Genomic DNA, 90,310 nt, shown 5'->3' with positions numbered 1-90,310 from the left:
ACAAAGCTCCAAAAAATAAAATCAAGAACACACCGACAACTTTCTGAATACGAAACTCGTATTTGTCTCGGAAAAGAAAAAACTGAATTAGGAAACGGTCCGAAGGACCATCCGACGAGATTACACTATTTTTCTTCTGTCAGTCGCATACAAATGAAAATTCGGAAATCGAAAAGGAAACATTAGGAAAAACACAGTGGATTAGTGATAGATAAATCATTATGTCTCTTAGTATGATTACTAGTACTTCGTTATATTTAATCGTTGTTATGCGAAGTGAATACTAAAGGATGTAAAGAAAATTTTATTTTTGTTCCAGTAAAGAGAGTTCGTGTATGAGTAAAGATAATGCGATATTCTCTTGTCCATGCACTCTTTCATGCAATTTTTCTTTAAAGCGGAAGACAGCTTCCATCTTTGGAAGGTTGGAATCGAAATCCGATCTGGAAAATTCCTGCAGCAGTAGTAATCCAATCAGATCTAAGAAGTCCTTGAAGGAAAAATCCTCTTTCCAATCGGGATGTTCTTCTTTGTATTCCAGTATCCATTCTTCTAACCTAAGATAATCCAAAGGTTGTCTTAGGTTTCCGTTGATCCTTTGGGAAATTTGTTCCAACACCTCAGGCGGACAATCGAAGGAAACCATACTTCCTCCTTTTGCAGGGAAGTATGGTGTCGAATTTTTACTATGTAGTTCTTTTATAACTTGTTGAGGGAGATAACCGAAAGGAATACAAACCGCCCTACTCACGATTGTCTCCTTCAATTGTTCCAAGTCGTTTACTATAAAAATAAAACGAGTGAAGAAGGGCGCTTCTTCTAAAGATTTTAAAAGAGCCGTCTCCGCTTCGTTCCCGATCAAAGAAGCGTCGGGAATGATAATAAATCTAATCTTAGAAAGATGAGGTCTATAATATAGTCTTGTGCGGATCAACCAACGGATTGTGAACTCTTCCGGGTTGTCTTCTTTACCGATAGAGATCTGTTTATTCTTCTCTAATGGAAACCAAACTATATCCGGATGGGAATGGTGCATGAACGCTCTGCAAGAAACGCAATGTCCGCAAGAGTTTCCTTCTAAACAAAGAATATGTCTGATAAATCTTTCGACTGCGGATTCTTTTCCGGTTCCTTCCGGTCCATGAAAGATGAGTAGGGGAGGAAGAAGGTCAGGTTGGGATGAGTATTTTTTTAAGAATACTAATGCCCTTTCTTGGCCTTGGATTTCCTCGATACCGAATGCGGAAGACATGTTCCTTTTATTAAAGATTAATAAACAGGAGTCAACCAGTGTTTGTAGTTTTGGTTTTTCCCGACTACTAGATCGAAGAATGTGGACTGTAATTTTTTAGTGATCGGTCCCATTTCTCCGTTACCGATTTTTCTCTTATCCACTTCACTCACCCAAGCGATCTGCACTCCGGTCCCGGAGAAGAAGATCTCATCCGCGATATAAAGTTCACTTCGAGTGATATCTCTTTCGATAATTTCGTATCCGGCGTCTTTTGCAAGTTGCAGAACGGATCGCCTTGTAATACCTTCTAGTAAAGAAGAAGAGATAGATGGAGTGATGATTTTTCCGTCTCTAACTAAGAAGATATTTTCTGCGGAACCTTCGCTTACAAAACCTCTTCCGTCTAAGAAGATTGCTTCGTCATATCCGTTTTGAACTGCTTCCGATTTTGCAAGCGCTGAGTTTACATATCCACCGGAAACTTTGGAGAGAGTAGGGATGACTGTATCGTCGAACCTTCTCCAACTAGAAACCATAGTAGTCAGTCCGCGTTTGGTATCTAAGTAGTCGTCTAATTCTAAAACATAAATTGCGAGTTCTGTCGGAACATCATGGAATCTAGGAGAAAGTTGCAGAGCGGAAGTATATATGAACGGTCTAAGATATACGTTCCTTCTGTATCCCGATTGTTTTAGCAGATCTAAAGTTATATCACGGAGTTCTTCCGGAGTTTTTGTGAATTGTAACTGCATGATCTTAGTAGAATTCACAAGCCGTTTATAATGATCTAAGATCCTGAAAACGTATAAGTTATCGGAACTAGGATCATAATAACCTCGAATACCTCCGAAGACCGTGGTTCCATATTGTAACGCGTGAGTTTTGATGTTTATATTTGCTTCGGACTCCGGGACTATTTTTCCTTCGAAGTAAGAGAGTTTCTTGATGGATTCGGGCATGTACAGGGAACCTGAAAGTGATACTATTGATTACATGATTCTAAGCATAGGCTCTACTGTCGACTAATGATCGATCCTAAAAGAGCTTATGCAGGAGTGCTAGGTCTGAATGAATTCTTCTTTTTTTCCCAATCGTTTTGATTGTGTGGTGGTCGGTGCAGGTCATGCAGGCTCCGAAGCTGCCTATGTCTCATCTATCGGTGGCGCTAGAACTTTGCTTATCACAATGAACCTAGACACGATCGGACAGATGTCTTGCAACCCTGCTATCGGTGGGATCGCAAAAGGACATATGGTTCGAGAAGTAGATGCACTCGGTGGTTTAATGGGAAAGGTTATCGATGCAACAGGTATCCAATTCAAGATGTTGAATACTTCCAAAGGTCCTAGCGTTTGGGCACCGCGTGCTCAAGCGGAGAAGAAGGAGTACCAACTCAAAGTAAAACATACACTTGAATCCATACAAAACTTATCCATCAGACAAGATACGGTAGAAGATCTTTTGATAGAAGGAGATCGTATTGTTGGAGTTCGGACAGGAAGAGGTTTCGAAATATTCACCAATCATGTGATCTTAACTACCGGAACATTCTTATCTTCTATCGTTCATATAGGAACTTATCAGAAAGAGAACGGAAGATTCGGAGAACCTACGGTCAAAGGCCTTTCTCATTCACTTGCTAAGTATAATTTAAAATTAGGAAGATTGAAAACGGGAACTCCCCCGAGAATCCATAAAAATTCCGTGGATCTTTCCGTGATGAGCGTGCAAGAGGGTGACCCGGATCCTTCTCCTTTTTCTTTTTCTACAACGAAGATCACTCGTAGACAGATCCCTTGTTATATCACTTACACGAATGAAAAAACTCATCAGCTGATCAATGAGAACATTCATCTTTCTCCTATGTATTCGGGTCAGATCAAATCGACCGGGCCTAGATATTGTCCTTCTATCGAAGATAAGATTGTTCGTTTTGCCGATAGAGAGAGACACCAAATCTTTTTAGAACCCGAAGGTTACGACACACAAGAGATCTATTTGAATGGAGTCTCTACTAGTCTTCCGGAGGAAGTACAATGGAAACTCGTACGTTCGATAGCTGGTCTAGAAGAAGCAGAGATCTTAAGACCTGGATATGCGATCGAGTACGACTACGTGGATCCGACTGAACTAAAACCGACCTTAGAAACTAAAAAGATCAAAGGTCTTTATCATGCGGGACAGATCAACGGCACAACAGGTTATGAAGAAGCTGCGGCCCAGGGTTTAGTTGCCGCTTACAGTGTACTTTCTTCTTTAAGAGGAGAGGAGCCGATGTTGTTCTCTAGAGGAGAATCTTATATCGGAGTTCTTGTGGATGATCTTGTTCACAAGGGTGTAGAAGATCCATATAGAATGTTCACATCTCGCGCGGAACATAGACTTCTTTTGAGACAAGATAATGCGGACCAAAGGTTGATGAAGTACGGATACAAGATGGGTCTTGTTTCGGAAGAAACTTTCAATGAGATGACTACCAGGTACAAAAAGATCTCCGATGTTAAGGAGAAGATACAATCCACTCCGCTAAAACCTCTACCTGAGTTCGAAGCTTTACTAGAAAGAAAAGGCATCCAAAGTTTGAAGTACGGCGCTAAGTTGGATTCCTTTTTGAAAAGACCTGAGATTGCTCTCGAGGACATTAAATTCCTTTTACCTGAGTCTGAAGAATTGAGCGCTCAAGACAGAAAAGTGATCGAGATGGAGATCAAATACGAAGGTTATATTAAAAGAGAACAGGATACTATCGATTGGAAGAATCGATATCTCACTACTCCTATACCGGAGACAATCGATTACTCTTTGGTACCAGGTATTAAGAAAGAAGCCATCCAGAAACTTACGAAACATCGTCCTTTAAATTTAGAAAAGGCGGCTCAAATCTCAGGTGTGGATCCAAGTGATATTGATATGCTTCTTTTCTACATCAAAGGAAGGAAACCGAGTCCGGTTTAAACTTCTCTAAGGACTACTGAAGAAACGAAAAATCCCCGGGTTGCCTCGGGGTTTTTTTATTCACTTTTGCAGATTATTATATTTGGGATGTTGATCTGAAACTGCGTGTTGGAATTCCAACGTTTCACATGAAACGTTTTCATAAAAAGCACTCAAGGATATATAAACTATCTAAAAGAGGTCTTCAAAGCTACATCAGAGATTGATTTTTTCGATCTTCACAAAAACGTTATAACTTCTATTCCGAAAGAGAAAGGTGTCGTCTTAGATCTTGGTGCTGGCGTAGGAAGAGATGCATTTATCTTCTCTAAGATGGGACCACTCAGTCATCGCAGTGGAACCACTTAAAGAATTTGTTACTCGTAAAGAACGAACCAAGCTGGATGAAGAATAAAGAGAATGTTATTTGGACTAGGTCGGCCATTCAGAAAGTTTAAAAACATAGTCCAGACTTTTAAGCTCTTGGTTCTTGAAATTTGCTAGATATCAATTACCTAATTTTTAGTGCGCAGGGTATGAAAAAGGGAGAGCAAGTGCCCTCCCTTTTAAGCGTTTCACGTGAAACGTAGATGATTATTTTCCGTAAACAAGCTCATGAGTTTTTTCTACGGCCCATTTATCTCCTTGCTTGATCAAGTAAGTGAACTGCTGCAATCGATTGTCCTTGTCCCAGATGAGCCGGTTCATTCTTTCAATCGTTCCCTGAACATTCATGCGGCTCAGAAGTTTTCCATTCGAATCGAAAGTAAGAACCGTAGATGCCGCTTGTTGTTTGTCTTCATTATAGATATTCTGTTGAAATAACCCTGGCTTGTTTGGGTCCTTAATGATCGCAAATCTTTCCGTCAGTTTTGCATCAGCCCACTCGGTTTGAGCTTCTTTCACTAAACCATTTTCACCCCAAGAGAGGATCGTGCAGGTAAGTATATTCTTTCCGTTCTGATCGACTAGTTCGATGGAAGAAAGAACTCCCGCTTTATTATATCCGAAGTTTTTGGACTCAAGGTTTACTCCATCTTTATTATACAATTCTTCTTTCAGGATTTTACCGTCTTTGTATACGAACTTAGTGAAACCGTCCGGCTTTCCATCTTGTCCTATATAGTTTTCTTTAACTAATTTTCCGGAAGGATCATACTCATACTTTGCAGTATAGATCAAATTTCCTTTGGAATCTTTTACTAGTTCTTGGGTTGGCCCACCTTTTTCGAAACCTAGTATGATCCTATCCGTATGAGACCATTTTCCTGGAGTGAAGGAATGGATAGGGCTGATGCAGAAAATAAAAACGAAGGAGAAGAATACTCTTTTTAACATGGAGACTACCTCCTTCTAGACATCGACTATTTGTATAAAATGTTAAGAGTCTTTTTAGGAAATTTGAATGGGTTTCTTCCGTAATGATACCGGATTAAGATCAGATATTGGGGTCTTTTCTTCTTATAGTATCTGTATGATTCTTGAAATCTCATCTTAATCGAATCGGAGAACTACATAAAATTATAACATTCCATTCTCGGAATCAAAGGAAAACTCCTTGCAGGGGTGCGATGACGGAATATTTTTTTACGGGCTTCTACACCCAAAACATTAGAAGCCAATAAAGAAAGATTAGTGGAGAGGAAATATGTCCCTCAAAAAAATCGGGATCACGGTCCTTGCTCTTATTGCGATCTTCGTACTTTATACGATCGCATTCACGGAAAAGGGGATCAAACCCATCCAACCGGAAGCAACCATTCCAACCTTAGATTACTCGGCTCTCAGTGAAGAGGCGGCAAAAGATTTACAATCTTATATTAGAATAGCAACGATCAGAGGTAAAGAGAAGGAGGGCGCACTCTTTTTGAAATCTATCTTAGAGAAAAGGGGAATTCCTTCTCGCATCATTGAATATCCTGGTAAGCCGGACAGAGCATCGCTTATTGCCGAGTTGAAAGGTAAAGATACAACGAAGGAAGGTTTAATACTTACGAATCATATCGATGTTGTAGAAGCTGATGCCAAAGATTGGGATATTCCTCCATTCTCGGGTGTAAGAAAGGGAGATCGAATTCATGGAAGAGGTGCAGTCGATGTCAAGGGTCTTGGCATCATGCAATTATATGCTTTCTTACTTATTCATGAAAAGAAGATTCCATTAGAAAGAAATTTAATGTTCCTTGCGATCGCAGACGAAGAAAGCCGCTCGGAATACGGAGCTAAATTCTTAGTAGATAAACATAAAGAAATATTTAACGGATATGAATATGTTTGGAACGAAGGTGGGACCGGATCCAAAGACATCGCAATCAAAGGATCTAAAGTTTTTAATATTCAACTGGCAGAAAAAGGTGCTGTGTGGTTGGATTTAAAAGCCAAATCTATACCCGGGCATGGAAGTACACCTCCTGTAACTTATGCTGCAAAGTCCATGTTGGATTTTTTGCAGGAAGTACAGAATATCGGAAACAAGACGATGATTAAGGATGAAACCGCCGCGTTCTTTTATTCATTAGGAGACATTAGTAATTTCCCGGATTCGTTTGTGTTAAAGAGATCTAGAAATCCGGTGTTGTTCTTGATTTTAAAAAGTGTGATCAATTCTAACCGACATCTTAGAGCAATGACTAGGAACACGGTAAGTATAACCGGGATCGATAGTCATCCGGTTGGAACGAATGTGATTACTTCCGAGACAACAGGTTCCTTAGACATCCGAATTCTTCCCGGATTTGATGAGAAAAAGTTCTTCGAAGAAATTAAAGCGCTCGGAGAAAAATACGGAGTGGAAGTTAGCGCTCGTCACTTAGAGTCCGGCAGTATTTCTCCAATGGACGGATTATTATTTAGAGTTCTTGCGGGAACCGTAACTGCTGTAGAGCCGGGATCAATCGCCACTCCATTCTTATCACCAGGGACCACGGACAGTTCTTATCTCAGACAGATCGGATTAAAATGTTACGGACTCATTCCCGCATTACTTTCCTCGGAAGAGATAGACGGAATTCATGGTAAGAATGAGAGCATGAGTGTTTCTCAGCTCAAGATGGGGATTGAAATTTTATTCAAGTCCATTATAGAATACAATCACCAAGTCGCAAAGTAGAATGACAGAAACAGAGACAAGCCATCCGGACTTTACCCATGATCCGGATGGGATCCAAGCCGCGGTAAAATATAGATTTCCAAAAGACGCAGAACTGATCCTTCCCTTATTCGATTGGGAACTTGTCTCTTCATTCTTATCCTTCTTAAAAGATAAAAACCAAGCGGGTGGATTTTTCTCAAAAAGAGATACAAATGAGATCCTAGATCGCCATGTTTTAGAATCTATCTTTCACGTTTATAAGATCCGTAGTATACTCGGATCGTTTAACAAGATGAAGGTGGGAGATGCTGGCACTGGTCCAGGCATACCAGGCTTCTTCTTTCGTTGTTTAGTAGAGAAAGAAAGGCCTACATTGGTTCTGTTGGATTCACAAAGAAGAAAGCTCTCTCATACGGAAAACTTTGTGAAAGAAAACAAGATTGCAGGTGTTGAATTCCTTTTTGCAAGAGCGGAGGACTGGAAAACTGACTGGAATTTGGGTGTTTCTAGGGGATTCGTGCCTTACCCTTGGAGCGCAGAAGTCTTAAGTAGATGTATTATAAAAGGTGGATATTATGTCCCATTTATTGGGAAAGACGAGTTTGATGGTAAGATTGAAAAGAAGATCTTAAAGGACAGTGGTTTTGAAGAAGAGAAAACTGTCTTTTTGCCTGAACTTGAATTTTTAGGCATGCGACATATTAAATTCTTGAAAAAGGTCGGATCGGCAAGGCAAGGTATCCCTAGGGCTTGGAAGCTTCTCGAAAAGGAGAGCAAAGAATTCTATGGGAAAGATAGTATCCATTAGTAATCAAAAAGGCGGCGTAGGAAAGACTACTACCTCCATCAATCTTGCGGCAAATCTAGCTGCGATCGGCAAAAAAGTACTGATCGTAGATTTTGATCCGCAAGGTAACTCAGGATCCGGTTTAGGATTTGAGATCAACACTCTCCAAAACACTTCTTATGAACTTTTGATCGGAGAATCTTCGGCAGCGGAATGTATCAAAAGGACCGATATCGAAAACCTTCATATCATTCCTTCCAATATCAATTTGTCGGGCGCAGAAGCCGACTTATTGGGGGAAGAAAATCGTGAGTTTCGTTTAAAAAATGCGATCGGTCATTTGAGAACCGAGTACGATTATATCCTGATCGACTGTCCTCCTTCTCTTGGTGTTCTTACCATCAATGCATTGTCTGCGGCTGATAGTGTGATGATCACTCTCCAAACGGAATATTTTGCTTTGGAAGGATTGACTCAGTTAATGAAGATCATCTCATTAGTTCAGGAAAAATTAAATCCTTCTCTCGAACTCGAAGGTGTATTGCTTACGATGTTCGATAAGAGAACCAATCTTGCGCAACAAGTTGCAGAAGATGTTAAGTCTTATTTTAAAGAGAAAGTATATACTACGGTTATCCCAAGGAACATTAAACTTTCGGAAGCCCCTTCTTTCGGTAAGTCCATTCTTTCTTATGATCCGGAAGGGATCGGAGCTCAAAGTTACAGAAGTCTCGCGTTAGAAGTCGCTGGTAAAAATTAATGAGTGCTAGCGCAAAACCGAAAGCATTAGGAAGGGGACTCGGAAATTTAATCCCTGTTTCGGAAGAAAGATCTTTCAAAGAAGCGGGAGGAGAAGGTTCACTCAAAGAAGTAAAACTTTCCGAGATCCGTCCGAATCCCGATCAACCCAGAAGAACTTTTAACGAAGACTCTTTGCGCGAACTTGCGGAGACAATCAAGGCGCATGGAGTCATCCAACCGATCGTAGTAAAAGATACCGGTTCCGGATACGAGATCATCTCCGGAGAAAGAAGATACCGCGCGTGTAAAATCGCAGGCTTCATGAAAATTCCGGTCGTTGTTAAAAAGGCCAATGTCCAACAAACTTTGGAAATGGCTCTTATCGAAAATATTCAAAGAGAAAATCTAAACCCGATCGAAGAAGCCTTAGCTTACAAGACTCTCTCCGAAAAATCAGGATTAAAGATTACCGATATTGCATCTCGCGTCGGTAAAAATAGAGCCACTGTTTCCAATTTAATTCGTCTTTTACAATTGCCTGATTCCGTTATGGATCTGGTAAAGAACGGAAGAATATCCGAAGGTCATGCAAGACCTCTTCTCTCTATTGCGGATCGTAAAAAATCGGAGCAGCTTGCTTATCAAATTGCTGAGAAAGGTCTCACGGTTAGACAGGTAGAAGACATTGTAGCAAATCTAACGGAAGAAGCTCCGGTCAGAGAAAAGAAAAAATCCAAACGTAAAGAAGTGGATATCGTAGAGCTTGAGAATAAGTTCCGTAAAAAATATTCTATGAAAGTAGATATCACTCATAATTCTTCTTCTGGAAAAGGAAAACTTAGCATCGCGTATCCGAGTTTGGATGCTCTGCAGAAAGTTTTAGACGCTTTGGGCCTATAACCTGTATAAATACTTTGTTTGCTTGAGAATAAATTAATGGCTGGTTTGAGCAGCAGAACGAATATCATCTATGCCTTCTGACGAATCGGAATTTTTTTATATTCTAAGAGTGCGTTATTCGGAGATCGATGCACAAGCGGTAGTATTTAATGCACATTATCTTACCTATTTCGATACGGCTCTGAATGAGTACATGAGATATTTAAAGTACGATTATATGGGTGAGTTAGAGAAGAATGGCCTCGACTTTGTAGTCACTCGCGCACTGATCGAATATAAATCTCCTGCAAGATTCGACGAAGAACTAAAAATCTATGTGAAGGCGGGAGAGATCAAACCTGCCAGCATCCAATGGAATATACAGGTTCGCAAATTAACCGATAATAGTTTGGTTTGTACGGGAGAATTGACCTGGGCGTTTTTACAATTGGAATCCAGAAAACCGGCAAAACTTCCGGAAGTGTTTAAGAACTTAAGTTCTAAATCCCGATATTAATTCATTAGATCTACTAATAAACCGCGAATATCTTCCATTCTTTTCATCAGGTCAAAGGTAGAATTTTCAGGATGAATGATGAAGTCCGCTAGAGTTTGGATCTTATCGTCTACGATCTGAACTACTTGGTAAACTTTCTCGGAACCGCCTCTCGCCCTGGTTCGCAAAGTTTCCAAACTTGTATTTCTATCCATGACTTCTTTTAAAATACCCTGAACGATCCTTTTGTAAACTTCCAGATTTGCATACGTTGGAGATTTTAAAAAATTTCTCTCAGCATCCGGAAGATCTCTAAGCAAAGAATTTAGATCTCTCGTTCTTTCCTGGTTATAGGGAAGAAGATGTTCGACTAAGTCGAAAAATTCACTTTTCGAATCAGGTATCTGGGAATCGGATACGGAACTTGGAACAGGTTGGTATAAGGAAGAACTTAGGGAAAGTCCGAAGTCTCTTTTTCTACGTGATTCAGTTCGAGGGTCTTTTTGTTGAGATTGGATCTTCAATGAGTGGTCGGGTTAATCTTACAATTTCCCTCGAATTGTACTCCCTCTTCCATAACTACCTTTGGAGTGATGATGTCACCTTTCATACGGCAGCTAGCGAGTAGAGTCACTCGTTCCGACGCGAATATATTCCCATTAATTTCACCGCCGGCGACGACAATACGAGCTTTAATATCCGTATCGACGATTCCGGTCTTTCCGATTAGGACTTTTCCATCGGTTTTTATGGTTCCCCTAAAAATACCGTCAATACGTAGAAGCCCGGAAAGTTTGAAGTCTCCGCTAAATTCGGCGCCTTCGCCGATGATACTATTTACCGCTAATTGCTCTTCTGTATGGGCCATCAGTCTTGGATCTGGTTCAAGAATGCAAAAGGATCGATCGCTCTGGTACCCACATGAATTTCATAATGAAGACTGTACTGAGGGCTGTTTTCCGATTTTCCAACGAAACCTAATACTTCGTTTTTGGAAATTTGCTGATTCGCTTTCACTTTTACACGATCCAAATTCGAGTAAATCGTTTTCCAACCGAATTTATGAGCAACTTTTACAAAATAGCCGGTGTTACGAGTGTATCCTATCTCATAAACTGTTCCAGGTGCGGTCGCAACTACTTCCGATCCTGGGAAAGCCCCGATATCCAATCCGTTGTTGAAGTCTCTACGAGCCGTAATCGGATTCAAATATTCTCCGTAAGGGTAGAGAACATATCCTTTTACCGGCCAAATGGACGGGGTTTGGCGAATTAGATTTTTACGTTTTTTTAATATGCTTATGATCTCTTGCGTAAGTTCGTTCGCTACCTTGAGATTGTGAACGTCTTCTTTTAATCGGAATACTTCCGCTCCAGGGGCTGGATTCTTATCGGAACCGAGAGCAAGTTTTTCAGCCCCGCCGATTCCTTTTGCAACTTTGGAATTGTCGCCTGTCAGTCTTCCGTAAAGTGCTCCCACATGATTGTGGTAGTATTCGACATGCTCGTGAAGACTATCGATCTCTTCCTTCATTTTTGCAGACTGACGAATGAAGTCCTGGTTGGATAAGTTCAGCTCAGTCAACTGGTGAATGGATCCTGAGTGACTAAGAACATTGATAGAACTGATAAGAAGAAGGACCAAAATTGTTCCGATAAAGATGGTGATCGCTCTGTAAGAGATATGAAAGTTGATCGTCTTTTGTTCGGAGTGGGGAATCACCATGACGGTGAGACGTTCTTTACCTTTCTTATTCCAATTTGCGATTTTGATATCTAACTTAAGCTTCAGATCTTGGTATTTATATCTGAGCCTATAATAAAGTAGTGCAAGGTAGGATTTAAGATTCAAGCTATTATGTCCCAAACCAACGAGTTTCCCCGTTCCGTTATTATGCTGTAAGGATTCTAAAAATTTATCTTTTCAGTCAATACAAATCGCGAAAACTGCCTTTTAAAAGCCGTTTTCATATGTACTCCATCATAGACACTCACTGCCACTTAGATATAATACAAGAGCAAGGGCAGGATATTGCAGAATCTCTAAAAAATGCAAAAGAATCTGGTATAAAAAAGATCGTCCAAATCGGGATCGACCTTGAGAGTTCGATTAGGGCGAAAGGTTTATCTGAAAAATTTTCAGATGAAGAGATCGAAATATTTTATTCGATCGGTTGCCATCCGACAGAGACTCATGAATTTCCTAAAAAAGAAGAAATTTTGACACTAGTCAAAGAAAATGTGACGGACCAAAAGTTATCCGCGATTGGAGAGATCGGATTGGACTATTATCACGATGCATCGACTAAAGCGTATCAGGCGGATGTGCTGCATTCTTTTTTAGAAGCGTCTTCTATATATTCTCTTCCGGTAGTCATCCATTCCAGAGATGCGGCAGAAGATACGGTTTCTATTTTAAAGGAACATAGGGATAAGGCTTTCGGAGTGATCCATTGTTTTACTTACGATTATCCGACAGCGAAGCAGTTAGTGGATCTGGGATATTATATTTCTTTTTCGGGGATAGTTGCTTTTAAGAATGCAAGAGATATCCAAGAAGCCGCAGAAAAACTTCCTTTGGAAAGTATGCTGATTGAAACGGATGCACCATTTCTTGCACCACCTCCTTTCCGAGGAAAACGGAACGAACCTTCTTATACGAAATTCGTTTTAGAGAAAATGTTCTCACTCAGAAAAGAATCCAATGTGCAGGTTGAAAAAACTTTGTATAATAATTCCTTAAAATTCACGCAAAGGAAGGCGTATCATCATGATTGATCTGAAATATATTACGGACAATACGGAAGAATTAAAATCCAATCTGGAATTAAGAGGTTTTAAGGACATTGCAGTTTTGGATCAACTTGCCGAGATCATCCAAAAAAGAAAAGTTCTCCAAAAGGAAGCGGATGTATTCCGTGAAGAAAGGAACAAGGCAAGTAAGGAAATCGGAAAAGTAAAACAAGCTGGGGGAGATATTGCAACCGCTTCCGCCGCAGTAAAAGAGATTGGAGATAAGATCAAAAAGATAGAAGATGATCTGGAATCTCTCGAATCCAAGCTGCTCGAAATTAATTTAGGTCTTCCTAATATTCTGGATAAAGACGTTCCTGTCGGTAAGAACGAGCACGATAATAAAATTTTGTATGAAGTGGGAGAAGTCCGCGATTATAAATTTAAGCCAAAACCTCATTTTGAGTTGGGAGAAGCCTTAGGTTGGTTTAATTTCGAAAAGGGAACAAAACTCGCCGGCGCGAGAGCTTACACTTATTTCGGCATGGGCGCTAAACTGGAAAGAGCGCTTGCGAATTTTATGCTAGAAACTCATACCACTGACCATGGTTATACGGAAGTTTGGGTGCCGGTCATGGTAAACGACGAATGTATGACTACTACAGGGCAGTATCCAAAATTCAAGGATGAGTACTATCGCTTAGAGAGAGATGAACTCAATCTAATTCCAACGGCGGAAGTTCCGTTAACGAATTTATACCGGGATGAGATCATTCCGGAAAATTCACTACCCATCTCCATAACTGCCCATACCTCTTGTTTTAGAAGAGAAGCAGGTTCTTACGGAAAAGATACGAGAGGTCTAGTTCGTGTTCACCAATTCCAAAAAGTGGAACTCGTGAAATTTGCTCGTCCGGAAGACTCAGAAGAAGAACATAAAAAGATGCTCTCACACGCGGAGAATATCCTGAAAAAATTAGGGATCCGATACAGAGTGATGTTATTATGCAGCGGAGATATTTCGGCTGCTTCTTCCAAAACGTACGATTTGGAAGTTTGGATGCCCGGTTTGGATCGTTGGATGGAAATTTCTTCCGTTTCTAACTTCAAAGATTTTCAGGCACGACGTGGTAAGATCCGTTACAAATCAAAAGAAGGCAAAAATCAATTGGTCCATACATTGAATGGTTCCGGTTTAGCGATCGGAAGGACCTTGGCAGCCGTAATGGAGACGTATCAAAAAGAAGATGGAACAATCGAGTTCCCTGATGTTTTGAATAAATATCTCTGATTTTTTCTACGAAAAAGTATCAGGTTTTTTCCTAAAAGACAGATAGTTAGAGTATGGCTTCCGATACCCATACTCAATCCTCACCATTTTCTAAGACCGTCTCTATCTTATTTTGTTACTTTGTGTTTGCAGGATTTTCCGTATCAGGGGCGGAAGATTCGCCCATGAAAGGGAAAGTTGCCCCTATAAAAGGAGAGATTAACACTTCTTTAAATGAATTCGGAATAAGCCTATCGGAAGATGGAAATACTTTATATTATTATTCTAAACGTAAAAATTCAAATTATTCGGATCTTTATAAATCCGTAAAAACCAAAGACGGTTGGGCTGCTGGCGAAGAAATTTCCGAATTAAATTCCCAATTCGACGATCAAAGTCCTTTCGTTATAGAGAATGAAAAAGCAATCATCTTTTCCTCTAATCGGGACGGAAGTATAGAGTTTAAACTAGGGAACGGTAAGATCGGAGTTTCTAGAGACCTTTACTTCGCCACCTTGAAAGACGGCTCTTGGGACAAAGTGACCAGACTTCCTCAAGAAGTGAACACTCCTGCAATAGAAGAGAATCCATTTTTAGCCGGTAGCTACCTATTCTTTACTCGTTATCCTTTCGGAAAAGTAGCAGAGTCTGATATTTATATTTCAGAATATAAGAATGGTTCTTGGAAAAAGGCGATCCGAATGGAAAGTCCTGTTAATACCGAATATGCGGAGATCGCTGCCACATTGAGTAGAGACAGTAAGTATTTGTATTTTTCCTCCAATCGTCCGGGTGGTTACGGTGGATTAGATATTTATAAAGTAGAGATCAAGGAAGACGGGACCTTCTCCGCTGCAGTTAACCTAGGACCTCTTATCAACTCTCCAGGCGACGAAGCATTCTACACGGAAACTCCTGACGGCAAAAATGCATACTTTTGTAGGCTAGTGAAAGAGGGTGGCAATTACGATATTTACGAATTTTCAGCGAGTGAATGGGAAGAACTGAAGAAGAACAAAAAGATCTCTTTGGAATCGATTCACTTCCGAACAGGTTCTTTTGAGATAGAAGAAAAATCTTTTGAAATTTTAGACAGATTGGTCTCTTTCTTAAATGAAAATCCTTCCATAAAATTGAAAATTACCGGACATACGGATTTACACGGAGATCCGAGCGACAATTTGGAATTAAGTCGAAATCGGGCTGCAGCGGTGAAAGATTACTTGGTCAAAAAAGGAATTTCATCCGGTAGGTTTACCACAGACGGCAAGGGAAGTAAGGAACCGATTTATCCGGAAAAAAGCCCGGAAATGGACCGCAAAAATCGCAGAACTGAATTTCAAATATTAGAATAGACTAAAAATTCCTTTAACAACCGGAAGATGCCGATAACATAGGTATCATGAAAATGCGGGAGCAGTTTCAGTCGGCAATTCTTTCGGCAATTGTCCTTTTTACCTCCATAGACCTATATTCTCAAACCAAAACAATCCCCTCCAGGTTGGATTCTGTCCTTTCCAAGAAGGAATTGGTAGTCGGGGTCAATCGTGTCTACGAACCTTTTTATATCCAAGATCCGAAAGAAGGTTTTCCGGGATTTGATATGGAACTGGCAAAACTTTATGCTGATTACTTGGGAGTTGCGCTCAAAGTGAAACCTCTCAAAACCTTTCGACAATTTTCGGATGAGATCTCTGCAGGAACGATAGACATTGCTATGGCTGGGATGTCAACGGACTTGAGCCGCGGAAAAACGGTTACCTTTTCGGACCCTTATCTTCTTACAACTCCAGCCGGTCTGGTAAATAAACGTTCCCTTCCCCCGGAGCCGGAAGGTAGTATAGTAACTACTAGGACTTTTAAATCTTTGGAAGATTTATCGGTACTGAATGCTCTTTCATTTTCAGTTAGATCCAATACTACAAATCATAATTATCTTTTGAGGAGATTTGGTAAGAACCAAATCTATAGCTATCTATCGGATTCAATCGCGATAGACGCTTTGACAAAAGGAAACGTGATTTGTTACGTAGCAGATAGTTTATATATTCTATCATTATTACAAAAGCAACCTAGTCTAAAAGCGAACTATGTAGCTCTAGTGAATCCGGTTATGGATGAGTATATTAGCGCCGCATTACCTTTGAACGATCTAGTCTTTACGGACAATTTTAATTTTTTTATCAAAGAATTAAAAAGAACAGGCGTGATCGAAAGTCTCCGTTCTAAATATTTTCTAGGAAGCGGTTGGGTAAAATAATTCGTGTTGGATTCTCCGTCTCAAAAGATCCGAATTCTCGCCCTAGTTATCCTTGTTCTTTTTGGCCTCTCTGTTTCTGCTCAGGAAGTAGAGGAAAAAACAAAGATAGATTTTCAGGGGAACTACCGGGTGCGTGGATTTAGTCTGGGAAGAGATATTTATACTTCGAGACAAACGCCTGTTACACCTTACAACCGATCGGATTTTCTACAACAATACAATCAGGACACTCTGACTAAGTACCAAAATGAGCTAGCAGCTAGACAGAAAGGTTATCCAAGTACTCTCAGTCCTCAAAAGGAAGATACAACCTATTACGATACTAGGATGACATTGAATATGAACTTTTCGACTTCGAAATATTTCGAAGCGTTGGTGGGTGTTCAAATTGGTGACGTTATTTTCGGTGGAAGAGGAGTTAATCAGACTTCTAACGTGGGGCCCGGTCAAGGTGGAGAAGCCTCATTCAGTTCTGCTGTGAATATGCAGACGAACTTTTTATATCTAAACTTTAAATTACCGGAGAAAAGTTTTACTGCAAGAGTTGGTTTACAACTTTTTACCTCTGCACAAGGAAGAGTTGTGTTCGTTCCGGGAACAGGCGTGAATTTAACCAAGGATATCCGGGATTGGAACACTACGATAGAAGGCGGTTGGTTTGTAGCAAAACAGAATAATCTCACCGACTTGGACAGGAATACGTTTGCAGATAAAAATTACCAAGGCTCCAACGTTTATTTTTATAAGATCAAAACGAGTTTTTTTAATAACACAAAACATGAACTGTACAGTTTTTATTTGGATGATAACCTAAGGGAAGTTCAAGACGTGAACGGTGTGTACGGATTGGTTTCCAGGACCAGCGACGCGAATCAATTGTTCTGGCATGGTTTATTTAACGAATTTAATTTTTCAGATTTTACATGGACTATTCACGGTATTTACAATCACGGAACCGTCAAATCTTTGAATCCATACAGGGATGCCGATGGTAATGAGATCCAACAGAAGTACGACTTGTATAAGATCAAAGGAGGATTTTTTGATACACAATTATCTTATCGCTATAATGAATCCATAAGTATTACTTCCATGATTTCCGGTTCTACCGGCCGACCCGGTTACGAAAAGGATGGCACCAGATCCAACTTGCATGGGAACGGTTATAGAACTTTGTTCCCCGGATATTCTCTTTCTAATATTGCGAACGACTTTACGGGAGGTTACGCATTATTTTCCGGTAGAGACATGAGCGGTTTGTACGAGTACGGAATATTTACGGATATCGTTCTATCCGGACCCTTGGTTTTGACTTTAGGATATTATAGATTGTACGGGACCAAGTCTCCTCTCATCGATAATAATAGATTTTACAATGAGGAAAACTTCTATCACACCTCAGCTTATTTCGGTCAGGAATATAACGTAAATCTAAGATGGAGTGCATTTCGAGATATGCAGATACTTTTACGTTCCGGTTATTTCGTAGCGGGTAACGGATTGAAAGCTTATTTAGATACGACACAGGGAACAATTCTAAGAGAATTGTTCGTCACAGCGGAGCATAGGTTCTAAAGTTTGAGTCGTGAGCGGATCGCTCTACCTAACGTGTATTGGTCCGCGAGTTCTATGGAACCACCGACTGTGATCCCGTAAGCGATCCTAGTAACAGTTACATTAAAATTCTTTAATTGATGATTCAGATAATCCGCTGTTGCATCCCCTTCTAAAGTAGGGTTGGTCGCAACTAAGACCTCTTTTAGATCTTCGGGTTCGATTCTATTTAAAAGTTCTCGAATGCGGAGATCTTGAGGTCCTACTCCTTCTAAAGGAGAGATGACTCCGTTGAGCACATGGTATCTTCCTTTGAATTCTCCCGTGTTCTCTATGAAAAATACGTCTTCCGGTTGTTCTACTACACAAACTGTATGGCTGTCTCTTTTTTCGGAGAGGCAAAGATCGCAGATCTCTTCTTCAGAATAAGATCCGCAGCGGGAACAAAAACGGATCCTTCCCTTTACTTCCGATAAACTTTGGATGAAGCCGTTAAAAACGGCAGGATCTTGTCTCAATAAATGAAAACTGATACGGTAAGCGCTTTTTCTTCCGATTCCTGGAAGGGAAGAGAGCGCATTTACCATTCCTTCAATCAAATGTTCAGCCAAGGTTACCGCCGAATAATTTGGAAATTTCAGAGAGATCTATTCCGCCCGTGATCGATTTTAATTCGTATTCGGCGGCCTGCTTTGCTTTTTGAATAGCGTCGTTGGTTGCCGCCATTACTAGATCTTCTAACATTTTATTATCTTCTGAATCGAATAATGCACGATTGATCTTTACATCCACGATAGAGCCGTCCCCGGTAGAAGTAACCTGGACCATTCCTGCGCCTGCATCACCCATCACTCTCAGGTTGGAGATCCTTTTTTTGATCTCTTCCATTTTACCTCGCATTTCTCCCATCTTGGAGAAAATTTCGGATGCGTTCTTTAAATTTTCAAACATGGCTTTTATCCTAGAGTCCCAGCTTAGGCACTTTGGAAGGATCTACATCCGTTCCTAAAAACTCGTTTTTGAAAGATTTTTCCCATTCTGCGTCTTCGGAAGAAACATTTTTTGCCATATCTTCCAAAGAGGAAAGTGGTCCTGATTTTTGTTCCTGAGGGATTTCTTTCTTCTCTTTAGACACAATTGGGGCTGCTGTCGGAGCTGGAGTTTGTAATTCTTTGGGTGGCGTAGTTGCAGCTTGTTTCTTAGGAACCTCGAATGTAGTGGTAGGTGAGTTCGAATCCTGGTCTTGGATCATCAGTATGAGATGATTGATCCTATCTACAAGTCCCGCAAGGCTCGGTTTTGCCAGGTCTTCCGTAAGTTTTTTAATCTGTATCTCTATGAAAATTTTGATCTCGAAAGAGTTTCTCAAACGAAGAGTTTTTACTTTTTCGAATAATTCGAATAAACGAAAAGAAAGTTTGTTCAAAGCGATCGGATCTATGGATTCGAAATCCTTTCTCATCTTGATCAGATCCTCTCTCGGATAGTTTACTGATTCGGAATCCGCTACGGAATCTTTCAATAAACATAATGTATGAGTGAACTCGATCGAATCCCAAAGGAATTTGAAGATATCCTGACCTTCTTGGTATAAGTTCTCAATAATCTGTAAGGACTTGGAAGAATTTTCGGCATCTACCAGACTTTTGATAAAGTCGGATAAAAAATCGATCCCATGGTAACCGATCATTTTTCTGATCTCTGATCCTAAGAGTCGATTGTCAGTGAATACAAGAGCTTGCTCCATGAAGGAAAGCATATCTCTCACGGAACCGTCACCTTTCTTTGCTACCCAAAACAATCCTTCGGAATCGTACTTGGTTTTTTCTTCCTTACATAAATTCTCCGCATAATCTTGGAGAACGGATAAAGGGACTTTTTTAAAAATAAAGTCTTGGCATCGGGATAGAATTGTTTCCGGAATTTTATGATACTCGGTAGTAGCCAAAACGAAAACCACATGAGCAGGAGGCTCTTCCAAGGTTTTTAAAAGTGCATTGAAAGATTGGTCTGTAAGCATGTGCACCTCGTCTATGATGTACACTTTGTACTTACCGCCCATCGGAGTGAACTTTACGTTATCTCTAAGTTCTCTGATATTTTCTATCCCGCGATTACTCGCAGCATCTATCTCCAGAACATCTCCCGAAATTCCTTTCGTGATCTCTTGGCAAGAATCGCATTGATTGCAAGGTTCGTTATCGATCGGATTTTGGCAGTTCAGCCTTTTTGCAAAAATCCTAGCGATTGTAGTTTTTCCTACACCACGAGGACCGAAAAAAATATACGCATGACCTATCTTTCCGGATTTAACCGCATTTTGTAATGCACCGATCGCTAGATTCTGATGGATTACGTCCTGGAATCTTTGAGGGCGGTATTTGCGGGAGAGAACTTCGTGATTTCCGGCCATAGGTTTGTAATTTTACCAGATAGCCCGAGACAAGAAAGGAGGAAAAGCCTAAAAGTCCGTCTAATTTCTCTTATCTTTGAAGAAAGTTTTGAATAACTCTGTGGTCGTTTCAGACTTAATTAGGACAAGTTCTGGAAAAAAATTTCTGCTATAAATGGTTTCTAAAGGAAGAGAAGAAATCCCTTCTCCCAATTTTGCAGGTACCAGATATGCTACTTTAGGGATTCTAGAAAGAAGAATAGAACCCCCGCACATTAAACAAGGCTCTAGAGTGGTAATGAGGATACAATCAGTGAGGTATCGTTCCTTGCAGATCCGTTTTGCTTCGGAAATCGCAAGAAGTTCGCTATGTAAGGAAGAATCTTCCGAAATTTCCACCGAGTTGAAAGCTTCACAAATAAGACTTCCGTTTTTGTAAATTTGCGTGAAACTTGGGATCTCTTCCGAATTTTGGCTTCGAATTTCTTCAAATCGGTCTAAAAAAACCTTAAGGAATGGTTCTATAATTTCTTGGCTCATTTTCGGTTTCTATTTCTGTTTCTCTTTTAAATTCTTCTTGCTCTTAGCGTATGTAAATGGTTTTTTCAAGCGCATGATTCTTTCGGCCAAATTGATGAGACCGGCCGGTTCTTCCGCAAAGTCCAACACTCTACTTGTACGTTTAAATTCTCCTACGGGACCTGTTTCCTCTCAAAGGCAACCTTTAATCTTAGGCCTGGCCTTGGACAGAAGTTGGTCCATGAAAGGAAACAAGATGGATTCTGTCATCCAGGCTTCTTCCTCCCTGGTCAATTGGTTGACCCGTCGCGATTTTTTAACCGCCGTTGCTTACGCAGAAGATGTTCAGGTCATCCAACCTCTTGTTCCGTTGGCCGAAAAAAATTCCGTCATTCATAGATTGAATTCTATCCAAGTAGGTACTTCCACCAACCTAAGCGGTGGATGGCTTCATGTTCTAAGAACTTTGGAATTACATCCGATTGCGGACGGTTATAAAAGGGTGATTCTTCTTACTGATGGAAATCCAACATTAGGGATCAAGGATCCTGTTCAGTTGATCCAGATCGCGGCAGATGCCTATAAAAAAGGGATCAGTACGACTGTGATCGGTTTCGGTAACGACTTCAACGAAATACTTTTGAAAGAGATCGCGGAATCGGGAGGAGGTAATTTCTATTATGTGGAAACTCCCGAAGAAACCGGTGATATATTCTTCAAAGAATTCGGTGATATCGGGACCTTATACGCGCAATCCATAGAACTCAAAGTGGATTTTCCAAAAGGAATGGATTATTTGGATTTAGTCTCTGAAGTTTCTTCTTACCAAGAACCCGATCCGGAAGAGACAGGACGAACTAAAACATTAGTATTGGAAGTTGGAGACATGAGAGCGGACGATGTTAAGAGCATCGTAGTCCAGCTTCGCCCGACCAAAAAAGATACTCCTGCAAATATTAATATTTCTGCAAGTTATTACGAGCTAACCGACGGCGCAAAACTTGAACAAAAAAACATAGATATTCCTTTGGATTGGAGGGACGACTCTGCCAAGGAAGATGCGGATGTTGTTGTCGAGGCAACCATCGCTAAAACCGGAAAAGGTTTAAGAAAAGCGGGAACACTTTTGAAAGAAGGTTATACGGAAGAATCCATTGCTCTCCTAAACGATCTGATCAAAGATATAAACGAGAAGGAAGAACTGGCGCCTGAAGTTTTGCAAACGCTTGGCTTTAGGGTAAGTTCTTTAAAAAATCGGATCCTGGAAAATTCTCCTACTGCCGCAAAACATTTAGTGGCTTCCGCTTCCGAGCTTCAGTACGGAGCATTGGAAAATTTCCCGGACGATGGAGTGGAATACCACGATCAGATCTTTGCGTATCGTACGAATGAAGATATAGATCTTTATCGATGCCCTGAGATCAAAACTGCTATCCAAGAAAAGATGAAAGAAGGTTACAGATACATCGTATTCAATCTGGCTAAATCTTCGTATATCGATTCTTCCGCGATCGGTATGTTGATACAGATCGCAGGCTGGCTCAGAAAAAGAGGCGGAGAATTGATCGTAAGTAATCTAAGATCTTCCGTTAAAAAAGTATTCTCGATCACTCGATTAGAATCTCATATCCGTGCTTCCGAAACGGAGGAAGAGGCCCAAAGTTTATTGAAAGCCTGGATAGAAAGTAAGGCGGTTTAGCTTAGTAAGCTTTCCGCTGCGAGTATTGCATCCTTTACTTCCGAGTATAATCCGACCGGGATCGCGATACCTTTTTGGGTGGGTTTGTATTCACCTTCGCTGTCTGTGTACCAAACTCGTAAGTTCAGATATTTATTTCCTTTAAATTCTGAAATTTCGACTCGGATGATCTCACCTTTGCCTTTATCGATATCTCGGATTACGCTCATAGTTTTCCCTTCCTGACGGCAAAAGACTAAATTCCCGGTTTTGGATTTCCAGTCGTTTTCCATAAAAAAAGGCCCCCGATTGGGAGCCTTTTAGCTAGAAAAAATTTACAAAATCAATCAGTAAGTTTCCACGAAAAGTTGGTGGGCGCCTTCTAGATGATGTTTGTATTCTTCGTAAGTTCCTGAGTTTCCGTCGATCTTTTGGATCTCTTCGATCACTCCTTTTTCCATCCCTTTCGGACCGCCGCAGATATAGAAACGTCCACCGGAAGAGAGGACTTTTTTTACTTCCGCTTCCAACATTTTAACTCTGTGAGATATATACATTCTTCCACCGTCGAAAGGATTGTTTTCTTCTCTGGAGATAGCGGTAACTAATTTGAAATTAGGGAATTTCTGCTCTAATCCTCTTAGATAATCCATCATTACCAACTCATCCGAGTAAGGTGCACCGTATACGAGAGTTATATTCCCTGTGAAGTTGATGAGTTTATGCTCAAGAAGTTCTTCGCTCATTCCAATAAAAGGAGCAATCCCTGTTCCGGTTGCAAGGAACATGATGTCTCCGGAAAAGTCGGTGTTTGGAAGAAGGAATTTTTTTCCGGAGGGTCCGGTCATTACTACTTCGTCGCCTTCTTTCAGATCACAAACGTAATTGGAGCAAACGCCTTTGAACTGAACGTTTCCATCCGCATCGTAAACATTATCTCTTTTGATAATGAATTCGATCGTATCTTCTTTCATTCCGAAAGAATAGCTAGGAGAAGCGATGGAGTATAAACGAACCGTATAAGCTGCGTCTGCAAGTCCCTTCGCTTTTTTTTCAGGATCTTCACCCGGAGGGATGATTCCGCCTGATTGTCCTATCAAATACGGATATTGGCCATGATCAATGGCTAGAGTGATTCTATGAATTAAGGACTCGCCTTCCTTTTTAGGTCTTTTACCTGTTCCAGGTTCCGGTGTAAGGCGAACATTGCTGATGACCTTAGCTTTTAACGGGTTTGATTTTTTGAATATATTGATTTGCGGCTCTCTAACGGGCTTCATGGGCGGGCTGGGTCCTGATGTCGATTTCTGATGTATTACAGAATTTTTTCGGAAGCTAATTCGTCAAACGGGATATTTCTATAGGAAGACGGTCGATTTCTCCATATTATGTCTTCTTTATCTGTAATCCTTTGATAACTTATAGACTTAGATATTTGTCGCCTCATGTGAGTATTTCATTCCGAAATTTGGGATAGATTCGAATTCGAACCGCGGATACGTTGGCAGATATTAAAAGTCTAGAAAAGAGGGTCTTAATGGCTAGATATACATTGGAAGAACTGGCTTCCAAAATTTCCGGAGCAAAAATAGAAAATTGCGCGGACCCCAAAAAAGTTCAGGTGGAATCCGTATCTCCCGTCAATCCCGGAGTTGCGAACAGCATTAGTTTTCTCGCAAATAAGAAGATGTTAAACGAGGCAAAAAAGACAGCCTCTAGTATCGTTCTAACCACTTCAGAGTTCGCAAAAGAATTAGAAGTGCCTTGCTTGGTTGTAGATAAACCCGAACTTATCCTTGCTCAGGTTTTGGATCTCATCTATCCACCTCACAAGTTTGAAAATAAAGTAGAGACAAATGCATTCGTTCACCCTAGAGCAAAGATCGGTAAAAATTGTTATATTGGAAATTTTGCATCCGTTGCGGAAGATGCCGAGATCGGAGACAACGTAATCTTAGAAGACGGGGTTCGTATCGGAAGAGGAGCAAAGATCGGAGAAGGTTCGCATATAGGACCGAATAACGTAATCCACCATGGAGTTATCATCGGAAAAAGGTTCAGATCTTTCGGAAATTGTACTGTAGGTGGGGACGGTTTCAGATTCGTCTTCGCAAACGGTAAGCACAATAAGATCCCTCAAGTCGGAACGGTTATCGTGGGAGACGATGTAGAGATGGGTTCCAATAGCGCAATCGATAGAGGTGGTTTGGAAAACACGATCATAGGAGACGGCTGTAAATTCGATAACCTAGTTCATATCGGTCATAACTGTGTATTAGGAAAAAATGTAGTGATTGCAGGTTACACAGGTATAGCCGGTTCTACTACGATAGGAGATAACGTTACTATCGGCGGAGGGTGTGGGGTGGCAGACCATATCGGAATTCCGAGCGGGACGATCGTAGGCGGAGGGACCTCCGTCCGTAACACACTTTCTAAACCGGATATTTACGTAGGTTGGGATTACGGACTGACTTTCCCTGAATTCCAAAAGTTACGAGTGAATATCAAAAACGTGGTTAATTTCCAGAAATGGGCCAGAAGAATAAAGGCTCTAGAATCCAAATTGGGAATTAGCTCCGAGGAATAGGCTGCGGTTAAAATGGGTCTGCCAACATTCTTCATTTAGAATGCCCTAAAGCAAGGATTTGGCCGGTTCGAAAAACTTCCCGAACTATGTCCAATAGGCTTGACATCGTTCGGAGAAGGTTCAATTCTTCGCCTTATCCCAATCCGGAGGCTAGCCTTGAATACCCGACCCAATACTGAGGTCTTGGACCAGATTCCAAACTCCCAGATTTCCGGGCGGGACTTTCCTCAAATAAATAGATTAGGAAAGTTGTTGGATTCGTATGCGGACAATTTGCTGGAGCCACATTCACCAAAAGTCGTGCTGATCAGCGAGCTCAGATATAACCGCAATTAAACAAAAAGTAAATATTTTGATAAGACCCGAATTCTCGGGTCCTTCATTCCTTCTTCTGCCGAATAATATTAAGATTATTTAATTTTCTTATGGTCCTTTCCTAAAAAAAACAGGCAAGCTAAAGACATAACGCCGGACATTGACATTACCGTGATCATCGGATAAGCGCTTCCGTCGTGAAGAAGGCTAACTGCCGCTGTAGAAACCGCACCAAATACCATCTGTATTGCCCCCATTAAAGCGGACGCACTTCCTGCGTTTTTGGAAAAGGGGCCCATTGCGAGAGCGGAAGCATTCGGAACGATGAGTCCGAAAGCACTCACCAGGAAGAAAATCAAAACAAGCATAGGAATAAATCCGAAACCGAATACTTCGAAAATCACGAGCAAGGAACAGAGTATTAAATAAGAGAATCCGACATATTTCACAATGGTCGCGGCTTCCAATTTTTTGAGAAGGATGCGATTGATCTGACTAGCAAGGATCAGGCCGAAGGCGTTAAATCCGAACAGATAACTATAATCGGTTTGTGATAGTCCGTTTAAAACCATAAACACAAACGGTGAACCGGCAATATACGCAAACATCACTGCGGCGGAAAATCCGGAACTAAGCACGTAGGTTTTGAAGATCGGATTGGAAAAGACTTCGATATATTCTCGAATTACCGGAGCGATCTTAAGAGAAATGGAAGAGTCTCCTCCTTTGCTGTCTTGGAAAATCAGCAGAGATCCAAAGAGCATTAAAGTAGAAATTCCGGTGAGTGTGAAAAATATCCATTTCCAACTCGCAAATTGAAGAAGAAGTCCTCCGACGGTGGGTGCTAGTATCGGCGCAATTCCCATCACTAAAATGATCTGAGAAAAAACTTTGGCCCCTTCGTGAGGAGAGAACACATCTCTTACCACGGCTCTTGGGATTACCATTCCAGCGCAAGCACCTAAAGATTGAAGAAATCGGAAAAATATTAATGCATTCACGGAATTTGAAAACCCACATGCCAAGGAACTTGTGATGTATAACAGTAAGCCTACCAATAGAGGAATTTTACGACCGAAACGATCTATAATTGGGCCATAAAATAATTGTCCAAAAGAAATTCCGAAAAAGAAGCTAGTTAACGTTAGTTGCACATCAGAGATCGGAGTTCCGAGATCCTTTGCGATCTCATTCATACCCGGAAGATACATGTCGATCGAAAAGGGTGCAATTGCAGTCAATGCACCAAGTATTAGGATTAAAGTGCCATTAGATTTGCTCACTCTCCTAGAATTTGATGCGACTAGTAGAGGTCTATTCTTCTAATTCCTTCCTTAGAATTTTCTTATCGAACTTCCCCACACTAGTTTTTGGGATCGAAGAAACCGACCGAATATCATCTAACTTCGGTAATTGCCAATGAGCAAAATGTTCTTTGAGTCGATCATGAATCTCTTTCGGATCTACTTTTTTACCTTCTACGGGAACTACAAAGATAACCGGGGCTTCGTCTCTTACAGGATCTTTTCTTCCGACAACTGCGGCTTCTAAAACATCCGGATCTGCCATGACGAGATTTTCCATATCCACTGAAGAGATCCATTCCCCCCTAGTTTTGATCAGATCCTTTTTACGGTCTGTGATTTGCATATAGCCGAATTCATCTAGGACCACAACATCACCTGTGCGGAACCAACCATCCGAAGTAAAAGATTCAGGAGATTCTCCACTTTTGTAAGAAGCGGCGATCCAAGGTCCTCTTACTAAAAGTTCACCGGGAGTTTTTCCGTCTTTAGGAACGTCTTTACCATTATCGTCGATTGCACGGATCTCTACCCCTGGAACAGGAACACCTTGTTTGGCTCTATAAGAATATCTTTTATCACCGTTCCATTCTTCCATAAAACCGCGAAGATGAGAAACTGTCCCAACGGGAGAAGTTTCCGTCATTCCCCATGCGTGGAGAATAGAAATCCCGAAATCTTTTTCAAAACCTTCGATCAGACCTCTAGGCGCGGCAGAACCGCCGACAACCATAGTATGAAGTTTGAGATTATATTTCGTTTTCTTTAAATGTTGGTAGAGAACATTCCAAACTGTAGGAACTCCTGCAGTCAGAGTAACTTCTTCCGATTCCAATAATTCCGCAAGCGCCGCTCCTAAAAGATGTTTTCCAGGAAATACCAATTTACATCCGGTCATTACCGAAGCGAAAGGTATTCCCCAAGAATTAACATGGAACATGGGGACCACTGGAAGAACAGTTTCAGATTCTTTTATACACAATGCATCCCCCATGCAGATGGACATAGAATGTAAATACGTAGATCTATGAGAATATACGACCCCTTTCGGATTTCCGGTCGTTCCGGAAGTGTAACAGATCCCGGCCGCCTCGAACTCGTCGATAGGTTCGAAATTTTCGACATCGTCTCCCGTTTTTAAAAAATCTTCGTAAGAGATAGCGTTGGGCAGATTCGGGAAGGGAACATTCTCCTTATCGTCTATAATAATAAACTTTTGCACGCCGTGTATTTGGCTTAAATTCTTTTCGATCGACGGAGCTAACGACTTATCCACAAAGATAAATTTATCCTTCGCTTCGTTGATGATATAAGTGAGTTGTTCCGGAAATAATCGAATATTGATAGTGTGGAGAACTGCACGTATGCTTGGGATCGCAAAATACAGTTCCAAGTGAACCGAATGATTTAAGCAAAAAGTGGCGATCGCTTCTCCAGGTTTTGCGCCCGCCTTTCGTAATGCGCTCATTAATCGTATCGTTCTTTTGTAAAATTCACCGTAAGTTAGTCTTTGGACGGAATTATCATGCCATTTGGTAACGATTTCCTTATGCGGATGAACCTCTTTTGCTCTTTTTAGAATGGAAGGCAAAACCAATGGATAATCCATCATTGTGGAACGCATAAACTTCTCCGCATAAAATCTCGGCCCAAGATTATTGCACCGAATCGGTTGAGGTCAAGAAGAATCGAAAGAAATTGAGATTGTTTTATCTCAAAACGAACGATCTCCAGATAAATGCATGTTGGAGTTCCTAGATCCCGTTTTCAAAAAAAGACGAACTAAACAAAGTTAGTCGAAGGTTCACTTGCAGTACCCAGCCATAGAAAATCCCAATTCATAAGCGGTAAAAATTTGGATATTGGCTGCCCACGCAAGTTTAGAATCCGTGTCGGTTAGATCTGAAGTCGCGATCGTGATCGGTTTTATTATTTTTTGGGTGAAGTCGCAAGGAGATACAGGTAGGCCTTGGTCCCCCTTCATATATTTTCCAAGAGTGAAGAATAAAAAGTTTCTAACGATCTGAGACTTACCTTCGAGCGCATTTGAGAATTTTAGGTACGATTCTAAATTTGATTCCAGCTCCAGCCTTGCTTTCGTATCCAATGGATTCACTTTCAACTTTGCCGAAGTCGTTTGAAATTTCTTTTCTAAATCTAAGCGAAGTCTTTCCGCACAAAAGAATTTCGTTCCTTCTTCTGCGCTTAAAGTTTCATATTTGATCCTATAATATTCGATATTTCCGTCTTTATTCAAATGAAAATGTTTTCCTTCTCCTGCTTCCGGAACATAGACGATCTGACCTGTCATGTAATCCTCTCGAATATTCTGTTCCGATATTTTATATAAAGTCTCTAACATGATCCTCTCATTCCCACTTGAGACGGATTTGTCGGAAAAAAGAAACCGTAAGCAGGCCTTGTTAATATCCGGATGGTTTATATAGGTTTGTTGCATTCTTTGCGCTGAACCGATACAGGTGATCAAGAATAAGGAACAAAGATAAAGAACGCCTTTCATGCAAAGGAAAATATTCAGGCTGCTAACATTAAATCCATTCTTTTTTCTACGAGGAAGCGGGTAAAGCGCTCATTCTATAATATTCTTGACAAAGTATCATACCATACAGGGTATAGATTATGGAATTAGATGAAATAAGAAAACAGCTTACTCATAGACTACATAGGATCAAGGGCCAATTAGACGCGATCGAGAAGAATCTGTACAATAAAGATGACGATTGTGAAAAGACCATAATTCTTCTAAAGGCTTCCAGCCAGGCTTTAAAGAAATTCGGAGAAGCTTATGTACAGGATTATATGGATAAATGTTTCTCCGAAAAAAAAGCTCCTTCTTCCATCCAAAAAAACCTAAAAAAAGCGATTAAAGCCGCTTTTTCTCTCTAATCTCTTCCTTTCATCCTTTTTCAGCCCCGATTAGGCTCTGTCCTTTTCGGGCTTGAGCAATATCAAATCTTTACTCTCGATTTTTTGTTGACATTCAGCATACCCCTATGGGTATATGGAAATGATCATACCTATGGGGGTATATGGAATGAGTGAATCAAACGCAAAAATTTGGTATTTGGAGCGGATCCTATTCTTAATCGGAGGATCGGTTTCTTTGTTGGGTCTCTTAATCGCGTATTTTATCAGTCCTTGGGGACTGGTACTGAATATTTTAGCGAGTATCAACATGATCCTATTCTCGTTAGTCGGTTTTTGCCCCATGGCTTTTATCCTGACTCGACTTGGAGTACCTCGTAAATGCGAGGCTATTAGGTAAAAATTTATGAAAATTCGGTCCCTTGGTTCGCTTTTAGTAACTGGAACGTTAATTGTCACTCCGTTGTGGGGGGATATTTTTGGAGAGGTTTTGGAATTTTCTTCCGTATGGGAAAAGGTCGCCGCAAATTCGCCTTCTCTCAGAACGAAGAATTTGGAAATAGAGGCTGCAAGGTCTGCGAGCGATCGGGCCGGATTACATTGGTTTCCGAAATTATATACGGATGTTCGGACTTACCAAACTGACGATCCTATTTTGAATTTTACGGGAAAGTTGGGACAAAGGTCGGCAACCCAATCCGATTTTTCGACTGCGAGTAATCGTTCTAACCTTTCCAACTTTTTAGATTCGAATAATCAGTTATATCAGAATCTTAATCCGAATTCGGCAAATATCTTCGCCAAAGACACTTTGAATCGCCCAGGAAGTAACGGTTATTCCAGAGGAACCATAGGTCTGGAATTTCCACTCTATGAAGGCGGTTCAAAGGAGGCTTTTAAGGAAATAAAAGAAAAGGAATTACAAGCGCAAATACATGAGTCGGAATATTTTAATAAAACATTATATATTCAGACAGCCATTGCGTTCAGATCATCGTTGATCTTTTCCGAGGGAGTGAAGGAGCGAGAGAAAATACTTCGGCAATTGAGTTCATTTTCGAGTACATATAGACTCGATTCGTTTTCGAATCCTGTAGGACATTCAGGCTCCTTGGCGTTAAAATCCGTTCAGCTTAGGCTTATTTCTGAGATAAAGGAGAAAGATCTTTATAAAAAAGAGTCTTTGGAATCGATAAAAATCATGTCGGGCGGAGTTCTCGATAATCTCCAGCCTTCGGAATCCTCTTTAGCCAAATTTTATGACGAAAATTTACCCCTCTCGGTTTCCGCTTCCGAAGTCAGGACTCCCGTTTCGAAAATGTTAGAATCATATTCAGGTATCTCTAAAGATAAAGTTTCTATGGAGAATTCCAAATTTTTGCCGAAAGTCGGTGTTTATGCCGAGGCGTACGGTTATGCCGGCGATCGAAATTTTGCGAATTCATACAATGCGGGAGTTTATCTTCAGATGAACTTATTGAATCCAACGGATATCGGTTCCAAAAAGGAGGCGGAAATCCAAGCAAAGGCCGCGGAAACCAAATGGAAAGAAGCGCGGCTGAAAGAAAATTCAGAGTTCAAAATTCTTTCCGAAAAGGAAAGGGTACTTTTTCAGGCGGGGAAAGATTCCGAAGAATCCTATCGCATTCAGTACGAACAACTGATCCTTTCTCAGACTTTATTCAAAAGAGGTAATATTCCAGCGACGTCTCTTGCGGAAAGTTTTTCTAGGACCGCGGACGCTCTTACTAGGAAAGAATACATAGATCTAGAATATTTGAGAACTCGCGCCCAACTAACTCTTTATTCGGGAGATAACAATGCATCAGGAAACTAAAAAAGATAATGCGGAAGGATTTGCGGGAGTTCTCGCGGGAAAATTCATCCGTTCAAAACTGACTCCGATCTTCGCAGCTGTTAGCATTTTTGCGGGAATATTGGCCGTGTATCTTACACCAAAAGAAGAAGAACCGCAAATTTCCGTTCCGATGGTCGACATAGCTTTCTTTTCCCCCCAATATTCGGCAAAAGAAATGGAGAGAAAAGTAACCGAAGTCGTGGAAAGAGCTGTTTGGGGATTGGAGGGAGTGGAGTTCGTATATTCCGCGACGCAAGACCATAAATCAATGATTACCGTACGATTTAAAGTAGGGGAACCTTTAGAACCTTCCTTAGTGAAGGTGCATCATAAAATTTTAGGGATAAAAAATCAACTTCCTCCGAACACTTCCGAGCCATCCGTTAATTCGTTTACGATCGACGATGTTCCTTTCTTAGCATTTACTTTTAGCTCTACGGAAAAAGATGACTATTCCCTTCGCAGCTTGATCGCTCCTCTCGCGCGTGAACTATCTTCAACGCCGGACCTTTCAAAAGTGGAATTGTTGGGTGGCCGAAAGAAATCGGTACGGGTAATTGCCGATCCGGATCGGATGAGACAATACGGTGTCGATTTTCTTCAATTATCCGAAAGTTTGAAGATGAACTCTTCGGATTTCCCTGCCGGAAAAAACTGGGATCCCAAAAAAGTTTACGATATCGAAATAGGATCCTCCATTCGAAACGAGAATGATCTCAAACAAATACCCGTGAAACAAAGCTGGGGGAGAGTGATAAAGTTAGGAGATATCGCTCGAATTTATGAAGGACCTGAAGAAAGAACGAGGCAGTCTTTATTCTTTCTGAAAGAAAATCCGAATACGGCGGAGAATGCTGTTACGATAGTTTTTTCGAAAAGAAAGGGAACTAACGTGGAGGCTCTTGCCGGCATTATTCGGGAACGGGCAAACGAATTTGCAAAGGACCTTCCTAAAGAAGTAAAATTGACAGTTGTCCGCGATTACGGTCTTACGGCCGGTTTGAAATCGAAAGAATTGATCGAACATTTATTGATTGCAACGATATCCGTTTCGGTATTGATCGCACTGTGGATGGGCTTTCGCGCTTCCCTTGTTGTATTTGTCGCAATCCCGGTCACTTTGGCTCTCACATTATTTATTTATTATTTTCTAAACTATACTCTCAATCGGGTAACTTTGTTCGCTCTCATTTTTTCTATCGGTATTTTAGTAGATGATGCGATCGTAGTCGTGGAAAATATTGAAAGGCACCTTTCTTTTGCCGGGAAAAGAGGGAAGGTCAAGGCCATTTTGGATGCGGTTTCGGAAGTAGGAAATCCAACGATCCTTGCTACGTTTACTGTGATTGCCGCTATTCTTCCTATGGCATTTGTCCGAGGACTGATGGGCCCATATATGAAACCGATACCGGTAGGAGCGAGTCTTGCCATGATCCTATCGCTCATAGTTGCATTTTCTGTCATCCCTTGGGTTAGTTTAAGGCTGCTGAAAGAGCATACCGGATCGGAATCCGAAAGAAAAATATCTAAGTTAGACGCCTTATATCTAAGGATTGCCGGTTGGCTTTTGCAATCCAAGAAAAACTTGGCGAAAATGGTTCTGTTAATTCTGGTTCTATTTTCGATCGCTGTCTCTCTTGTCGCTTTTAAGATCGTGAAAGTAAAAATGCTACCATTCGACGACAAGGACGAGTTCCAAATTCTCTTGGACTATGATCCTCGAACTCCCCTTTCCAAAACAGTAGAGTTAAGTTCCGATCTTGCGAAGCGGCTTTTAGCGGAGGAGAACGTTGAGAAGATCCAAATTTTTGCGGGAGAGCCTGCACCCTTCTCTTTTTCCGGAATGGTTAAGCATACCTTTTTACGAAGAGATGAATGGAAAGCTGATTTGCATATCGTTCTTAAGGAAAAGGATTCTAGAAAGAAAAAAAGTCATGAGATCATAGAATCGATCCGCCCCATTCTGAAACAATTCAGCAGTGAGAACACCGTTCTGAGTAAAGTTCTAGAAATACCACCTGGACCGCCTGTACTATCGACACTCGTTGTAGAAATCTACGGTCCTAGTGAAAAAGAAAGGATCCGCGTTGCCAAAGAAATCCGATCCATTGCTGAAAATCAAGAAGGGATTGTGGACTTGGATTCCAGTCTTTCCGAAACAAGACCCAAGATAAAGGTTCCTTTCGAATTCGGAAAAGGAGGAATAGTTGGAATTCCTTCTTACATACTAGCACGTAATGCCGGATTCTTTTTTGGAGAAAATTCGATATTCTATCTTTCGGAATCGGAACATCCCGAGGATATTTCCGTCGACCTTTCCGTTCCAAACGATTTCCGATCTTCTCCTAGGTCGTTTTCCAATTGGGATCTATCTTCCCAATACGGGGGTTCGGTTTCTCCTAAGTTCCTGATCGGTAAGGAAGAAATCTCACCTTCTAAGATACTACATCGTAAAAACTTAAAACCGCTGGAGTACGTTACTGCGGAGTTTTCAGGAAAAGAAGAAGCTCCAGTATACGGGATCCTTTCCCTTACCCCGAAAATACAATATCCGATATTCACTTCGGAAGTTCCGTGGAACACGAAACATCCCGTAATAAAATGGGATGGGGAATGGTACATAACGTATGAGGTCTTTCGGGATCTTGGTGGTGCGTTCGCCGTCGTTATGGTACTGATCTATATTCTCGTTTTAGGATGGTTCCAAGATTATAAACTCCCCATCATTATTATGGCTCCGATCCCTATCTCTTTAATAGGGATCATACCGGGACATTTGATTTCAGGAGCGTATTTCACAGCCACTTCCATGATCGGATTCATTGCCGGGGCAGGGATAATAGTTCGGAACTCCATCATTCTGGTGGATTTTATACAAGCCGAATTGGAAGCGGGCAAACCGTTGAAAAAAGCGGTATTGGATGCCGGCGTAGTAAGGTTCCGTCCAATGTTTTTAACTGCGGCAGCAGTGATTGTCGGAGCATCCGTAATGTTGTTCGATCCTATTTTCCAGGGTCTCGCGGTGTCTTTGATTTTCGGTGAGATCGCTGCAACAGTGCTCAGTAGATTTGTGGTACCCGCGTTTTACTATTGGTTTTCCGGAAAGAAGGAGTAAAAACTAAACGAAAGATATATTCTAATTTTTTAATAAATACCTAGAGGAGAATGTGTATGAGAACTTTAATTTTGGGGGGTGGGATATCCGGACATACCGCCGGAACACTTCTGAAAAAGTACGTAAAGAATAAGCATGAAGTAGTGGTAATTACACCGAACTCACACTGGAATTGGATCCCTTCCAATATTTGGGTCGGAGTAGGTGCAATGAAACCCTCTCAAGTCACATTCGCATTGAAACCGGTTTACGACAAATTAGGAATACGGTACATACAAGCGAAAGCGATTAGTATACATCCCGAAGGTGGCACTCACAGAAACAAACCTTACGTGACGATCGAATATGTCGCGGGAGAGAAACAAGGAAAGAGTGAGGAGATCGAATACGACTTCTGTGTGAACGCAACCGGTCCCAAACTGAATTTCGATGCAACTCCGGGTTTGAGTCCTCAGTTCGGAAATAGTTTATCCGTTTGCACTTATTCTCACGCAGAAGAAGCGGGTAAAAAATTAAAAGAAGTGATACAACGAATGAAATCCGGAGAAACTCTCAACTTTGTGATCGGAACTGGGCACGGGATGTGCACTTGCCAAGGAGCCGCGTTCGAATATTTATTTAATGTGGATTATGAACTGCGTAAGGCAGGAGTACGGGACCGAGCTCGATTGCTGTGGATCTCGAATGAGTATGAATTAGGTGATTTTGGTATGGGTGGAATGCACCTAGAACAAGGCGGCTATATCACCAGTAGCAAAATTTTCGCAGAGTCCTTGTTTGCAGAAAGGGATATTCAGTGGAAGACCCGCGCTCACGTTACAAAGGTAGAAAAGGGATCGATCCATTATGTAACGTTAGAAGGTGAATCCGGATTCGTCCGCAGCGATTTTGCGATGTTGATCCCTCCTTTTTCCGGAGTAGGATTAAAAGCATATTCCAGATCCGGTCAAGATATCACCGAAACTCTCTTTGCTCCAAATGGAATGATGAAAGTCGATGCGAATTACCAAGCGAAGCCATTCGAACAATGGATGCCGGAAGATTGGCCGCGAACCTATCAATCACCTTCGTATCAGAACTTATTCGCTATCGGGATTGCCTTTGCTCCACCTCATCCTATATCCAAGGTGATGAAAACGGAAGAAGGAGTCCAAATTTCATCTACTCCTCCTCGCACGGGGATGCCTTCTGCAACCATGGGTCGCGCCGTAGCAAGAAGTATAGCGGACATGATCTTAAAAGGAAAACCCTCTCCGAGCCATACCGCTTCGATGGCAGAGATGGGAGCGGCTTGTGTCGCATCGGCCGGTAAAGGATTATTCGACGGAACAGCAGTGTCCATGACAGTTTATCCGGTAGTCCCTGACTACAAAAAGTACCCAAAATTCGGGAGATCTTTGAGGTATACAACCGGAGAGATTGGCTTAGCTGGACATTGGATCAAGTTGCTACTACATTACTTATTCCTTTATAAAGCCAAGACCAAACCGGGATGGTGGGCTATTCCAGAATAAAGCAGGAGATAAAATAATGAAGGAACCGACGGAAAAAGAATGGGTTCCCCTTGAAAATGCAAAACTTAGAGAAGCATACACCCAAGGGGATTTTACCTCTGTACCGGGAAAATCGGTACTCAGATTGCGGACGTGTATTCCATGGCAAATCTGGAGATTTATTTGGATTAACTTTCGTATGACGCTTATGATACTTAAATCGCATCATTAAGGTCGGAAAGTTCCTTGGAACTACTTTGAAAGTTTTTTTGCCGAAGAAGGGACTCGCCGTTTCGCAATCTCACATCCTGTTCGATTGGGCTCCACGGCGTCTTTCTTGCGTCTTCGTCCATCCATGGACTCAGATCGCGTTTGCGACGTTCCCTAAGGGTCACTGCAAACACTCTCGCTCGAAAGCTTCGAATCCCTTAGATCTTAATTTAGTTTAAGTGCAATTTTTTGCCGAAGAAGGGACTCGAACCCCCACGGTGTTACCCGCTGGTACCTGAAACCAGTGCGTCTACCAATTCCGCCACTTCGGCTAGTGGTTGGCGGGATTTCTACCCCTTGGGATAATTTTGGCTCCGGGGACTTTCCGTCAGCTTATTTTTGGAATTCATTGACACGATAATTAATAGGAAAGTAGGGTCAGGATATAATGAAAGAAGAACGCAAAACTTCGGAGACGGACATCAAGCTCTCCCTGAATATTCGGGGTACGGGAAATTATAAATTCGATACTCAAATTCCGTTCTTCGAGCATATGCTTTCTCACGTTTCTAAACATGGCCTTCTGGATATAGATCTTTGGTTGCGAGGCGACATAGAAATCGATTGCCACCATAGTGTCGAGGACACTGCAATTCTTCTTGGCTCTACTCTTCACAAACAATTGGGAGATAAGGCTGGCATCAGAAGATATGGTCATTACACTCTTCCTATGGATGAGGTTCTCACGACTGTTGCTGTTGATCTGGGCGGTAGATATTATTATAAGTATACCGGTCCGGAACTTGCGGGAAAGTTCGGAATTTACGATGCTGAGTTGTCGTTGGAATTCCTACAGAAGTTCGCTTTGAATGCGAAGATGAATCTCCATGTCCACGTTCATTACGGAGAAAATCGTCATCATATCCATGAATCTATTTTTAAAGCTTTTGGTAAGGCCTTGAGAATGGCGATCGAAATAGATCCTGCTGCAGGCGGTGCAATCCCTTCTACCAAAGGTGTTTTGGAATGATAGCCGTTCTCGATTATGGAATGGGGAATATTCACTCTTGCTTAAAAGCGATCTCTCTTTTCACTAAAGATTTTTCTTATACTAAGGAGCCTTCCGTTTTGCAAGAAGCGGATGCGATCATTCTTCCTGGCGACGGTCATTTTGATAAGGCCATGAGAAATCTGAATGAGTCCGGTTTAAGGAGCTTCGTGGACGATCATGTGAAGACAGGAAAACCATTGTTCGGGATTTGTATCGGATTCCAAATTTTATTCGAAGATTCCGACGAGGTTGTTTCCGGAAATAAGAATGAGACCGTTCCAGGGCTTGGCTATATCAAAGGTAAGATCCGAAAGTTTAAGGGAAAAAACTACAAGGTTCCTCATATCGGCTGGAATAAATTATATAAAAGAAATCCTTCCAAAAGTAATTTATTGAAAAATTTGGAAGACGAATCCTTCGCCTATTTTATACACTCCTATCGTCCCGTTGGAGTGGAGAGTTCCGCTATCACCGGCTTCTGCGATTATTATGGGGAGAAGTTCCCCGCAGTGGTCGAAAAAGGAAACGTTTTCGGAACACAATTCCATCCCGAAAAATCCTATTCCTTCGGTCTAAAGATCCTGGAGAACTTTATTCGATCCTTATGATTTTAATTCCAGCCATTGATTTGTTGGATAATTGCGCCGTTAGATTATTCAAAGGTAAATACGAAGAAAAAACGGTCTACTCAACCGAACCTTGGAAACTTGCAGAAGGTTTCGAGAGAAATGGTGCTACTCTTTTACATCTTGTGGACCTTAACGGTGCAAGAAATCAGATCGGCATCAATACGGAATCTATTTCAAAAATTCGTAAATCTTCTAATTTAAAGATCCAGCTAGGTGGAGGGATCCGAGATAAGGAGAAGTTGGAATATTACGATTCGATTGGTATTGATCGTTTTATTCTCGGAACCGCCGCAGTAAACAATCCGGAACTTCTGGATTTCGCTCTTAAAAAATACGGAGAAGATAGGGTTGTTGTGGCAGTGGATGCTAGAGACGGTATCGTCAAAATTGCAGGTTGGGAAGTGGATTCAGGTGTGAAATATCTGGACCTTCTGGAAAAGATGCAGCAAGCAGGGATCCGTAATATTATTTTTACGGATATCGCACAAGATGGAACATTGGCGGGTCCAAACCTTAACGCATATAAGGAAATTTTAAGCAGATATAATTTTCAGGTAATCGCATCCGGCGGTATTTCTTCTTTGAAAGATATTATGGCATTATCCGCATTGGGTACATCGGTTTCTATGTATGGAGTGATTACCGGGAAAGCTTTATATGAAGGTAAAATAGATCTGGCTGAAGCGATCACAAGCCTGGGCTCCGATTAATTTTAAATTCCCTTTTATAACTTCAGATCGGCTTATTTTTTCTTTCCTTATGCCTTCCATGTACGTATAAAGGTATTTTGTAATCGGAGTCCCGAATGAAAAAACTATCTCATAGCTATATTCTTGCCGCAATTTCCGGTATAGCGGCGTTTATCTCGTTCTTATTGATACGAAAATATTTCGGCGGAGAAACCGCTGATGGACTCGCCCAATCTCTTTGCGATGCTGTAAGCGAGACAGGCTCTTGTTCCAAAGTTTCCGAAAGTAGCATTTCTGCGATCAGAGATGTTCCTTGGTTCGGAGATCTTCCAATAGCTCTTTTCGGTTTCGCATTTTACGGATTTGTTACATACCTTTTTATAAGATCAGAGAAAAACCCGGAAAATAGAGAAGGTTATCTTCTTCTTTCTTTTTATATTTTGCTTCTAGGACTGGTGGTCGACCTCGGATTATTTTCTGCTTCAGTATTTTATATAGATGCGATTTGCGGGCTCTGTGCGGCTACGTGGATATTAACCTTAATCTTGGTTGTAGGGACATTTTTCCAAATTAAAAACTATCAGGACAAGTCTTTGAAAAAAGCGTTCAGTGTTTTCCAACTGGAGGGTTTAAATACTTATATAGTAGTTTTATTATTCTTAGCAGCTGGTCAGATCGGAGGAAAGTCTTTCCACGATTCTTTAGTAGATGGAGAACATACAGGTGTCGCTCAGATCCAAAAACAATTGGCTGATTACGAAAAGGCACCGGTCGTATCCATCGATCTACAAGGTTCTTCGATACAAGGAGATCCTAACGCTCCGATCACGATCGTAAAATTTGCGGACTTCAATTGTGGTCACTGTATGGATACTTCTCACATCTTAAAAAGAGTTTTGAGAGACTATCCTGGACTCGTAAAGATCGTTTATAAAAATTTTCCCTTGGACGCAAACTGTAACCGTTTAGTACAATCTCCTCGTCCTGACGCAAGTTCCTGTGTGGCCGCTTCTGCTGCGATATGTGCGGATAAACAAAATAAGTTTCCGGCAGTGTACGAAGGGCTTTACAGAAATACGGAAAATCGTATCGCTCATTCTCCTGCATCCGTGTTGAGTTTGGCTCAGCAAGAAGGACTGGATATGAACCAGTTCCGCGCTTGTTTGTCTTCTCCTGCGGTCCGCAATCAGATCAATAAGGAAGTGGATGATGCTGCTAAAGTGGAGATCCATAGCACGCCTAGTTTATTTATTAATAATAAACCGATACAGAGTGGAACTCCGAAAGAAGCTTTCCTAAGAGCTTTGATCGAAAGTTTGATCAAAAAGGTCTGAGGTTTTCAGTGTCGGAAGCAGCCGAAGTTTTCAAAAAGAATTTTCATTGTAGGAACTGCGGCTCTTCCATTCTTTCCGATTCGGAAAAATGTTTGTTTTGTGGATCTTATCAGTTACCCGGTCGGATCCCGTTTTTCAAATTTTTATCCGAAAGTAGATTATTTCGGACGACTATTTTTTTTCCATTCTCCGCTTTGATCTCTTTTGCACTTCCGATCGTATTCACAATGTATCCGATCCCTTTTTTAGATTGGTCTTGGATACTTATCATTTCCTTTTTCTTTTTTACATTTTCCGTCTTCGGATTTGTTTCGGAATGGATCTTCTTAAACAAGGTTAAAGGAGATGCAAAAGACTTTAGAGAAGGATTTTTCGAATGGCAAAAAACTTTGTATCTTCGAAACCCTTATCTTTCCTATTTCGGAATGTTCTTATTCGTATGTGTACCTTTATTAAATTGGGAAAATCATTTTTCTTTTGCGGCATCCTCATCCGCGATCTGGACACTATTACTCGTATTTTTATCTAAAATCCTGATCCCACTTTTCTAAACATCGGAGCATTATCCATGGTGAAGAAGATCTTCATTATCTCTATATCGACGATTGGCGTAATTTTACTTTCCATCGGAATATTAGTTTGGCATACGATTAATTTCCGGCCGATCACATTAGGTTTATATTATGAAAAGATTTTTTGGGAGAATGTTCTGGATGATCCGGAAACCCTAACTTCTCTCAGAATTTTGGATTCCTGGGGGATCACTTCTCATAATTATAAATGGTCCGACTCTTCTCCAGAAAAGGAAATGGAAAGGGCGGATAAAGCAAAAAGGGATCTGGAGACTTTGAGGACTTATGACCCTTCCGGACTAAGCGGAGAAGACAAGATCTATTATAAGGCTTTGGAGTGGGATCTGGAACTTGCGGCGGATTATGAAAGATATATTTATAATTCTTATCCGGTAAATCAGCTTTTTGGAGTCCAAAATCATATTCCTTCCTTCTTGGCAACTTCTCATATGATAGAAGATTATGAAGATGTAGATTCATATATTGCGAGGCTACAAGGAATTTCCGAAAAGTTAGAACAAGTGATCCGAGGTTTGGAGGTCAGGCAATCCAACGGAGTAATCCCCCCCGATTTCATTTTAAGAAGAGTCTTGGATGAATTGAAAAATTTCAGGGTAAAAAATCCTGAAGAGAATATTCTGTATGTTAGCCTTCGCAAAAAATTAGAGAAGAATGATGAGATCGTATCAGAACGAAAAACTTCTTCTTTGGCGGAAGTAAAAAAAATTTTAGAAAGTTCCGTTTATCCCGCTTATTCTAAACTTCAAAATTTTCTAGAACAACAACTTAAATCTGCCGATAGTAAAGCCGGAGTATGGAAACTTCCGAACGGCGATAAATATTACGAACATACATTAAAATATCATACTACTACAAATCTTTCTCCGGAGGAAGTTCACTCTATAGGACTCTCGGAAGTAGCAAGAATACAAACCGAAATGAGATCTATTTTGGAAACTTCCGGAATCAAAGTTTCCAATCTTCAAGCTACCATGAAACAACTGAGAGAAAAACCTGAGTTCCAATTTCCAAACACTCCGGAAGGAAAAGAAAAGGTTATAGAGGTATACAAAGAGATCCTAAAGGAATCCATTGAAAGATCCAAACCTATTTTTCCGTCTTGGCCGAAGGCAAAAGTACAGGTAGAAAGAATTCCGGAATTTAAAGAAGCAGGAGCGCCTGGGGCTTATTATGAAGAACCCAGTCTGGATGGAAAACGCCCCGGTGTATTCTACGCAAATCTTCGCGACCTAAAAGAAATTCCTAAGTTCGGAATGAATACATTAACATATCATGAAACAATCCCGGGACATCATTTGCAGATCGCTTGGTCCCAAGAATTGACTTCTGCGCCGCGAAAATTAAGAACAACACATTTTACCGCGTTTGTAGAAGGTTGGGCATTGTATGCAGAAAGACTCGCGAAAGATTATAATTTTTACTCCGACCCTTTTATAGATCTTGGAAGGCTACAAGCCGAATTGTTCAGAGCAGTTCGTTTGGTTGTGGATACGGGGATCCATTACAAACGTTGGAGCAGAGAAGATGCGATCCGTTATATGTCGGACAATACCGGCATGGCTCCTAAAGAAGTTTCCGCCGAGATCGAAAGATATATCGTTTATCCAGGACAAGCCTGCTCTTACAAGATCGGAATGATCTCCTTCTTAAAAATGAGAGAGGATTGGAAATCGGTCAAAGGAGAAGCTTTCGATATCAAAGAATATCACGGCTTCGTTTTAGGAAAAGGTTCTCTTCCTCTAGAAATTTTAGAAAATGCTTCGAAGGAAGAATTGGGACTCGTTCCTAAAAACTAAAGTTTCGGATTATGATTTAATGTCTTAGTCTTTCCTGTAGGGAAGGACTGCAAAATAGCCGCATGTAGAAATTCCCTTGCTTTTGCTACAGACTCGGAAAGAGGGAATCCTTGTGCAAGATAGGAAGCGATCGCGGAAGAATATGTGCATCCGGTTCCATGAGGATTAAAATCCTCAATAAAAGGTTTCGCATACTTAAAGGTTTCTCCATTCGGAATTCCTAATACGTCTAAAGCCTCTTTGGAATTTTTGATATGACCACCTTTTAATAAAATAGGCACCTTTAATCTTTTAGAAAGAGAAACCGCTTCCGACTCCATGGATCCGGTTTTGATAATTTCTGCGGAGCCTAAAATTTTCGCCTCGTCCAGGTTTGGAGTGACGACACTCGCCATTGGAACCAATTCGGAAATCAAAGATTGAATTGCTCCGTCTTGCAAAAGTTTCGCACCGCTTGTTGCCACCATCACGGGATCTAAAACTAACTCGAAGTTTTGTCCTTTGGCTCTGTATTCGTTTAAAATTTTAGAAATTCTCCGGATTAGGCTTTCTGAAAATAACATTCCGGTTTTGATCGCTTTTACAGGGAAATAAGAAAGTACAGCTAAGAGTTGTTTTTCTAAAAAGTCGGGATCTACTTCTAAAATGCCCGCGACGCCGTCCGGATTTTGCGCGGTCAAACATGTGATTACGGATGTTCCGAAAGATCCGGTAGAGTTGAACGTTTTTAGATCGGCTTGGATCCCTGCTCCACCTCCGGAGTCTGAACCTGCGATCGTTAATACTACCGGCTTTTGCATTTGAGACCTTACGATAAATTATTCAGGCCAGCCGAATCGTTTCCAATCCACGACCTCTTCTCTAGAAAATTTGATACCTTCGGATTCTAAAAGTTTTTTTTGAAGGATGGCTCTAGGTGTATCACCTCTATGGGAAATTTTTCCCATACTATTGATGACTCTTTGCCAAGGAACTTTCTGTTCTTGACCCTTTTTCAAAGCGTTTAAGGCGTAACCAACTGCTCTGGCGGCTCTAGGTTTGCCGATCAGAATAGCGATCCTGCCGTAGCTGGTGACTTTTCCTTTCGGGACTTTCTTTACGATTTTATAAACTAGTTCGTAAAAATTCTCCGCTTTTAGTTCTATTCTTTTCTTTTTAGGTTTTGCACTCATACTGCGGGTTTTTCTAAATTTGTTTCCGCATTCGGTTGGGGAGGTCTAAGCGGCAATTCTACTTTGAAGACCGTTTTTCCAGGCATGGATTCCACAGTGATCTTTCCTTTGTGTTTTTCCACGATCCCTTTTACTATGCCTAAACCGAGTCCGGAACCTTCTCCCTGATCTTTTGTAGTGAAGAATGGATCCCAGATCCTGTCTTTGATGGAAGGATCAATCCCAGGGCCGTCGTCTTGCACTTCTATCGTTACTGTGTCGCCTGAAGAATACGCAGATAATTCGATCGTGCCTTGTCCCCGGATTGCTTGGTTTGCATTTTGTATAAGATTGGTCCAGACTTGGTTCAATTCATCCGGATTACATACAACTTTCGGAATAGTGGAGAAGTTCTTTTTCACTTCCACACCGTACTTAAGTTGGTTGTTCATGATCACCAAAGTATTTTCGATACCTTCTATCAGGTCGGCGCTTGTGAAAGATTTGCTTTGGTCCAGGTGAGAATAATATTTTAACGCTTTTACGATCCTAACTATATTTTTTATAGAATATTTAATATTCTTAATATTGCGGCTCGTATTGGATGCGTGTTTAAGCATTTCATATCCGGGTTTGGCTCCTTGGGCCAGAATTTCCAAGATGTACTTTCTCACCTCCATGATATCGTTTTCGATGATGAAAGAAGCAACTTCCCCCGCTAGGGAAACTTCTACCCCCATTTCGATCATTTCTTCTTTCAATTCTCTTTTGATCCGGAATTTGTCTTTGGATTCCATTGCCTGACTTTTTTTCCGGTCTCTTAAGATATGAAGAAGGGCGACTTCGAACGATTTTCTTAACTTCTTATTTCTTGCGAATCTGACTATTTCGAATACGTTCTTTACGATATAATTCATATTCGATTCTAAATTATCCGCGGAACCGTTAATAACCCCTGCCGGAGTATTGATCTCGTGTGCGATCCCTGCAACCATAGTTCCTAGAGAAGCCATCTTTTCGGACATGATCAGTTGAGATTGGGCGTTCTCCAGTTCTTGCGTTCTATGTCTTACTTTTTCTTCAAGGGTTTCCGTTAATTCTATTAGTCTTTCGTAAAAAATGGAATTGGAAAGCGACATTACCGAAACGGAACGCATTTCATTCAGTTTTTCCAGCTCGGAAGCGGTGTACTTTCTTCCATCGTTTTTAGGACCTAAAACCAACATGCCTAAAAGGCTTTTGTTTAAGATAAAAGGAACAAGAAGATCGGCCTTTGTTTTTGCTGTGAAAGAAAGTGCATGTTCCTTGATTTGTTGTAGTTTTACGTTATCGATAAATTCTTCCGAATAAAAAATTTTATCGTGTTCAGTGATCCATAATAGGAAGGGATCGAAAATGTAAAAATGATCTTCTCCGGAATCCCTTGGATACGGGGAAAATTTTCCAAGATCCTCTCTCCATAAATAAATTTTCGCCCGACTTGTGCTGATGATACTTGGGAGAAATTTTAGGATTTTATCGCATACACTTTCCGTGATGTTGGTTGCAATCAGATCACTTTTGAATTTATCTAACGAAGAAAGGTATTTTACATATTCGTGGTCTGTCAGTTTGGAAAGAGCAGATGATAAGTTCCATGAAGGTCCGAATTCATTGAACCAGATCCAAACGAAAACGGCAGCCAAAGTGGTAAAAGGCAAACTGATGAGAAGCACGATAGTACGATCAGGATCCAAGGATCTGAAATCCAAACCGAATATTAGCGCCGATTGCAGAAGGAATGCGGCTAAAACAAGACCGAATATCGGTCCGAATTTGCGTATGATTTTCATCGCGTGCCTGTAAAATTAGGCTTAAGAATGTCTACTTCCACGAATCCAGTAAAGGAGTTTTTTACGATAGCGAGGGTCTTCGGAGCCTTCTATGATTTATATTCTCCGGAAAGAGGAAGGGTAAGAGCTGTACTTCGAGGGAGACTCAGAAATATCTCCTCAAAAGAAAGACATCCCTTTGTAGTAGGCGACAGGGTTTACGCGATGGAATCAGGCGGAGAATGGGCCATCGAAGAGAGATTAGCCCGCAAAAACGAACTTTTGCGTAAGAGTAAAGAGGGGGATGCACAAGTTCTCTGTGCAAACGTGGATCAAATCGCGGTTCTTGCCTCTTTAAAAGATCCGGAAACCAAAGACGGATTTTTAGATCGTTGTTTGGCGGCCGCGTATCTCTCCCAGGTACCTCCCCTAATTGTATTCACAAAATTGGACCTAGTGGATCGAGAAACGGCCATTAAACGTTCTTCCGTTTATAAAGATCTAGGTTATGAGGTGATTATGGTTTCTTGTCAGACCGGCCAGGGTCTAGAAGAACTGTACTCCAAGTTTTCTTCCAAAACCACCTACTTAGTCGGAAATTCCGGAGTCGGAAAATCTAGCTTAGTAAACGTCTTATCGGATAGGGAATTGCAAAAAACCTCGCAGGTCAGTTTTTCCACTAAGAAGGGTAAACATACGACGACAAACTCGAACTTTTTAGTCCTGGAAGATAATATCGTTTTAATCGATTCTCCGGGCATCAAAGAATGGGGGATCTTACATTTGTCGAAAGGTGAAATCCTAGAAAGTTACCCGGAATTGAGAAAGTATAAAGAAGAATGTGACATTTCCGATTGTTGTGACGCGGGCCCGGGATGCAAAATGTTGTTTTCTATCGGAGAAGCGACCGATATAAGTACGGAAAGAAAAAAGAGCCTGGAATCTATGCTTGCAAGCTTGGAAAACCCGTTTAGAATCACACGTAGAGATCACCTAAAGAATGAAAGTAAATCCTAAATCGGTAGAATACAACTCGATCGAAGAGGTTTTAAATTTCGTACGTATTTACGATGCCGGAAATATGTTACGTTTCCTAAATGCGATCGAAGACAATAGCGGTAACATTCTTGTAAAAGAAGAAGTCCAGGTAAAAGAATCTGCTCTTACCAGACTGAAAGAAATTAAGGGTCAGTACAATCCCGAATTTAAAATAAAATTAACCAAAGAATTAACCGGTCAGATACAGGACAAGTTGGCTGAAAAGATTGTCCAGCAACTCAAGCAAACGGATAAGAAATTCTTAAAGTTCATGTACGAAGAGAATAAATTCAACTATAAGGGAATTATTCGTAACGGGATCAATAATAAGAAACATTTACTTGCACTTTTTAAGGTATACGAATCAAATCCTCCATTTTTCAAACATATCTGCGAACTAGGTTTACTTGCTTTGGGGATCGTTCTCATTCCGGATGCCCTCAAATATAAAATGTTACGTAGGTATTCTTTTCTTGGTGGGATCTTTATGGATATCGCTAGAGTATCCGGGGATCATTGGAATCGGCCTTTTCCGGATGATACCGAAAAAACTAGGATCGCAAAACAATGCGCTAACTTCATGCAAAAGTTGGACCTCCCTGAATTCGTATGTTCTGCCGCTTCGAACCACGTTCCACTCGGATTACAGGATAATGTGGAAGTAGTCACAGCAGGTCCTAAAAAATCGGATCGGGAAAATCCGGATGAAACGTTTTTTTCCGAGTTGATGGTCGATGATGGGGAAAGTGATTCTACTCCTGACGACGATGAAGACGCAGGGCTACCCGATAAATCGGAAGATGTGCTACGAGAACTTCTCACGGATTCCTTAAAGATCGCTCGGTATATCCATACTGTTAGTTCCTTTACTCATGATAAAGAATATGTAATGGAAGAATTGGTCTACTTCTTGGCATATAACACTTCTAGGGGTTACTTCAATGAAGTGCTTGCCAATCCTTTGGTAAATTTATTCAAACAATTTGAAGAAAACGTAAAGCGTATGCGTAAGTTGGCGGAAGTGGAGATGCAATGTCTTCATCCACCGGCCGCTTGGGCATACCCAAAACCTAAGGCAAGCCAAGTGTTATGTAAGAATAAAGTCTGGGATTGCCCGAATATAGTGCAAGGTTGGGATATTCACGTTATCTCATCTCAAGAGGCTTTCGGTTGGGTGGGTTCCAGTCTGAACGCGGATCATTATCCGAAATGCAAACTGGAAGAAGAACTGGATTCTTTACCCGAAATAGAGCCTAAAAAAGCTGAGAAAAAATAGAATTCGTTCGTAAATAAATAACCCTTAAGGGTTATTTTTCAGGCTTTCAAACCTAAACTGCCAAAGGGGCATTCTTTGGAAATTTTTTTCCAAGGCAAATCTTTTGCTTTTTGTAAAATGGTTTAAACAGAAGTATTGGTAAAAAGTCCTTGTTAGTTTGTTATATCTAGAGGATTCTTAAGCTTAAAAAGCGGGGGAGAATATATGTTAAAAAGTAAAAACACCCTAATTCTAATGACTCTACTAGCAATCGGTTATCTGATCGCTTGTAGTCCTAAAACAAGCAGTGGCCAAGTAAAATCGGAAGCGGTGTCTTCTGCTGCTAAGATCGTTTGGTTGAATGGAGATGTAAAAGTCCAGTCCGCCGAAGGTGAAAAAAAAGCCGAATTCGGTCAGACAGTAACTGCTGCTGATACGATTCTAACCGGTAAGAACGGATCCGTAGAGATCATGGTTGCCGAAAGCGGTATCATCAAGGTTTCCAAAGAGAGTGAAGTTTCTATCGCAGCTCTAGTGGGAGACGAAGGAACTAACGTTAAGGTCAATCTGAACTACGGAAGGATCGTAACCCTAGTTCGTAAAGAGAACAAGACCTCCGATTTCAGTGTAGTGACTCCTACCGCTCTCGCGGGAGTTCGTGGAACTACCTTCTTAACTTCTGTTGAAAATCCAACAGGCAAAAAAGTGAACTGCGCAGAAGAACATTGTGATGTTAAATTCGCGGTTTTAGAAGGTTCGGTCGCAGTATCTAAGGTTGGAGAAGAATCGGAAGTCATCCTGGAGAGAAACAGGGAGATTACCCTGAAAAAGAACCAAAAGTTGACCGAAAAATTGATCCTTTCTTTGAGACCTGAGTCCGTTAAAGAACTGAAAGGATTAATCGTTCTCAAGAAAAACGACGTTCTCGAATACAATAACCTGGTGGATGAGTTGAAAGCGTCCAGTGAAGAACTTCGTATATTAAGCCAGGCTTCCACTGTGGAAGAAGTTCGTACCCAGTTGCAAAAACGTGAAGCTACCAGAGCCAATGCGGACGAAGTAGCCAGAACCGCTCAGCAATTAAACGAAACAAAATACGTACAACAAGACGTTCAGAAGGAAAAGTTGAAACTCAACGCAAAAGAAACTTTCTAATTTAGTTTCTTCTTCTTTTCCGCTTTTCAAAAATTCTACCGAACCCCGCTATTCAGCGGGGTTTCTCTTCCTATAAATCCCTCCAAAAACAAAGGTCGTCGATAGAAACCTGATAACGAGTTTCAAGATCCGGGATCTTTCGGAATTACGCGGATACTTTATAAAGATGTCGTAATTTTGTAATTCACCTGCGGGCCAACCAAGGTCGGAAAATTCTTTCTAAAAATGCCCTCATTTTTTCCGGAACTAGGAAAAGATTTGCTAAATCAGTCCCTGAGAAATTTTTTTACGGGATGGGGAACAATTCATTTCGTAATCTTATTATATTCTCTCTTATTACGAGCCTTGGGCTTACTTGCTCCTCGGTACAGAAGCTGAACGAACCTTCTAAGCTGATACAAGAACCATATTACAAGGCGATAGGCGATTCAGAGAGCGTGTTCATTTTTCGGGAATCCGATACGGATCATAGGGTTCGTAAAACGGGACATGAGATCCCGATCTTGGCTTTCTCTCCTATCGAATATCCTAAATCAGTGGATAAAAAATTAGCCTCTTATTTCGAACAAGAGATAAGTTTGATCTGGAAGGATATCAAATTTTCGAACGCTAAAATTTCTTCGGATGTTTGGAAAGATAAGACTGGGTTAGCAAAAGAGTTGAGATCCAAGGATGTGGACGTTTTGGTTTTAGGTTCGATAAGTGAATCCGAAACAGGTTGGACTTTCAAATTCGAATTAAAAGATTCCGTGGACACAAGTTCCTATGGGGATTTTGAACTTTCATTCAAACGTCCTGTTTCAACGGAGGAAGTTGGAGCTTGGACCCAGGCGATCTTCTGGAAATCGTCCGATAGAGTAATTTCGTTAGAATCCAAACAAACTACCGTTCCGGTTTGGGATAGAAAACCGGACTTAACAAGAATTAAAGAAATCGTAAATTCTTCCGTTAAGGGAACCTTAACCGTGAGAGCTTCTTCCGGAGATACGGAGATACTTTGGAAGGGCAAGTCGTTAGGAAATACTCCATTGACTGAGGTCCCTATCCAAGAGGGGATCCAGGACATTCAAGTAGTCCTAAAGGGGAAAAAGCCGATCACTAAGACCATTCAAGTTAGAGCGGGCAAAAAAAGTTTCCTTTTTCAAGAATGGGAAGAAGATCGTACATTAGGATCCGCTAAAGTAGTCACGGTTCCTAGCGGGCTTTCCGTTTCCCTGGACGGCTACAAGCAGGGAGAAACACCATTTTATCGTAGTAGTCTAACTCCTGGAGCTTACCAGTTGGAGCTCCTAAAAGAAAGTGCGGACGGGGCTTATGTATATTACGAAGGGATCTTGGATGTAAAACCGGACCGTCTGGTGGAATTAGCGCTTCCCTATTTCGGGTACAATTTATTGTCCGAGTTAGAATTCTGGAAACCATCCGGCGAATTTGGATTTTCTCCTTTCGGGCCGAATGGTCTAGAATTCGCAAAGAAGAAAAACTTGCCCAATGGTTGGAATGGTGTGTATTCCCTTCCGTTCATTCCGGAAGAATTGGAGATTGAAGGTTACTTCTTACTTCCAGTAGATCATGGAGACGGCTCTGTGGCTGTGACGTTCCACTTGAACGGACTTTCTCTTGGAGTTGTCGCTGGAAAAGAGAAAGTTTCCGTCTTTCAATTTCCTTCCGATGGAAAAACACTCAGTACTTATCAATATCTGGATGTGGACAAGGATATTGGTCGTCCATTCTCATTCAAAACGGATATAAAAAACAAAAAACTGTCCCTATACTTAGGAAGGGATGTGGTTTGGCAGGGTGATCTACCCGCGGGAGGACTCTGGACCGTTTCCATTTTGACCAGAGGAGAGGAGTTTAGGGAAAAAACTCCCATCAAAGATCTGAAGATTCTCTATAAGGGATACAAGTGATGAATCGTATACTTTCACGTTTTTTAATATTCTCTATCGTTTCCGTTTTTGCGGTCCATTGTGCTTCGAAAGATTTCAGAAAATCGAATTCTCAAGATGCTATCCAGGAAAAGGACATTATTGCGGCTCAAAAATTAAAACAAGCGTCTAGATTGATTAACGAGGGAAACTCAGCTTTCCAGAAGGGAAAGTTCGAAGTATCTCTTTCAAAAGGAAGAGAAGCCGTAAAAGCATATCCTACCGCTGAAGGTTATTATTTAATCGGATCCTCCGAGTACCGCTTGGGTAAAACCGAAGATTCTTTAAATTCTTTAAAGAAAGGAACCGAGCTAGATCCGGAGAATGAACAAATCCTATTAACTCTCGGGATTTTATACACTTCTCAAGGAGCCAATAAAGACGCTTTAGAAGTTTATTCCAAATTAGAAAAACTTCCTAAGGTAGATGGAAGCGCTTATACATTCAAAAAGGCAGTACTATTAAAAACGATTGGAAAATACGACGAGGCATATTCCGCTCTAAAATCGATTCCGGAAGATAAGTTCAAATTTAAGGCCCAGTTGTACATGCAACTGGGAGATACTGCCGTTCAGGTGAAAGATTACGAAGCGGCAGAGGCTTATTTTGAAAAGGCAAGAAACGCGGATCCGGATCTGGCTTCCGCAAAACAATCCGCTTCGGCAACTAAGGTGGCCGGTCTATTAGAAAAAGGAAATGCCGCTTTAAAAGTAAAAAGTTACAGGGAAGCGGTCCAATATTTTACGTCCGCTACCCAATTGGATCCGAAAAATCCTTCTCCGTTTGTTTTTTTAGGAAATGCTAAAATACTTTCGAATGATACGGACGGAGCAATTAAAGCTTTCGAAACTTCTCTAAAATTAAAAGCGGACTATTTGGAAGCTTATTCCGGTCTTGCTTCGGCTTACAGCAAGTCTGGGAATAATCCGAAAGCGATTTCCGTTTTAGAAAAAGCCATTCCATTCTTCCCGAAAAACGCAACTATCTATAACCAAATCGGTTTAAACCAAAAGTCTTTAGGCGAAAATGCTAAAGCGATGGTTTCCTTCAGCAAGGCCCGTGAATTGGATCCGAACTATAAGGAACCTGTTTTGAATCTTGTGTACCTTCTTGCTTCCGAGCATAGATATAAAACGGCAAAAAATGAATTAGAAAGTTTAAAGTCCGACGAAGAGACAAAGAAGGTCGCCGCCTTCTTGGAATCTTCCGAGTTGATCCATGAAGGAGATTTACGTCTTCGTAAAGGGGATACTAAATCCGCAAAAACATATTTCGATCGTGCAAAAGCTAAAGATCAGGAAGACCCGGGAGTTTATACGGCCTATGGTCGTTTGTATCAGATCAGCGGAGATACAAAACTTTCAGAACAAAATTATTTAAAAGCTTTGAGTCTCCAAAAAGGGAATCTTCCTGCACTCCAAGGTTTAATCCGCCTTTATGCAGCTCAAAAAAATCAATCTAAAGTCGCTCAGTACACTAAAGAATTGGAAGCGATCACGGGGAATGATCCTCTATCGGGGATAGTATTAGCGAGAACTTACGAAGACAAAAAAGAATTCGATAAGGCGGAAAGTACTTATAAAAGTTTAATGAAGAAGTACCCGGACAACGAATCCATCCAATTCCGTTTGGCATTTCTTTATTATAAGATCGCTTTAGAAGAAAATGAAAAAGCAAACTATGATTCGGCAAGTTCTTGGTTGGCAAAAGCAGAAAAATTAACCAAAGATCTACCTGAGATTGCGGAAGCAAAACAAACCATAGATCAGAATCGAAAGTTTTCCGAAGTAGTTCCTGCTATACAAAAGGCCAATCGACTTTTCGACAATAAATCCTATGAAAAAGCGATCCCACTTTACCAATCCGCTTACGATAAAACAAAAAAGTTAACCTTGTATATTAAGGTAGCTGAATGTTATCTTGCAATGGGAATGGAAGAGAAAGGGATTTCTCTTCTAGAAAACTCTCCGGAGGGATCTAAAAATCTAGCTGCCCAAGAAGCTATCTACGCTTTTTTACTAAGAAAAGGGGAAGTCGAAAACGCGGAGAAAGGGTTTCAAAAGATTCTGGAAAAAAAACAGGATTCTTACTATAGCCATTATCAATTAGGCATTATCGCCCTCCAAAAGAAAAAATTCGACACAGCAATCGAGTCATTCAATCGCTCCTGGTTATTAAATCCTGAGTTTACCCCTTCTAGGATCGGCAAAGGGATCGCTTATTATAATCAGAATAAAAGTAAAGAAGCGAAAGAGGAATTCGAAAGCGCTATGAAGGCGGATTCTGAGAATGAATTGGCGCCTTACAATATTGGGATCGTCCTTTTTAACGATAATCTTCTGGAACAATCCGTTGAAATATTTAAGGAAATCATAAAGAAGAATCCTGACTTCCCGGATGCACATTTCCAACTTTCTTATATCTATTTTAAGAAAGGAGATTTGGAAGCTGCGGACGCCGAGATAGTAAAGGCTCTTGAACTCGAACGAGACGAGAAGTTCTTGCATGCCCGTATCAGGATCCTTTCAGAATTAAAGATCAAAAATCCTGCAAATCCGGAATATAAAAAACTGGTGATACAATTAGGAAGAGAACTCGCGGAAAAATTCCCGAATTCTCCCTATTCTAGCCAAGCCGAAAGATTGGTCCTATCCGATTCGGATACTCCTGTGATATTACAGCCATTTCCGAATCGTGGATCTTTGATCGGAGTTCCAGTGATCGTCAACGATCTATTATTGATGAATTACGGAACTTCCATAGAAGCTTTAGATAAAAATAGAGCGATCCGTCTTTGGAGGATCACAAGTAATAAACCTTTCCGTAATGTTCTTGCGGATCGCAGAGTATACGCATTTACGGATCGAACTCTAGAAGTCAGAGACCAAAATTCGGGCTCTCTTTTTCAAACGATTAATCTGTCTGGAATGTTCAAAAAAGCAATGGTTTCCGGTGATAGAATTTTAGTGGAAACCGAAAACTCGGCAAAAAGGACATTAACCAGTTACTCGGATACGTTCGAAGAGAATAAATCCATTCCATTGGATTCTAAAACTTGGTCCGCTTCTAAAAAGGGACAAGTGTTCTTGGTGCAATCATCTTCGAAAGAAGACAAGATCCTATATACGGATGCAAAATTAAGTAAGGATGTGGACTCTGCTTGGACCGGAACTACGAATCCAAGATTGCTTGGTGCCACGGAGGACGGCACATTCTTCCGTACGGATAAGGAGATCGTTTATATTTCCGGAAAAGGAAAAGCGACTAAGACGGAAATTTCTGACAAATCTGCAAATCTGTTCAGCGTGAGAGGAAATTCTCTCTGGTTTGCCGGTAACGATAAGATCTATCGTGTGGATGCGGATTCTTCCGGTCTGAAAGAGATCAAAATTTCGGACAAAGAAGTAGAAGGCCTTTTGCCGGGGAAAAAGAAAGATGTGATCGTATTATATAAAGATAATACGGCAATTAGATATGATGAAAAGGGAGAAACAGTCTGGACTTACAAACTAGTCCAAGATTCGGACAATGTTTACTCCTTATTGTATCACTAAGATCAATTGTTTACTTTGATCCGATCCAAATAATAAATTCGGGAGCCAGCCTCCCGTTTTTCCCGCTCAAAATGGGAGATTGGGAAGTTTGCTCTTTGGAGAGAAAACTCTGTATTGACGGGTTTATATCTCGGATCATTCCTAAAAAGGCGAATTCCTTTGCGTGCATAAGGGCCGTAATCGGTTGCAAAATGGAATCTGCCGCCATTTTTCAAAAGAGTATGAACAGTATCTAAAAATCTGGGATTCAATGTCCTATGTTTATGGTGTCTACGCTTAGGCCAAGGGTCGGGAAAGTTGAGAAGTATTTCGTCGAAGATGCCTGGTTCGAAAATTTCTTCTAAAAACCAATTGAAGTTAACTGAAAGAAGTTTAACGTTCTTTATATCGTATTCTTTCAAGTCGCGGATCGTTTTGCGCAGACGGTCCGGCTTTTTTTCCATAAGAACAAAACCGGTATTTGGATTATCTTTCGCTAAGGATACGGCAACTTCTCCCCAACCGGAACCTAACTCTAGGTAATATGTCCCGAATTCTTCGGAAAACAAATCGTTTTTTTTTAATTTACTTCCGGGGTTTATTTTTAAGAAATAATCAGAGGTAAACGGGATTCTAGTCGCGATCTTCCATTGTTTTTCACGAAAATTCGATGTCATCGCCGAATGCCTGCAAATACCAAATCTCTTAGTTGTCTAATTTAATACAGTGAAAATAAAATTATACGGAGTAAGAGGATCACTTCCTACTCCGCTTTCCGGTTCGGAATATAGAGAAAAATTAGAAAAGATCCTAGAGTCCGCTCATAGGGAGTTCAAACTTAAGAATGGAAGTTTTTCCGTTCCTACATTTTTACAAACTTTAAGCCCTGAACTATTACGTCCTGTAGGAGGAAACACTACTTGTGTATTTGTGGAATCCACAAGCGGTCAGAAGTTAATTATAGATTGCGGTTCCGGAATGAGAGAACTTGGTAACGATCTTCTAAAAGACGGCATAGCTCAAGGCGGTACTATCAAAATTTTAGTGACACATACTCATTGGGATCATATACAAGGGTGGCCTTTTTTTAAACCTGGATACGTTCCAAACGTTCAAATCGATTTTTATTCCACCATTAGCAATCTGAAAGAAAGATTCGATCGTCAGCAAAATCCGGAAAACTTCCCGATCACATTGGATGAGATGATGTCCAAGAAAACATTCACCCTTCTCCAAAGACAGAAGACCGTCCAGATCGGCGATTTTAAAGTAACTCCTTTCCTTTTAAAACATCCGGGCAATTGTACGGGCTATCATATCGAAGAAAATGGAAAAAGTTTCCTATTTTGTACCGATGTGGAAGTGAGAGAAGAGGATCTTTCCGAATTCGAACAATTACGCGCGAAATTCGGAAGTCCTGACATGCTGATCATAGATGCACAATACAGTTCCGAAGAAGCGGATCGTAAAATCGGTTGGGGGCATACATCCGGTAGATTAGCGGTGCGTTGCGGGGAAGTCCTGGGTGTAAATAAACTGGTGCTAACTCATCATGAACCAGATCATCCGGACGAAGAAATCATACGAATGTTCAATCAAGAAAAACAATCCACTGCGCTTTCAGAGATCGTATTAGCTAGAGAATCGGATATCTTTAATTTGTAGAAGGAAGTTAGCATAAGAATAGATGTTTAGATCTATTTTTAACGGTCCTTCTCACTTCTAAATTCATTTTTTTAAAAGAATCTTAAGTTCAAAAGAAATCTTCTTTTAAATTTTTTCCAAGTACTGTATGCTCTCCCGGCTATGCAAGAACTAGAGATCGGGATGGATCCTTCTAAAAAGGTAGTACCCGATTCGCTGACGGATCAAAGATTTTATACAAGGTTCCGTAAAGACAGTCGGGTTAAACTTTTTGAGGGAGGAAATTGGAGCGAAGGTATTCTGATAGATATATCGATGATTGGAGCGTCTATTCTTTCGGATGAGGATTGGAGCCCAGGCAAAAAAATCACGATTATGTCGCCAATGTTTTCCTGCGAGATACCGGGAGAGGTCATTCGTAAAACCGTTACGGACGTTGGGCAAAGATATGCGATAGTATTTCACGATCTTTGCGACTCAAGCATACTTGAGATACTTAATAAGATAGCGTATTGCAAATAACGTTTTTTGTTAAGTAGTTGGAATTTTTTTCCAAAGCTCTAAACTCAAGGCTTGCCAGGCCGACATTTATAATAGGATGAACCTGGGAGTTATACAATCTTCTTCCATGCTGGAAAGACCGAAAGATAATTCGGTTAAGTACATTGGTCACGGGCAACTGGAAAGTGCGCCCCAGGCTAGTTCTGTACTCCATGTAATCTCCCATGAATTAGGACATGTTGCTGAGTTTCGTAACGATGCTATTCGAGATAATGCAGAACTCAGATCTATAGACGTATCTATCGAATACGAACTTAGGGACGGAAAATTAGTAGCGGTAGCTGGAGAAACCAGAGCGACCACAGTTAAAAAGGCCGAAAAAGAGAAACCTAATGTTTCATCCTTAAATGAAGAAGGGGCGAAGAGCAATAACTCGGCCGATTCTACTAAAAACAAAGAAGCTGCTTCTCATTCCGATCTGATTTCGGATAAAGAATGGGAACTTATGTCCGAATTACGTGAGATCGATCTGGAATTGAACCGACTGGATAAGAATCAGGTTTCATCTCATGATAATCCGGAAAGAAAGAGCGAAGACGAAGCTCGTCGTCATATGGAACTGATCGAAAGAAAACGTAAATTGGAGATGGCGTTAAGCCAGGAAAAACTGAAAGCCCTTTTGGAAGAAACCTTAAAAACCATCCAAGAATTAAATCAAAAACAGCTCCAATTTGCCGGAAAAGTATATTATGGAGATGCTATTAGTTCTGCCGGTAATCTGTTAGAAACTCACGCGTAAGCTTTAGCCTTGTTCATTGATCTCTTGTGGGATTGCGTCTTCTTCCATCGGAGGAATGATTAATGATTTCATCATATTTTCTATGATCTTTCTGAGTTCCGGTAGACCTTTTCCGTATTTGGGAGAAACAAAAACGATTTCCAACATAGGATATAGTCCTTGGATGTTTTTCATTTTTTTTCTGAGTTTGGAAAGTTCCGACTGATTGAGTTTATCTATTTTAGTACGAATTAAAACAGGTTTGGTCCCTCTTTCGAAACAGGTACCGATCAATTCCAGCTCTTCATCGGGCAATTCTCTTTGTGCATCGGATAATAAGAACAGACATTTTAGATCTTTGGCCGAGTTCAGATAATTCATTAAAAGATCCATCATTTGTTCATGATCTTTATGTGAATTTGCGGAGTAACCGAAACCGGGCGTGTCTACGAGGAATAAGGACTTAGATACTAAGAAAAAATTCAGTAATTTGGTCTTACCGGGAGTTGCAGAAACTTTTGCTAAGGATTTTCTTTCTACGATTGCGTTTAATAATCTGGACTTTCCTGAGTTGGAACGACCTGCAAATGCTATATGAGGAATACCTTTGGAAGGAACTTTAGAAGCATCCGCATAAGAAGATACGAATCTAACTTCTCTAAAGAACGGGTCCGGCTTTAATTCTTGGAGTTCTTCCATAAACCTCTGGACTCTCTAGTCTTGCGGGAAATCATCCGATCGAATATCATCCAAACGGGAATCCCACATTCGAAGGCAAACCAATACAGTTTTCCCTTCCCGTTTTAGAATGGGTAGCATTTTTCTGACCTGAACCGGAATCTCTTTCTCCCGAAGGATTTCCGAAACGTCTCTATGGATTCCTCCAAGCAGGATTTTTTCTCCTTCTCCGTCGTTAGAGGGTTCGCAATTTTTCGGGATCTTTTTGGTCTTACCGTTCCATTTCAAAAAGAAAGATTCGGAGTTATAACTGAATGGTTTCAAATATGAAGCGGTTTTTGGTAAGATGTACAAATCCGACGAAACACTTTTCCAAAACCAAACTTCTTTGTTTTCGAGTGAAAAAGAAACTTTCCTATCTATGTTATGAAGAAGATCCGAAAGGAACTGAGAATTCAGAGGATGAAGACCTAGACTTTTCATATGTAAGTCCAGAATTTGTTTACATATAGAGCCAGGCTCTTCTTCTAAAATTTGTCTGGAAACTGTTCTAATCTCGTCTTCATTTATTTTTCGGTTTGTAATTCCGATTCTAGGTGTATCGGAATCGTGAAAATTATGAAAAATTTTATCCGGATCTGCGCCTTCTTTTAAAAGTACAGGAAGAAGTTCGGATCGGATCCTGTTCCTAAGATAACGTGAAGAATGATTGGATTCGTCTTCGAATACGGGCCAATCCGCTTTTGCCAATGCGGTTTTACGATCTTGTTCTCCGAATAATAATAATGGCCGAAATCTATTATTCTCTAAAACTCCTAATGTGCGAAGCGAATTCCACCCCCCTCCTCTGATGAGTTGTAGCAGTACGGTTTCTAGATAATCTTCCGTATGATGTCCGGTTGTGATATACCCGCCTATCTTTTCGGAAATTTTCTCTAGGTCTCTAAATCGGAGAATTCTGCCGGCTTCTTCTAAACTAATTTTTGTCTTATTTGCAAACTTCGGAACGTTTTTTTTTTAAAGATGTGCTTTGGGGTTAAGGAACTGATATACTTTAGGATCTCGGATTCTTGCTCCGAATTATCCCGGATAGAATGATCCAAATGGTAAATGGTTGGAAAATGAGAGATTAGATTTTTATTATGAAGCCACAGAAAGAATTGAAGAAGTAGGGAAGAATCCTTTCCCCCGGAAAAAGAGATTACCGCAGGTTTACTTTTCATGAAGTCCTGGTAATTTTTTAAACGGGACCAAGCGGATTGAAAAATGGATTCTAAGGTTTCGTTCATTATCACCTTAAGCGTTTTACACCTATTAAAGTAATATCATCCGTCTGTTCCCTTTCCCCGGTAAAGTTTTTTATCTTTTTTAAGACGGTTTCTAAGAGTTGAGGGAGGTTTTCTTTTCTGGCTTCGAAAACACAATCATGTAAGCGTTCTATTTCGAAAAAGTCTTCGGTAAGGTTCATGGCTTCCCACACACCGTCCGTGAACATTAGGAAAAAATCACCGGGTTCTAAGTTTAATTCTCCTCTATTCTCGAATCTGTCTATTTCGGGATCAATTCCTAAAACAACCCCTCCCGTCGGAATTTCCTCCAAACGATTTTCCTTTTTGCGATAAACTAAAATATTTCCCTGTCCACCGCCGCTAAAAACAAAACGATTCTCGTTTTGGTCCCAATGAATTATGGTCAAGGACATGAAACGAGGAGAAACAACGTCCTTAAAATAATTTTGATATAAATAGGTATTTACCGTAAGTAAAATTTCCCAAGGAGTCGGATTCTTTCGGACTAATGAATGGATAACCGTTCTGACAGTTGCCATCACGATCCCGGCTGGAACTCCTTTGCCGCTCACGTCTCCGATACAAACATAAGTTTCTTTATTTGTTGGATGTGTTATAAAATCGTAATAATCCCCGCCTACTCCGATCGCTGGCACCATTATCCCACCGAATTCGTAATTAGGATGGTCGGGCATTTTTCTAGGAAGTAAGGATCTTTGTAGGTCTCTAGCGATCTCAATTTCTTTATCCAATCTTTCCTTTTCGGCTCTTTGATGGAATAAATGAAAGTTTTGAACGGAGATCCCTGCTTGGACGGCAAATGCGTTTAGGACATCGATTTCTTCGGGACTCCAATGGAGTTCTTCTTCCTTAGCGAGAAGTATCCAAATCTCCGAATTGTCGGAACGTAAAACGGGCAAGATCGCCAAATGTTTTTTCTTTCCATTACTTCCTAAAGTTTTCCATTCTTTCAGATCCGTGGAATCCATTAAGATAGCGGATTCGTTCGGTTTTTTCAATACACTCCAATCTCCCTTTAGTTGGATATTTAACTTAATTTCGGGCGCTCTTGGGCTTCCCGTAAGTATATACCCTTCGGTGGAAGTTGTTTTTCCTTCCGAGCCGAGTTTTCTTTCTATAAGAGCGTAGAGGTTACTTTCCGAAAATTCGGTTAAAGAAAGAAGAATAACCCGAAAAATTTCAGTTCTGTATTTGAATCCTAAACTGCTGAGTTTTAAGGCGGCTGAGTGTAAATTTCTAAAATTCCTGGATTGGGTCTGGGATACCTCGAAAAGAATTCTGTTTTTTAACGTAGTGGCAAACTGACTAGCGATTAATTCCAGAAAATAGCGGTCCTTCTCCGCTTGGACCGGATCGTCTTTTTCGTAATCTACATTAATTAATCCTAATACTTCTTTTTTGAGATGAATGGGAACGGAAAGTTCCGATTCAACTTTATTCACTCTTCCATATTGTCGGATCTGTTTATGGGGTTGTTCATCGAATCTATAATATACCGACTTGCAGGTTTCGATCGCTTGTCCTAAAGGTCCGTTCTGTTCTCCCTTTTTTATCTCCATCCTAAAGGCAAGTTTTTCTAATGCAGGGCCTTTTTTGTTTTTACAGGATTTTACCAGGATCCGATCCAATCGAGGTTCATACACCATTACCGAGATGCCTGGAAGATTCAATTTTCTGAATGCTAGGTTCGTAAAATTTTGAAGAAGGTCGTCAAGATTCGGACTAGTATTAAAAAGAGAGAGGAATTCTAATAAGATCTCGTTGGATAACGTATGTATTTCCGGAGGTTTGATCCTATTTCGTTTTCTTTTTTCTAAGATCCATTCTCTTCCACAGGAATGGCAAAGAAACTTTCCATCTTTGAGTTTTCCTTCCGGAAGATAAAATTCTCCGCAAAATACGCAGGACATCCGGACAAGATGATAAGGGCAAGGTTTGAGACTGGAAAGATGTTTTTATCTTCCTCTTTCAGAAAATCTCCGAATAACATGAATTTGTTCCAAAGAGGGAAGATTATCTTCTTCTAAAATTAGAAAGTACATCCATCTCCATGATATTATGTCATTTGATTTGCCGGGTTTAAATCTATTCTAATACAAAATTTGCGCTCCTTCCTCGAAACGAAGCGACTTGCTTGGATTTTAAGTTTTTTCCTTGACCGGAAAATCATCAATCAGCACCTTTTTTGAGCAGATGTCCGGTTACGTAAAACCCAGCCCACTCCGCCATATACAAGAAGTGGCAACCGCTATGAATTCGACTTTGGATCCGGACCGCCTTCTGGATTTGATTTTGGAAAGATGTATCCAAATTTGTGAAGTCGGTTCCGGTTCCCTCATGCTGATCAGCAGAGTTGACGAAGTCTTGGATATTGTTACATTCCGTGGGATGAACCCTTCCGTTCGGACAAAAGTTAAACTCCGTGTGGGAGAAGGAATTACCGGTATCGTTGCCGCTTCCGGCGAAGGGATGATCGTAAACGACGTTACCCAGAATCCACATTACATTTCCATTAAGGATGATATTCTTTCGGAGCTTGCAGTTCCGATGATCGTGGAAGACGAAGTCATCGGAGTTATCTCTCTTGATTCAAGCAGAAAACAAGCATTCAGCGATGAACACCTAGAACTCGTTTCCACTCTCGCTAATATGGCGGCCCAGATCTTTAAAAACCTCCAGACTTTCAGACAGTTGGAACAAAAAAATAAGATCCAACAGGTACTTATAGATATTTCTAGGACCGTAACTTCTACATTAGTGCTGCAGGAAATTTTTGACGATGTGATGGATAGGTTGGATAAATCTCTGAACCTGGAAAGAGGATCCATCGTTCTTTTCGAATCAGATAAGAATATCCTGAAACTTATCGCTGCTTCCGGACTTACCGCAGAGGAAATGGAGAAGGGTGTATATCTTCCCGGAGAAGGTGTTACCGGAAAAGTTTACGAATCCGGAGAAGCAGTCATAGTGGAATCCATCGTAAGCGATGATAAATTCTTGGATAGACTCGGGAATGCCAGTCATTTTAAGAATAACCCGGAGAACGTTAGTTTTCTTGCAGCACCTATCAAGTCCGACACGGATGTATTGGGTGTAGTCAGCGTTTTCTTTGTTCATAAAAAATACGTGGATTTAAAAACGTATTTGGACTTCCTGCAGGTAGTCGCATCCATAATTTACCAAGCGATCCGTATCCAAAAACTGATCGATGAAGAAAAACGCGAGATCTCTAGGGAGAACATTCTATTAAAACGAGAACTTAAGAATAAATACAAGTTCGGTTCATTGATCGGAAAATCCAAATCGATGGAAAAACTTTTCGAGATGATCCAACTTGTTTCGGATTCTCGTGCTTCGGTATTGATCACAGGGGAATCCGGGACCGGAAAAGAGATGATCGCATCCGCGATCCATTACAATTCTTCCAGAGGTGATAAACCTTTTATCAAGATCAATTGTGCCGCCATTCCTGAGAATCTTTTGGAGTCCGAATTATTCGGTCATAAAAAAGGATCCTTTACAGGTGCAGTCGCCGACAAAAAAGGAAAGTTCGAGATGGCCGACACTGGGACCATCTTCTTGGATGAGATCGGAGAAATGGATCTGAATCTTCAGTCCAAACTTTTAAGGGTTCTTCAGGAAAAAGAAATAGAAGCGGTCGGTTCTGTTAAACCGAAGAAGATCGACGTAAGGATCATAGCGGCGACTAACGCGAACCTGGAAGATCTAATCTCTCAAAAATTGTTTAGAGCTGATTTATATTATCGCTTAAATGTGGTTAATATGTTGACTCCTCCTCTTCGCGAAAGACCGGAAGATATTCCTCTTTTGATCAATCACTTCATCACTAAGTATACTTCGGAGAATATTAAGAAGATCAAAGGGATCACTAGGGAAGCGCATAAACTTCTGATGAATTATAGCTGGCCCGGTAACGTTCGAGAATTAGAAAACGTAATCGAAAGAGCGGTGGTTCTCTCTCAATCCGAAATGTTGGATATACAAGATTTCTCCGAGATCAGCGGTCGTATCCTTTACGGGGACGAAGGCGAAGAAGTGGAAGTTGGTATGGATCCGGAAGCTTCTTCCGAAGTGGCAAGTTCCAAGTTCTCCCCGGCTCATTTAGATGCGTTAGACGGGCGGGCAATGGAAGTTGTAGTGGGAGAAGTAGAGGCAAGACTGATCAAGTATGCCATGAAGAAATTCAAATATACCAAGACCAGGGTTGCCAAGTTTTTGGGCATCAACAGAAACACCTTGGATAAGAAGATCAAAGATCTTAAGATAGATTACTAAGAAGGAAGTTTATCCTTCCAGTTCTGATCGAATTGTTTATAATTGCAGGTCAGCTCTTCGTCCTTTAGGATCTTGCGAACGGCTCTATCCCTCCCTAGAGGGTTGCTTTCTCCTTGAACCCCGCTTTTATCTTCCAAAGTGTTTGCTTGATCACTATGATTCATAAAGCGGGAATTATCCACGCAAAAATACCACTGCCCTTCAAACAAATAAGAATATGTATGGATCATATTTCGGAGCCTTTGCGGAAGAGCTTGGACTTCCTCCTCCGTAAGGGTCCAAACGGTTTTAGGATGGAACTCCCACACGAGTTCCCCTTCTTCTATATCTCTGCCTGCAAAAACACCAAGGCCCCCGATAGAAGACTCGGCAACGTAAGTCGGCACTTTCAGCATATTTCTATAATCCGATAGCGGCCGCGGAAAGTGAATCATTTTCCGGAGAAGGATACGGTTCCAAACTTCCATTTTTCAAGACTACTACTTGGTCCGCGGCATGTAGACCGGTCAGTCTGTGGGTTACGGAAACGATTGTTCTTCCTTCTCTCAATTTTTGGAGAGTTTTCAAGATTCTCGCTTCTGTGATCGGATCCAAAGCGGAAGTCGCTTCGTCCAAAAGAAGAATTTGAGGATTTCTCACTAATGCTCTCGCTAAGGCGATCCTTTGTTTTTCTCCGCCTGAAAGTTTAGAACCCTTATCTCCCGCGATCGTTTCATATCCGTCAGGAAGAGCGGAAATGAATTCATGGATCTCGGCCAGTTTTGCAGCTTCGATCGCCTCTTCCGGGGTCGCATCCGGGCGTCCCATACGTATGTTTTCCAGAATACTCGTATGGAATAAGAAAGTATCTTGGAAAACGATACCTATCATGGAATGAAGAGCATCTAAACGGATTTTCTCCATTGCGATACCGTCCAGGCTGACTTTTCCCTGGTTCGGCTCCATCATTCCCAATATAAATTTCAGAATTGTACTTTTTCCGGAACCACTTTGCCCGAGGATCACAGTATAAGATCCTTTTTTGATCTCTAGATTGACTCCGCTCAAGTTTTTAGTTCTACCTTTATAACGGAAATGTAAATCTTCTAGTTTAATGGAGTTGTACAGTTCGGAAGGTGCAAATGGACGTTCTCCTTCCGTTTCGAAAGTAGGCGTCCTTAGGATCTCTAGTATTCTTCTAGCCGAACCGCTTGCTTGGTTCATTGTAGGAAAATACTGGGAAACATAAAGTAGAGAATAGGACAAGTTCAAGAATGGAGGAAGAAATGCCGCTAAAGCTCCCACACTCACCATCCCGTGAAATGCAAACCAAGCTCCTGAGATCAAAAGTACTGCTTGTAAAAGAAGGATCCCGCCGGATGCGGAACGTTCCAAATAAGAATTAGTCAAACCCAGTCTTAAGGAAACATGAAATAGTTTCTCACAGTTTCCTTTGAATTTTTCCCAGAAAGCTCCATCTAAGTCGTATACTCGGATCAGGTTTTGAGCCGAGATAGATTCTTCGACAGCGGTTAGGACCTTGGCTTCTTCTATCTTTCTTTCGTAACTCGCTGCGGTAGATCTAGTGGAGAAGAATACAGGCCCTAAGAAAGTGATCGGCCAGATCAAAGTAGCAATTGCACCTAACTTCCAATCCAAAGCGAATAATAACGCGGTTCCGAAGATCGCTTCTAGTAATGGAGAGAGTCCCCAAGGAATAAGCGCAAGAACGGCGTTTTCCAGAGCGGTCAGATCGGTGGAAAATCTAGAAAGAACGTCTCCAAGCCGAGTATTTGAATAGAACTCCAGATTCACTCTTTGCAAATGAATGAATAACTCTTCTCTCATGTCTCTTATTGCACGAGCGGATACCCAATTGTATAAATAATCACGGACTGTTCCTGCGGCAGTGATCAAGATTGTTCCGCCGATCAACAAAGCGCCTGTGATATAGAGAACGGTTTCATTTTTCCCGATCAAAGCTTCGTCGATCAAAAACTTAAAAGAGAAAGGAATTGCAGAATAAACGATGATTTCGGTAAAAAGAAGGCCTAAAACGATGCCAAGTCGTACTTTATATTTTTTAAAATATCTGCCTAAACCGAGCAGAACTAGCAAAGGAGATTCGGAAGAGGGTTCGTTCCCTGCAAAGCTTGGCCCTAAAGAAGAAGAATAGGACCCTCTAGCGGCCTGACTTCCTTGCGGGATCTTAGGTCCGGCTAATTTTGTGTTAGAATTCGTCGCCTGCGTTTTTCCGAATTTAAATCCTTCGGTGAATTTCTGTTTATTTGTCATATATATATCCCCATGGATCCCCGGCGGGAGAAATGGGCGTATCGGTTAGTAAAAAAATTTCCCCGATTTCCCCAGGATATTTGAGAGGCCTTTCGGCGTATATCCGGTAGCAGCGGATTTTCTTGGAACTTCTGTCTCATTGCTGAAAAATTTTAGGAGACAGAATATTTAAAGCGAAGCTACTACTCATTTAGACTTCGAAAAACATTCCTCGAAATACGGTAGTTTTTGAGTGTTATTTTTCAGGGAATATGCAGGCTTTGTAGGAAGCGGAAACTATGATAGAATTTAACTACAAAGAAGAATACGGGGTCTATAGAGTCACTCTCAAGACTTCCGAGACCGCCCCGGGAACCCTTCATAAAATGGTGAAGGCAATGTTCTTTATGGGATTCGAGATCCTTTCCGGTGATATTCGCACGATTAAGGAAGGAGAGTCGATGATTAGTTACGATGAATTTCTTCTCAGATCTTCTGAAACGGATTCTAAAATCAAAGCCTCCAAACTCGGTATCTTAATGTCTTCCGTATTTTCCGATGATAACGCTTTGGAAGAGATGATCCAAACCTCAAGTGAAATAGATATTCGAAATACATTTTATCTAGGACAAGATTCTCAATTGGAGTTTGAAGACTTACCCGGCAATTCTGCTACAAAGTTCTACTTAGAAGCTCCGGATAGAAAAGGATTATTATACTTTGTCACCGGAGTTTTGAAGGATCTCGGGATTAATATTCTTTCCGGGGAAGTTAGAACCGACGGTAAGTCCTTAAAAGCTCAGGATACATTCATACTAACCGACTCTCGTACAGGGCTCGGTTTCTCAGGAAGTTCCATAGAAGAGCGGATTCGTAGATATATTCTGCAAAGCAGCCTAAATCAAGTTTGATCTAGCATATTTGAAACGTCCAAAGTACTAAACCGACAAAAGAGAAGTATATGGTATCGGAATGATTCGATTCATCGGATCAATTTGCCGATATTGTAATTCAGGAGTTCCTTCCGCCTAACGATGGACGCAGCCAGAGATTTACAAAAATTCGATTTTACGGAAGAAGTGATCCAACACTTCCGAGAAAATAGGATTATACCGGTCGATTTTTATAATAAGCACGGACAGATCCTTATCCATAAAAAGGATATGGCCACAGGAGACGATATCAGTCGTCTCCAAAAATTCGAAAAACAAGGGATCTATTTTCTTACTGCTGAGATTGCCAAGATCCATCCGAGTTCCGGTAGAAAAAGTTCCTTAGATCCTTCTTTCGACAAATTGATCAATCCTGAACTCACTCTGGATATGTCCCGGGGAGCAACGGACCTATTATCCGATATCAAAAAGTTTCCGCTGAACGGAGATCATGTAAAAGAGATCAATAAATCCATAAACGCAGTACTAGACGATTTTAAATCCTCTCCGAATATGGAAACCGGACTAGTCAATATCATAGAAGTGATGAAAAATGCGGGTATGCCCGTGGATTCCGAGGTTCTTACGAAAAGGACAGTGATTGCTATGGCTTTGAAAGTAAGAGCTGCAAAGGTTTTTACCAAAGCGGATATGGATCAGAAAAAAGTGGAGCAGATGAATCTGATGATGGCTTCTTATCTCGCAGACATCGGCTATACTCAAATGAAAATCCCCACTCACGCGAATCTTAAACCGGAAGAATTGGAGTATATCAAAAACCATCCCATCATCAGTTATTTGATGATCGCGAATATTCCGGAGATAGAGGATCCCGTTAAATCTGTAGTTCTAAATCACCATAGACCTCATCGCGGAGAAGGGATGAATAATAATTATCCCCAAACCAAACCTTTGGTGCAAAAACTCCAAGGTTATAGAGAAAAATATAAAGACGATTATCGTAAAAATCTTTTAGCTACCGATATTCAGAAGCAAGTAAAGTCCATTCTTACTAACGCGATCTCTTACGAAGATATCGGAGTATTATCTATTGCAGGTGAATTCGCTTCATTGACGACCCCTCAACCTTGGAGACAACCGATGGACGGCCTCAAGGCGATGAAGCTGATCTTGAATAATAGTTTTTTCGCGTATAATGAAAAAACTCTGAAAGACTTTTTTGATCATGTGGGTCTTTCTTTATGCGATAATCAACCTTTCATCAAAGTGGGAGATTACGTTATTGTCGCTTCCCAGGATTCGAATCGTAAGGTTTTCTTTGAGATCTGTATTATCAAAGAATCCCATAAAAATTCCATTCGTCCGATGCTCGAGAGGATTGGAACTATCCGACCGAAGTTTGCGAACAACGGAAAGATCAGGATCTCGGGTTTCGAAATGGGTAGCTTGAGTGTAGATAGAAGGAGGGCGATCTTCAATCTGGAGCGCAACGCTGACCCGAGAAGGATCATCTATTTAGTGGATCCGGAAATTGATCCCGAATTTTTCGATTCCTTAGATCGTAAAGTACGGGAAACGTATCCCTCTAGGACTTCTTCTGATCCGGATTCCGCCTCTAAACCATCCGTTTCTTGATCGATTGACACAATTTCGGAAATTTATTCTTGCCTACAACTAAGGCTTGATCATTTCTTTGTTACTAAACAGATATCTTACTTAAACGTTATGTACATTGGGCTTATTTTTTTGGCCCTTTGGTGATGCGTATGGATTTTTACTATGACTCAATTTCAAAGTGGTCCGATCGATCCTCTCAGACTTGAAAGATTTGAGTTTAATGCGGAAGTAATCAGACAGTTTAAAGAAAACCAATCTATTCCCGTAGATTTTTATAATAAGAACGGGCAGATCTTAATTCATCGCAAAGATAACGCTAGCGAAGCGGATATTAACAAACTACAAAAATTCGAACTACAAGGGATCTATTACCTTCTCTCCGAAAGACATAAGGTGGGGATCCAAACGGAACAACCGGACTCGGTAAACGGTAAAAAAGTCTCTTATATCAAATTAGTGAATCCTGATCTTACCTTGCAGATGGCAAGACAGGCCTCCGATCTTCTCAAGGAATTGAGAGACTATCCATTAAACGGTAATCATGTGAAGAATGTCGCGAAGGCGATCGATGTGATCCTAGATGATTTTGCAAATAGCCAGGATGTTGAGCTGGGTCTAGTCAACGTCATCGAAGTAATGAAATCCGCAGGAGTTGAAACGGATTCCGAAGTCCTGACCAAAAGAACGGTTATCTCAATGGCGATGAAGCTAAGGAGTTTAAAAGCGATCTCGGTTAAAGACAGCGAAAATTCCAAAGCACAACAATTGAACTTGATGATGGCGGCTTATATGGTCGATATAGGCAAGGTCAGAATGAAACTTCCGGACCATGGGAATCTAAGTACGGAAGAATTTGAATACGTTAAAAATCATCCGATTGTCAGCTATTTGATGATCGGGAATCTAGCTTCTATCCAAAGTCCGGTAAAAACCGCAGTATTGAATAGCCATAGGCCATACAGAGGAGAAGGATTGAACAATAACTATCCTTCTACTGCATTTTTAGTGAAAAGACTGGGGGAATATTGCGAAAAATATAAGAACGATCTTTCTAGAAGTGTGCTTGTGGAAGATATGCAAAGACAATTGTATATTCTACAAAGTAATTCGTATAGCGAAGACGATCCTGCGATTATTTCCATTGCAGGGGAGTTTGCCTCTCTTAGCACCGCTCAGAATTGGAGGCCGGCATATTCTCCTATCACTGCCATGAAGTTGATCTTGAATAACAGCTTTTTCTCATATAATGAAAGAGTAGTTAAGGAATTTTTCGATTTTATGGCTTTGAGTTTATGTGAGAACAAAAGTGTTCTAAATGTGGGAGACTATGTGATCGTAGTTTCCACGGACTCTCAGCACAAGATCCACTTCGAGACATGTGTTATTCGGGAAATTAACAAAAACCAAACCCGTCCCCTCCTAGAAAGAGTCGGGACTATACGGCCTGTTTTCTCGAATAAAGGAAAGTTAAAGATCGTGGGTTACGATCGAAAAACGTTCCGCCCGGATATAAGAAAGGCGGTTTTCAATCTCTCCAATGCAGTGGATCCTAGAAGGGTAATTTACGCGATTGATCCGGAATTGGATCCTCCTTTGTTCGATCTGATAGATAAAAGTTATCGCAAAACGGCTCCGAAATCTGTCGCGTAAACGATCCGCTTTTCCTCTCCACTTTGGAATCCTACTTTCTTCCGTTGGTGGTCTCCTGTTTTCTGGTACTGTATGCCTTCCAGTTGGGGTAAAATATTCAAAGTCAGTACGTTCGGAGAATCTCACGGCGAAGCGGTGGGAGTTGTTGTCGAAGGAGTTCCCGCAGGAATTCCGATCCGATTGGACGAGATCCAAAAGGATTTAAACAGGAGAAGACCCGGACAGAGTAAACTCACCACTCCTAGGGACGAATCAGACACAGTTCGAGTTCTTTCGGGGGTTTTTGAAGGGAAAACGATCGGAAGTCCGATCGCATTGATCGTAAACAACCAGAACACGATCTCCAAAGATTACGAAAATTTAAGAGAAACGTTCCGCCCTTCCCATGCAGATTATACTTACCAAACCAAGTACGGATTCCGCGCTCACGTTGGGGGAGGAAGATCCTCTGTTCGAGAAACGATCGCAAGAGTCGCTGCAGGTGCTATTGCCAGAATGATCTTAGAGGACGATCTAGGAGTGAAAACGGTCGCATGGGTGGATACGATCGGGACCATCTCTTCCGAAATTGCAGAAAACAAATATCCCCAAACTAGAGAGGAAGTTGATATAAACGAGGTCCGTTGTCCTGACACTCAGGCCGCGGATAAAATGCGTGCCCTTATTCTACAAATGAAAGAAGCAGGAGACAGCGTGGGTGGGATCATCCGTTCTGCTTCTTATAATCTCCCGCCCGGTCTTGGAGATCCGGTGTACGACAAATTGGATGGAGACATAGCGAAGGCCATTCTCTCTATTCCAGCGTGTAAAGGTTTTGAAGTAGGTTCCGGATTTTCCGGTACTCTTCTAACCGGAAGTACTCATAACGACGAGTTTTACGTGGAAGAAGGAAGCGGAAGAGTCCGCACTCGCACAAATAATTCCGGAGGACTCCAAGGAGGGATCTCTAACGGAGAAACTTTGGTGGTCCGCGCCGCGTTTAAACCTACATCCACTATTTTCAAAAAACAAAATACTGTAAATATCGAAGGAAAAGAAACCACACTGGAGGCGAAAGGCAGACACGATCCGTGTGTTCTTCCGAGAGCGGTTCCAATTGTGGAAGCGGCCGTAAACCTGGTTCTAGTAGACGCCTACCTTTACCAAAGAGCGATGAATCCGCAGTGGTTCCAAAAATGGGCCAAAATTCCGGATTATTACAGAGATTTAAAACTCTGAATTCGTCTCTTTAGTCTGCAACGGACTTCCAGGATCTGAGACAGGCTCTCACCTCTATGCGATCTAGAAACGGGTTGCCAACTTAGAATAGTACGTTTCAATTGAGATTTGGCGCCTGGCTTGTTTAGAAAAACGGAGGTTCGAGTGGTCAAGATAAAGATAGACGGGATCGAATACGAGGTCGACGAGAAAAAAAATCTAATATCCGCCGCTAAAGATGTAGGAGTGGATATACCGTTTTTCTGTTATCATCCTAAATTATCCGTAGTCGGCATGTGCCGCATGTGTCTCATCGAGATAGAAGGGATTCCACGTTTACAAGTAGCTTGCAATACTAAGGTAACCGAAGGACTTTCCATCGTCACAAAAAGTGATAGAGTGAAAGAAGCGAGAGAAGGCACGATGGAGTTCTTACTCGCAAACCATCCTTTGGATTGTCCAGTCTGTGATAAAGCCGGAGAGTGTCAGCTCCAAGACAATTCCTTCAAAGAAGGAAAAGGAAATTCCAGATTCACATTTGAAAAAAGGAATATTCCTCAGGAAGAGATCGGTTCTAATCTGATCATCAACCACAATCGTTGTATCGTATGCTATCGTTGCGTTCGTTTCGAAGAAGAAATGGTTGGTGAATCCAACCTTGGACTTTTCGAAAGGGGATATCATTCCATCATAGGACTGGCAAAAGAAGAACCGATCAACCATAATTACCAGGGTGCGCTTGCTGATATCTGCCCTGTTGGTGCATTATTAAATCATAAAACATTATTCAAATCCAGGGTTTGGTGGTATAAATCGGAAGAATCCGTTTGTCCTGGCTGTAGCACCGGTTGTAAAACTTATACAAACGTTCGGGATAATAAAATGTTCCGCTATATGCCTCGAATAGACGAGGAAAAGGATCAGTATTTCCTTTGTGATAAAGGAAGATTCAATGTCGACTGGTTGAATACAAACAGACTTTTCTCCTTCTATAAGAATGGAGAAGCAAGTGTTAGCTCTACTGTCCTCGATGAGATTTCCGAAAAAATCTCTGGATCCAAAAAGATCGCAGTGATCGGCGGGGCTCACGAATCGGATCAGAACTTAAAAGCTATCAAAGAATCCTTATCTAGGCTTGGAGTTGCATTCGTAACCGAGGCTAGAATAAGTTCCGAACAATACAAAGAGCCTGAACAAGTGGATTTCTTATACACTACGGATCAAAGACCGAACACAAAAGGTGCAGTAGATGCAGGATTCGTTTCCGTTGAAGGAATCGATTCCATTCGTTCTTCTGCTGCAAAAGGTGAATTCGATCTGATCTTCGTGATTAAGGAAAAAGTTTCCGAGATCTTGGCTGGCGTGCCTTCCGAATCTATAGTAGTCTTAGAAACGAACCTTACGCAGGACGTAGCTAAGGCAAAATATTCAGTACCGATCAAAGCATATTCGGAACAAAGCGGAAGTTTTACGAATAAAAAAGGATGGATCCAGAACTTTAGTAAATCAATGGAAGCCCCAAAAGGTTTATCAAGCTCTGCGGAAATTTTTTCAATATTGGAAAAGAAAACGTTAGAATTACGTTCTAACCCTAGAGAGGCAGCCGTTGGGAACCGTTAATGTAATTAATGTAGCGGCAAAACATAAGCCGGCTTGGTACCAAAGATTATATTCCTATTCCATAGCGAATGGATTATGGATCACGTTAAAACATTTTATCAAAGCCGCTTTTTTGAAAGGTGCAGTCACATTAGAATTCCCCGAAAAGAAAAGAAAGTTCTCTTCTCGTTTCCGCGGAATGCATACTATGAAACGAGACGAGTTGGGTAGAGAAAGATGTACCAGCTGTTTCTGCTGTATGTGGATTTGCCCTGCAGACGCGATCAAAATAGAAGCAGGACATGTTACTCCTGAGATCCAACATCTTCATCCGGAAGATAAGTTTGCTAAAAAATTCGAAATAGATTTATTGCGTTGTATATTCTGTGGGATGTGCGAAGAGGCCTGTCCTAAAGGTGCGATCTATTTGGACGGTCCTGCGGAGATGGCCGCGGACAATAGAGAAGATCTGATTTTAACTAAGGAAAGAATGATGCAAAAAGTCGGAGGACCAATCTTAGGAGAAAGACTCTAACCCTCCGGCTTTTCCTGTTTATAGCTCGCTTTGCGAGCTTCAGGAAGTGTAACGACTATAGCTCGCTTTGCGAGCTTCAGGAGCTTAGAACAAGGCTCTTATGAAACTCTTCGATTAGAATTTCGTAATTCCGACGAGTCAAATTCTCTTGGTAGTTCCCGATTTGCTTTATCCAATATCGGTGAATGTAATCTTTTCGAAGCGTATTCCAAACAAGCTTCAATATCCAAAACCCGAATATTCGGATATTCGTTCAGAATTTCACGGTATCCGAATCCTAAGAAAATCATATCTAATATTTCTAAAACTCGGATCGAGGTCCCCCGGATCACGGGTTTACCTCCGCAGATGGAAGGATGGGATACGATCCGATCTATAGTTTCTGTATTTGTTTCCATTCTAATTTTACAACAAGGCTCCCAGCCAAATTTTGAATCTTTAATTCTTTAGTCTGAAATTTTTCCGAGGAAAGAAATAATCCGTATGATTTAGGGAATAAACAACTTTCAAAAAAATCCTTAAAGTAATAAAAAGAATAAAATATAAATAAAAGTAACAAAAGTACTCATAGGATAAAAAATTCAGCTTAAAACAAGCCAAGTCAATCCAAGGAAGAAGAATTCGATTCGAAGTTGAGCAGCTTCACAGATCCTATTCTATTATAGACGTTTTTAAACGTTCGAAATATGGAAAACGGCTCCATCGAATCAATTTACACTAAAATCGGCGACGTCTTCAGATATTGCCGGATGGAGAAGGGACTCTCTTTAAAGGAACTTGCCGACACTCTCAAAAAGGAATATGGCGTTCCATTCAATCCGAACCTTTTAGGAAAAATAGAAAGAGGAGAGTCGAGATTACTTACTCATGATTTTATCAATCTTTGTTTATTCTTTCGCTTGGAGCTAAAAGCGTTTTTAGATAAAGATAAGAAAAGCTCACACGAAACTGCGCTAGGTGATCTAACCGAAGATCCGGCAATTCGTAGGATTTTAATTTTTATAAGCGAGAATAGAGGTTCCAAAGGATTCGTCACATTCTTAGAAGAATTCATAAAATTTATGGGACCACAATTGATCAGAATGAGCAAAGATCAGGATCCTAAAAACCTAAAGGCAGCTTCACCAAAGAAGAAGGGCCGTAAGTCTTAATTCTCATCCCCTTAGTAACTCTATCTTCCTTCTCAGTTAAATATAGAACGAACTTTATTCATTAAAATCGAACAAGCTTTCGAAATAAAAATTTTATTTATTTCAGAAATTATATTATCTAGTTTCGAAAATAAGTGAGAATTAAGGTGCCTATACTATCCTATCGTTTAAATACATAAACCTCCACATTAAAACTAAAGAGGGATCTTAATGAAGAGAATTATCATCCGGGGTGTATATACTCTGGTAATCATCGGGCTTATCAGCGGGTCTTTTGTGGCTTGTAGCGATAAGTCCTCGTCGAACGGAGCGGAGTTAGGAGTGCTTTCTAGCCTTCTTCCTTCTAAAAGCGGAAATGGATCTAAGTTATTTAGCGCAGCAGCCAGCACTTATTTTCATAATGAGATTTTTCCTCCCCATTGGTTGAATTGGACCACCGATGGTGCGAATCCGATCGAAACAGGGCCAACGTTTTTAACCCGCGGTTTACGATGCAGCGGTCGTTATTGCGATGATATAAATCTTCTAGCAAGCGAATCCGGATACACTCACACCAATAGCTGGTGGACAGATTGGTTTTCGGAAGAAGGTACAAACTATCGTGTTTGTGATAATAACGCGTTTGTTACCGGGATCAAATGTTCCGGAAGTTATTGCGATAACGTTTCCTTGAAATGTTCTCAATTGAACAATAATGGAGTAAGGAATAATTGTTATTGGACTTCCGGCATCTCTGAGGAGGACGGCGGGAAATTCGTAGCTCCTGAATCCATGTATATCGCTGGCGCAAGCTGTAATGGTCGTTATTGCGACAATATGAGCTTATATCTTTGCCAAGCCGATAACGGTGGACCAAGTGTCGACTACGACGCGTTGGCACAACAATTTGCTCCGCGTTTGAGATTCGATCAAGAGACTACTACGGGTTCGGGAGATTCTGGTAAATGTTTCACTAGCGATCCTCAGACCTATTACACTCAGAGAGCTGCCGGGGTTCCCGCTCAAAATCTTTGTAATAAGGATTATTCCACTATTGCAAACAACCAAGTACCTATTTTCTACGAAGCTTCTCCTGTCGGAACAAATGCAGTTCTTCTTAGATACTGGTTCTTCTATGCTTGGCAAAGTACTTGTTTCCTAAGCTTCGGAAGTCACGCCGCTGACTGGGAAGGAATGAGTGTACTCGTAGTAAACGGACAAATGAAACGAGTTGCTTGGTCTCAACACTCCGGATGGTATTCCAAAGAAATCGGGAACTTTGAAGTTGTGAACGGTACTCATCCTGTCGGTTATGTTGGTAAGAATGCGCACGGATCTTTCCATGATGACGGTGGATCAGGCGGTTGTTTATACTTCGAAGATTTCAGAAATCCGGGGAGCAACGATTATCACCAGGATACTTGGAACAATTTAGTTAAATTGAGAAGAGGCGGAGATGCTCCTAGCTGGATGAATTGTGAAGGATCGGCTTGTTTCGACGGGATCGGTCATCCGATGGAAAGAGGGGACTGGCGTTCCCGTGCGGGTTGCGGATCCGACGGATGTGATAAGTCTTCCGTGGGAGGAAATATTCCTTTCGTAAACGATCCGACCGGTTCGGATTATTCTGCGATTTCCGCAAAACATAGCGGCAAAGTATTGGATGTTTCCGGTGTGAGCACTTCCGACAACACCAACATCTGGCAATGGACGAACGTAAATCAGGATAACCAAAAATGGTTACTTGAATCTACTGGAGATGGATACTTCAAGTTTATCGCAAAACATAGCGGCAAATGTATGGATGTGAAGGGAGGATCGACTGCGGCAGGAATGAATGTAATCCAATATTCTTGCGGTAGCGGAAACAACCAAAGATTCCAATTGCTCTCTTACGGAGATGGATTCTTTGCTCTTCAGGCAAAACATAGCAGCCAGTGTTGGGACATCGCCGGCGGAGCGACTGGGGATGGAGGTCTCCTGATCCAATGGCCATGTGCTTGGACGGATAACGAAAAGTTCCAGTTCTTACGCTAAAATTACCTGCGGGAAACCGCTGTGTTCTGTAAAAAGAGTAGGGCTCTCGATTTTCGGGGGCCTTATTTTTTTCGCTTCCGCAGAATCGGAATATCCCAAAAATTAGCAGAAATCCTTTTTTTCGGTCCTACTGAACAAAAAATGCAAGGTCTTTCCCAACAGGAATTTATCACTCTTTACGAGTCCTGCAAGAATACTGTGTACCATTTCCTGCTAAAACTCTCAGGAAATCCCGAAATTGCCGAAGATTTGACTCAAGAGACATTTTTGAAGGCCTTCGAGGTCATGGATAGATTCGATCCAGAGAGAGGTAGTTTCTCCTCTTGGTCTTGTACCATCGCTAAAAACCTCTATTTTAAACATTTCAATCGTACAAAGAAGGAGACGGGGAACGTCTCAATTAATGTAGAGAATTTTCCGGAACTCTCGGGGGGGAACCATGAGGATCCTCTTGAATTGGAGAAAAATTCTCTCAATTTAGCATTAAAAGATGGGGTTTCGCGTCTTCCTGAGCCTGAGAAGAGTATAATATTACTGAAGGAAATCCAAAAGAAAACTCTCAAGGAAACTGCGGATACTCTCGGAATATCGGAGAGAACCGTTAGTCGTCGTTTGCTTAGTGCGTTCAGATTATTAAGAACACATCTTGAAGCGGAAGGGATCGGACTATAAGATGGCATTAGATACTCAACAGTCAAATAGTTTCGAAGACCTACTAGAGTCATATCTTTCCGGCGAGCTGGATGCTGCAGGGAAAAAACAACTTTTGGAGATCGTATTAAAGGACCCTGAAAGAGCGGTCGAATACCGAAGACTTACCCAGATCCAATCCCAACTCAGAACTCCTAGCGCTTCCCAGGAGTTAAAAAACATTTCTCCTCAAACTTCCTCTAAAACAGTTCTCCCTTTCCCTAAACCTAGGATCTATCTCGCAGCGGCAGCTTTGGTATTTGCAAGTTTTGGAATATACTTCTATCAGAGTTCCCGGATCAAAAAGGGCGAAGCTACTTTGGATAAGTTCACTTATTCTTACGGCGATTGTTCTATCGAAGGTAAAACTTCCCAAGCAGGCGAAGATGTCTCCGGAAAACGGATCGTATCCGGAAAATCTTCCGTTTGTGATGTTCAGTTAGAAGGTAAAAGGAGTGTGACTCTTAGAGCCCTACCTGACACGGACTTCACTGCGGAACGTCAGGAAAATGCTATTCATGTATCCCTTGGATACGGAACAATTCTTATGGACAGCCAAGGCCCGAAAGATTCGGAAAATATTTCTATTGGTTCTGATGACTTTAGATTGGTCTTAGAAGGAACAAAAGTCTCTATCAACAAAGGACGTACTGATTCTTCTTTATCCGTAAAAGTATTAGAAGGAAAAGCGAGATTAGAGTCCGGAGGAGCCATTTTCTGGGAATCGGTCTCAAGTTGGTTGACGAAAGAAGAAATTGCGCTACTTGAAAAAGAATATCCGATCTTATTCGATAAACAACAAGTAATATTAGAATCTGGACAACAACTTGCATGGAAGGGATTCTCTCCTGCAAAAATAAAAGGCCTTAAAAAGATCGAAGACTCGATTAAGGCCGGTAAAAAATCCTTACCTAGCGCTCAGTTGGACGAAACTCTCATTAAGAGTTTGAAACCTCATGTGGATTCGCTTCCTAAGGACCCTTTTTTGATCTCTCCTAAAGAGCTTAAAAATTCCCTAAAAAAGATCCTTCCGGATGAAAAAGCGGATTTGGAAAGAAAATTTGCAAGTATGGTTCGTTTCCCTCCAAAAGATCTGAAGGAAAGAGAACAATTGATGGAGTTGGTCAAGAAGGTGGACAAGTCATCCATTACGGACATTTTAAATAGTAAAGGTCCGAGTGCTTCACATGTTATCTCCCAAGAAGTCCGTATTCTATATCTAAAGGATGGATCGATGGAAAGAGGGATAATTTACCAGCAAGATAGCTTCTATGTAGTATTAAGACCGGATGGAAACTTGATCATTCCGGTAGACGCTGTAGAAAGAATAGAATCTGAATAGTCGTCTTGTTTTTTCTACCGAATTGCCGATCTTTGCTGATTTACACCATTCTTGTTTAATATTTCGATTCTGCATTTTTCTTCCAGAATGGAAGATATAATATGGTGAAAAGGATCACTCCTAAAGCCTGCATCCAAAGAATATAAATAGGCCATGGACCTAAATAATCCATTAAAGAGCCTGCTGCCGATTTTTCTCTCATATATCCATAATTCGCGTCTAAAGCAAAATCTATAATCAAAGCAACAATAACGTAGATCTGCGCGTAAAGAACGGCTCGAAGAACTGAACCTTTTCTGGGGATGAGCTCCAGGCCAAATACAACATAAAGAGTGGCAATGACCAGGCCGGAATGAGCTATAAAGAATATAAAAAAGTAGATATGAGGAAATGTAACTGAAAGATCCGGAGTAATAACCCCTTGCATGGAACCTGCAATTACCCAAAAATAGGAAAGTTCCGCAAGAGTCCTGTTTCGAGTAAAAAGCGCCAGAGAGGTTACGATTGCGGACCAATTACAAAACTCCATAGGAAGATCATAACGTATCTGCCAATATCCCGAATCGATCCGATATATTACATAAACCAAATAATTTAAAAGAAGAATAATCCCGAGTACATACCCTATCGTATTCTTAACTTTGGGAGAAGCGAACTTTTTAGAGAAGTACGGGAGTCCGAAACCGAGGAAAGCCGTGAGAAAAAGAATAATAAAATGGAGAGGGCTCCAATGTTCGAATCTCATTGAAGCTAACCTCTCTTTTTGTTAGCTATAATTCAAATCATAAATTCAATCGAAGATAGGCTTAGTTTTCACACTAAATATCATTTTCATTTCTTCTTCAGTGAATTGGTGGGGTCTTTTTCTCTTTAGATCCATAAACAGTCCTTGCACTAAAGAAGTAAGGATCAATTTTTTTGTCTTTTTAGAGAATACATCATGTCGAAATGCCAATCTATTCTTCTCCGCTTTTTGATACACAGTTACGATCACAAAATTTTCCGGAAAACCCATAGAGTCGAAATAGTTTAATTCGGCTTTGTAAACAACCGGACCGATCCCTTTTGCCTGTAATGCATGTAAATCCAATCCGCATTGATAAGAAGAGCGGATCCTTGCATCGTCTAGATAATACTGGATTGTTTCTAGATTTACCTTACCTTCCGGATCCATCTCCGCCCAGCCTACGCTGATCGGATGATAGAAGGCATACGGATAATCCTCTTCCGAATAAAAGACCTCTTCCGAATCGTTAAAAAGGCTCATCACAAATCTTGCCTTACATACCAATGTTGAATCGGAAGAGCGGAAAATTTCCTGTATAATCTCCGTCGATTCGGGATCGGAGTGAAGAATGTTCGTAGTCACTACTGCATCTTCCGGATATTTTAACTCTGCTTTGTATTCTATCTCGCATTGGCGGACTACTAAGCGGTCTGAACTAAGGATTGTTTCTCCTTCTTCTTTTAAAAGTTGGAATGTTTTGATCCTTGCTTCTTCAAAATAACTTTGGTAGGTACCATTATTTACATGTCCGTTTACATCTATGTCGGATTTACGGACAGGAACGGTGAAGGATGTGCTGATCTTATCTGTTTTTTCCATGAGCCTCATAAAAAGCCTCCGGTAGACAAAATGGTCTACTTCGTAAATTCCAGAATAAATTATGGTAGACAAATCAGTCTACCATAATTATAATCGGAAGAGAAAAAAGATGAGAATCCAAAAGGACTTAATTCGATCGGAAGATCCGGCCAAGGACAGGATCCTCCAGGCGGCGTTTAAATTGTTCTATTCCAAGGGTTATCCGAATACTGGAATAAACGAAATTTTAGACGAAGCGGGTGCCTTTAAGAAGAGCTTGTACATCCATTTTCCCTCAAAAAGGGATCTGGGTAAGGCTTATCTTTTGGAACAAGAAGAAGCTATATTAGGTTTTGTTAAAAGGATTGCTGCAAAAGAAAAAAGATATTCGGACTTTATCCGATCTTGGATGAAAATGTTGAGAAGAGGACTGAAAAATACGTATATTTACGGTTGTCCTTACGCAAATTTATCCAATCAAACACATGACGAACCTGAGATCTCGGATTTTGTAAAAGTCGCATTAAATCGTTGGGTCCAGGATTTCGAACTGTGTTTAAAAGGATTTACTTGGAATTCTAAAAAGTCAAAAACCGAGTCCGAGTTAAAGGAAATTTCCGAAAGTATCCTTTTTTATTATCAAGGTGCGTTACAATTATATGGAATGTCAGGCGACTTTAAACATATCCATCGACTAGAAAAAGCACTTTTATCCTTGGATAAGTAATATTATATTTTAAGAATATATTAATCCCAAATGGAATTAGCGCACTCTACCAGGTCGCCTGCGAAATAATGAGGAAATGAATAAACCAATTTCCCTGTGACCGGATTCAGATCTCTATAAGAAACTGAATCTATCCGTAAAGTATCCGATTCATCCCTGTAAATCTTAAATTTCAAATGTAGTTTGAACTTATCCTTTCCGTATTTGAAATTCGTATTGTCCTTGCATGATTTGAAACAAGTATCGAATACTTCCTCAACATTTCGATTGGCCCGAAGAGTAAGTGATTGTTCCTTACAATTGAAAGAACACTCGTCAGGATCGGAAGGTTCGTACGGAAATTCGATCAGAACTAATTTGTTTCCTTCGATTTTATAAGATCCGTGAATGACGGGAACAAGCTCTCCCGGTCTTCTGCTTCTCATAGTCGCGTCGGAAGGAGGATTTAGGATCAATTCTAACCCGCTGATCTCTAAATATAGTTTGGAATCTATTTTGGGAAAATTTTTTTCCCAGTTTAAACAAACTGTCTTACTCTCGGGCTGAGCTCCTATAAAAAAAGGAAAACTGATCGCGAAACAGAAAAGAATGGAAAATGAGAACAACTTAACTTTCATTTGCTTGGAAAGTTATTTTATAATGGGCTAGGATAGTCTACCAGCAGAAAACCTGATTTTCGGAGCCGATTAGTAAGATTCGAATTCAGCATTGGATTTTTCCGAAAGGAGGAAGGATTTCATTTTTGCATGATAGATCTATTTAGAATTCCAGGCAGGCATGGACTTTAAGGCTTTCTTATAGATCGGGCAACCCGGACCATGAGCTCCTTCTAAATAACCTGTGCTCATTAAAAATTCGTTCACTATCTCCCCACCAACGAACACGAAAGTTTTTTTGAATAGTTTGGTCCATTCTTCCAATGATTTGGGATGATGCGAATACAACCAATCATGGAAACTTCCGAATTCCTTTTGGAGACCGACAATTACGTTCGCATTATGAATGGCGGCGTTTATTTTAAGTTTGTTCCGGATGATCCCTGCATCGTTCATAAGGCGATTGAAATCTTTTTCGGAAAACTTTGAGATCTTTTTAATAGAGAAGTTTTTATAAGCCTTACGGAAGTTTTCCTTCTTTCTTAAGATCGTGGTCCAAGAAAGACCTGCCTGGTTGATCTCTAAGATTAGCCTGCCGAATAATTCATCGTCCGATCTTAGGGTAAAACCGTATTCCGTGTCGTGATAGATTTTATTTTCCGGATCTTGATCCTTTTCAAGCGAAAGAACATATTGGCAATATTTTGTAAGAGCATTCATAAAATAAGAAGAAAAGAATCTAAAGAGTTAAATCACTTCTTACAAAAGAACAGGCAAGAAATTTTTTGAATTCTTTTCTAACCTGTTCGTAAAACTGCCAAATGAGCAAACGGTCTAAAATCCGATCAACATACCTCCGTCTACTCGGAGAGTTGCTCCGGTAATCCAATCCGCTTCTTCGGAAGCTAGGAAAGCGACTGCAGAGCCGACCGCTTCTTCCGGATTTCTTTTGATTTTTAAAGGAATGGAATCCAAGATAGAATTTCTAATTTTTTCCGGGACATGCTCGGCAAATCGATTGTTGATAAAACCGGAAGCAACACAGTTCACGGTTATATTTCTGGAAGCGAGTTCCCTTGCGGCGGATTTTGTGAGAGCAAATAGTCCTGCTTTTGCCGAAGAATAGTTTGCCTGACCTGCGTTACCGTAAAATCCTGAAACAGAACCAATATTTACGATCCTACCTGATTCATTCTTTAGCATAAACTTTGCCGCCGTTTGGATTCCGAAGAAGGCGGCTTTCAAATTTACGGAATGTACTTTCTCCCATTTTTCCTCGGACATTCTCAAGAGTAGATCGTCTTGGACGACTCCGGCATTATTGATCCAAATATCCAAGGCTCCGGTTTTCTCGATTGCAAATTCCGCCAATTCCTTGTTTTGATTTTTGGAAGTCACATCACAGGTTTTCCAGAAGACTCTCTCCGGATTAATCCTCGCCAATTCATCCGCAGTTTGCTCACAATTTGAATCTTCTAGATCGGAAAGAATAACTTTGGAACCTCTTTCCAAAAACATTTTTGCGATTACTTTTCCTATCCCTCTAGCCGATCCGGTGATGACAGCAGTTTTTCCCTCTAACATATCCTTCTCCTATTTATTTCGATGTCGAAATATTAATGCAAAAAATTCCCGTTAAGGATCGAAACTCGAATGGATTTTACTTAAAATCCGCATGAATTCCTCTTTTTCTCCCGGCTCTAGATTTTGACTCAGCTTTGTGAGTGTTGCTTTGGAAGCTCTTTGCACTTTTTCTAGTGTTTGTTTTCCCTTTTCCGTTAATTCAGCCGAAGTTACTCTTTCGTCCTCGTACGGTTTGGATCTTTTTATATAGTCGTAATCCTCCATTTTGTCCAAAAGAGCCGTCACTGTGGAATTGGTTCTATCTAATAACTTTGCCAACTCGCTCATCGTAAGTGGGCCTTCTTTTCCCAAAACAAAAAGTACTCCGCCATGGGCAGGTACCAGATCCTGGATCCCTTGTTTTAGGAATTCTTCGGACAAATGTTTTTGGATCCGGTCTCTGGTCCTGGATAATAAATGAATTACATACTCCGGCTTCATTTATTTAGACATCGAAATAGTTTGAAAGTTTTGTCAAGTCGGAAAATAGAAGGAACTTGTAAAATACCTAATCCGATTTATAGATCATTTGGATTAGAATTTAGTCGCCTATGGACATAAGAAATTTTTTTCCAAATGGATTTTCTTGCGAAATTCCGAAAAAAACCCTGTCCCTCAATGTTAATTATTTTCGTATAATAGAATATATGGGCCTCTCTTTCAGACATTTCGTTTATTCCCTACTGTTCGTGCTTTCGTTTATACTGAGTTCGAATTGTGAGGGAGATCTGTATGAGATCCAGGACCCTTCTTTAGGAATGGAGAAAGGTGCTGTATATTATGTAGAGACCCATAAGTTAGCTGATACTCAAAATTTGAGAATTTTCGCTGAACCTTCCGATCATAACGTATATGCCCATTTTAATTTAAAAATTTCTCCCGAACGTTTTCTGAAACAAGGTTGGAAGGAGAGTAACCAAGTAGATGAAAGTTTTTGGAAAGAGGAATTAGCTTGGGACATCTTTCATTTCGGATTGGAAGCGCCACTAGAACTAGCGGATGCTAAAGTTTATATCAGAGAAGATCTGCCGGGAAATTTTTCTGGTAATATAGAGGTACTTGTTCTAACGGGAAACGAAGGTTATTTGGTTAGCAGACAATTCAATTCGGATTCTAAATCTTACTTAACTAATTTTAGTTTTTAGGTTTTTCCTGAGAACCTGCCGGTTCCCTAAAATTGATCTCAAATATATCGTAATGTGATTCCCTAACCCCAGTTACAAAGGCCACCGAAACTCCCAAATAATATTTGCCTGTATATTTCATTGCTTTCCAGGCGAATTCCGCCATTTCTTCGGAAGTTATGGAGAACGGATGAATTCTGCCCTTTGACTCATCCATATAAAGACCTTCGTACGTTCCGACAATAGTTCCTTTGTATTCTAGACTTAGGATCCTTCCCATAACGGAGAAGTTTCTTTTTCCACCGGTCTTACGAGTTACCATCTTATCGATCGGATGAGAAGTATCATGTGCCTGGACCCAAACAGTAATTCTTCCGCTTGGATCTTTTACGGGGGTTGTATGAGGTATTATATTTTCCTGATATTGCGCGCTTATTATTTCGATGCTGCTTGAAAGAGAAATCGGCTGGATCCTGTGAATATTGAATTGGACGACTATTGTCTGGTTCAGATTTTTCATCAGAAAGTTTACTACATCCGCATTTTCCGGGCGGACACTGATATTTGCCTTTCTGCGCATAGGCATAAAACATTCGTCCCTAGCTTCGTCACATTCTTCGGCAGGATCGTAGGTAAGTACTTCTATCACACCCTCATAGGACTCGTAGACGATGCCTCGACTCTCGAATTGGATCAATTTTGCGACAGTCCAGCCTTCCGAATAAGTTCCCAAGGCAAAAACGGGGGATTGGAAGAATAAAACCGAAATATAGAGGAAGACGGAATATTTTCTAAGGGTCATAAATCTCTATTGGACGAGGTTTTTTGGTTCTTACTACCTATCGGTATATATAGGATTTCAAGGTACAAGTATTTTTACTTTATAAGGCAATCCAAAGCAAAATATCGAAATTTTTTCTTTCCAAAATTATCACAATCCCGTTTCAAAACCCCTTTATTTTTCTTTTTCAGGTAGAAGGGACCCTCGTATCGCGGTGGGTTTTCCAGTAGCCCGAATAGCTAAAGATAGATGATCTTTTTAATGATTCTTATTCTCTCGTCAACGTTAGCCGACATATAAAATTTTTTTATCCTATTTGGGGTATCTGATTTTGATGAAAATCATCCAAAGTGCAAATAACTTTCCGTATACTAAGTGGAATTTAAAAAAAAATTCCACTAACGCGGATTAATTATACAAATTCGATAATTTTTTTGGAACTTTTGTCTGAGTTGTATACAGTTTTTACTAACGTAGGAAGAAGGCATTTTAACCCCGTCGGGGTTTTGGTGCTATTTAATTTGGAAATAGAGAGGTCGAAAAGTTCCGATATGAAACGGTTTACGACATTTTTTCTCAAGAGTATTCTAACTCTTGTTATTCTTTTCTCCTTTGTAAATTGTCCGAAGGGTGGAGGAAAGGGGCCTTTGTTTTTGCCGCCTGGCGAAACTGTAGAACCTCCAAATCCTGATCCTACTATTCGGGTTTACAGAGGAAGTGGTACGGTAACGTCCGTATCTGACGGTTCCACCGAAAATTTAGGAAGTGTAAAAATTACGGAAAGTAGTACTGCCCGTGTTTTTACGATCCAAAATAACGGTGAGTTAACTTTAAATCTGACTAATACTCCGATCGTTGCGAAAACGGGGGCAGAAGCAGCGCAATTCACGATAGATCAATCAGGTACTGATAATGTTTTAGATCCTGGGGAAACTACCGAGTTCACTGTGACTTTTTCTCCATCTTCGCCAACCGGAACGAAATCGGCTCAATTGCAAATAGCATCTAACGATCCGAATACTCCTACTTTTATTTTGAATCTTAGCGGAACTGCAAACCCTGCACCTGCTCCGGATATCCAAGTAAGAAGGGGATCCACTACTCTTACCAGTGGGTCGAGCGTTCATACTTTTACAAGTGTCCAAGAGAATACGAGCGGAACAGCGGTTTCTTTTACGATCAACAATTTAGGGGATGCTGCTTTAAATTTAAGTACGATCACTCTAACTGGAACAAATGCTGACCAGTATAGTTTGGATACTACGGGTACTAACAGTTCCGTTGCCGTTTCCGGCTCCACAACATTTTCCGTTACATTCTCACCGACCTCTACCGGGACTAAAACTGCTACGATTACTATCCCAAGTGATGATGCAGGTACTCCGAATTTTACGTTCGGTCTTTCCGGAACCGGAACTCCAACTCCTGTTCCAGAAATTAACGTACAAAGAGTCACTGGTTCCGTAAACATCGCGGATGGAAGCGGTACTTTCGATTTCGGAAGCCAAGTAGAGAATGTTGCGGGTTCTGCGGTCCAATTTAGGATCCAGAATTTAGGAACTGCTTCTTTAAGCTTATCCGGAACTCCAATCGTGGAGATTACCGGAACCAATTCCGATCAATTCGAAGTGACTGTTCAACCAAGCACTGCTAGTGTTGCTACTTCTTCGAATACAACCTTCTCCGTTCGATTTGTTCCTACTTCCACAGGTGCAAAAACGGCGTCTATTTCGATCGCAAACAATGATTCGGATGAAAATCCTTATAACTTCACGATCACTGGAACCGGAACTCCAACGCCTGTTCCCGAGATTAATTTGAAGCAAGGTTCGACAAATATTGCAAGCTCCGGAACATATTCGGGCATCGCGGATACCAGGATCGGAACTACTAGTGCGACTACAACGTTTACTGTTGAGAACACTGGAACGGCAACCTTGAACTTGAGCGGAACCCCGCGAGTGGTTGTTGGGGGAACAGACGCATCAATGTTTAGCGTTTCTTCTCAGCCTTCGGCAACTGTTGCAGCGAGTGGAACTTCTACTTTCACGGTTACCTTCTCTCCAACTTCTACGGGAACGAAGAGTGCGACTTTGACGATTGCAAATAACGATTCGGATGAGAGCAGTTACGTAATCAATCTTTCTGCGATCGGAAATGAGCCGACTGCTCCTTGTTTCGATATCAGTACCGGAACAAAATCGACTAATGATGCGACCTTCGGAAGTATTTTTGAAAGTTCGAATATTTCCTTAACGACCGGAACCGCCTTCCCGACGGCTCTTTTCTATGCCGACCAAGCGAGTGCAGGATCGAGCAGCTTGATGTACGCATATTATTATGCGACTTCTGCGGAAACTACCGGTTTCTATGGCAGGGACGGAATCGGAACGACTGCGATTTCCGGAATGTGGCCTTACGGCAGGAATACTTCCGAATTCTTGTATAAGGATTTTGGAACAGGCTCGTTGACATTCTCACCGAGCACCAGCGCTACAGCATTAGTGGCTTTGGATTCTTTCACAAGCTTTGTTACTGCGAATGCGAGTTTCCGAGTGGTTCGTAGTTGTAGTCCATCCTTGTTGGAAGAAAGGTCTTTCACCTCCACTACCGGAACTACAAGCTCCAGCGGACTCTCCAAAGAATGGACGTACCGTAAGAAAATGAAGGTAAATCTGATCTTCGTTCAGGGAACCTACCCGACTTATACAGTCGCTGGAGTCCAGGAAGCTGTTGATAGGATGACTAATATCTATGGTCAAAACTCAGTGAAGATAGACCTTCAATTTTCCGCTACGTCCATTAGTGCAGCTGAATTCCAAGATATAACGGATCTAAGCGACGATACTGGAACGGTAGCCAGTTCCCTTACTAAGTTGTATGTTACGAATCCAGGAAGTGCACAGGCGGCGGATAGTTTAAATATCTACATTACAGCGAGCGAAAGCGAAGTAGGTGGTGTATTAGGAATAGCATCCGGAATCCCAGGTTTGCCGGGAGTCGTCGGAACTAAAAAGGCAGGTATGATTGTCTTCTTAGAACCTCATAGAACATCCGGGACTGCAGGAACTGCACTTAGTGCCGCAGACTTAACGTTCATGGGAGACACTATGGCTCATGAAGCGGGTCACTTCCTTGGATTGTTCCATACGAATGAGAGAGGTGGATTTGACAGCACTCTTGTTTCTTCCGTAAGCAATTGGCCGTTCGGGATATACAATAAGGATGCTATGTCCGATACTCCATTCTGTAATAAGTCAAACGATGCAAATACTGACGGAATGGTATCCATAAGTGAATGCAGCGGTACCGGCTTCACCAATTCCGGAGCATCAAATCTAATGTTCTGGGCAGGTGACGGAGTTACTTCTCAAACACAACTTACCGGCGAACAAGGTTGGTTATTAAGACTCAACCCGCTGGCTTATTAACAGAGGAAAAAAGAGATGAAGTTAAAATCATTCTTAATGATCGGATTGGTAGCCTTCGGGCTGCCAATCTCCATTGCAGCGCAAAATTTGGATTCCAATGTATATTCTAAAATAAAGGAATCTTTAGTTTTGACTAGGCATTCGACTAGCTCAGATCTGAAAGCAAGCATCGATCGTATATCGAACAATCCGGTTCCATATCTGATCGCTATCTCTCAGGAAGCAGGAGTTAGAATATACGTAAAAGAAAAAGCCATCTATCTTTTGAAAGATTATCAAACGGAAGATTCGGCTAACTTCTTAAGAAGTCGGATAGAGCAAGAAAGTCTACATCCTTCGCTGCGTAAATTTGCGGTGAAAGGTTACACAGATGGATTTTATTCGACCGATCCGTTGAAGGTGGAGACATTTTTGAAAAAATTCCAATCGGATACGAAGATCGGAAATACTGTCCTTAAGTCTTTGAAAAAAGTAAGGTTCGAAAATTTCAGAAAAACTAGTCAGCCAACGGAAGCAGATCTAGAAAATTTACGAAAGAATAAACCGATCAAAAAATAAAGTTCACTTCTTATGAAAAATAAAAAGGGTCGCCTGTGCGGCCCTTTTTATTTTCTCAAAGATAATTTTCCGCTTATAAGTTCCTATTTTTGATCGTTTTTTGGCATTATTCTGCCAATTCTTCCTGATTTTAAGAACGTATTTTTCTGGACGTACCTTTCTAAACATTCGGCAATAGAAATGGGAGAATTGTAGTCTCCATTTGTTAGTAAAGTCATATCTTATATTGGGTTTCCCTTGTAGGAATTCCAACATAACATAATAGGGAATCGAGATTGAGCTCAGGTTATCATCGTTTTATTTCTATCTTGTGTGTTTTGGCAGGTACCCTTCCCCAATGGAATTGCGGAGGGGGCGGTGGTGGAATGAAATTATTTCCCATTTTCCCTTCTTCTTCGGGAATCAAAGGTTTGCACGTTTCCGATTCGGAAGGAAAAAGATATTCTTCCGGTTCCACATTTTCATTAGGTTCCGTTTTAGTTAGTTCATCATCTTCTAATATTTTGGTGATAGAGAATGACGGTAACTTTACCGTTACTCTGACCGGAAATCCGGATTCGGTATCCAAAAGTGGAATTCATACTTCTCAATATGTAATCGATTCCCAACCATCAAGTACAAGTTTAGCGGAAGGGGATTCTAGTTCTTTTCAAGTCAGTTTTCAGCCAAGCTCTGCAGGTGTAAAATCGGCATATTTGATCATCAATTCGGACGATCCTAATATTGGTACTTATATTCTTTATTTGAAAGGGACAGGTACCGACGCTCCTGCTCCTGGAATCCAGATCTCGGAAGGTAGTTTTAATTTTATTCCGAATGCTCATACCAATTTTTATGCTCCTTCCGGAGGAACTTCTTCCAAAACGATTACGGTTAAAAATAGCGGAGAGCAAGATTTAGTAATTTCTAATATTTCTCTGAGCGGAACGGATGCAAGCTCGTTCGACGAGAACGGTTCTCCAATTACGATCTCTCCTAAAAAAACGTATACATTTACGATTTCTTTTAGCCCTCTTTCCGTCTCGACATTCTCCGCTTCGATTATAATAAATAGTAATGATCCGAATATTGCGAGTTATGTTCTTGGACTTTCCGGAGTAGGAACTTCCGGAAATGTTCCTCAGATATCGGTTACTTATTCGGATAATAATAGTATCTCCAGAGATATCACTAGTAGTACCGGATTCTCTTATTCTTTTGGAAGTGTTTTTCCTGGCGTAATATCGTCCAGTAAAACGATTACGATCCGTAATTTAGGAAGTTCTAATGTAGATTTTCCGCCTACTCCTGTTACTTTAAGTGGATCAGATCCGGGGGAATTTACGGTAACTCAACCTTCTGTTACGAGTCTTGCGCCGAATGCTACTATCACTTTCGTAATTCAGTTCAGTCCCACTAGTGTAGGTTCCAAATCGGCTACAGTTACTTTGA

General features: G+C 41.0%; 81 protein-coding genes and 1 tRNA gene (1 of these 82 cut by a window edge). 48 read left to right on the top strand and 34 right to left on the bottom strand.

Features of this window, described 5'->3' with window-relative positions; all coding sequences use genetic code 11:
- Positions 1-304: 304 nt before the first annotated feature.
- Both AB3N61_RS17060 and AB3N61_RS17055 read right to left on the bottom strand, forming a co-directional pair.
- Positions 305-1,252, bottom strand: coding sequence for a hypothetical protein (locus tag AB3N61_RS17060; protein ID WP_367898171.1), 948 nt, complete (start codon positions 1,250-1,252; stop codon positions 305-307).
- A gap of 17 nt (positions 1,253-1,269) precedes the next feature.
- Positions 1,270-2,193, bottom strand: a complete 924-nt coding sequence (locus tag AB3N61_RS17055) for a branched-chain amino acid transaminase (protein ID WP_020770548.1) — start codon at positions 2,191-2,193, stop codon at positions 1,270-1,272.
- Positions 2,194-2,302: 109 nt separating this feature from the next.
- On the opposite strand from AB3N61_RS17055, the gene mnmG reads away from it, so the two are divergent.
- Positions 2,303-4,189 carry a tRNA uridine-5-carboxymethylaminomethyl(34) synthesis enzyme MnmG gene (gene mnmG, locus AB3N61_RS17050; protein ID WP_020770584.1) on the top strand — a complete coding sequence of 629 codons (1,887 nt, stop codon included), beginning with the start codon at positions 2,303-2,305 and terminating at the stop codon, positions 4,187-4,189.
- 573 nt (positions 4,190-4,762) lie between these two features.
- On the opposite strand, the gene AB3N61_RS17045 is transcribed toward mnmG, so the two are convergent.
- On the bottom strand, positions 4,763-5,506 hold the full coding sequence (locus AB3N61_RS17045; protein WP_020770566.1) for an MORN repeat protein: 744 nt from the start codon (positions 5,504-5,506) through the stop codon (positions 4,763-4,765).
- A 310-nt stretch (positions 5,507-5,816) separates the two neighbouring features.
- Between AB3N61_RS17045 and AB3N61_RS17040 the strand changes: the two genes are divergently transcribed.
- From AB3N61_RS17040 to AB3N61_RS17020, 5 genes are all read left to right on the top strand, one after another.
- Positions 5,817-7,277 (top strand): M20/M25/M40 family metallo-hydrolase, encoded by a 1,461-nt coding sequence (locus tag AB3N61_RS17040; RefSeq protein ID WP_367898170.1) that lies wholly within the window; start codon positions 5,817-5,819, stop codon positions 7,275-7,277.
- A gap of 1 nt (position 7,278) precedes the next feature.
- Positions 7,279-8,067, top strand: coding sequence for an RsmG family class I SAM-dependent methyltransferase (locus tag AB3N61_RS17035; RefSeq protein WP_367898169.1), 789 nt, complete (start codon positions 7,279-7,281; stop codon positions 8,065-8,067).
- A complete protein-coding gene (locus AB3N61_RS17030; protein WP_020770576.1) occupies positions 8,045-8,806 on the top strand; it encodes a ParA family protein in 762 nt (253 codons plus the stop codon). The genes AB3N61_RS17035 and AB3N61_RS17030 overlap by 23 nt, the downstream gene beginning before the upstream one ends.
- Positions 8,806-9,687, top strand: coding sequence for a ParB/RepB/Spo0J family partition protein (locus AB3N61_RS17025; RefSeq protein WP_020770583.1), 882 nt, complete (start codon positions 8,806-8,808; stop codon positions 9,685-9,687). Before AB3N61_RS17030 ends, AB3N61_RS17025 begins: the two co-directional genes overlap by 1 nt.
- A gap of 70 nt (positions 9,688-9,757) precedes the next feature.
- The gene (locus AB3N61_RS17020) at positions 9,758-10,183 is read left to right on the top strand and encodes an acyl-CoA thioesterase (protein ID WP_367898168.1); all 426 of its coding nucleotides are present in this window, start codon (positions 9,758-9,760) and stop codon (positions 10,181-10,183) included.
- Here AB3N61_RS17020 and AB3N61_RS17015 read toward each other — a convergent pair.
- From AB3N61_RS17015 to AB3N61_RS17005, 3 genes are read right to left on the bottom strand one after another with little or no spacing between them, the layout of a single operon-like run.
- Positions 10,180-10,686: a YaaR family protein gene (locus tag AB3N61_RS17015; protein ID WP_020770555.1), complete on the bottom strand. Its 507-nt coding sequence runs from the start codon at positions 10,684-10,686 to the stop codon at positions 10,180-10,182. The two genes, AB3N61_RS17020 and AB3N61_RS17015, sit on opposite strands and share 4 nt — an antisense overlap.
- Positions 10,683-11,030, bottom strand: a complete 348-nt coding sequence (locus tag AB3N61_RS17010) for a bactofilin family protein (RefSeq protein ID WP_008589609.1) — start codon at positions 11,028-11,030, stop codon at positions 10,683-10,685. Before AB3N61_RS17010 ends, AB3N61_RS17015 begins: the two co-directional genes overlap by 4 nt.
- Entirely contained in the window at positions 11,030-12,013 is a 984-nt protein-coding gene (locus tag AB3N61_RS17005; RefSeq protein WP_036090236.1) for a M23 family metallopeptidase, read from the bottom strand. The genes AB3N61_RS17010 and AB3N61_RS17005 overlap by 1 nt, the downstream gene beginning before the upstream one ends.
- Positions 12,014-12,132: 119 nt before the next feature.
- On the opposite strand from AB3N61_RS17005, the gene AB3N61_RS17000 reads away from it, so the two are divergent.
- From AB3N61_RS17000 to AB3N61_RS16980, 5 genes are read left to right on the top strand one after another with little or no spacing between them, the layout of a single operon-like run.
- Positions 12,133-12,939, top strand: a complete 807-nt coding sequence (locus AB3N61_RS17000; protein WP_367898167.1) for a TatD family hydrolase — start codon at positions 12,133-12,135, stop codon at positions 12,937-12,939.
- Positions 12,932-14,185, top strand: coding sequence for a serine--tRNA ligase (serS, locus tag AB3N61_RS16995; RefSeq protein ID WP_020770550.1), 1,254 nt, complete (start codon positions 12,932-12,934; stop codon positions 14,183-14,185). Before AB3N61_RS17000 ends, serS begins: the two co-directional genes overlap by 8 nt.
- Before the next feature lie 53 nt (positions 14,186-14,238).
- Positions 14,239-15,519, top strand: a complete 1,281-nt coding sequence (locus AB3N61_RS16990; RefSeq protein WP_367898166.1) for an OmpA family protein — start codon at positions 14,239-14,241, stop codon at positions 15,517-15,519.
- Positions 15,520-15,572: 53 nt separating this feature from the next.
- On the top strand, positions 15,573-16,424 hold the full coding sequence (locus AB3N61_RS16985; protein ID WP_020770567.1) for a substrate-binding periplasmic protein: 852 nt from the start codon (positions 15,573-15,575) through the stop codon (positions 16,422-16,424).
- A 3-nt stretch (positions 16,425-16,427) separates the two neighbouring features.
- Complete coding sequence (locus AB3N61_RS16980) at positions 16,428-17,999, top strand: hypothetical protein (protein ID WP_367898165.1); 1,572 nt, start codon at positions 16,428-16,430, stop codon at positions 17,997-17,999.
- Here the strand turns inward: AB3N61_RS16980 and recR are convergent.
- The 4 genes from recR to AB3N61_RS16960 are packed head-to-tail and all read right to left on the bottom strand — an operon-like array spanning position 17,996 to position 20,910.
- Positions 17,996-18,565, bottom strand: a complete 570-nt coding sequence (recR, locus tag AB3N61_RS16975) for a recombination mediator RecR (protein ID WP_020770563.1) — start codon at positions 18,563-18,565, stop codon at positions 17,996-17,998. The genes AB3N61_RS16980 and recR overlap by 4 nt on opposite strands.
- A 16-nt stretch (positions 18,566-18,581) precedes the next feature.
- Positions 18,582-18,929, bottom strand: a complete 348-nt coding sequence (locus tag AB3N61_RS16970) for a YbaB/EbfC family nucleoid-associated protein (protein WP_020770561.1) — start codon at positions 18,927-18,929, stop codon at positions 18,582-18,584.
- A gap of 10 nt (positions 18,930-18,939) precedes the next feature.
- Entirely contained in the window at positions 18,940-20,391 is a 1,452-nt protein-coding gene (dnaX, locus tag AB3N61_RS16965) for a DNA polymerase III subunit gamma/tau (RefSeq protein ID WP_020770565.1), read from the bottom strand.
- A gap of 60 nt (positions 20,392-20,451) precedes the next feature.
- Complete coding sequence (locus tag AB3N61_RS16960; RefSeq protein WP_020770573.1) at positions 20,452-20,910, bottom strand: nucleoside deaminase; 459 nt, start codon at positions 20,908-20,910, stop codon at positions 20,452-20,454.
- A 73-nt stretch (positions 20,911-20,983) separates the two neighbouring features.
- Between AB3N61_RS16960 and AB3N61_RS16955 the strand changes: the two genes are divergently transcribed.
- Complete coding sequence (locus AB3N61_RS16955) at positions 20,984-22,588, top strand: anti-sigma factor antagonist (protein WP_367898164.1); 1,605 nt, start codon at positions 20,984-20,986, stop codon at positions 22,586-22,588.
- Here AB3N61_RS16955 and AB3N61_RS16950 read toward each other — a convergent pair.
- Together AB3N61_RS16950 and AB3N61_RS16945 are read right to left on the bottom strand one after the other, a co-directional pair.
- Positions 22,585-22,797 (bottom strand): transcriptional coactivator p15/PC4 family protein, encoded by a 213-nt coding sequence (locus AB3N61_RS16950; RefSeq protein WP_020770581.1) that lies wholly within the window; start codon positions 22,795-22,797, stop codon positions 22,585-22,587. The genes AB3N61_RS16955 and AB3N61_RS16950 overlap by 4 nt on opposite strands.
- A 117-nt stretch (positions 22,798-22,914) precedes the next feature.
- Positions 22,915-23,847: a ferredoxin-NADP reductase gene (locus tag AB3N61_RS16945; RefSeq protein WP_367898163.1), complete on the bottom strand. Its 933-nt coding sequence runs from the start codon at positions 23,845-23,847 to the stop codon at positions 22,915-22,917.
- A gap of 257 nt (positions 23,848-24,104) precedes the next feature.
- On the opposite strand from AB3N61_RS16945, the gene lpxD reads away from it, so the two are divergent.
- A complete protein-coding gene (lpxD, locus tag AB3N61_RS16940; RefSeq protein ID WP_367898162.1) occupies positions 24,105-25,157 on the top strand; it encodes a UDP-3-O-(3-hydroxymyristoyl)glucosamine N-acyltransferase in 1,053 nt (350 codons plus the stop codon).
- 410 nt (positions 25,158-25,567) lie between these two features.
- Here lpxD and AB3N61_RS16935 read toward each other — a convergent pair whose 3' ends face one another.
- The 3 genes from AB3N61_RS16935 to AB3N61_RS16925 all read right to left on the bottom strand — a co-directional run bounded on the left by AB3N61_RS16935 (position 25,568) and on the right by AB3N61_RS16925 (position 29,297).
- Complete coding sequence (locus AB3N61_RS16935) at positions 25,568-26,683, bottom strand: multidrug effflux MFS transporter (protein WP_367899111.1); 1,116 nt, start codon at positions 26,681-26,683, stop codon at positions 25,568-25,570.
- A 103-nt stretch (positions 26,684-26,786) separates the two neighbouring features.
- Positions 26,787-28,400 carry a long-chain fatty acid--CoA ligase gene (locus AB3N61_RS16930; RefSeq protein ID WP_367898161.1) on the bottom strand — a complete coding sequence of 538 codons (1,614 nt, stop codon included), beginning with the start codon at positions 28,398-28,400 and terminating at the stop codon, positions 26,787-26,789.
- A gap of 180 nt (positions 28,401-28,580) precedes the next feature.
- Positions 28,581-29,297 (bottom strand): hypothetical protein, encoded by a 717-nt coding sequence (locus tag AB3N61_RS16925; protein ID WP_367898160.1) that lies wholly within the window; start codon positions 29,295-29,297, stop codon positions 28,581-28,583.
- A gap of 119 nt (positions 29,298-29,416) precedes the next feature.
- Here AB3N61_RS16925 and AB3N61_RS16920 point away from each other — a divergent pair, with 119 nt between their 5' ends.
- From AB3N61_RS16920 to AB3N61_RS16900, 5 genes are all read left to right on the top strand, one after another.
- Positions 29,417-29,683, top strand: coding sequence for a metal-sensitive transcriptional regulator (locus AB3N61_RS16920; RefSeq protein ID WP_020770558.1), 267 nt, complete (start codon positions 29,417-29,419; stop codon positions 29,681-29,683).
- Positions 29,684-29,831: 148 nt separating this feature from the next.
- Entirely contained in the window at positions 29,832-30,062 is a 231-nt protein-coding gene (locus tag AB3N61_RS16915) for a YgaP-like transmembrane domain (RefSeq protein WP_020770568.1), read from the top strand.
- Between the two features lie 6 nt (positions 30,063-30,068).
- Positions 30,069-31,499, top strand: coding sequence for a TolC family protein (locus AB3N61_RS16910; protein ID WP_367898159.1), 1,431 nt, complete (start codon positions 30,069-30,071; stop codon positions 31,497-31,499).
- The gene (locus AB3N61_RS16905) at positions 31,483-34,635 is read left to right on the top strand and encodes an efflux RND transporter permease subunit (RefSeq protein ID WP_367898158.1); all 3,153 of its coding nucleotides are present in this window, start codon (positions 31,483-31,485) and stop codon (positions 34,633-34,635) included. Before AB3N61_RS16910 ends, AB3N61_RS16905 begins: the two co-directional genes overlap by 17 nt.
- Positions 34,636-34,691: 56 nt before the next feature.
- Complete coding sequence (locus tag AB3N61_RS16900) at positions 34,692-36,149, top strand: NAD(P)/FAD-dependent oxidoreductase (RefSeq protein WP_367898157.1); 1,458 nt, start codon at positions 34,692-34,694, stop codon at positions 36,147-36,149.
- 439 nt (positions 36,150-36,588) lie between these two features.
- Here the strand turns inward: AB3N61_RS16900 and AB3N61_RS16895 are convergent.
- A tRNA-Leu gene (locus AB3N61_RS16895) sits at positions 36,589-36,670 on the bottom strand.
- A 116-nt stretch (positions 36,671-36,786) separates the two neighbouring features.
- Here AB3N61_RS16895 and hisB point away from each other — a divergent pair.
- The 6 genes from hisB to AB3N61_RS16865 all read left to right on the top strand — a co-directional run bounded on the left by hisB (position 36,787) and on the right by AB3N61_RS16865 (position 42,430).
- Positions 36,787-37,368 (top strand): imidazoleglycerol-phosphate dehydratase HisB, encoded by a 582-nt coding sequence (gene hisB / locus AB3N61_RS16890; RefSeq protein WP_020769053.1) that lies wholly within the window; start codon positions 36,787-36,789, stop codon positions 37,366-37,368.
- Positions 37,365-37,997 carry an imidazole glycerol phosphate synthase subunit HisH gene (hisH, locus tag AB3N61_RS16885; RefSeq protein ID WP_367898156.1) on the top strand — a complete coding sequence of 211 codons (633 nt, stop codon included), beginning with the start codon at positions 37,365-37,367 and terminating at the stop codon, positions 37,995-37,997. Before hisB ends, hisH begins: the two co-directional genes overlap by 4 nt.
- On the top strand, positions 37,994-38,728 hold the full coding sequence (hisA, locus tag AB3N61_RS16880; protein WP_036089275.1) for a 1-(5-phosphoribosyl)-5-[(5-phosphoribosylamino)methylideneamino]imidazole-4-carboxamide isomerase: 735 nt from the start codon (positions 37,994-37,996) through the stop codon (positions 38,726-38,728). The genes hisH and hisA overlap by 4 nt, the downstream gene beginning before the upstream one ends.
- 95 nt (positions 38,729-38,823) lie before the next feature.
- Positions 38,824-40,041 carry a thioredoxin domain-containing protein gene (locus tag AB3N61_RS16875; RefSeq protein WP_367898155.1) on the top strand — a complete coding sequence of 406 codons (1,218 nt, stop codon included), beginning with the start codon at positions 38,824-38,826 and terminating at the stop codon, positions 40,039-40,041.
- 8 nt (positions 40,042-40,049) lie between these two features.
- A complete protein-coding gene (locus tag AB3N61_RS16870; protein WP_020769111.1) occupies positions 40,050-40,592 on the top strand; it encodes a hypothetical protein in 543 nt (180 codons plus the stop codon).
- 20 nt (positions 40,593-40,612) lie between these two features.
- On the top strand, positions 40,613-42,430 hold the full coding sequence (locus tag AB3N61_RS16865) for a DUF885 domain-containing protein (RefSeq protein ID WP_412758416.1): 1,818 nt from the start codon (positions 40,613-40,615) through the stop codon (positions 42,428-42,430).
- On the opposite strand, the gene thiD is transcribed toward AB3N61_RS16865, so the two are convergent.
- From thiD to AB3N61_RS16850, 3 genes are read right to left on the bottom strand one after another with little or no spacing between them, the layout of a single operon-like run.
- Positions 42,427-43,230: a bifunctional hydroxymethylpyrimidine kinase/phosphomethylpyrimidine kinase gene (thiD, locus tag AB3N61_RS16860; RefSeq protein ID WP_367898153.1), complete on the bottom strand. Its 804-nt coding sequence runs from the start codon at positions 43,228-43,230 to the stop codon at positions 42,427-42,429. The two genes, AB3N61_RS16865 and thiD, sit on opposite strands and share 4 nt — an antisense overlap.
- Before the next feature lie 18 nt (positions 43,231-43,248).
- On the bottom strand, positions 43,249-43,602 hold the full coding sequence (locus tag AB3N61_RS16855; RefSeq protein WP_367898152.1) for an MGMT family protein: 354 nt from the start codon (positions 43,600-43,602) through the stop codon (positions 43,249-43,251).
- Complete coding sequence (locus tag AB3N61_RS16850; RefSeq protein ID WP_367898151.1) at positions 43,599-45,413, bottom strand: ATP-binding protein; 1,815 nt, start codon at positions 45,411-45,413, stop codon at positions 43,599-43,601. Before AB3N61_RS16850 ends, AB3N61_RS16855 begins: the two co-directional genes overlap by 4 nt.
- Before the next feature lie 27 nt (positions 45,414-45,440).
- On the opposite strand from AB3N61_RS16850, the gene rsgA reads away from it, so the two are divergent.
- The 5 genes from rsgA (at position 45,441) to AB3N61_RS16825 (ending at position 54,325) form a co-directional block, all read left to right on the top strand.
- On the top strand, positions 45,441-46,409 hold the full coding sequence (gene rsgA, locus AB3N61_RS16845; RefSeq protein WP_020769307.1) for a ribosome small subunit-dependent GTPase A: 969 nt from the start codon (positions 45,441-45,443) through the stop codon (positions 46,407-46,409).
- On the top strand, positions 46,393-47,706 hold the full coding sequence (locus AB3N61_RS16840; RefSeq protein WP_367898150.1) for a hypothetical protein: 1,314 nt from the start codon (positions 46,393-46,395) through the stop codon (positions 47,704-47,706). The genes rsgA and AB3N61_RS16840 overlap by 17 nt, the downstream gene beginning before the upstream one ends.
- Positions 47,707-47,910: 204 nt before the next feature.
- Entirely contained in the window at positions 47,911-48,840 is a 930-nt protein-coding gene (locus AB3N61_RS16835) for a FecR domain-containing protein (protein ID WP_020769161.1), read from the top strand.
- Positions 48,841-49,133: 293 nt separating this feature from the next.
- Complete coding sequence (locus AB3N61_RS16830) at positions 49,134-50,753, top strand: LIC10124 family lipoprotein (RefSeq protein ID WP_367898149.1); 1,620 nt, start codon at positions 49,134-49,136, stop codon at positions 50,751-50,753.
- Positions 50,753-54,325, top strand: coding sequence for a tetratricopeptide repeat protein (locus tag AB3N61_RS16825; protein WP_367898148.1), 3,573 nt, complete (start codon positions 50,753-50,755; stop codon positions 54,323-54,325). The genes AB3N61_RS16830 and AB3N61_RS16825 overlap by 1 nt, the downstream gene beginning before the upstream one ends.
- Positions 54,326-54,327: 2 nt before the next feature.
- Here the strand turns inward: AB3N61_RS16825 and trmB are convergent, their stop codons facing one another.
- Entirely contained in the window at positions 54,328-54,981 is a 654-nt protein-coding gene (gene trmB / locus AB3N61_RS16820) for a tRNA (guanine(46)-N(7))-methyltransferase TrmB (protein WP_020769337.1), read from the bottom strand.
- Between the two features lie 49 nt (positions 54,982-55,030).
- Here trmB and AB3N61_RS16815 point away from each other — a divergent pair, with 49 nt between their 5' ends.
- The 3 genes from AB3N61_RS16815 (at position 55,031) to AB3N61_RS16805 (ending at position 57,248) form a co-directional block, all read left to right on the top strand.
- Positions 55,031-55,969 carry an MBL fold metallo-hydrolase gene (locus AB3N61_RS16815; RefSeq protein WP_020768997.1) on the top strand — a complete coding sequence of 313 codons (939 nt, stop codon included), beginning with the start codon at positions 55,031-55,033 and terminating at the stop codon, positions 55,967-55,969.
- A gap of 141 nt (positions 55,970-56,110) precedes the next feature.
- Positions 56,111-56,470: a PilZ domain-containing protein gene (locus AB3N61_RS16810; RefSeq protein ID WP_020769099.1), complete on the top strand. Its 360-nt coding sequence runs from the start codon at positions 56,111-56,113 to the stop codon at positions 56,468-56,470.
- A gap of 76 nt (positions 56,471-56,546) precedes the next feature.
- Complete coding sequence (locus AB3N61_RS16805) at positions 56,547-57,248, top strand: hypothetical protein (RefSeq protein ID WP_020769143.1); 702 nt, start codon at positions 56,547-56,549, stop codon at positions 57,246-57,248.
- Positions 57,249-57,251: 3 nt separating this feature from the next.
- Here AB3N61_RS16805 and yihA read toward each other — a convergent pair whose 3' ends face one another.
- The 4 genes from yihA to AB3N61_RS16785 are packed head-to-tail and all read right to left on the bottom strand — an operon-like array spanning position 57,252 to position 61,125.
- A complete protein-coding gene (gene yihA / locus AB3N61_RS16800; RefSeq protein WP_020769213.1) occupies positions 57,252-57,926 on the bottom strand; it encodes a ribosome biogenesis GTP-binding protein YihA/YsxC in 675 nt (224 codons plus the stop codon).
- Positions 57,927-57,941: 15 nt separating this feature from the next.
- Positions 57,942-58,862: a tRNA lysidine(34) synthetase TilS gene (tilS, locus tag AB3N61_RS16795; RefSeq protein WP_367899110.1), complete on the bottom strand. Its 921-nt coding sequence runs from the start codon at positions 58,860-58,862 to the stop codon at positions 57,942-57,944.
- A gap of 14 nt (positions 58,863-58,876) precedes the next feature.
- Positions 58,877-59,194: an ATP-binding protein gene (locus tag AB3N61_RS16790; RefSeq protein ID WP_020769130.1), complete on the bottom strand. Its 318-nt coding sequence runs from the start codon at positions 59,192-59,194 to the stop codon at positions 58,877-58,879.
- A 2-nt stretch (positions 59,195-59,196) separates the two neighbouring features.
- Positions 59,197-61,125: a GAF domain-containing SpoIIE family protein phosphatase gene (locus AB3N61_RS16785; protein ID WP_367898147.1), complete on the bottom strand. Its 1,929-nt coding sequence runs from the start codon at positions 61,123-61,125 to the stop codon at positions 59,197-59,199.
- Positions 61,126-61,465: 340 nt separating this feature from the next.
- On the opposite strand from AB3N61_RS16785, the gene AB3N61_RS16780 reads away from it, so the two are divergent.
- Entirely contained in the window at positions 61,466-63,511 is a 2,046-nt protein-coding gene (locus AB3N61_RS16780) for a sigma-54-dependent Fis family transcriptional regulator (RefSeq protein ID WP_036089362.1), read from the top strand.
- Here the strand turns inward: AB3N61_RS16780 and AB3N61_RS16775 are convergent.
- Together AB3N61_RS16775 and AB3N61_RS16770 are read right to left on the bottom strand one after the other, a co-directional pair.
- On the bottom strand, positions 63,508-63,906 hold the full coding sequence (locus AB3N61_RS16775) for an SET domain-containing protein (protein WP_020769281.1): 399 nt from the start codon (positions 63,904-63,906) through the stop codon (positions 63,508-63,510). The genes AB3N61_RS16780 and AB3N61_RS16775 overlap by 4 nt on opposite strands.
- Positions 63,907-63,910: 4 nt before the next feature.
- Positions 63,911-65,785 (bottom strand): ABC transporter ATP-binding protein, encoded by a 1,875-nt coding sequence (locus AB3N61_RS16770; protein WP_020769191.1) that lies wholly within the window; start codon positions 65,783-65,785, stop codon positions 63,911-63,913.
- Between the two features lie 278 nt (positions 65,786-66,063).
- On the opposite strand from AB3N61_RS16770, the gene AB3N61_RS16765 reads away from it, so the two are divergent.
- From AB3N61_RS16765 to AB3N61_RS16740, 6 genes are all read left to right on the top strand, one after another.
- On the top strand, positions 66,064-66,675 hold the full coding sequence (locus tag AB3N61_RS16765; protein WP_020769360.1) for an ACT domain-containing protein: 612 nt from the start codon (positions 66,064-66,066) through the stop codon (positions 66,673-66,675).
- A 123-nt stretch (positions 66,676-66,798) separates the two neighbouring features.
- Positions 66,799-68,292 (top strand): HD-GYP domain-containing protein, encoded by a 1,494-nt coding sequence (locus AB3N61_RS16760; RefSeq protein WP_367898146.1) that lies wholly within the window; start codon positions 66,799-66,801, stop codon positions 68,290-68,292.
- A 144-nt stretch (positions 68,293-68,436) separates the two neighbouring features.
- Positions 68,437-69,924: a c-di-GMP phosphodiesterase gene (locus AB3N61_RS16755; protein ID WP_367898145.1), complete on the top strand. Its 1,488-nt coding sequence runs from the start codon at positions 68,437-68,439 to the stop codon at positions 69,922-69,924.
- 72 nt (positions 69,925-69,996) lie between these two features.
- Positions 69,997-71,142 carry a chorismate synthase gene (gene aroC / locus AB3N61_RS16750; protein WP_367898144.1) on the top strand — a complete coding sequence of 382 codons (1,146 nt, stop codon included), beginning with the start codon at positions 69,997-69,999 and terminating at the stop codon, positions 71,140-71,142.
- Between the two features lie 144 nt (positions 71,143-71,286).
- Complete coding sequence (locus AB3N61_RS16745) at positions 71,287-72,741, top strand: 2Fe-2S iron-sulfur cluster-binding protein (RefSeq protein ID WP_367898143.1); 1,455 nt, start codon at positions 71,287-71,289, stop codon at positions 72,739-72,741.
- Positions 72,728-73,255 carry a NuoI/complex I 23 kDa subunit family protein gene (locus AB3N61_RS16740; protein ID WP_020769397.1) on the top strand — a complete coding sequence of 176 codons (528 nt, stop codon included), beginning with the start codon at positions 72,728-72,730 and terminating at the stop codon, positions 73,253-73,255. The genes AB3N61_RS16745 and AB3N61_RS16740 overlap by 14 nt, the downstream gene beginning before the upstream one ends.
- 98 nt (positions 73,256-73,353) lie before the next feature.
- On the opposite strand, the gene AB3N61_RS16735 is transcribed toward AB3N61_RS16740, so the two are convergent.
- Positions 73,354-73,653 (bottom strand): DUF433 domain-containing protein, encoded by a 300-nt coding sequence (locus AB3N61_RS16735; RefSeq protein ID WP_020769022.1) that lies wholly within the window; start codon positions 73,651-73,653, stop codon positions 73,354-73,356.
- A 351-nt stretch (positions 73,654-74,004) separates the two neighbouring features.
- Between AB3N61_RS16735 and AB3N61_RS16730 the strand changes: the two genes are divergently transcribed.
- From AB3N61_RS16730 to rsx, 4 genes are all read left to right on the top strand, one after another.
- Positions 74,005-74,406, top strand: coding sequence for a hypothetical protein (locus AB3N61_RS16730; protein ID WP_020769299.1), 402 nt, complete (start codon positions 74,005-74,007; stop codon positions 74,404-74,406).
- 210 nt (positions 74,407-74,616) lie between these two features.
- On the top strand, positions 74,617-76,422 hold the full coding sequence (locus AB3N61_RS16725; RefSeq protein WP_232420984.1) for an RICIN domain-containing protein: 1,806 nt from the start codon (positions 74,617-74,619) through the stop codon (positions 76,420-76,422).
- A 141-nt stretch (positions 76,423-76,563) separates the two neighbouring features.
- Entirely contained in the window at positions 76,564-77,094 is a 531-nt protein-coding gene (locus AB3N61_RS16720; protein WP_036089357.1) for an RNA polymerase sigma factor, read from the top strand.
- Between the two features lies 1 nt (position 77,095).
- Complete coding sequence (rsx, locus tag AB3N61_RS16715) at positions 77,096-78,454, top strand: LIMLP_03685 family anti-sigma factor (protein WP_020769064.1); 1,359 nt, start codon at positions 77,096-77,098, stop codon at positions 78,452-78,454.
- Between the two features lie 55 nt (positions 78,455-78,509).
- Here rsx and AB3N61_RS16710 read toward each other — a convergent pair whose 3' ends face one another.
- Positions 78,510-79,199, bottom strand: coding sequence for a TIGR02206 family membrane protein (locus AB3N61_RS16710; protein ID WP_367898142.1), 690 nt, complete (start codon positions 79,197-79,199; stop codon positions 78,510-78,512).
- Positions 79,200-79,244: 45 nt separating this feature from the next.
- Positions 79,245-80,069 carry an acyl-CoA thioesterase gene (locus AB3N61_RS16705; RefSeq protein ID WP_367898141.1) on the bottom strand — a complete coding sequence of 275 codons (825 nt, stop codon included), beginning with the start codon at positions 80,067-80,069 and terminating at the stop codon, positions 79,245-79,247.
- 100 nt (positions 80,070-80,169) lie between these two features.
- Here AB3N61_RS16705 and AB3N61_RS16700 point away from each other — a divergent pair, with 100 nt between their 5' ends.
- Positions 80,170-80,766: a TetR/AcrR family transcriptional regulator gene (locus AB3N61_RS16700; protein WP_367898140.1), complete on the top strand. Its 597-nt coding sequence runs from the start codon at positions 80,170-80,172 to the stop codon at positions 80,764-80,766.
- A gap of 20 nt (positions 80,767-80,786) precedes the next feature.
- Here AB3N61_RS16700 and AB3N61_RS16695 read toward each other — a convergent pair whose 3' ends face one another.
- The 4 genes from AB3N61_RS16695 to AB3N61_RS16680 form a co-directional block, all read right to left on the bottom strand.
- Positions 80,787-81,383: a hypothetical protein gene (locus tag AB3N61_RS16695; RefSeq protein WP_367898139.1), complete on the bottom strand. Its 597-nt coding sequence runs from the start codon at positions 81,381-81,383 to the stop codon at positions 80,787-80,789.
- A 138-nt stretch (positions 81,384-81,521) separates the two neighbouring features.
- On the bottom strand, positions 81,522-82,082 hold the full coding sequence (locus AB3N61_RS16690) for a DNA-3-methyladenine glycosylase I (RefSeq protein WP_367898138.1): 561 nt from the start codon (positions 82,080-82,082) through the stop codon (positions 81,522-81,524).
- Positions 82,083-82,196: 114 nt separating this feature from the next.
- Positions 82,197-82,946, bottom strand: a complete 750-nt coding sequence (locus AB3N61_RS16685; RefSeq protein ID WP_020769233.1) for a glucose 1-dehydrogenase — start codon at positions 82,944-82,946, stop codon at positions 82,197-82,199.
- 51 nt (positions 82,947-82,997) lie between these two features.
- Positions 82,998-83,426 carry a MarR family winged helix-turn-helix transcriptional regulator gene (locus AB3N61_RS16680; RefSeq protein WP_020769366.1) on the bottom strand — a complete coding sequence of 143 codons (429 nt, stop codon included), beginning with the start codon at positions 83,424-83,426 and terminating at the stop codon, positions 82,998-83,000.
- 206 nt (positions 83,427-83,632) lie between these two features.
- On the opposite strand from AB3N61_RS16680, the gene AB3N61_RS16675 reads away from it, so the two are divergent.
- The gene (locus tag AB3N61_RS16675; protein ID WP_020769173.1) at positions 83,633-84,130 is read left to right on the top strand and encodes a hypothetical protein; all 498 of its coding nucleotides are present in this window, start codon (positions 83,633-83,635) and stop codon (positions 84,128-84,130) included.
- Here the strand turns inward: AB3N61_RS16675 and lsa26 are convergent.
- On the bottom strand, positions 84,120-84,911 hold the full coding sequence (gene lsa26, locus AB3N61_RS16670; protein WP_020769043.1) for a surface adhesion protein Lsa26: 792 nt from the start codon (positions 84,909-84,911) through the stop codon (positions 84,120-84,122). The genes AB3N61_RS16675 and lsa26 overlap by 11 nt on opposite strands.
- A 530-nt stretch (positions 84,912-85,441) precedes the next feature.
- On the opposite strand from lsa26, the gene AB3N61_RS16665 reads away from it, so the two are divergent.
- The 3 genes from AB3N61_RS16665 to AB3N61_RS16655 form a co-directional block, all read left to right on the top strand.
- Positions 85,442-88,321, top strand: a complete 2,880-nt coding sequence (locus AB3N61_RS16665) for a choice-of-anchor D domain-containing protein (protein WP_052005210.1) — start codon at positions 85,442-85,444, stop codon at positions 88,319-88,321.
- 15 nt (positions 88,322-88,336) lie between these two features.
- Positions 88,337-88,879 (top strand): hypothetical protein, encoded by a 543-nt coding sequence (locus AB3N61_RS16660; RefSeq protein ID WP_020769058.1) that lies wholly within the window; start codon positions 88,337-88,339, stop codon positions 88,877-88,879.
- Positions 88,880-89,244: 365 nt separating this feature from the next.
- On the top strand, positions 89,245-90,310 hold the 5' portion of the coding sequence (locus AB3N61_RS16655) for a choice-of-anchor D domain-containing protein (RefSeq protein WP_367898137.1). It continues 365 nt past the right edge of the window; 1,066 of the gene's 1,431 nt are visible here — the first part of the coding sequence; its start codon is at positions 89,245-89,247; its stop codon lies off the right edge, out of view.

This window comes from Leptospira sp. WS58.C1 (genome assembly GCF_040833995.1).
Classification (GTDB): domain Bacteria; phylum Spirochaetota; class Leptospiria; order Leptospirales; family Leptospiraceae; genus Leptospira_B; species Leptospira_B cinconiae.
The sequence above is the reverse complement of the archived record's forward strand: the minus strand, read 5'-3'. Positions and strand labels throughout refer to the sequence as shown.

Excerpts from the sequence above, each read along its gene's own strand:
- AB3N61_RS16850 (WP_367898151.1), bottom strand. The coding sequence starts at position 45,413 with ATGAAAATCATACGCAAATTCGGACCGATATTCGGTCTTGTTTTAGCC.
- AB3N61_RS16835 (WP_020769161.1), top strand. The coding sequence starts at position 47,911 with ATGTTAAAAAGTAAAAACACCCTAATTCTAATGACTCTACTAGCAATC.
- AB3N61_RS16825 (WP_367898148.1), top strand. The coding sequence starts at position 50,753 with ATGAATCGTATACTTTCACGTTTTTTAATATTCTCTATCGTTTCCGTT.
- AB3N61_RS16915 (WP_020770568.1), top strand. The coding sequence starts at position 29,832 with ATGAGTGAATCAAACGCAAAAATTTGGTATTTGGAGCGGATCCTATTC.
- AB3N61_RS16685 (WP_020769233.1), bottom strand. The coding sequence starts at position 82,946 with ATGTTAGAGGGAAAAACTGCTGTCATCACCGGATCGGCTAGAGGGATA.
- lpxD (WP_367898162.1), top strand. The coding sequence starts at position 24,105 with ATGGCTAGATATACATTGGAAGAACTGGCTTCCAAAATTTCCGGAGCA.
- AB3N61_RS16925 (WP_367898160.1), bottom strand. The coding sequence starts at position 29,297 with ATGAAAGGCGTTCTTTATCTTTGTTCCTTATTCTTGATCACCTGTATC.
- AB3N61_RS17055 (WP_020770548.1), bottom strand. The coding sequence starts at position 2,193 with ATGCCCGAATCCATCAAGAAACTCTCTTACTTCGAAGGAAAAATAGTC.
- serS (WP_020770550.1), top strand. The coding sequence starts at position 12,932 with ATGATTGATCTGAAATATATTACGGACAATACGGAAGAATTAAAATCC.
- AB3N61_RS17000 (WP_367898167.1), top strand. The coding sequence starts at position 12,133 with ATGTACTCCATCATAGACACTCACTGCCACTTAGATATAATACAAGAG.
- AB3N61_RS16855 (WP_367898152.1), bottom strand. The coding sequence starts at position 43,602 with ATGAGTGCAAAACCTAAAAAGAAAAGAATAGAACTAAAAGCGGAGAAT.
- AB3N61_RS16830 (WP_367898149.1), top strand. The coding sequence starts at position 49,134 with ATGGGGAACAATTCATTTCGTAATCTTATTATATTCTCTCTTATTACG.
- recR (WP_020770563.1), bottom strand. The coding sequence starts at position 18,565 with ATGGTAAATGCGCTCTCTTCCCTTCCAGGAATCGGAAGAAAAAGCGCT.
- AB3N61_RS16770 (WP_020769191.1), bottom strand. The coding sequence starts at position 65,785 with ATGACAAATAAACAGAAATTCACCGAAGGATTTAAATTCGGAAAAACG.
- rsgA (WP_020769307.1), top strand. The coding sequence starts at position 45,441 with ATGTCTACTTCCACGAATCCAGTAAAGGAGTTTTTTACGATAGCGAGG.
- AB3N61_RS16665 (WP_052005210.1), top strand. The coding sequence starts at position 85,442 with ATGAAACGGTTTACGACATTTTTTCTCAAGAGTATTCTAACTCTTGTT.
- AB3N61_RS16700 (WP_367898140.1), top strand. The coding sequence starts at position 80,170 with ATGAGAATCCAAAAGGACTTAATTCGATCGGAAGATCCGGCCAAGGAC.
- thiD (WP_367898153.1), bottom strand. The coding sequence starts at position 43,230 with ATGCAAAAGCCGGTAGTATTAACGATCGCAGGTTCAGACTCCGGAGGT.
- AB3N61_RS16945 (WP_367898163.1), bottom strand. The coding sequence starts at position 23,847 with ATGAAGCCCGTTAGAGAGCCGCAAATCAATATATTCAAAAAATCAAAC.
- AB3N61_RS16735 (WP_020769022.1), bottom strand. The coding sequence starts at position 73,653 with ATGGAAACAAATACAGAAACTATAGATCGGATCGTATCCCATCCTTCC.
- AB3N61_RS16985 (WP_020770567.1), top strand. The coding sequence starts at position 15,573 with ATGCGGGAGCAGTTTCAGTCGGCAATTCTTTCGGCAATTGTCCTTTTT.
- AB3N61_RS16810 (WP_020769099.1), top strand. The coding sequence starts at position 56,111 with ATGCAAGAACTAGAGATCGGGATGGATCCTTCTAAAAAGGTAGTACCC.
- AB3N61_RS17045 (WP_020770566.1), bottom strand. The coding sequence starts at position 5,506 with ATGTTAAAAAGAGTATTCTTCTCCTTCGTTTTTATTTTCTGCATCAGC.
- AB3N61_RS16955 (WP_367898164.1), top strand. The coding sequence starts at position 20,984 with ATGATTCTTTCGGCCAAATTGATGAGACCGGCCGGTTCTTCCGCAAAG.
- AB3N61_RS16690 (WP_367898138.1), bottom strand. The coding sequence starts at position 82,082 with ATGAATGCTCTTACAAAATATTGCCAATATGTTCTTTCGCTTGAAAAG.
- AB3N61_RS16935 (WP_367899111.1), bottom strand. The coding sequence starts at position 26,683 with ATGTATCTTCCGGGTATGAATGAGATCGCAAAGGATCTCGGAACTCCG.
- AB3N61_RS16675 (WP_020769173.1), top strand. The coding sequence starts at position 83,633 with ATGGGCCTCTCTTTCAGACATTTCGTTTATTCCCTACTGTTCGTGCTT.
- AB3N61_RS16990 (WP_367898166.1), top strand. The coding sequence starts at position 14,239 with ATGGCTTCCGATACCCATACTCAATCCTCACCATTTTCTAAGACCGTC.
- AB3N61_RS16910 (WP_367898159.1), top strand. The coding sequence starts at position 30,069 with ATGAAAATTCGGTCCCTTGGTTCGCTTTTAGTAACTGGAACGTTAATT.
- aroC (WP_367898144.1), top strand. The coding sequence starts at position 69,997 with ATGCCTTCCAGTTGGGGTAAAATATTCAAAGTCAGTACGTTCGGAGAA.
- AB3N61_RS16720 (WP_036089357.1), top strand. The coding sequence starts at position 76,564 with ATGCAAGGTCTTTCCCAACAGGAATTTATCACTCTTTACGAGTCCTGC.
- AB3N61_RS17020 (WP_367898168.1), top strand. The coding sequence starts at position 9,758 with ATGCCTTCTGACGAATCGGAATTTTTTTATATTCTAAGAGTGCGTTAT.
- AB3N61_RS16760 (WP_367898146.1), top strand. The coding sequence starts at position 66,799 with ATGGACGCAGCCAGAGATTTACAAAAATTCGATTTTACGGAAGAAGTG.
- AB3N61_RS17035 (WP_367898169.1), top strand. The coding sequence starts at position 7,279 with ATGACAGAAACAGAGACAAGCCATCCGGACTTTACCCATGATCCGGAT.
- AB3N61_RS17060 (WP_367898171.1), bottom strand. The coding sequence starts at position 1,252 with ATGTCTTCCGCATTCGGTATCGAGGAAATCCAAGGCCAAGAAAGGGCA.
- AB3N61_RS16790 (WP_020769130.1), bottom strand. The coding sequence starts at position 59,194 with ATGAACGAAACCTTAGAATCCATTTTTCAATCCGCTTGGTCCCGTTTA.
- AB3N61_RS16950 (WP_020770581.1), bottom strand. The coding sequence starts at position 22,797 with ATGAGCGTAATCCGAGATATCGATAAAGGCAAAGGTGAGATCATCCGA.
- lsa26 (WP_020769043.1), bottom strand. The coding sequence starts at position 84,911 with ATGACCCTTAGAAAATATTCCGTCTTCCTCTATATTTCGGTTTTATTC.
- AB3N61_RS16775 (WP_020769281.1), bottom strand. The coding sequence starts at position 63,906 with ATGCTGAAAGTGCCGACTTACGTTGCCGAGTCTTCTATCGGGGGCCTT.
- AB3N61_RS16805 (WP_020769143.1), top strand. The coding sequence starts at position 56,547 with ATGAACCTGGGAGTTATACAATCTTCTTCCATGCTGGAAAGACCGAAA.
- yihA (WP_020769213.1), bottom strand. The coding sequence starts at position 57,926 with ATGGAAGAACTCCAAGAATTAAAGCCGGACCCGTTCTTTAGAGAAGTT.
- dnaX (WP_020770565.1), bottom strand. The coding sequence starts at position 20,391 with ATGGCCGGAAATCACGAAGTTCTCTCCCGCAAATACCGCCCTCAAAGA.
- AB3N61_RS16680 (WP_020769366.1), bottom strand. The coding sequence starts at position 83,426 with ATGAAGCCGGAGTATGTAATTCATTTATTATCCAGGACCAGAGACCGG.
- AB3N61_RS16755 (WP_367898145.1), top strand. The coding sequence starts at position 68,437 with ATGACTCAATTTCAAAGTGGTCCGATCGATCCTCTCAGACTTGAAAGA.
- AB3N61_RS16905 (WP_367898158.1), top strand. The coding sequence starts at position 31,483 with ATGCATCAGGAAACTAAAAAAGATAATGCGGAAGGATTTGCGGGAGTT.
- AB3N61_RS16900 (WP_367898157.1), top strand. The coding sequence starts at position 34,692 with ATGAGAACTTTAATTTTGGGGGGTGGGATATCCGGACATACCGCCGGA.
- AB3N61_RS17025 (WP_020770583.1), top strand. The coding sequence starts at position 8,806 with ATGAGTGCTAGCGCAAAACCGAAAGCATTAGGAAGGGGACTCGGAAAT.
- AB3N61_RS16725 (WP_232420984.1), top strand. The coding sequence starts at position 74,617 with ATGAAGAGAATTATCATCCGGGGTGTATATACTCTGGTAATCATCGGG.
- trmB (WP_020769337.1), bottom strand. The coding sequence starts at position 54,981 with ATGACATCGAATTTTCGTGAAAAACAATGGAAGATCGCGACTAGAATC.
- AB3N61_RS16930 (WP_367898161.1), bottom strand. The coding sequence starts at position 28,400 with ATGCGTTCCACAATGATGGATTATCCATTGGTTTTGCCTTCCATTCTA.
- rsx (WP_020769064.1), top strand. The coding sequence starts at position 77,096 with ATGGCATTAGATACTCAACAGTCAAATAGTTTCGAAGACCTACTAGAG.
- AB3N61_RS17030 (WP_020770576.1), top strand. The coding sequence starts at position 8,045 with ATGGGAAAGATAGTATCCATTAGTAATCAAAAAGGCGGCGTAGGAAAG.
- AB3N61_RS16710 (WP_367898142.1), bottom strand. The coding sequence starts at position 79,199 with ATGAGATTCGAACATTGGAGCCCTCTCCATTTTATTATTCTTTTTCTC.
- AB3N61_RS16695 (WP_367898139.1), bottom strand. The coding sequence starts at position 81,383 with ATGAAAGTTAAGTTGTTCTCATTTTCCATTCTTTTCTGTTTCGCGATC.
- AB3N61_RS16705 (WP_367898141.1), bottom strand. The coding sequence starts at position 80,069 with ATGAGGCTCATGGAAAAAACAGATAAGATCAGCACATCCTTCACCGTT.
- AB3N61_RS16785 (WP_367898147.1), bottom strand. The coding sequence starts at position 61,125 with ATGTCCTGCGTATTTTGCGGAGAATTTTATCTTCCGGAAGGAAAACTC.
- AB3N61_RS17040 (WP_367898170.1), top strand. The coding sequence starts at position 5,817 with ATGTCCCTCAAAAAAATCGGGATCACGGTCCTTGCTCTTATTGCGATC.
- AB3N61_RS16960 (WP_020770573.1), bottom strand. The coding sequence starts at position 20,910 with ATGAGCCAAGAAATTATAGAACCATTCCTTAAGGTTTTTTTAGACCGA.
- AB3N61_RS16730 (WP_020769299.1), top strand. The coding sequence starts at position 74,005 with ATGGAGAAGGGACTCTCTTTAAAGGAACTTGCCGACACTCTCAAAAAG.
- hisH (WP_367898156.1), top strand. The coding sequence starts at position 37,365 with ATGATAGCCGTTCTCGATTATGGAATGGGGAATATTCACTCTTGCTTA.
- AB3N61_RS16970 (WP_020770561.1), bottom strand. The coding sequence starts at position 18,929 with ATGTTTGAAAATTTAAAGAACGCATCCGAAATTTTCTCCAAGATGGGA.
- mnmG (WP_020770584.1), top strand. The coding sequence starts at position 2,303 with ATGAATTCTTCTTTTTTTCCCAATCGTTTTGATTGTGTGGTGGTCGGT.
- AB3N61_RS16765 (WP_020769360.1), top strand. The coding sequence starts at position 66,064 with ATGATAGAATTTAACTACAAAGAAGAATACGGGGTCTATAGAGTCACT.
- AB3N61_RS16660 (WP_020769058.1), top strand. The coding sequence starts at position 88,337 with ATGAAGTTAAAATCATTCTTAATGATCGGATTGGTAGCCTTCGGGCTG.
- AB3N61_RS16840 (WP_367898150.1), top strand. The coding sequence starts at position 46,393 with ATGAAAGTAAATCCTAAATCGGTAGAATACAACTCGATCGAAGAGGTT.
- AB3N61_RS16920 (WP_020770558.1), top strand. The coding sequence starts at position 29,417 with ATGGAATTAGATGAAATAAGAAAACAGCTTACTCATAGACTACATAGG.
- hisB (WP_020769053.1), top strand. The coding sequence starts at position 36,787 with ATGAAAGAAGAACGCAAAACTTCGGAGACGGACATCAAGCTCTCCCTG.
- AB3N61_RS16780 (WP_036089362.1), top strand. The coding sequence starts at position 61,466 with ATGAATTCGACTTTGGATCCGGACCGCCTTCTGGATTTGATTTTGGAA.
- AB3N61_RS16875 (WP_367898155.1), top strand. The coding sequence starts at position 38,824 with ATGAAAAAACTATCTCATAGCTATATTCTTGCCGCAATTTCCGGTATA.
- AB3N61_RS17010 (WP_008589609.1), bottom strand. The coding sequence starts at position 11,030 with ATGGCCCATACAGAAGAGCAATTAGCGGTAAATAGTATCATCGGCGAA.
- hisA (WP_036089275.1), top strand. The coding sequence starts at position 37,994 with ATGATTTTAATTCCAGCCATTGATTTGTTGGATAATTGCGCCGTTAGA.